Annotated in this window: 103 protein-coding genes and 1 tRNA gene (2 of these 104 running past the window's edge); 58 read left to right on the top strand and 46 right to left on the bottom strand. The window is 56.2% G+C overall.

The features are described from left to right. The 3 genes from UF64_RS18595 to UF64_RS18605 all read right to left on the bottom strand — a co-directional run. On the bottom strand, positions 1–615 hold the 5' portion of the coding sequence (locus tag UF64_RS18595) for a 50S ribosomal protein L11 methyltransferase (protein ID WP_044830103.1). 303 nt of this gene lie to the left of the window's left edge; 615 of the gene's 918 nt are visible here — the first part of the coding sequence; the start codon lies at positions 613–615; the stop codon falls past the left edge of the window. A 286-nt stretch (positions 616–901) separates the two neighbouring features. Further along, positions 902–1360 carry a hypothetical protein gene (locus UF64_RS18600; protein WP_152630732.1) on the bottom strand — a complete coding sequence of 153 codons (459 nt, stop codon included), beginning with the start codon at positions 1358–1360 and terminating at the stop codon, positions 902–904. A 368-nt stretch (positions 1361–1728) separates the two neighbouring features. Beyond that, positions 1729–2517 (bottom strand): class II aldolase/adducin family protein, encoded by a 789-nt coding sequence (locus tag UF64_RS18605; protein WP_235285157.1) that lies wholly within the window; start codon positions 2515–2517, stop codon positions 1729–1731. Positions 2518–2680: 163 nt separating this feature from the next. Between UF64_RS18605 and UF64_RS18610 the strand changes: the two genes are divergently transcribed. From UF64_RS18610 to UF64_RS18620, 3 genes are all read left to right on the top strand, one after another. Continuing rightward, positions 2681–3637, top strand: a complete 957-nt coding sequence (locus tag UF64_RS18610; protein ID WP_044830105.1) for an NAD(P)-dependent oxidoreductase — start codon at positions 2681–2683, stop codon at positions 3635–3637. Positions 3638–3763: 126 nt separating this feature from the next. Continuing rightward, entirely contained in the window at positions 3764–4462 is a 699-nt protein-coding gene (locus UF64_RS18615; RefSeq protein WP_044830106.1) for a TetR family transcriptional regulator C-terminal domain-containing protein, read from the top strand. Continuing rightward, the gene (locus UF64_RS18620; RefSeq protein ID WP_044830107.1) at positions 4459–5628 is read left to right on the top strand and encodes a pyridoxal phosphate-dependent aminotransferase; all 1170 of its coding nucleotides are present in this window, start codon (positions 4459–4461) and stop codon (positions 5626–5628) included. Before UF64_RS18615 ends, UF64_RS18620 begins: the two co-directional genes overlap by 4 nt. Positions 5629–5651: 23 nt before the next feature. Here the strand turns inward: UF64_RS18620 and UF64_RS18625 are convergent, their stop codons facing one another. From UF64_RS18625 to UF64_RS18635, 3 genes are all read right to left on the bottom strand, one after another. Continuing rightward, positions 5652–6116 (bottom strand): YtoQ family protein, encoded by a 465-nt coding sequence (locus tag UF64_RS18625; RefSeq protein ID WP_044830108.1) that lies wholly within the window; start codon positions 6114–6116, stop codon positions 5652–5654. Between the two features lie 85 nt (positions 6117–6201). Beyond that, positions 6202–6277, bottom strand: a tRNA-Ala gene (locus UF64_RS18630). Between the two features lie 96 nt (positions 6278–6373). Then, the gene (locus tag UF64_RS18635; RefSeq protein WP_044830109.1) at positions 6374–6679 is read right to left on the bottom strand and encodes an FYDLN acid domain-containing protein; all 306 of its coding nucleotides are present in this window, start codon (positions 6677–6679) and stop codon (positions 6374–6376) included. Positions 6680–7040: 361 nt separating this feature from the next. Between UF64_RS18635 and aroA the strand changes: the two genes are divergently transcribed. The 8 genes from aroA to UF64_RS18675 all read left to right on the top strand — a co-directional run bounded on the left by aroA (position 7041) and on the right by UF64_RS18675 (position 15689). Beyond that, positions 7041–8384: a 3-phosphoshikimate 1-carboxyvinyltransferase gene (aroA, locus tag UF64_RS18640; RefSeq protein WP_044830110.1), complete on the top strand. Its 1344-nt coding sequence runs from the start codon at positions 7041–7043 to the stop codon at positions 8382–8384. Positions 8385–8479: 95 nt separating this feature from the next. Then, complete coding sequence (gene cmk, locus UF64_RS18645; RefSeq protein ID WP_044830111.1) at positions 8480–9124, top strand: (d)CMP kinase; 645 nt, start codon at positions 8480–8482, stop codon at positions 9122–9124. 232 nt (positions 9125–9356) lie between these two features. Continuing rightward, positions 9357–11060 (top strand): 30S ribosomal protein S1, encoded by a 1704-nt coding sequence (rpsA, locus tag UF64_RS18650; RefSeq protein WP_044830112.1) that lies wholly within the window; start codon positions 9357–9359, stop codon positions 11058–11060. Between the two features lie 383 nt (positions 11061–11443). Then, positions 11444–12367 carry a signal peptide peptidase SppA gene (gene sppA / locus UF64_RS18655; RefSeq protein WP_044830113.1) on the top strand — a complete coding sequence of 308 codons (924 nt, stop codon included), beginning with the start codon at positions 11444–11446 and terminating at the stop codon, positions 12365–12367. A gap of 71 nt (positions 12368–12438) precedes the next feature. Beyond that, on the top strand, positions 12439–12714 hold the full coding sequence (gene ihfB, locus UF64_RS18660) for an integration host factor subunit beta (protein ID WP_044830114.1): 276 nt from the start codon (positions 12439–12441) through the stop codon (positions 12712–12714). 235 nt (positions 12715–12949) lie between these two features. Then, positions 12950–13258 carry a lipopolysaccharide assembly LapA domain-containing protein gene (locus tag UF64_RS18665; protein ID WP_044830115.1) on the top strand — a complete coding sequence of 103 codons (309 nt, stop codon included), beginning with the start codon at positions 12950–12952 and terminating at the stop codon, positions 13256–13258. 261 nt (positions 13259–13519) lie between these two features. Then, complete coding sequence (gene pyrF, locus UF64_RS18670) at positions 13520–14242, top strand: orotidine-5'-phosphate decarboxylase (protein ID WP_044830277.1); 723 nt, start codon at positions 13520–13522, stop codon at positions 14240–14242. Between the two features lie 238 nt (positions 14243–14480). Next, positions 14481–15689: an MFS transporter gene (locus UF64_RS18675; protein WP_044830116.1), complete on the top strand. Its 1209-nt coding sequence runs from the start codon at positions 14481–14483 to the stop codon at positions 15687–15689. Positions 15690–15765: 76 nt separating this feature from the next. On the opposite strand, the gene UF64_RS18680 is transcribed toward UF64_RS18675, so the two are convergent. Beyond that, entirely contained in the window at positions 15766–16569 is an 804-nt protein-coding gene (locus tag UF64_RS18680) for a TSUP family transporter (protein ID WP_044830117.1), read from the bottom strand. A gap of 174 nt (positions 16570–16743) precedes the next feature. On the opposite strand from UF64_RS18680, the gene mutM reads away from it, so the two are divergent. The 9 genes from mutM (at position 16744) to UF64_RS18725 (ending at position 28826) form a co-directional block, all read left to right on the top strand. Beyond that, entirely contained in the window at positions 16744–17583 is an 840-nt protein-coding gene (gene mutM / locus UF64_RS18685) for a bifunctional DNA-formamidopyrimidine glycosylase/DNA-(apurinic or apyrimidinic site) lyase (protein WP_044830118.1), read from the top strand. A gap of 268 nt (positions 17584–17851) precedes the next feature. Continuing rightward, positions 17852–18628: an enoyl-CoA hydratase gene (locus tag UF64_RS18690; RefSeq protein ID WP_044830119.1), complete on the top strand. Its 777-nt coding sequence runs from the start codon at positions 17852–17854 to the stop codon at positions 18626–18628. Between the two features lie 451 nt (positions 18629–19079). Then, complete coding sequence (gene rpsT, locus UF64_RS18695) at positions 19080–19340, top strand: 30S ribosomal protein S20 (RefSeq protein ID WP_008888964.1); 261 nt, start codon at positions 19080–19082, stop codon at positions 19338–19340. 392 nt (positions 19341–19732) lie between these two features. After that, the gene (gene dnaA / locus UF64_RS18700; RefSeq protein WP_082049898.1) at positions 19733–21286 is read left to right on the top strand and encodes a chromosomal replication initiator protein DnaA; all 1554 of its coding nucleotides are present in this window, start codon (positions 19733–19735) and stop codon (positions 21284–21286) included. 330 nt (positions 21287–21616) lie between these two features. Next, positions 21617–22735 carry a DNA polymerase III subunit beta gene (gene dnaN, locus UF64_RS18705; protein WP_044830120.1) on the top strand — a complete coding sequence of 373 codons (1119 nt, stop codon included), beginning with the start codon at positions 21617–21619 and terminating at the stop codon, positions 22733–22735. A gap of 63 nt (positions 22736–22798) precedes the next feature. Then, the gene (recF, locus tag UF64_RS18710; RefSeq protein ID WP_044830279.1) at positions 22799–23956 is read left to right on the top strand and encodes a DNA replication/repair protein RecF; all 1158 of its coding nucleotides are present in this window, start codon (positions 22799–22801) and stop codon (positions 23954–23956) included. Positions 23957–23978: 22 nt separating this feature from the next. Next, on the top strand, positions 23979–26435 hold the full coding sequence (gene gyrB, locus UF64_RS18715) for a DNA topoisomerase (ATP-hydrolyzing) subunit B (protein ID WP_044830121.1): 2457 nt from the start codon (positions 23979–23981) through the stop codon (positions 26433–26435). A gap of 646 nt (positions 26436–27081) precedes the next feature. Continuing rightward, positions 27082–27804, top strand: a complete 723-nt coding sequence (locus UF64_RS18720; RefSeq protein WP_200892702.1) for an NYN domain-containing protein — start codon at positions 27082–27084, stop codon at positions 27802–27804. A 56-nt stretch (positions 27805–27860) separates the two neighbouring features. Then, complete coding sequence (locus tag UF64_RS18725) at positions 27861–28826, top strand: hypothetical protein (RefSeq protein WP_044830123.1); 966 nt, start codon at positions 27861–27863, stop codon at positions 28824–28826. A gap of 273 nt (positions 28827–29099) precedes the next feature. Here UF64_RS18725 and UF64_RS18730 read toward each other — a convergent pair whose 3' ends face one another. The 3 genes from UF64_RS18730 to uxuA are packed head-to-tail and all read right to left on the bottom strand — an operon-like array spanning position 29100 to position 32683. Next, positions 29100–30011: a sugar kinase gene (locus UF64_RS18730; protein WP_044830124.1), complete on the bottom strand. Its 912-nt coding sequence runs from the start codon at positions 30009–30011 to the stop codon at positions 29100–29102. Beyond that, positions 30008–31462, bottom strand: a complete 1455-nt coding sequence (locus UF64_RS18735; protein ID WP_044830125.1) for a mannitol dehydrogenase family protein — start codon at positions 31460–31462, stop codon at positions 30008–30010. Before UF64_RS18735 ends, UF64_RS18730 begins: the two co-directional genes overlap by 4 nt. A 3-nt stretch (positions 31463–31465) precedes the next feature. Continuing rightward, positions 31466–32683, bottom strand: coding sequence for a mannonate dehydratase (gene uxuA, locus UF64_RS18740; protein ID WP_044830126.1), 1218 nt, complete (start codon positions 32681–32683; stop codon positions 31466–31468). Positions 32684–32810: 127 nt separating this feature from the next. Here uxuA and UF64_RS18745 point away from each other — a divergent pair, with 127 nt between their 5' ends. Genes UF64_RS18745 through UF64_RS18765 form a run of 5 tightly spaced genes read left to right on the top strand, consistent with a single transcriptional unit; the run spans position 32811 to position 37407 of the window. After that, positions 32811–33521: a GntR family transcriptional regulator gene (locus tag UF64_RS18745; RefSeq protein ID WP_044830127.1), complete on the top strand. Its 711-nt coding sequence runs from the start codon at positions 32811–32813 to the stop codon at positions 33519–33521. A gap of 26 nt (positions 33522–33547) precedes the next feature. Continuing rightward, positions 33548–34522 carry a TRAP transporter substrate-binding protein gene (locus tag UF64_RS18750; RefSeq protein WP_044830128.1) on the top strand — a complete coding sequence of 325 codons (975 nt, stop codon included), beginning with the start codon at positions 33548–33550 and terminating at the stop codon, positions 34520–34522. 57 nt (positions 34523–34579) lie between these two features. Beyond that, positions 34580–35089: a TRAP transporter small permease gene (locus tag UF64_RS18755; protein ID WP_044830129.1), complete on the top strand. Its 510-nt coding sequence runs from the start codon at positions 34580–34582 to the stop codon at positions 35087–35089. After that, the gene (locus tag UF64_RS18760; protein WP_044830130.1) at positions 35086–36360 is read left to right on the top strand and encodes a TRAP transporter large permease; all 1275 of its coding nucleotides are present in this window, start codon (positions 35086–35088) and stop codon (positions 36358–36360) included. The genes UF64_RS18755 and UF64_RS18760 overlap by 4 nt, the downstream gene beginning before the upstream one ends. A 3-nt stretch (positions 36361–36363) precedes the next feature. Next, positions 36364–37407 (top strand): L-idonate 5-dehydrogenase, encoded by a 1044-nt coding sequence (locus UF64_RS18765; RefSeq protein ID WP_044830131.1) that lies wholly within the window; start codon positions 36364–36366, stop codon positions 37405–37407. Positions 37408–37484: 77 nt separating this feature from the next. Here the strand turns inward: UF64_RS18765 and UF64_RS18770 are convergent, their stop codons facing one another. The 3 genes from UF64_RS18770 to UF64_RS18780 all read right to left on the bottom strand — a co-directional run bounded on the left by UF64_RS18770 (position 37485) and on the right by UF64_RS18780 (position 40720). After that, entirely contained in the window at positions 37485–38864 is a 1380-nt protein-coding gene (locus UF64_RS18770) for an aspartate aminotransferase family protein (protein ID WP_044830132.1), read from the bottom strand. Between the two features lie 108 nt (positions 38865–38972). Further along, on the bottom strand, positions 38973–40019 hold the full coding sequence (locus UF64_RS18775) for a histone deacetylase family protein (protein ID WP_044830133.1): 1047 nt from the start codon (positions 40017–40019) through the stop codon (positions 38973–38975). Next, positions 40016–40720 (bottom strand): GntR family transcriptional regulator, encoded by a 705-nt coding sequence (locus tag UF64_RS18780; protein WP_044830134.1) that lies wholly within the window; start codon positions 40718–40720, stop codon positions 40016–40018. The genes UF64_RS18775 and UF64_RS18780 overlap by 4 nt, the downstream gene beginning before the upstream one ends. A gap of 191 nt (positions 40721–40911) precedes the next feature. Between UF64_RS18780 and UF64_RS18785 the strand changes: the two genes are divergently transcribed. The 7 genes from UF64_RS18785 to UF64_RS18815 all read left to right on the top strand — a co-directional run bounded on the left by UF64_RS18785 (position 40912) and on the right by UF64_RS18815 (position 49172). Then, complete coding sequence (locus tag UF64_RS18785) at positions 40912–41682, top strand: class II aldolase/adducin family protein (protein WP_044830135.1); 771 nt, start codon at positions 40912–40914, stop codon at positions 41680–41682. 101 nt (positions 41683–41783) lie between these two features. Then, positions 41784–43337, top strand: a complete 1554-nt coding sequence (locus UF64_RS18790; RefSeq protein WP_044830136.1) for an ABC transporter substrate-binding protein — start codon at positions 41784–41786, stop codon at positions 43335–43337. Positions 43338–43426: 89 nt separating this feature from the next. After that, a complete protein-coding gene (locus tag UF64_RS18795) occupies positions 43427–44404 on the top strand; it encodes an ABC transporter permease (protein WP_044830137.1) in 978 nt (325 codons plus the stop codon). Position 44405: 1 nt separating this feature from the next. Next, entirely contained in the window at positions 44406–45239 is an 834-nt protein-coding gene (locus tag UF64_RS18800; RefSeq protein WP_082049900.1) for an ABC transporter permease, read from the top strand. Further along, a complete protein-coding gene (locus UF64_RS18805) occupies positions 45236–46855 on the top strand; it encodes an ABC transporter ATP-binding protein (protein ID WP_044830138.1) in 1620 nt (539 codons plus the stop codon). Before UF64_RS18800 ends, UF64_RS18805 begins: the two co-directional genes overlap by 4 nt. After that, positions 46852–47757, top strand: a complete 906-nt coding sequence (locus UF64_RS18810; protein WP_044830139.1) for a glyoxylate/hydroxypyruvate reductase A — start codon at positions 46852–46854, stop codon at positions 47755–47757. Before UF64_RS18805 ends, UF64_RS18810 begins: the two co-directional genes overlap by 4 nt. A gap of 20 nt (positions 47758–47777) precedes the next feature. Then, positions 47778–49172, top strand: coding sequence for an amidase family protein (locus tag UF64_RS18815; RefSeq protein ID WP_044830140.1), 1395 nt, complete (start codon positions 47778–47780; stop codon positions 49170–49172). Between the two features lie 57 nt (positions 49173–49229). On the opposite strand, the gene UF64_RS18820 is transcribed toward UF64_RS18815, so the two are convergent. Continuing rightward, on the bottom strand, positions 49230–50432 hold the full coding sequence (locus UF64_RS18820) for a M24 family metallopeptidase (protein ID WP_044830141.1): 1203 nt from the start codon (positions 50430–50432) through the stop codon (positions 49230–49232). A gap of 654 nt (positions 50433–51086) precedes the next feature. Here UF64_RS18820 and UF64_RS18825 point away from each other — a divergent pair. Next, positions 51087–53012 carry a transglycosylase domain-containing protein gene (locus UF64_RS18825; RefSeq protein ID WP_044830142.1) on the top strand — a complete coding sequence of 642 codons (1926 nt, stop codon included), beginning with the start codon at positions 51087–51089 and terminating at the stop codon, positions 53010–53012. A gap of 183 nt (positions 53013–53195) precedes the next feature. Then, positions 53196–55202, top strand: coding sequence for a transglycosylase domain-containing protein (locus tag UF64_RS18830; protein WP_044830143.1), 2007 nt, complete (start codon positions 53196–53198; stop codon positions 55200–55202). 247 nt (positions 55203–55449) lie between these two features. Here the strand turns inward: UF64_RS18830 and UF64_RS18835 are convergent, their stop codons facing one another. Continuing rightward, positions 55450–55914 (bottom strand): Lrp/AsnC family transcriptional regulator, encoded by a 465-nt coding sequence (locus tag UF64_RS18835; protein ID WP_044830144.1) that lies wholly within the window; start codon positions 55912–55914, stop codon positions 55450–55452. A 155-nt stretch (positions 55915–56069) separates the two neighbouring features. On the opposite strand from UF64_RS18835, the gene UF64_RS18840 reads away from it, so the two are divergent. After that, positions 56070–56972: a DMT family transporter gene (locus UF64_RS18840; protein WP_200892703.1), complete on the top strand. Its 903-nt coding sequence runs from the start codon at positions 56070–56072 to the stop codon at positions 56970–56972. Between the two features lie 91 nt (positions 56973–57063). On the opposite strand, the gene UF64_RS18845 is transcribed toward UF64_RS18840, so the two are convergent. The 7 genes from UF64_RS18845 to UF64_RS18875 all read right to left on the bottom strand — a co-directional run bounded on the left by UF64_RS18845 (position 57064) and on the right by UF64_RS18875 (position 63728). Next, entirely contained in the window at positions 57064–57978 is a 915-nt protein-coding gene (locus UF64_RS18845; RefSeq protein WP_044830145.1) for a nucleotidyl transferase AbiEii/AbiGii toxin family protein, read from the bottom strand. Then, positions 57965–58825 carry a type IV toxin-antitoxin system AbiEi family antitoxin domain-containing protein gene (locus UF64_RS18850; RefSeq protein WP_044830146.1) on the bottom strand — a complete coding sequence of 287 codons (861 nt, stop codon included), beginning with the start codon at positions 58823–58825 and terminating at the stop codon, positions 57965–57967. The genes UF64_RS18845 and UF64_RS18850 overlap by 14 nt, the downstream gene beginning before the upstream one ends. Positions 58826–59174: 349 nt before the next feature. Next, the gene (gene argE / locus UF64_RS18855; RefSeq protein WP_044830147.1) at positions 59175–60353 is read right to left on the bottom strand and encodes an acetylornithine deacetylase; all 1179 of its coding nucleotides are present in this window, start codon (positions 60351–60353) and stop codon (positions 59175–59177) included. Position 60354: 1 nt separating this feature from the next. Continuing rightward, positions 60355–60618, bottom strand: a complete 264-nt coding sequence (locus tag UF64_RS18860) for a hypothetical protein (protein WP_044830148.1) — start codon at positions 60616–60618, stop codon at positions 60355–60357. A gap of 25 nt (positions 60619–60643) precedes the next feature. Then, the gene (locus UF64_RS18865) at positions 60644–62146 is read right to left on the bottom strand and encodes a tripartite tricarboxylate transporter permease (protein WP_044830149.1); all 1503 of its coding nucleotides are present in this window, start codon (positions 62144–62146) and stop codon (positions 60644–60646) included. Between the two features lie 18 nt (positions 62147–62164). Continuing rightward, complete coding sequence (locus UF64_RS18870) at positions 62165–62692, bottom strand: tripartite tricarboxylate transporter TctB family protein (RefSeq protein WP_044830150.1); 528 nt, start codon at positions 62690–62692, stop codon at positions 62165–62167. 46 nt (positions 62693–62738) lie between these two features. Then, the gene (locus tag UF64_RS18875; RefSeq protein WP_044830282.1) at positions 62739–63728 is read right to left on the bottom strand and encodes a tripartite tricarboxylate transporter substrate binding protein; all 990 of its coding nucleotides are present in this window, start codon (positions 63726–63728) and stop codon (positions 62739–62741) included. A gap of 187 nt (positions 63729–63915) precedes the next feature. On the opposite strand from UF64_RS18875, the gene UF64_RS18880 reads away from it, so the two are divergent. Then, positions 63916–64821 carry a LysR family transcriptional regulator gene (locus UF64_RS18880; RefSeq protein ID WP_044830151.1) on the top strand — a complete coding sequence of 302 codons (906 nt, stop codon included), beginning with the start codon at positions 63916–63918 and terminating at the stop codon, positions 64819–64821. Positions 64822–64903: 82 nt separating this feature from the next. Here UF64_RS18880 and UF64_RS18885 read toward each other — a convergent pair whose 3' ends face one another. Together UF64_RS18885 and UF64_RS18890 are read right to left on the bottom strand one after the other, a co-directional pair. Next, positions 64904–65533 (bottom strand): LysE family translocator, encoded by a 630-nt coding sequence (locus UF64_RS18885; RefSeq protein WP_044830152.1) that lies wholly within the window; start codon positions 65531–65533, stop codon positions 64904–64906. Positions 65534–65546: 13 nt separating this feature from the next. After that, a complete protein-coding gene (locus tag UF64_RS18890; RefSeq protein ID WP_044830153.1) occupies positions 65547–66263 on the bottom strand; it encodes a M48 family metallopeptidase in 717 nt (238 codons plus the stop codon). Positions 66264–66551: 288 nt separating this feature from the next. On the opposite strand from UF64_RS18890, the gene UF64_RS18895 reads away from it, so the two are divergent. Further along, positions 66552–67772, top strand: a complete 1221-nt coding sequence (locus tag UF64_RS18895) for an argininosuccinate synthase (RefSeq protein WP_044830154.1) — start codon at positions 66552–66554, stop codon at positions 67770–67772. Between the two features lie 112 nt (positions 67773–67884). Continuing rightward, complete coding sequence (gene truA / locus UF64_RS18900; RefSeq protein ID WP_044830155.1) at positions 67885–68631, top strand: tRNA pseudouridine(38-40) synthase TruA; 747 nt, start codon at positions 67885–67887, stop codon at positions 68629–68631. Here truA and UF64_RS18905 read toward each other — a convergent pair. Further along, entirely contained in the window at positions 68625–69083 is a 459-nt protein-coding gene (locus UF64_RS18905; protein ID WP_044830156.1) for a MarR family winged helix-turn-helix transcriptional regulator, read from the bottom strand. The genes truA and UF64_RS18905 overlap by 7 nt on opposite strands. A 197-nt stretch (positions 69084–69280) precedes the next feature. On the opposite strand from UF64_RS18905, the gene UF64_RS18910 reads away from it, so the two are divergent. Together UF64_RS18910 and UF64_RS18915 are read left to right on the top strand one after the other, a co-directional pair. Beyond that, positions 69281–69751 (top strand): hypothetical protein, encoded by a 471-nt coding sequence (locus UF64_RS18910; protein WP_044830157.1) that lies wholly within the window; start codon positions 69281–69283, stop codon positions 69749–69751. Positions 69752–70182: 431 nt separating this feature from the next. Further along, the gene (locus UF64_RS18915) at positions 70183–71886 is read left to right on the top strand and encodes a methyl-accepting chemotaxis protein (RefSeq protein ID WP_044830158.1); all 1704 of its coding nucleotides are present in this window, start codon (positions 70183–70185) and stop codon (positions 71884–71886) included. A gap of 75 nt (positions 71887–71961) precedes the next feature. Here the strand turns inward: UF64_RS18915 and UF64_RS18920 are convergent, their stop codons facing one another. The 4 genes from UF64_RS18920 to UF64_RS18935 all read right to left on the bottom strand — a co-directional run bounded on the left by UF64_RS18920 (position 71962) and on the right by UF64_RS18935 (position 74368). Then, positions 71962–72687 carry an LrgB family protein gene (locus UF64_RS18920; protein ID WP_044830159.1) on the bottom strand — a complete coding sequence of 242 codons (726 nt, stop codon included), beginning with the start codon at positions 72685–72687 and terminating at the stop codon, positions 71962–71964. Beyond that, on the bottom strand, positions 72684–73052 hold the full coding sequence (locus UF64_RS18925) for a CidA/LrgA family protein (protein ID WP_044830160.1): 369 nt from the start codon (positions 73050–73052) through the stop codon (positions 72684–72686). Before UF64_RS18925 ends, UF64_RS18920 begins: the two co-directional genes overlap by 4 nt. Before the next feature lie 214 nt (positions 73053–73266). Further along, positions 73267–73602 carry an arsenate reductase (glutaredoxin) gene (gene arsC, locus UF64_RS18930; protein ID WP_044830161.1) on the bottom strand — a complete coding sequence of 112 codons (336 nt, stop codon included), beginning with the start codon at positions 73600–73602 and terminating at the stop codon, positions 73267–73269. A gap of 58 nt (positions 73603–73660) precedes the next feature. After that, the gene (locus UF64_RS18935) at positions 73661–74368 is read right to left on the bottom strand and encodes a regulatory protein RecX (protein WP_044830162.1); all 708 of its coding nucleotides are present in this window, start codon (positions 74366–74368) and stop codon (positions 73661–73663) included. A gap of 94 nt (positions 74369–74462) precedes the next feature. Here UF64_RS18935 and UF64_RS18940 point away from each other — a divergent pair, with 94 nt between their 5' ends. From UF64_RS18940 to UF64_RS21035, 6 genes are all read left to right on the top strand, one after another. Further along, a complete protein-coding gene (locus UF64_RS18940) occupies positions 74463–75272 on the top strand; it encodes an ABC transporter permease (protein WP_044830163.1) in 810 nt (269 codons plus the stop codon). 243 nt (positions 75273–75515) lie between these two features. Then, complete coding sequence (locus tag UF64_RS18945; protein ID WP_044830164.1) at positions 75516–76673, top strand: aspartate aminotransferase family protein; 1158 nt, start codon at positions 75516–75518, stop codon at positions 76671–76673. Positions 76674–76695: 22 nt separating this feature from the next. Beyond that, entirely contained in the window at positions 76696–77613 is a 918-nt protein-coding gene (gene argF, locus UF64_RS18950; RefSeq protein WP_044830283.1) for an ornithine carbamoyltransferase, read from the top strand. A gap of 150 nt (positions 77614–77763) precedes the next feature. After that, positions 77764–78735 (top strand): Hsp33 family molecular chaperone HslO, encoded by a 972-nt coding sequence (locus UF64_RS18955; protein WP_044830165.1) that lies wholly within the window; start codon positions 77764–77766, stop codon positions 78733–78735. 144 nt (positions 78736–78879) lie between these two features. Beyond that, positions 78880–79476 carry a hypothetical protein gene (locus UF64_RS18960; RefSeq protein ID WP_044830284.1) on the top strand — a complete coding sequence of 199 codons (597 nt, stop codon included), beginning with the start codon at positions 78880–78882 and terminating at the stop codon, positions 79474–79476. A 137-nt stretch (positions 79477–79613) separates the two neighbouring features. Next, positions 79614–80738: an AraC family transcriptional regulator gene (locus UF64_RS21035; RefSeq protein ID WP_052657707.1), complete on the top strand. Its 1125-nt coding sequence runs from the start codon at positions 79614–79616 to the stop codon at positions 80736–80738. On the opposite strand, the gene UF64_RS18970 is transcribed toward UF64_RS21035, so the two are convergent. From UF64_RS18970 to UF64_RS19005, 8 genes are all read right to left on the bottom strand, one after another. Next, positions 80698–81753, bottom strand: a complete 1056-nt coding sequence (locus UF64_RS18970; protein ID WP_044830166.1) for an alpha/beta fold hydrolase — start codon at positions 81751–81753, stop codon at positions 80698–80700. The two genes, UF64_RS21035 and UF64_RS18970, sit on opposite strands and share 41 nt — an antisense overlap. Before the next feature lie 157 nt (positions 81754–81910). Further along, on the bottom strand, positions 81911–82765 hold the full coding sequence (locus tag UF64_RS18975) for a universal stress protein (RefSeq protein ID WP_044830167.1): 855 nt from the start codon (positions 82763–82765) through the stop codon (positions 81911–81913). A gap of 17 nt (positions 82766–82782) precedes the next feature. Further along, the gene (locus UF64_RS18980; RefSeq protein ID WP_200892704.1) at positions 82783–84273 is read right to left on the bottom strand and encodes a SulP family inorganic anion transporter; all 1491 of its coding nucleotides are present in this window, start codon (positions 84271–84273) and stop codon (positions 82783–82785) included. 299 nt (positions 84274–84572) lie between these two features. Further along, on the bottom strand, positions 84573–85655 hold the full coding sequence (locus UF64_RS18985; RefSeq protein ID WP_044830168.1) for a tartrate dehydrogenase: 1083 nt from the start codon (positions 85653–85655) through the stop codon (positions 84573–84575). Between the two features lie 32 nt (positions 85656–85687). Then, positions 85688–86980 (bottom strand): glycerate kinase, encoded by a 1293-nt coding sequence (locus UF64_RS18990; protein ID WP_082049902.1) that lies wholly within the window; start codon positions 86978–86980, stop codon positions 85688–85690. Positions 86981–86997: 17 nt separating this feature from the next. Next, the gene (locus UF64_RS18995; protein ID WP_044830288.1) at positions 86998–88074 is read right to left on the bottom strand and encodes a tartrate dehydrogenase; all 1077 of its coding nucleotides are present in this window, start codon (positions 88072–88074) and stop codon (positions 86998–87000) included. A gap of 47 nt (positions 88075–88121) precedes the next feature. Then, positions 88122–90188 carry a tripartite tricarboxylate transporter permease gene (locus tag UF64_RS19000; RefSeq protein WP_044830169.1) on the bottom strand — a complete coding sequence of 689 codons (2067 nt, stop codon included), beginning with the start codon at positions 90186–90188 and terminating at the stop codon, positions 88122–88124. Between the two features lie 43 nt (positions 90189–90231). After that, positions 90232–91179 (bottom strand): tripartite tricarboxylate transporter substrate binding protein, encoded by a 948-nt coding sequence (locus UF64_RS19005; RefSeq protein WP_044830170.1) that lies wholly within the window; start codon positions 91177–91179, stop codon positions 90232–90234. A gap of 235 nt (positions 91180–91414) precedes the next feature. Here UF64_RS19005 and UF64_RS19010 point away from each other — a divergent pair, with 235 nt between their 5' ends. Continuing rightward, complete coding sequence (locus UF64_RS19010) at positions 91415–92323, top strand: LysR family transcriptional regulator (protein ID WP_044830171.1); 909 nt, start codon at positions 91415–91417, stop codon at positions 92321–92323. A gap of 113 nt (positions 92324–92436) precedes the next feature. On the opposite strand, the gene acs is transcribed toward UF64_RS19010, so the two are convergent. Beyond that, entirely contained in the window at positions 92437–94380 is a 1944-nt protein-coding gene (acs, locus tag UF64_RS19015) for an acetate--CoA ligase (RefSeq protein WP_044830172.1), read from the bottom strand. Positions 94381–94918: 538 nt separating this feature from the next. Between acs and rmuC the strand changes: the two genes are divergently transcribed. After that, on the top strand, positions 94919–96454 hold the full coding sequence (gene rmuC, locus UF64_RS19020) for a DNA recombination protein RmuC (protein ID WP_044830173.1): 1536 nt from the start codon (positions 94919–94921) through the stop codon (positions 96452–96454). A gap of 157 nt (positions 96455–96611) precedes the next feature. Then, positions 96612–97130, top strand: a complete 519-nt coding sequence (def, locus tag UF64_RS19025) for a peptide deformylase (protein ID WP_044830174.1) — start codon at positions 96612–96614, stop codon at positions 97128–97130. 194 nt (positions 97131–97324) lie between these two features. Here def and UF64_RS19030 read toward each other — a convergent pair whose 3' ends face one another. Beyond that, positions 97325–98314 (bottom strand): hypothetical protein, encoded by a 990-nt coding sequence (locus UF64_RS19030; RefSeq protein ID WP_044830175.1) that lies wholly within the window; start codon positions 98312–98314, stop codon positions 97325–97327. A gap of 71 nt (positions 98315–98385) precedes the next feature. On the opposite strand from UF64_RS19030, the gene fmt reads away from it, so the two are divergent. Continuing rightward, the gene (fmt, locus tag UF64_RS19035; RefSeq protein WP_044830176.1) at positions 98386–99312 is read left to right on the top strand and encodes a methionyl-tRNA formyltransferase; all 927 of its coding nucleotides are present in this window, start codon (positions 98386–98388) and stop codon (positions 99310–99312) included. Positions 99313–99323: 11 nt separating this feature from the next. Beyond that, positions 99324–99854 carry a GNAT family N-acetyltransferase gene (locus UF64_RS19040; protein ID WP_235285159.1) on the top strand — a complete coding sequence of 177 codons (531 nt, stop codon included), beginning with the start codon at positions 99324–99326 and terminating at the stop codon, positions 99852–99854. Positions 99855–99873: 19 nt separating this feature from the next. Here UF64_RS19040 and UF64_RS19045 read toward each other — a convergent pair whose 3' ends face one another. Further along, on the bottom strand, positions 99874–100857 hold the full coding sequence (locus UF64_RS19045; protein ID WP_044830178.1) for a LysR family transcriptional regulator: 984 nt from the start codon (positions 100855–100857) through the stop codon (positions 99874–99876). 139 nt (positions 100858–100996) lie between these two features. Between UF64_RS19045 and UF64_RS20820 the strand changes: the two genes are divergently transcribed. Then, the gene (locus tag UF64_RS20820; RefSeq protein ID WP_200892705.1) at positions 100997–101173 is read left to right on the top strand and encodes a hypothetical protein; all 177 of its coding nucleotides are present in this window, start codon (positions 100997–100999) and stop codon (positions 101171–101173) included. Between the two features lie 173 nt (positions 101174–101346). Here the strand turns inward: UF64_RS20820 and UF64_RS19050 are convergent, their stop codons facing one another. The 6 genes from UF64_RS19050 to UF64_RS19075 form a co-directional block, all read right to left on the bottom strand. Continuing rightward, positions 101347–102630 (bottom strand): MFS transporter, encoded by a 1284-nt coding sequence (locus tag UF64_RS19050; RefSeq protein ID WP_044830179.1) that lies wholly within the window; start codon positions 102628–102630, stop codon positions 101347–101349. 183 nt (positions 102631–102813) lie between these two features. Next, positions 102814–104829, bottom strand: a complete 2016-nt coding sequence (locus UF64_RS19055) for a TRAP transporter permease (protein WP_044830180.1) — start codon at positions 104827–104829, stop codon at positions 102814–102816. 5 nt (positions 104830–104834) lie between these two features. Then, positions 104835–105311 (bottom strand): DUF1850 domain-containing protein, encoded by a 477-nt coding sequence (locus tag UF64_RS19060; RefSeq protein WP_235285160.1) that lies wholly within the window; start codon positions 105309–105311, stop codon positions 104835–104837. A gap of 26 nt (positions 105312–105337) precedes the next feature. Next, positions 105338–106303, bottom strand: a complete 966-nt coding sequence (locus UF64_RS19065; protein ID WP_044830181.1) for a TAXI family TRAP transporter solute-binding subunit — start codon at positions 106301–106303, stop codon at positions 105338–105340. Positions 106304–106760: 457 nt separating this feature from the next. Further along, positions 106761–108173, bottom strand: a complete 1413-nt coding sequence (locus tag UF64_RS19070; protein ID WP_200892706.1) for a sigma-54 dependent transcriptional regulator — start codon at positions 108171–108173, stop codon at positions 106761–106763. Beyond that, positions 108170–109873 (bottom strand): ATP-binding protein, encoded by a 1704-nt coding sequence (locus UF64_RS19075; RefSeq protein ID WP_082049904.1) that lies wholly within the window; start codon positions 109871–109873, stop codon positions 108170–108172. Before UF64_RS19075 ends, UF64_RS19070 begins: the two co-directional genes overlap by 4 nt. A 580-nt stretch (positions 109874–110453) precedes the next feature. Between UF64_RS19075 and UF64_RS19080 the strand changes: the two genes are divergently transcribed. The 6 genes from UF64_RS19080 to UF64_RS19105 form a co-directional block, all read left to right on the top strand. Then, positions 110454–111170 carry a response regulator transcription factor gene (locus tag UF64_RS19080; protein ID WP_082049906.1) on the top strand — a complete coding sequence of 239 codons (717 nt, stop codon included), beginning with the start codon at positions 110454–110456 and terminating at the stop codon, positions 111168–111170. 87 nt (positions 111171–111257) lie between these two features. Continuing rightward, positions 111258–112907, top strand: a complete 1650-nt coding sequence (locus UF64_RS19085; protein ID WP_235285161.1) for a stimulus-sensing domain-containing protein — start codon at positions 111258–111260, stop codon at positions 112905–112907. 112 nt (positions 112908–113019) lie between these two features. Next, positions 113020–113460 carry an HPr kinase/phosphorylase gene (locus UF64_RS19090; protein ID WP_044830183.1) on the top strand — a complete coding sequence of 147 codons (441 nt, stop codon included), beginning with the start codon at positions 113020–113022 and terminating at the stop codon, positions 113458–113460. Between the two features lie 16 nt (positions 113461–113476). After that, the gene (gene rapZ / locus UF64_RS19095; RefSeq protein WP_044830293.1) at positions 113477–114409 is read left to right on the top strand and encodes an RNase adapter RapZ; all 933 of its coding nucleotides are present in this window, start codon (positions 113477–113479) and stop codon (positions 114407–114409) included. Positions 114410–114427: 18 nt separating this feature from the next. Continuing rightward, positions 114428–114832 (top strand): PTS sugar transporter subunit IIA, encoded by a 405-nt coding sequence (locus tag UF64_RS19100; protein WP_008889056.1) that lies wholly within the window; start codon positions 114428–114430, stop codon positions 114830–114832. Positions 114833–114896: 64 nt separating this feature from the next. After that, positions 114897–115096: the 5' portion of an HPr family phosphocarrier protein gene (locus UF64_RS19105; protein WP_008889057.1), read on the top strand. Its footprint extends 76 nt past the window's final position; the window shows 200 of its 276 coding nt (coding positions 1–200); it begins with the start codon at positions 114897–114899; its stop codon lies beyond the right edge, outside the window.

Raw genomic sequence — 115096 nt, forward strand, 5'->3', positions numbered from 1 at the left:
CATCACCAGTTCGGCCTTGGGCGCATGTTCACGAATACGGCGCATCAAGGCTTCATTGAGCCCCAGCCCAACCGAGTTATAGGGATACTCGTCAAACAGGCTCCAGGGATAATAATGCGCGATATGGTCTTCGGCCTCGTCGCCAGCCCCTTCGGCAAGCTCGATCGACTGGGCTTCGCGAAAGGCGGTCAGGCGTTCATCGCCCGGCTCACCTACCTGCGGGATGCAGGCAATCACCACGTCGGTCTTGGCAACCTTTTCACGGGCCTCGTCGGTATCGACAAGGCTGACGCTGCCATGGACCGGTTCGAAATGTTTGGCATGTTCGGGAGAAAGGCTTTTGATGTTGCGCTCTGCCAGAACGACAAGGCGGGGATCAAGGTCACTGCCATAAACGCGCTTGGCACCGCAATTTCGCAAGATAAAGGCAACATTGATGCCGGTCCCGACCCCGACTTCATAAACGGTTTTGCCTTCAAGATTGGCGCGCGAAAGACCTTCCTGAAACGTCTGTGTCCAGGGGTCATCGGGATCAAAGGCAAAGTCGGGTCGTTCGGGATCGTTTTCGTATGGGCTGGGTGTCTCGCTGCTCTCGTCGGCGGGATCTTCTAACATAATGCTTCCTGTTATTTCGTCTGTCGCATCAGCCGTTCGCGGGACACAAGTGGGCATGTCAAAAACGCCAAAGGACGTGGCGACAAGGCAACCAGATACTCTGACGTGTCAGACCCGTGTGGCGGGCCACCGTGATCGACACCCCTGTGCCGATGCGCAGCGCTTTATTTTATTCTCGCCGCGCTCAGCTACGCGACGCGATGCCATAAGCATCATGGGCGGGAATTGCGCCGGCAATGGCATGCCAGCGGTGTGGGCAGGTCGAAGGGGTGCCCGTCAATCGCGATCAGTTGATGCGGGCAAACTGTTTTGCATCACTTGCCAGCTGCACTTCTTCGGCCAGCTCGCCAAGCGAGTCCGCCAGACGTTCACAATTGCAGTCTGCACCAACTAGAACATTGAGCGGCGATGCGCTGTCTTCGCGGCCAACCAGTGCCTGCATGATCCGCAGAAGGGTCGGGGCCGGTGACAAACCGTTGCAATCAATTGTGTTCGATACTTGCATGTCGTCTTCTCCTTGTCTGGCAAACAGGAGCTCCGGCACACCGTCGGGACGGTGATGAATGCCAAAGCATGACGTGTTCCCAATGCCCACAAGCATTTGCGGACAACAGAACAGAAACACTCTCGACCTTTGCGCGATCCCAGCATCAAGCCACACATGGGTGGCGTCCTTGGCGTGACAGAAGGCCTTGTTCAGGACCGGCTCTGTCGGCTGGGCGGTCTCAAGGGTCAATTTTGGCAATCAACCCGTTCTGGTCTTGAATGTCATTTCGCATTGCGACTGTCGCGCATCAGCACAAGTCATTATTTTCAATGCGGTAGGTTGCAAAATCACATCGCGTGATGGGTGCAAAACCTTGACCAGAACACACCGGAAAATTCTCCGGATCGACCTTGTTGAATTCAATCGTAGCAGTCGGCGGGTGGGTGTCAAGGAGGGATTTGATTGTCTTTTGCGCAATTTGATGCGAAGATTAAATTTTAATCACAAATCTTTCCCGTTCCCGTCCCGTGCTCTGGACCGGCTCAAAGGTGGTGCCAAAAATGTAAAAACCGGCAAGCATTTACCGCGCCTGCGAAGGGCGAAATGCTCTGCTTTGGCGCGATAGCCTAATCGCGGAAACCGGGGTCCAGCCGGTCGGCAAGGCGCATTTGTGCGTCCCACTCAAGTGCCACATCACCATCGTCATAGGCCATCTGGCTGAACTGTTCGGAAACGCGTTTGATCACCGCATCATCGATCTTGCGAAGCGGTCGGCCCATGGCCAGGGTGGACTCCTGAATCTCGCACGCGCGGTTCAGATAAAACATGTTGGAAAACATCTGCCCGGCGGTTGCGCCCACTGTCAAAAGACCATGATTGCGCAGGATCAGCGCGATGTTGGTGCCAAGCGCTTTAACGATTCTCTCGCGTTCTTCAAGATCAAGCGCGATGCCCTCATAATCGTGATAGCCGATCTGGCCATAATACTGCAGCGCGATCTGATTAAGCGGCATCAGCCCTTCTTCAAGGCACGAAACCGCAAAGCCTGACCGCGTGTGGGTATGCATGACCCAGGCCGCGTCATGGCGGCCGATATGCACAGCACTATGGATGGTAAAGCCGGCCGGATTCACCCGATAGGGGCTGTCTGCGACCTTGTTGCCATCGACATCGATCTTGACCAGCGAGGACGCGGTAATTTCCTCCCACATCAGGCCATAGGGATTGAGCAGAAAGTGGCCCGGCTCGCCCGGCACGCGGGCCGAAATGTGGGTATAGATCGTATCGGTCATCTTGTAGTGCGCGGCCAGCCGGTAACAGGCGGCCAGCTCAACCCGGCACTGCTTTTCAGCCTCGCTGATATCTGGGTCGCTCATGACGCTGGTTTGGGCGCCCTTCTGTGTCGCGATATGCATCCCGGCCTCCTGTGATCTGATCAAACGGCTTTACTCTTTGATATACACTTGTTTAACTGAGGATGAAACCAAAGCGCAAATTTTCTTGTGTCGGCACCCATCTATCGGGTGCGCTGTGCGGGATCAGAAGCGCTGAAAATAACTGTTCAGGGGGCTTTTACGAATGGCGGCGGCAGAACCAATTTATGGTGTTCTTCTTAGCGATGCGATGGATCTCAAAAGCTATTACGGGCTTGATTTCGGCGATGCGACCCCCGACGTCCGCCTGCTTAATCCCGATGAAGTCACCAACCCGGATCTGATCCGCTTTGCCGTCTGCTGGCTGCCGGGTCCGGCGGCCTTTGCGCCCTATCTCAACATCGAAATGGCGATGTCTGTCGGGGCCGGTGTGGATGCTTTGCTCAAACATCCGGGTTTAAACAAAGACGTCGCAATTTGCCGCGTACGTGACCCCAATCAGGCCGATTTGATGGCGGGTTATGCGGTCCACGAAGTCGTGCATGTTGAACGTGGCTTCGCCCGGATGCAGCAAAGTCAGGCCAGCGCAGAATGGGCGCCACCTGCGATTCGTCCGCCGCACGATCTCAAGGTCGCGGTGCTTGGCCATGGCTCCATGGGGGCCAGTGTTGTCAAGGCGTTGGCGGCCTGTGGCTTTAGCGTATCGGTCGCCTGTCGCCGCGCGCCGACCGACCCGGTTGAGGGCGTGGACTATTTCACCGGCGACGATTCGGTTTTGAAATCGGTCGTGGGTCAGGATGTGGTGATCAACGTTCTGCCACTGACCGCCGAAACCGAAAATATCCTTGATGCCGACCTGTTTGCCAAGCTCGCCAAGGGGGCCTGGCTGATCCAGATCGGGCGCGGCGAACATCTGGTCGAGGAGGATCTGGTTGCCGCCCTCGATAGCGGACAACTCAGTGGCGCGACGCTTGATGTCTTTCGCACCGAACCCCTGCCGTCCGATCATCCTTTCTGGTCAGACCCGCGCCTGCGCATCACGCCGCATATCGCCAGTGATACAACACCGCACATCGTTGCCGAGCAGGCCCTGCAATCGGCGCGCGAGCTGCATGCAGGCAGGCCGCTTAGCCTGGCTATTAGCCGCGGGCAGGGCTACTGAGCAGCTTGGTCAGGTTGGGCAAAACCGATTGCAGTCTTGAAACCCGACTAAAATTAATCAATTGTATAACAGTGTGCGAAGGCAAGGGTGTCGGTACACGATCCGCTAGCCATCCGGGAACCGGGAATGAGCCGAAAAACATTTCAACGCCTGTCGCTTGATGTGCGCCGCCGCAGTTTGATGGAGGCAACGCTGACCTGTGTTGCCCGCCATGGCCTGCACGGGGCATCGGTGCGTCGGATTACCGAGGAGGCCGGGGTGACCGTCGGTCTGGTGCGCCATTATTTCGGCAGCAAGGATGACATGATCCGCAATGCCTATGCCTATCTGGTCGGCCAGCTAACCGCACAGGCCAGCGAAAGCGCGCGTGCGGCCGAAGGCACGCCAGAGGCACAATTGGCAAGCTTCCTACGTGCCAACCTGACCCGTCCGAACATGGACGAAGAAACCGTGTCGCTTTGGGCGACCTTCATTGGTCGTGTGCGTCATGATCCGGGCTTTGCCGAAATTCACCGTGATGGGTATCGCGAATTTCTAAGCGTCCTTGAAACCCTGATCGAGCCGGTCCTGATCCATCACGGCTGCCCGTACAGTGTGGCGATTTGCCGCAACCATGCGATTGCGCTCAATGGTCTGATTGATGGTCTCTGGATGGAAGGGGCGATCAATTCCGGCCTGTATGCTCAGGATATCCTGCCCGATCTGATCACCGGGGCGGCCGAACGCCTGCTTGAATTGCCTGCCGGGGCGCTCTCCGCACCTGATATTGCCCTTCAATCAACCGGCCATCCGATAAACCGCGAACAACAAAGTAAGCCGTCATGAGATATGCCAAGATTACCGATCGTCTTGCCGAACTGGGCGGGGCGAAATGGGCCGTTCATAACACCGCGCGTGATCGTGAGGCCGAAGGGGCGAAAATCATCGAACTCACGATTGGCGAGCCCGATATTCCCGTCGACCCTGCCCTGATTGACGCGTGCGAGGCCTCCATGCGGCGCGGCCGCACCCATTATTCCAATGGCCGGGGCGAGGTGGGGCTGCTGGGTGCGCTGGTTGAAAAATACAAACCCGCCTGGCCGGAAATTACGCCCGAAAACATCTTGTGTTTCCCGGGTACACAGACCGCGCTTTATACCGTCATGACCGCGCTTGTGGATGCCGGGCAGGGCGTGCTGGTCGGCGATCCCTATTATGCGACCTATGCCGGGGTGATCCGCGCATCCGGGGCAGAATTGCAATCCGTTCCGCTGTCGATCGAGCATGGCTTTATCATGCAGCCCGACGATCTGCGCGCGGCCATCACCAGCGAAAGCCGCGTGTTGTTGCTCAACACGCCACACAACCCGTCCGGCGCGCTGCTTGATCGCGCAACACTGGTCGAACTTGGCAAGATCGCCATTGAGCATGATCTGTGGATTGTCTGTGACGAAGTCTATGAGGATCTGGTGTTTGAAGGCGCTTTCGCATCCCCGCTTGAAATCGCAGAGCTGCGCGATCGCACCATCGTCACGTCCTCGATCTCGAAAACCTATGCCGCCACCGGCTTTCGTAGTGGCTGGGCCGTTGGTCCCGCGGAACTCTGCACCAAGGTTCTGCCGATTTCCGAAACTATCCTGTTTGGCAATCAGCCCTTCATTGCCGATGCGACCGAGGTCGCCCTTCGCGGCAATTTCGATACCGCCAAACGCATGTGCAAGAGCTACGCCGCCCGCGTGGACATGATCGAAACCGAGCTTGCCGGCTGCACCGTCCTGAAGCCGGGCAAGGTATCAGGCGGCATGTTCGCGATGATTGATGTCGGTGCCACCGGCATGAATGGCGAAGAATTCGCCTGGGGGCTTCTCGATGATCAAAATGTCGCGGTCATGCCAGGCGCTTCCTTTGGCGAAAACGCCAAAAACCTGATCCGCGTGGCGCTCACGGTGCCCGACGACGAACTCCGCGAAGCCATCAAACGCATCCGGGCCTTCGCCGAAAAATCGGCATAAGGCCCGGTTGTATACGTTTTGGCTTACGCCTTGGGCATATCACCCCGGATGATATAGGCCAGTGCCGCAACCACCTGTTCGGGTTCGCGGGCAACACCATTGGCCGCACCATCGACTTCCTTAAGCGCATGGTCATGCTCGGCGGGATGGAGCGTAATATAAGGAATGCCAAGGGCGGACGCCTGACCGGCATCAAAGGCCGCATTCCATTGCTTGTATTTCTCGCCAAAGCGGATGACGGCAAGGTCGGACTCTGCCAGCAAGGTCTTGGTGCGCATGGCATTAAGCTGCGCGCCCTTGCGGTCATGCCAGAACTTGTTTTCTTCCGCGCCAAACACGGCAACGCCGCAATCATCTGAATCTTCATGCACGGTGATCGGTGCTACCAGCTCGACCGGAAGGCCAGCTTCTGCAGCACCCGCCTCAATGCGCTCGCGCCAATCGCTGTGAATTTCGCCCGACAAATAAACGGTCCAGACTTTGCTCATCTTTCTCTCCCTTGGTGGTCGTTATGATGGGGTACGTCAGACCCTAAAACGACAAAACCCGTCGCCAAAGGCAACGGGTTTTGAATGGTGGAGCCGATCAGGATCGAACTGACGACCTCTACAATGCCATTGTAGCGCTCTCCCAACTGAGCTACGGCCCCACTTTGTCCGCGACGCAGTCTGACAAGCAGGCTCTGCGGCGCGGCGCATATTTAGAAGGTTCGCCAAATGTTGGCAAGACCCTTTTTCAAAATTTCTTAGCGATCGTCGTCGTCTGATTCGACATGCTCATAGACTTCGCCAAGATCATCATCATCTTCGCCAAGATCGGAAGCATCTTCGAGAATATCATCGTCGACATCGACATCGGTATCATCGTCAAGATCGTTGACGTCATCGACGTCTTCGTCTTCTTCCGGTGCCGGTTTGGCAACAGCGGATTTCTTGACCTTGGTTACCCCGTCAGGCGTTTTGCATTTCGGGCAGACAACCGGGGTCCGGTTCAAGTCGTAATACTTGGTACCACAAGCGAGGCAGTGACGTTTCTTACCGCGTGCTGACATTACGGCAAATCCTCTTAATTACCGTTATCAATTAAGAAAAAGACTGTGTGTCGCAAACGCGCAGCAAGGCTGCGCACAGCGTCTTGTCCGAAAGGCCCAATTGCCATCTTGTTGACCCCTTGTCAAAAGGAAATTGCGCGTTTTTACCTTTGGTAGGGGGCTGGGTTAAATTTGCCTCACATTGATGCAAATTCCCATACCGAATTTCGGGTTCGATACTGGTGCCTGCCAACCGCTTGTGCTAGAGCATTGGTCCCCTGATTGAAAGGCCCGCGCGCGCCTGAAAACATGGCCGCTGCGCAGTGGGTTTTCAATCAGCGATTTTGTTGATGGTAAAACAGTGACTGGCAGGTACGCACCCATGAGTTCTTCGCAAACCAAACGCCCGCTTTCCTCGGCCAAGGCCGGGCCGCTTTCGGGTGATATCCGGGTTCCAGGTGACAAATCCATTTCCCATCGCTCCCTGATGTTTGGTGGTCTGGCAATCGGTACGACCAAGGTCACCGGTCTGCTCGAAGGCGAAGACGTTCTGGCAACCGCAGACGCCATGCGCAAGCTGGGTGCAACCGTTACCCGCGATGACGATGGCACCTGGCATGTGACCGGTGTTGGTGTTGGCGCACTGCGCGAACCCGATAGCGTGATTGACATGGGCAATGCCGGAACCGGTATTCGTTTGATGGCGGGCATCGTTGCCACCCATCCGATCACGACGTTCTTTACCGGCGATGCGTCGCTCTGCAAACGCCCGATGGGGCGTGTTGCCGATCCGCTTTCCGAATTTGGCGCGCAATTCATCACCCGTGATCGTGGTCGTCCGCCGATGGCGGTGATTGGCACCGATGAAGCCAAGCCCGTGACCTATACCCTGCCGATGGCATCTGCCCAGGTGAAGTCGGCTGTGATGCTGGCGGGGCTGAACACGACGGGTACCACCACGGTGATCGAACCCAAACCGTCGCGCGACCATACCGAACGCATGCTGCGTCACTTTGGGGTGGATGTTGATGTGAAGGTCAATGACGATGGCGGTCGCACCGTCAGCCTGACCGGCCCGGTCGAAATGAAGGCCGCCGACATTGTCGTTCCGACCGATCCAAGCTCGGCCGCCTTCCCGCTGGTTGCGGCCCTGATCAACCCCGACAGCAATGTCACCATTCGTGACGTATGCCTGAACCCGCTGCGCACCGGCCTGATTACCACCCTTGTTGAAATGGGCGGTGACATCTCGATTACCAACGAGCGCGAAGAAGCGGGCGAAACCATCGGCGATCTGGTGGTGACCGGCAAAAACCGGCTCAAGGGCATTGTCGTTCCGGCCGAACGCGCCCCGTCGATGATTGATGAATATCCGGTGCTTGCGGTGGCTGCGGCCTATGCCGAGGGTGAAACCCGCATGTGCGATCTTGAAGAGCTGCGCGTGAAGGAATCGGATCGCCTGGCGGCGGTGGCAGCCGGCCTTGAAGCCAATGGCGTGATCCACCGGATCGAAGGCGATGATCTGATTGTCACCGGCGGTGTGGTGCCGGGCGGTGGCATGGTGGAAACCCATCTTGATCATCGTATTGCGATGTCGTTCCTGGTTCTGGGTCTTGGCGCTGAAAAGCCGGTTGCGGTCGATGATGCCAACCCGATTGCGACAAGCTTCCCGAACTTTGAAACCCTGATGGGGGATATGGGCGCAAAATTCGCCCTGCATTCCTGATCGGGCCGACCAATATATAAGTCACTGATGTAAGTCACAGCGACCATTCTGACCGGCACTTATATAAGCAGCATCAATCACAGGGAGTGACCCATATGATCATCGCCATTGATGGGCCGGCCGCGTCCGGCAAGGGGACCTTGGCACGTCGAGTCGCAGAGGCAATGGACTATGCCTATCTTGATACCGGCCTGCTTTATCGTGCGACCGGTGCGAAAGTTCTGGCCGAAAATGGCGACCCGGCGGATGAAGCCGTCGCGGTGCGCGCGGCAGAAAATCTCAGTGCCGCCGATCTTGAAGGCGAAGCACTCCGCAGCGAGGAAGTCGGTACGGCCGCCTCAAAAGTTGCAGCGATTCCAAGGGTTCGCGAGGTGTTGCTTGATTTCCAGCGCACCCTTGCCACCACCCCGCCGGGCGGTAAACGCGGTGCGGTTCTTGATGGCCGTGACATCGGAACCGTGGTCTGCCCGGACGCGCCGATCAAGTTTTACCTGACGGCCAGTGTCGAAGAACGTGCAAACCGTCGGTTCAAACAGTTGCAGGATAAAAATCCCGCTGCTATATACGAGCGCGTTCTTAAAGAGCTTGAAGAACGGGATGCCCGAGACAGTGCTCGCGATGTCGCACCGCTCAAGATGGCAGATGACGCAATCCATATTGATACGGACCGTCTGAATGCCAACGCAGTGTTCGATGCCGTCATGGCACATATCCATACCCATATGGGTGCGGATGACTGATCAAAAGGCGTTTTAACCGTCAGGCGTTGAACGATCCCGAGGTACCGGTCACATGGCCTGTCCCTAAGGTGAACGACTTGTGCGTTCACCTTTTCGTGTATGGAAGGTTCGCCTTCACATGCGTTCGGGTTTGAACAGTGAATGACACATCGCCGCGATTTTGCGGCAAAGACCACCGGACACAACCGGTTGGCCAGAATATAGTGACGATACTCGAAAGGAAGTCTGGTTTATGACCACCGCTGAAGAAGCACAATTCTCGACTGGCGAAGATTTTGCCGCCCTGCTGGCTGAAACCCTTGGTTCTGAAGACGAAGGTTTTGTTGGCCGCGTAATGACCGGTTCGGTCGTTAAAAAAACTGACGATGATGCCATCGTCGATGTCGGCCTGAAATCCGAAGGCCGCGTTCCGCTTAAAGAATTTGGCGCAGGCGAAGTAAACATTGGCGATACCGTTGATGTTTATGTCGACCGCTATGAAAACAAGGATGGCCTGATCGTCCTGTCGCGCGAAAAAGCGCGCCGCGAAGAAGCTTGGGTTGAGCTGGAAAAACAGTTCTCCGAAGGCAAACGCGTCGACGGCACCATCTTTGGTCGTGTTAAAGGCGGCTTCACCGTTGACCTGTCGGGCGCAGTTGCGTTCCTTCCGGGTTCCCAGGTTGATATCCGTCCGGTTCGTGACGTCACCCCGCTGATGAACAACCCGCAGCCGTTCCAGATCCTGAAAATGGATCGTTCGCGCGGCAACATCGTTGTTTCGCGTCGTGCCGTTCTCGAAGAGACCCGTGCAGAACAGCGTGCTGAACTGATCCAGAACCTTCAGGAAGGTCAGGTTCTTGACGGCGTTGTCAAAAACATCACCGATTACGGCGCATTCGTCGATCTTGGTGGCGTTGACGGCCTGCTGCACGTTACCGACATCGCTTGGAAACGTATCAACCATCCGTCCGAAGCACTCCAGATCGGCCAGACTGTTAAAGTCCAGGTTATCCGCTTCAACAGCGAAACCCAGCGTATCTCGCTTGGCATGAAGCAGCTTGAAGCTGATCCGTGGGAAGGCGTCGAAGCCAAGTACCCGGTCGGTTCGAAGTTCGAAGGTCGTGTCACCAACATCACCGATTACGGCGCATTCGTCGAACTCGAAGCTGGTGTCGAAGGCCTGGTCCACGTTTCCGAAATGTCCTGGACCAAGAAAAACATCCACCCGGGCAAAATCGTTTCGACCTCGCAGGAAGTCGAAGTCATGGTGCTCGACGTCGATGCCCAGAAGCGTCGTATCTCGCTTGGCCTCAAGCAGTGCACCTCGAACCCGTGGGATGCTTTCCTGGCAGCTCATCCGGTCGAGTCCGAGATCGAAGGCGAAGTCAAGAACATCACCGAATTCGGTCTGTTCATCGGCCTCATGGGCGGTATCGACGGTATGGCTCACCTTTCGGACCTGTCATGGGACCGCGCTGGTGAAGAAGTCATCAAGGAATACAAAAAAGGCGACATCGTCAAAGCCAAGGTTCTTGACGTTGACGTCGAAAAAGAACGCATCTCGCTCGGCATCAAACAGCTTGCTGGCGATCCGTTCAAAGATGCCGTTGTCGGTATCAAGCGTGGCGACGCTGTAACCTGTGAAGTTACCGAAGTTAACGACGGTGGCATCGAGGTTTCTGTTGGCGACACCGAACTCAAAGGCTTCATCCGTAAAGCTGAGCTGGCGCGCGAGCGTTCTGAACAGCGTCCGGAACGCTTTGCAGTTGGTGAAAAAGTCGACGCACGCGTTACCGCAATCGACTCCAAAACCCGCAAGGTTTCCCTCTCTGTCAAAGCTCTTGAAGTTGCTGACGAGAAGAAAGCAATGGCGGATTACGGTTCGGCAGACAGCGGCGCATCGCTCGGCGACATCCTCGGCGAAGCTCTGCGCAAGAAACAGGAAGGCGGCGAATAAGCCACCCTCCGGGAATACGCTCTGCAACATTGCAGAACGAAAAGACGGGTCGCGCTTTGCGCGGCCCGTTTTCTTTTGCCCGGATTTTGCAGCTGCAGTCTGATGCTCAATTCTGATGCCGCAGACCGATGCTGACCGGTCCGGGAGCGCTCCCGCCTGATGCGCCGGGCGGTCGCTTTTAGGGCGCCAAATTGTATATCATCAGGTTTATGGGCCGGATTTTTCCGCCGACTCTGCTGATATCGGCGTTTTTCGCGAAAATTTTGATTTTAAACGTTTTTTGTTCTTGCCTTCCGCGACGAGAAAAACCATTTGAAGAGACAGGTTTAAGGGGTCACACTCTTCTAAGTATTTGATTGAACAATTAGAACCGGAATAGCTTGATGGCGCTTGATGCCGATATTCTGCTTGATCGACGTCGACTGAAAAAATCCATCTTTCGCTGGCGCGTGGTGGCGGTGATTGCTGTGCTTGCGGTGATCGTGGTCGGCTTGTCGGGCACCGGTGTGAAGGACAGTGTTCTGGGCGGTCTCGGGCCGCGGATTGTTGAAGTCACCATCGAAGGTGTAATCACCGAAGATCCCTATCTTCTGGATGCACTCAGCGCGATCGAAGAAGACAGCGACGTTGTCGGTGTGATTGTTCATATCAACAGCCCGGGCGGCACCATGGTTGGCGGCGAAACGCTGTTTGAAGCGCTGCGCCGGATCGGAGAAACCCGCCCGATTGTTGCTGAAATGGGGACGGTTGCTGCGTCCGGCGGTTACATGACCGCGATTGCCGCAGACCATATCATTGCCCGCCGTGGCACGATTACCGGGTCGATCGGGGTGATTTTCCAGTCGATGAATTTCAATGGAACCCTTGAGAAACTCGGTGTTGAACCGCTGACTGTGAAAAGCGGTCCGCTGAAAGCTGCACCCAATCCGTTCGAACCCGTTGATGATGTTGCAAAATCGGCCATGCAGGGCCTGATTTCGGACATGTTTGACGTGTTTGTTGAGATGGTTGCAACCCGCCGCGATATGTCGGTGGATACCGTGACCACCCTTGCCGATGGCCGTGTTTATACCGGCCAGCAGGCGGTGGCAAACGGACTGATTGACGAAATTGGAGGCCGTCGTGAAGCCTTGCGCTGGCTCGAAGAGGAAGCCGGTGTCACGACGGATGCGCAGGTAGTGCCGCTTGAAATCGAATACCCGGAAGATGATTTTATGAGTGCTGTTCTTGAGGGAAACCTTGGAAAAGTGCTGTCATCTGAGGGGCTTAAACTTGACGGTTTGCTGACGGTCTGGCAACCTGAGTGATAGCTTCTCTAAGACATAATCTAATCCGTGGTTGAGTGAGACTGTCAGCACCAACAGGATGGGGCCTGGAAATGACAAAATCTGAATTGATTGCCCGCCTTGCGGAGATGAACCCGCATCTCTATCAGCGCGACGTTGAGCGGATTGTCGCCACGATCTTTGACGAGATCACCGACGCGCTTGCGCGCGGCGACCGGGTCGAGCTTCGCGGCTTTGGCGCATTTTCCGTAAAACAGCGCGACGCCCGTGTCGGCCGTAACCCGCGTACTGGGGATGCCGTCCCTGTCGGTGAGAAAAAGGTTCCCTATTTCAAAACCGGCAAACAGCTTCGCGAACGTTTGAACTGATCCCTGCCTGATCTGTTTTTGACCGGCGATCGGGCGTGTCTCGCAATTGCGTCACCCGCAACCCGTCCGATCCAGTCTGCCTGTGTGTCCTACACAAAAACTGTGTGACCGTCGCCATGGCATTTGTCCGGTTCTTGCCCCATACTGATCAGAACATTGATCAAACGTGACCTGCTGCCGGGTTCTGACCTGTCCCGTTTTCGGGATGGCAAGGCGCGGCACAAGGAGCTTAAGAATGCGCTTCCTGTACTGGATTATTTCCATTCCGCTTGCCGTATTGATTGCGGTCTTCGCTGTGTCCAACCGGGCTTTGGTAACGATTTCGCTCTGGCCTCTGCCGTTTGAAGTCGATCTGCCGCTGTTCCTGCCGATCATGGTCGCACTGTTGATCGGGCTTGGCATCGGCTTTGCCTTTGAATGGTTGCTTCAGGGCAAGCATCGCCGGGCAGCGCGCCGCATGGACAGCGAGCTCAAGCGCATCAAAACCGACGAACCAACGCACGCCACGCCAAATACCGACCAAAAGGCGATTGGCCACAGCTAGGCGATTTGAAGGGCTCCGTTTCGGGGCCCTTTTGCTGTCTGGGGCCAGGATTAGATCGCGCGCTGGCGATTTGGCGCATGGCGTCCTTGCAGGATAACCGCCCGATTTGACATTGGCCTTTGCGCCCAAATCGGCTAAGCCATGTCCGGTCCGCCCGCGCAGGGAAATCTGCCAGTCCTTCTGCCAGCTCTTCTAACGGATGTGGGCCAAGAAACTGCCAGCCCACTACCGTTTGCCACTGCCCGTTTGATGGAGGACCGCATGACCCAGACCCTTGCCGCCAAAGACCGTATCTTCTGTGCGATTGATACCACCGACCTTGATCATGCGATTTCGCTGGCATCAAGCCTCTCGAGCATTATTGGTGGTGCCAAACTGGGCAAGGAATTCTTCGCAGCTCACGGGCCACAGGGCGTCAAGGCGGTTGCCAAGGCCGGCATGCCGATCTTCCTCGATGTCAAATATCACGATATCCCCAATACGGTTGCGGGCGCGGTGCGCGCGGTAACCCCGCTGGGGCTCAAGATCGTCAATGTCCACGCGGCGGGTGGTCTGGAAATGATGAAACGTGCCGGTGATGCGGCGCGCGAAGCTGCCGACAAGGCCGGTGTCGAGGTGCCTTGGGTGATTGCGGTCACCATCCTGACCAGCATGGATCAGGGCGATCTTGATGATGTCGGCCTGAAAGGCCCGATTGAAGAACGCGTCGTCAAACTGGCCGAACTGACCCAGAAGGCGGGGCTGGACGGGGTTGTCTGCTCTGCAAAGGAAATCACCCCGGTGCGAAGCGCCCTTGGTCCCGACTTCAAACTGATCACGCCGGGTATTCGCCCAAGCTGGGCGGCAAGCGATGATCAGAAACGTATCGTCACCCCGGCCGATGCGGTCGCCACGGGTAGTGACGTTCTGGTGATTGGCCGTCCGATCACCAAGGCCGATGATCCGGTTGCCGCAGCGCAAAAAATCGTCGCCGAACTTTCCTGATTCTTCGTCCTGCGTCGTAAAAGCGTGCAGCTTGTCCAGCCTCTGATGTGATCGGGAGGTGACAAGCTGCCATGCAAATTTCGCGATGGATTTGCGCCAGACATTATCTCAGAATTGAATCGTTTCAATAATTGGTGCATGATGCGTATCTCGCAGTTGCACAAAAGTTTGGTCGCGCGGCGTGCGTCACCTGATCCAAAGCTATCGCCCGCGCCAACGTTGTTCTGGATATTCTGACATGACGAATACCGCCACCCGCCCTGGATTTTTCGGGAACCTGCCGATTTTGGCGCTCGCCCTTGCGTCTTTCGGGATCGGCACGACCGAGTTTGTCATCATGGGGCTTTTGCCCGATGTTGCGCTTGATCTTGGCGTCAGCATTCCCGATGCCGGCTTGCTGGTGACGGGCTATGCGCTCGGCGTGACCTTTGGCGCGCCGTTTCTAGCGATTGCCACGGCGCGGATGGACCGCCGGCGGGCTTTGCTGCTGCTGATTTCGATCTTTATCCTCGGCAACTTCCTGTGTGCGATTGCCCTGGATTACTGGCTTTTGATGGCGGCCCGCGTGGTTACGGCCTTCTGCCATGGCGCGTTTTTTGGTCTCGGCGCCGTTGTGGCCTCCAACCTTGTCGCACCACATAAACGCGTGCAGGCGATTGCCCTGATGTTTTCCGGTCTGACCTTGGCCAATGTGCTTGGTGTGCCGTTTGGCACCGCCCTTGGTCAGGAACTTGGTTGGCGCTCGACCTTCTGGGCGGTGGTGGCGATTGGTGTCTTTGCCGCAGGTGCCCTTTATATCGCGCTTCCACGCAAGATTGCCGCTTCAACCGGAAGTCTGTTGCTTGAGGCAAAATCGCTTGGCAAGCCGCAGGTTCTGCTGGCGATGCTGATCTCGGTTCTCTCTGCGGCCAGCCTGTTTAGCGTCTTTACCTATATCACCCCGATGTTGCAGGAAATTACCGGCATCACCCCGCGTCAGGTCACCTATGTCCTGTTGCTGTTCGGGGTTGGATTGACGCTCGGCAACTATATCGGTGGGCGTCTGGGTGATTGGCGTTTGATGCCGGCGATCATCATTGCCTTCGTGCTGTTGATCGCGATCCTTGCCATGTTTACCGAAACACTAAGTTCGGTCATTCCGGCCGTGGCAACTGTGGTGCTTTGGGGGGTGGTGGCGTTCGCGCTGGTTTCCCCGCTTCAGATGCGGGTGGTGAACGAGGCATCCGATGCGCCCAACCTGGCCTCCACCCTTAATCAGGGGGCCTTTAACCTTGGCAATGCGGCAGGGGCCTGGTTTGGCGGTATCGCCATTACCCAGGGCGTTTCCTATCAGCATATCCCGTGGCTGGGGGCCGCAATTGCGGTTCTGGCCCTGCTGTGCACGGTTTGGAGCCATCTTTTGGATCGCCGCGACGAGGTGTTTGCCGAAAGCGGTGCCAGCGCCTGAGTTAGGGGCCTGATCAAAAACAAAACCCGTCAACCATGTGGCTGACGGGTTTTTCTTTTGTCCGCTGCAGACTTAACTAGCCAATCCAGTGGCGTACCTGGTCCCAGCTTTGGCTGATGGTCGTGCCGTACTGATCAATGATCAGCTTGATCGATATCGCAATCGAAGTCACGACAAGCAGCGGCCGTACCAGACGCGCACCCACCTTCATCACCATATGCGATCCAATTTGCGCGCCAATCAGGGCACCCACGGCCATCGCACCACCAACAATCCAGACGACCTCACCCCCGGCAATAAACATCACAAGGGATGCAAAGTTCGACGTGAAGTTAAGGATCTTCGTGTGGGCGGTTGCCTTGGTCATGTTGAAACCAAGCAGGGCGACAAAGGCGATGGAAAAGAATGACCCGGTACCCGGCCCGAAAAAGCCGTCATAAAAACCAATGGCAAAGCCGGCGGTAAAGGCAAAGGTCGTCTTGCCGATGATCTGATGCGCATCAATGTCGCCCACGCGTGGCGAAAACAGGAAATAAAGCGCAATCAAAATCAAAAGAGCCGGCAGGATGGTCATCAGAATGCCGGGATCGAGCATCTGCACCAGAACCGTCCCGACCGCCGACCCGGCAAAGGTCAGAACAATCGCCAGCACCATATCGCGCGGATCAACATGCCCCTTGCGGATGAAATTAAGCGATGCGCTGAAACTGCCAAAGCTGCCCTGCAGCTTGTTGGTCGCCAATGCCTGGGCCGGGGTCACACCTGCCCACAGCAGGGCCGGAATGGTGATCAACCCGCCACCCCCGGCAATCGCATCGACAAAGCCGGCAAAGGTGGCAACCGCAAACAGGATCAGAAGAAGATCAAAACCAAATTCCATCGGGGGGCTTTCACAAAGGGGCGCGACTGTATGGTGGGGGCGATACAGTCTGTCAAAACAGCGCACATCATATGGCTTTGCGCGTACGCGTCCAGTGGGATCGATTTCAGTCGTTGAATTGCGCGCTAGCCGTAGTCTAAAAGTCACACAGCTTTGTTTATATGAGTTCCAGACATGCCCGAATTGCCTGAGGTCGAAACAGTCACCCGTGGTCTGACACCCGTCATGGAAGGACAGGTTGTTGATCACGTCGTGCAGCGGCGCGCAAACCTGCGGTTTCCGTTTCCCGATGGCTTTGTCGATCGCATGGCAGGGCGCCGGATCAATCAGCTGACCCGGCGCGCGAAATACATCCTCGGCTATCTTGATGATGGTCAGGTGTTGCTGGTCCATCTTGGCATGTCGGGCCGCATGACAATCCACAATGATCCGGCTGTGGGTGTGCCCGAACCGGGCAAGCACGACCATGTCGATTTCGTCATGGCCGACGGGGCGGTGGTGCGGTTTAACGATCCAAGGCGCTTTGGCGTGATTACCCTGATCAACGGGGATGAGGTCGCAACCCACAAGATGCTGGCAGGTATCGGGCCAGAGCCACTTGGCAATGCCTTTAACGCCACCGTGCTGGCGGCGGGCATCGCCAAACGCGCAAGCCCGATCAAGACCGTGCTGCTGGATCAGAAACTGGTCGCCGGTCTTGGCAATATATATGTCTGCGAAGCGCTGTTTCGATCCGGCATTGCCCCGGACCGTCTGGCAAAGGATCTCAAACCCGGCGAGATCGAACGGCTTTACCGCGAAATCCGTCTTGTCCTTGAAGATGCAATTGCCGCTGGCGGCTCAAGCCTTAAGGACTATCGCCAGAGCGATGGCGAGCTTGGCTATTTCCAGCATAATTTCCGCGTCTATGGCCGCGAAGGCGAAACCTGCGTTGCCGACGGCTGTGACGCCACGATCGAACGCATCGTGCAGGCAGGGCGATCAACCTTCTTCTGTCCCAGCTGCCAGAAATAAGCTGCTTCATCAAACCGTCTTCGGATCGCCACACCATCTTTGCTGGCGGATGTGCCAGACTGCCGTAACGGCATTCTGATGGGGCGGCATATCACCAAGCCATGTCGGCATTCGGGTTTGGCAAAATCACTGACAGGTTCGGTTGCGGCGCGCGGGTAAAATCGGTAAAACAGTATCAAAATATGGTTTCAGCCGAATCGGTCCAATCACGCCACAGGAATCCGCACTGGAGTCCCACGGGCCGAACAGCGAATAAAGGATCACTTGCATGTCTTATGAAAACATCATCGCCGAGAAAAAGGGCAATGTCGGCCTGATCACGCTTAACCGCCCCAAGGCGCTCAATGCGCTGTGTGATGCGCTGATCAAGGATATTGGTGCGGCACTTGATGATTTCGAATCCGATGAAGACATCCGTGCGATTGTCATTACCGGGTCGGAACGGGCCTTTGCAGCCGGTGCCGACATCAAGGAAATGGCCGATTACGACTATATGGGTGTCTACAAGAACGACTTCATCACCAAGGGCTGGACGCGCGTTGCTTCATGCCGCAAGCCGACCATTGCCGCAGTCGCCGGATTCGCGCTTGGCGGTGGCTGCGAAATGGCAATGATGTGCGACATCATGATTGCGGCTGATACCGCCAAGTTCGGTCAGCCGGAAATCACCATCGGCACCATCCCCGGTGCGGGCGGCACCCAGCGCCTGACGCGCGCAGTTGGCAAGTCCAAGGCGATGGAAATGTGCCTGACCGGACGCATGATGGATGCCGAAGAAGCCGAACGTGCCGGCCTGGTCGCGCGAATCGTTCCGGCCGACTCGCTTCTCGACGAAGCGCTGCAGCTGGCCGAAAAGATCGCCTCCTTCTCGGGCCCGGTTTCGATGAAGGTCAAGGAATCGGTCAACAAGGCCTATGAAATGACCCTGACCGAAGGCCTGATGTTCGAGCGTCGCGAATTCCATTCAACCTTCGCACTCGAAGATCGCGCCGAGGGCATGAAAGCCTTTAGCGAGAAGCGTAAGGCAGAGTTCAAGCACCGCTAATTGCGCGGTGCTGACATCAACTTTACCTCTGATTCCCCGGCTGCATATCTGCTTTGCAGCTTAAAAGAGTCCAAAGCCGCAGAAATTGAGGCGTGAGGGTCAGGGCCTACTAATTTAATTGTAGTGGCAGTCGTTATATTTGCCGAATCCAAGGAAAAACCCGCAGATCGGGTCGGCATCCCGAGCAAGGGATTTGACGCAGGAGGTGGCAAATATAACGACTGTCCTTCGGATCAATCGGATTTGCACGGGCAACTTTGTCGCAAACCCTTGAAAGATGTATATCTTCCTGCGGGTTGGCTTCGCGTATCCGCACAAATCCGGTTGACCACTGCAACTAAATTAGTAGGCCCTGACCCTGACGCTGTATCGGGGGTTGACGAGGGTTTCGGACAGAGCTATAAGCCGCGCTCCGAATTACGTAACATTTGTTTGAAGAGACAGGTTCGCAATGGCTCACCATAAATCGGCCAAGAAGCGCATTCGCCGCAACGCCGCACGTGCAGAAGTAAACGGTGCACGTATCGGTCGCATTCGTACCTTCGTTAAGAAGGTCGAGGCTGCGCTGAACACTGGCGATAAAGATGCTGCTCTGGCTGCGATGAAAATCGCTGAGCCGGAAATGGCGCGTGGCGCACAGCTTGGTGTTCTGCACAAGAACACCGTTGCTCGCAAGGTTTCGCGCCTTACCGCGCGTATCAAAGCGCTTTAATTTATCCCTTACGGGATGGCGAGTCGAAGGCCGCACCTCTGGTGCGGCCTTTTCGCTGCCCGGATTTCGCAGAATCACCTTTTGTTCCTTGGTTGCGCGGGTGCAAGAAACCGCAGAAAACAAGGGACGTTTTGGTTGCGAAATCCTTTTAACGTTCTGTTAAAGATCGCCTTGCCTGATGTGGGTCACATCAGTACAGTGTTGGGACTTTGCAGGTCGCGCAAAGCGACTGGCAACGAAGAACCAAAAAAACAAAAGGCGCGAGTACACTTCCCTGATTTTGTGGAAGGCCAGCGTGTTGATCACCGCGGTGATGAACGCGACGCACTATCGTTTTGTCTTTTGCGGTCTTTGTGATGGTAAAATAGGGATATTCGGGGAAAGGTTTAACAGTGCAGCACGCCGTGAGGGACACACAATCGGCACTTGGGCAATCCAGCGGGGGGATTGCGGGTGACCAGCACGCAGCACTTGACGATCATGCAGTTGCAACCTGGCAGGTAGTACGCGAAAAGCTGCGCGCTGAATTTGGCGCAACAGCCTATCGCTACTGGCTTGAGCCGGTTGCCTTGATCGCCGTTGAGGCCGGTGTGGCGCGTTTGGGCGCGCCGACCCGTGCCATGCGCGACTGGGTGACTCAGCACTATCTCGACCGTATCCAGAAATTCTGGCACGCCGAAGATTCCGATGTCCATTTCGTTGAAATCAACATCGTATCTGGCGCCAATGGTAGCACCCAGGGTGCATCAAAGAGTGCATCAAACGGCGCGTCTTCCCCAGCCCCGGCATCCAATGCTGCGCCGGCCGCCCGCTCCAAATCATCGCGTGGTTCTGAGTCTCAGGACACCAGCGTTGTCGCTGATGCGCCGTGCCAGCCGACGGCAGCTGGTCGCACCGCGATTGCCAGCATGTCTGATGATGGCATCTCGGCTGCCCTTGATCCGCGCTACACCTTTGACAATTTCGTGCTGGGCAAACCGAACGAGTTTGCCTATGCCGCCGCCCGCCGTCTGGCAGAGGCCGAATCGGTACCGTTCAACCCGCTGTTCCTTTATGGCGGGGTTGGTCTTGGTAAAACCCACCTGATGCATGCGATTGCCTGGCATATCCGCCGCACGCAGCCGCACCGCACGGTGATCTACCTTTCGGCCGAGAAATTCATGTACCGCTTCATTCGCGCACTGCGTGACAAGAACACGGTCGATTTCAAGGATCAGTTCCGTTCGGTCGATGTGCTGATGGTCGATGATGTCCAGTTCATCTCGGGCAAGGATTCGACCCAGGAAGAATTCTTCCACACCTTCAATGCACTGGTTGATCAGGGCCGACAGATCATTGTTTCGGCCGACAAGTCGCCATCCGATCTTGAAGATATCGAGGAACGCCTGCGTTCGCGTCTGGGATCCGGCCTTGTTGCCGACATCCACGCAACCACCTACGAGCTGCGTCTGGGCATCCTTGAAGCCAAGGCGGAACGTCAGGGTGTCGAACTGCCCCAGCGGGTCATGGAATTCCTTGCCCACAAGATCACCGCCAACGTGCGTGAGCTTGAAGGTGCGCTAAACCGCGTGATTGCCCATTCCCAGCTGGTCGGGCGCGAGATCGGGCTTGAGATGGTTCAGGACGTCCTGCATGACGTTCTGCGTGCGTCCGAGCGCCGGGTTTCGATCGAGGAAATCCAGAAACGCGTGGCAGAGCATTTCAACATCAAGGTTTCCGACATGCATTCGGCCCGTCGCGCGCGTGCGGTGGCCCGTCCGCGTCAGGTGGCGATGTATCTCTCCAAGCAACTCACTACGCACTCCCTGCCGGAAATCGGTCGCAAGTTCGGCGGGCGCGATCACACCACGGTCATGCATGCCGTGCGCAAGATCGAAGAACTGCACGGAACCGATCCGTCGCTGTGCGAAGATATCGATCTTCTGCGTCGGATGCTTGAAAGCTGATCGGGGTTTCCCGGGCCACAAAATCGATGTGAATTTTGATGAAATCCGCCGGAATTTTCGGCGGATTTTGTTTTTGAATCGGGTGGTTTTTATACCTGATTTTACTCATCAAAACTGCGAGTCGGGCGGTTTGCGCCGCTTTGCGCGTTTCGGGCGTATTTTTGTCCGCCGACTCCTTTTATTTGCTTGGGTTTAAGCCGTAAAAATCCTTCGATTTCCGGGCTGGCATGTTATAATGCGCGTTCCGCACCCGAAAGGGTGTGGGTCAGGTGGGAAAACTGATTAAAAATCAATTTGTTAAACAAATACTGACAGACGGATAGGACGGGCATGAAGCTGACCATCGAACGCGCGGCGCTATTGAAATCGCTGACCCATGTTCAAAGCGTTGTTGAACGACGTAACACCATTCCGATTCTGTCCAATATTTTGCTCCGGGCAGAGAATGATCGTCTCTCGCTGACCGCGACGGATATGGACCTCGAAGTCATCGAAACCACGACGGCTGAGGTATCTGAACCGGGTGCGACCACGACCCCTGCCCATACCCTCTATGAAATCGTTCGCAAACTGCCGGAAGGCTCCCAGGTGCAGATCGCGCTTGAGCCGGGCGCAGGCCGCCTGACGCTCTCTGCTGGTCGTTCGAAGTTTAACCTGGCGGTTCTGCCGGTTGATGATTTTCCGGTCATGTCCGGTGGCGACCTTCCGGTCAGCTTCGGTCTGGCTGCGGCTGAGCTGCGCGGTTTGATTGACCGAGCCGAGTTCGCCATTTCGACCGAAGAAACCCGTTATTACCTCAACGGTATTTACTTCCACGCAACTGATGCCGAAGGCACCAAGATCCTGCGCGCAGTTGCAACCGACGGTCACCGTCTGGCACGCGTCGAAGCGCCGCTGCCCGATGGTGCGGAAAACATGCCGGGCGTCATCGTTCCACGCAAAACCGTGGGTGAGCTCCGCAAGCTGATCGAGGAAACCGGCGAAGCGGTCGATATCGCGCTGTCGGACACCAAAATCCGCTTTGGCTTTGGCGATGCGGTTCTGACCTCCAAGCTGATTGACGGCACCTTCCCGGATTACGAACGCGTCATTCCGTCGGGCAACGACAAGACCCTTGATATCGAATGCAAGGCGTTCGCCGATGCGGTTGACCGTGTTTCGGCGATCTCGATTGAAAAGTCCCGCGCGGTGAAAGTGGTTCTGTCGGGCACGACCCTGACCCTTTCGGCCTCAAGCCCCGAACACGGTACCGCGTCCGAGGAACTTGAAATCAACTACGATGCCGAGGATATCGAAATCGGCTTTAACTCGCGCTATCTGCTCGACATCGCCAAACAGGTTAAGGGCGATACGCTTAACCTTCTGATGTCGGACGGCTCTAGCCCGACCATCCTGCGTGACACCGACGACCTTTCGGCATTGTACGTTCTGATGCCGATGCGTGTGTGACGGTAGCACGATCAAGCTGTGGCTGCTCTTGCCAATAACCTCATGCCAAAAGACGGGGCGTCGATGACAAACCGTCTTGCAGTTTCCCGTATCCAGCTCAGCGAGTTTCGCTGTTACGAAGGCCTGCGTCTGTCGCTCGACAGCTCGCCGGTCGTGCTGACCGGGCCAAACGGGGCGGGCAAGACCAACCTTCTGGAAGCTGTTTCTCTTCTGGCACCGGGCGGTGGATTGCGCCGGGCCAAACTTGGCGAAATCGCGCGCAGCACGCCGCCAACGGATACCGGGGCACCCCGGGCATGGGCTGTGGCGGCCGATATCGATACGCCCGACGGCGCGTTTCAGCTTGGAACCGGTCTTGATCCGGCCGCCCTTGAACAGGGGCGTGAACGCCGGGCGGTCAAGATTGATGGGCAGGCCCAGCGCGGGCAGGCGGCCTTGGGCCGGGTCTGTGCCGCGGTCTGGCTGACGCCACAGATGGATCGCCTGTTCCTTGATGGTCCGTCCGCACGCCGGCGTTTTCTGGATCGGCTGGTTTATGGCCTTGATCCCGATCACAGCAGCCGCGTTGCTGCCTATGAGCATTCCTTGCGTTCGCGCGCCAAGCTGCTCAAGGAAGGCAAGGGCGACGACAAATGGCTGGCCTCGATCGAAGATTCGATGGTTCGTCACGGCATTGCGGTCGCAGTCGCACGTGCTGAATTGCTTGAACGGTTGCGCCGTGCGGGGACCATGGCCATCGGGCCGTTTCCGGCCGCTCGACTGGCGCTGACCGGCGATCTCGAAGACTGGCTGGAAAACCTGCCAGCGGTCGAGGTCGAAGATAAAATGCGGGCTGCATTGCGCGATGGACGTCGGCGTGATGCGACCTATGGCGGGGCCGTGGTCGGCCCGCAACGCAGTGATCTGTTGGTCTGGCATGATGCAAAGGGCCAGTCGGCGGATCAATGTTCCACCGGGGAACAAAAGGCGTTGCTGCTGTCGATCATTATGGCCAATACCCGCCTGCAGACAAAGGCGCGCGGGGCTGGCCCGCTGCTGTTGCTTGACGAGGTGGTTGCGCATCTGGATGCAGAACGCCGCAACCATTTGTTTGATGAAATCGTGGCGCTTGGCGTTCAGGCCTGGATGACAGGTACGGACCGGGCGCTGTTTGAAGGTTTGGACGGTCGTGCGCAATTCTTCCGCGTGGAAGATGCCACACTGACCTTAGAAACCCCTTAGTGAATGCCGAGGTTGTGACCCTATGACCAACGAAACCGAAACGCCGAACACTGGTGAAGTGCCGCAGGAGTATGGCGCAGAATCGATCAAGGTTCTCAAAGGCCTTGAAGCTGTGCGCAAACGCCCGGGCATGTATATCGGCGATACCGATGACGGTACCGGTTTGCACCATATGATCTACGAAGTCGTCGATAACGCGATCGACGAAGCCTTGGCCGGTCATTGCGACACCGTCTGGGTGCAGCTCAATGGCGATGGGTCTGCGACCATCCGCGATAACGGGCGTGGCATTCCGACCGACATGCACAAGGAAGAAGGCGTGTCCGCTGCCGAGGTCATCATGACCCAGCTCCATGCCGGCGGTAAGTTTGACCAGAACTCCTATAAGGTTTCCGGTGGTCTGCACGGTGTGGGTGTCTCGGTGGTGAACGCGCTGTCGACTCTGCTCAAACTGCGCATCTGGCGTAATGGCAAAGAACACTACATGGAGTTTTCCGGTGGTGATGCCATCAAGCCGCTCGAAGTCGTGGGCGACGCCCCGATTACCGAGGACGGCACCCCGCTTTCGGGCACCGAAGTCACCTTCTATCCGGATGGCGAGATTTTCACCCAGCTTGAGTTTGACCTGCCGACGCTTGAACACCGTCTGCGCGAACTGGCCTTCCTGAACTCGGGTGTGATCCTGACGCTGCGCGATGAACGCAGTGGCGATCCGGTCGAGACCAAGCTGCATTACGAAGGCGGCATTCGTGCCTTTGTCGAATATCTCGACCGCAACAAATCGCGCCAGATCGAAGAATCCATCAGCATCGAAGGCGAAAAAGACGGCATCACCGTCGAAGTTGCGCTTCAGTGGAATGATAGCTACCACGAACAGACGCTGTGCTTTACCAACAACATTCCGCAGCGCGATGGCGGCACGCATATGGCCGGCTTCCGTGCGGCGCTTACCCGTCAGATCAACAACTACGCACAGGAAAGCGGCATCGCCAAAAAGGAAAAGGTTGCCCTTTCCGGTGATGACGCCCGTGAAGGCCTGTCCTGCGTGATCTCGGTCAAGGTGCCGGATCCGAAATTCTCCTCCCAGACCAAGGACAAGCTGGTTTCATCCGAAGTCCGTCCGGTGGTTGAGAATATTGTCAATGACAAGCTCGCCCAGTGGCTCGAAGAACACCCGGCTGATGCGCGCAAGATCGTCACCAAGGTAGTCGAAGCCGCATCCGCGCGCGAAGCCGCCCGTAAGGCCCGTGAATTGACTCGCCGTAAGGGCGCGCTTGATATCTCGTCCCTGCCGGGCAAATTGGCCGACTGTCAGGAACGTGATGCGTCCAAAGCCGAACTCTTCATCGTGGAGGGTGATTCCGCAGGTGGATCGGCCAAACAGGGTCGCGAACGTGGTTTCCAGGCAATTCTTCCGCTGCGCGGTAAGATCCTCAACGTCGAACGCGCGCGCTTTGACAAGATGCTCTCAAGTCAGGAAATCGGCACCCTGATTACTGCAATGGGCACGGGTATCGGTCGCGATGACTTTGACATCGAAAAGGCCCGCTACCACAAAATCATCATCATGACTGACGCCGACGTCGATGGTGCGCATATTCGAACCCTGCTTCTGACCTTCTTCTATCGTCAGATGCCCGAACTGATCGAACGCGGCTATCTCTATATCGCGCAGCCGCCGCTTTATCGTGCGAAACGCGGCAACTCCGTCCAGTACCTCAAGGACGACCGCGAGATGGAACAATACCTGACCGCACAGGGCACCGAAGAAGCCGTCCTTACCCTTTCCGGTGGACAACAGCTCGCCGGTCCGGATCTGGTGCGTGTGGTTGAACTGGCCCGTAAGGCCAAAGGCTTCCTTGAGCCGCTCTCGATCAAGCTGCCGATCACGGTGCTGGAACAGGCAACCCTTGCAGGGGCGCTCAACCCGGCGCTGCTTGATGACGATGGCAAACGCCGTGAAGCAGCCGAAACGCTCGCCAAGCATCTCGACAGCCTCGAAGAGGATTACGATCGTGGCTGGCACGGCGAAGCGCCGATGGATGAGATCGTCCTGTGGCGTATGCTGCGCGGTGTGGAACAGCGCCATGTGATTGACGGCAACATCCTGCGCTCGGCCGAGGCCCGTGCCATTGCCGGTATCCTTGGCGAACTGCGCGAGCTGTTTGAAAAGGGTGCTGAATTCGTTGCCAAGGACAAGACTTGGAAAATCCACGGCCCGGTCGATCTGGTTAATGCGGTGATGGAATATGGCCGTCGCGGCATCTCGGTCCAGCGCTATAAAGGTCTGGGCGAAATGAACCCGGATCAGCTTTGGGAAACCACGCTCGACCCGAACGTCCGTTCGCTCCTGCAGGTCAAAGTGGCGCATGCCGACGAAGCTGAAGAAGTCTTCTCGACCCTCATGGGCGACGTTGTCGAACCCCGCCGCGACTTCATCCAGTCCAACGCACTCAAGGTCGCCAACCTCGACGTTTGATTTGCTGGCGATAGTGTGAATTGACTCATAAAACTGGAAACGCGACGCATAAATCTAGAATCTGTGACGCGCTGACAATAGTTGTAACCTGCTTTCCAAAGCCCGCGTGTGTCGCGGGCTTTGGTGTGTTCAGTTGAAACTTGCTGTGTGTTGACAGGGTCGCACAATGAATTAATTGCCTGAACCGATGATACAGGTATCACATGATACCAGACAAATGTATGGATGTGATCGATCCGACATGCGCCATACACCCGGGGTGGATAACGTGGAAATTTGCAACCAGTGGCAAATTGCATATGAAAATGTGAGCTAGACACGTATATGCAACCTCTGCGCAATGTACGTGCAGCTTTCGGTCAAGATTTACGCGCAAAAAAGTGAGGCGTTTTGCGTGCGCATTCCGTGAATGCATTTACATTCACAAAATCGTGCGTCTTTTAGAACGTAAAAAGTTATTGCTTCAGTACAAATTTTATTTGTATAACACGTTTACAAAGGTGGGGAGAAAACCACCTTTTAAAAAGATAGCCCCCTTGGCCGTCCGTAGCCTCCGCGCAAGCGGTTTGATAGCAGGCTACCGACCCCAAGGGGTTTTTTTTGCTTGTTTGCAAAATAATGCTGCAGGGGAGGGATTATGGAGCGGATGGCCATCATGATTGATGGAGCGTTCTTTATCAATCGTTTCAAGCATGTATACCCAAAGAAAAACGCTAGGGATCCAAGTGTTGTCGCAAAGACAGCTTTTCAGATGGCCTGCGCGCACCTGAAGCCTAAAAACAAAAACTCTAAGAAGTCAGATCTGTATCGGGTATTTTTTTACGACTGCCCGCCTTTGACGAAGCGTGTACACACTCCCATTGAAAATAAGTCGGTCAATTTGGCCACTTCTGACGAAGCGAAGTTCCGAACCGCTATTCATCAGGAGATGACGACATTTAGAAAGGTTGCGCTTCGCCTTGGTCACCTGAACGAAAAAACCGCTTCGTGGATCATCAAAAAGCGCGTCATGACAGAGTTGCTTAAAGGTAAAAGAGAATGGAATGATCTGAAAGACGATGATTTCGTTTATTATGCCAAGCAAACAGGCGTCGATATGAGGATTGGCGTCGATATTGCGCTGCTGGCTCAAAAGAGATTGGTCGATCAAGTTGTGTTGGTTGCAGGTGATAGTGATTTCGTACCAGCTGCTAAGCTCGCCCGTAGGGAAGGGATAGACTTCATTTTAGATCCTATGTGGAATCACATTGCGCCAGACCTGTTGACCCACATCGATGGCTTGCGATCGGTAACAGCCAACCCCTTAGCAAAGAAGACTACAAAAGAAATCGAAGATGAAGCTAAGGATGGCGGTGCTGCCAAGGCATAGGCTTACATGGAACATGAGGTTTGTCCGGATGGCCGGTCATTGCGAAAGGGTAAGGGATGGCGCGACCAGTTGGGAAGAGATATGATCATCCTTTTGACGGGGATGCCCCTCGGGTAACGCCCTCGCGCATTCGCAGGCTTAGCCGTGAAGCGCAGGTGCAGCTGATCGCACAATGGTTTTATTCACTCCATGAAGACCCTGCCAATGAAACACCTTACAATGGTAGGGAAGGTGGCTATCTATATATCCATGGCGGCCCCTACGATGCACGTGAGGCAATTGAGAATGAATTTATCGATTACGTTGATGCTGAAATCATTGGCCGTGCAATCGACGAGGTAGAAAGTGATGGAACGGTCGAGTGGGCGCCAAGTTTCCTTCATCCAGACCGAATTGCCTATGACGAGGAGGCCATTGCTTCACTGGAACCCGACGAGTTCGATCACCCGGCCAGCACCCGGGGCATCTTTACTGCTAATCATGCATTGCGCGCGGAACGAAATAGAGATCCGGTTGCTGACCATGACCAGATCGATGCGCGGTTAGAGCGTGGAGCCCGTACATCTTTTGGTACCAGTTATGACAGGGCTGTTCGGCTAACAGTCCAATCATATGCGGCAGATCTCCGGGCGCTTCTCTCAAAAGCAGAAACAAAGCCGGTAAAGCATGGAGGAATTGGCCACAACCAGCCGCCTTCAGATATCGAGCTTGAGGAGGAGCAGAAGGTAGGTCTGAAGGCTGCGGTAGAGGCCATCAGTGAAGAGCTTGTCCATGAACGGCCAGATGTTCGGAAAGTGTCACGCGCAGCGCGTGTTCTTCAATCCATCGGTCGATGGGTGGCCAAGAAGCTCGACATTAGCTTGGAAGCTTTCCTGAAAGGTATGTTTGGCGCTCTTGGTATCAGTGCCGCTGGCACGCTTACAGCTGTCGGAATATACGGTGTTGATGCCATCATTCACCAGACTATGGCTCTATATCACTCTGTTATTGACTGGCTCAACGCAGTCGTCTTGCCTTTTTGACGCCTTCAAAATCTGGTGTCAGATTATCCTGATAGGCTGGGTTATCTGTCAGGTTTTATCATCACTGTGGTTCGAGGCATCCTCGTAAACGTTTACAGCAGGCTTTAGTTTCAAGCAAGTTGACGCAAGAACTAAGTCCGTAAACTGAAGCTCAAGTAGTTTGGTTTTCCGATTGATGCTGCCACATTATTTTTTAACTCACTTCAAATTCTTTGAGTCGACAAGAAAATCTAGAATCTTATCGCTAGTTTTGAGCAGGAAAAGTGGTGGGTGTTAGTTAACTCTAAGCAACGCACCGTGGGTCTGAATGACCCTGGCTGAAAGGGCCTGACCCTTCGCAATCGCATCCTCGGTCGTGCTGTTGGCAAACCGCGCTGCCAGAAAGGCCGCGTTAAAGGAATCACCGGCACCGGTGGCGTCGACAACGTTTGAAACGTTTGGTGTTTCAAGGCTTGCCGCCTGACCATCTTTCAGAAACGTGCAGGCCTTGCTGCCATTCTTAACGATAACCTCGGCAACCCCGAGATCGCGATAGCGCAGTACCGTCTCTTCCGGGGACGCATCACCAAACAGGCTTGCCTCGTCATCAAAGCTTGGCAGCACGATACTGGATCGTTTGGCCACATCCGTGATCACCTGCTTGCAGGTCTCCCGGTCTTCCCAAAGGGCTGGGCGAATGTTGGGATCAAAGACGATCCGGGTTTTGGCTGGCAATTGCCCAAGCAGCTCGGTCAAGGCTGCGCGGCGATCTGGCGACAGGATCGCCAGGGTGATGCCAGACAGATACAGCACATCTGCATCAGTAAAAGCCGATGCCAGCCGTGAAGTGTCATCGGCCATCCGTCGTGCAGCAGAATTTTCACGCCAGTATGTAAAGAACCGGTCACCATCTTCCTGCCCGATAAGGTAAAGACCCGGACGTTTTCCGGTAATAACCTGAATATCGTCGGTCTCAATCCCGGCGTCGCGGATGAAGGTCGATATCTGCCCGGAATAGCGATCATCGCCAAGGGCGGTGACATAACTCACGTGCCAGTCATCTGCATCGGTCGCATTTCGGAAATGCCAGGCGGTGTTTAACGTATCGCCGGCAATGCCCATTTTCCAATGGCCGCCGGTACCGTCACTGCCGCCAGCCATTTCGATCATGCATTCGCCGCAGGAAACAAACCGCTTTGCCGTCATGAGTTCAGCTCTTGCGCAATCGCGTGATCCGCACCTTCGGAAAGCAACAGCGTCAAACGGGCAATCACCGAAGCCCGCCAGACGGCACTTTCCTTAAGGCCGTCGGGCATCCAGCCTTGCAGGTTTGCCAGCCGGTCATAGATCTCGACTGCACCCTGTTCGTCGCCAAGGGTGGTGACAATGTCATCTGCGCGCGGATCGTTAAGGGTTTGCGCGGCGTCACCCGGTTTCGCACCATTGATCCATGTGCGCATGACGGCAAGCCAGGCGGCAAAGCACAGCGCAAACGTGCCAAGCTGTTCCGGTGCATTCAGCATCTGCAAGGCGGGCGCGAAAATGCGCTGCGGCAGTTTTTCTGTGCCATCCATGGCGATCTGGCGGGTTTCGTGGGCAATTTCCGGGTTGCGGAAACGATCCACCAGTTCGGCGCCGTAGTCGGCAAAATCAATGCCCGGCAGGGGTGTCATCGACGCGGCGGCATTTTCCATATGCCGTGCGACGAGTTTGGCAAACATGTCATTTGCCATCGCATCACGGACATAACGATACCCGCCCAGCTGTCCGACATAGGCAATCAGTGAATGACTGCCATTAAGCATCCGAAGCTTCATCAGCTCATAGGGCTCGACGTCCTTTACAAGGATGGCGCCGGCTTGTTCCCATGCCGGGCGTCCATCGGGGAAGTCATCCTCGATCACCCATTGCGAAAACGGTTCGGTTTCGATGGCGGCCGGGTCGTCATGACCGATCAGGCGTTTGGCATCGGCAAAGGTTTGTTCCGTTGCGGCCGGCGTGATCCGATCGACCATGGTCGAGGGGAAGGACACATTTTCACCGACCCATTGACCCAGATCCGCATCGATCTGTGTCGCGAAATCAATCACGCCATCGCGCAGCAGATGGCCATTGGCCGGCAGGTTGTCGCACGAAACGATGGTAAAGGGCCGCAGGCCAGCATCCTTGCGGCGTTTAAGTCCGGCCACCAGAATGCCTACCAGCCCCGATGGGGCAGAAGGATTTTCCAGATCGTGTTTGATGGCAGGATGGTCGTGCTGCACCTTTCCCGAAACGCGATCAATCCCATAGGCCTTCTCTGTCACCGTAATGGTCACGATCCGGATCGCCGGATTGGCAAGGGCGGAAATAACCGGAGCCACATCGCGCGCCGCCGCGATGGCGCGCGTCATGCTGGTAATCTTGCGCGCCTTCGGCCCATCGGCATGGCGTTCGATCACCGTAAAGGCACAGCCTTGTGCATTGAGCGCATCGACAATTTCCGTGCTGCGCAGGCTGACACCGATAATGTGCCAGTCACCGTTAAGTGTGGCCATCGCGTCGTGCGTATAGACCGCCTGATGGGCACGATGGAACGCGCCGATGCCGATATGCACGATACCGGCACCTTCCAACGGCAGGTCCGTTTCCCGGTCTGATGCATCGGAATGTGTCATTGCCTACTCCGCAAGCTGGTCAAGTCGTGCTGAAAGGGCGGTCATCACGCCGCGCAGCTCGGCCAGGCCCTTCAGGCGGCCAATTGCCGGATAGCCCGGCTGTCCCTTGCGATTAAGATCATCAAGAATGTCCTGACCGTGATCCGGGCGCATCGGAATGTTCCAGTCGTCCCGGCCTGCGGCTTTGCGGCGGGCTTCCTCGCGCAGGATCTGCTCGATCAGGGCGACCATGTCGGTATCACCGCCCAAATGCTCGGCTTCATGGAAGCTGCATGGCAGGCCGGCACTTTCGCGCGTGGTGTTGCGCAGATGAATGAAATGCACCCGTTCGCCCCAACGTTTCATCATGCCCGGCAAATCGTTGCCCGGATGCACGCCAAGCGATCCGGAACACAGGGTAATACCGTTTTCAGGAATATCGACCGCCTTCATGACAAAGGCGTAATCGGCCTCGGTCGACATGATGCGCGGCAGACCCAAAAGCGCAAAGGGCGGATCATCCGGATGGCAGCACATGCGAATGCCGACTTCACGGGCGACCGGCACAACTTCCTCAAGGAAGGCAACCAGATTGGCGCGCAGCGTATCGGCATCAATCTCGGCATAGGTGGCAAGAAGCCCGCGCAAATCTTCAAGCGACAGGTTCTCAACCGAGCCGGGCAGGCCAAAGGCAACGGTGCGTTCAAGTTCTTCGCGGCGCGCAGCAGGCATCTCGGCAAAGCGGGCCTTGGCGGCCGTAATGGTCTCAGTCGGGTAATCCTTTTCCGCACCGGGACGGGCCAGAATGAAAAGATCAAACGCGACAAAATCGGTCAGGTCAAAGCGCATGCAGGTAGCACCATTTGACAGGCGCCAATTCAGATGCGTGCGCGTCCAGTCGAGAACCGGCATGAAGTTGTAGCAAACAATCCTGATCCCGGAATCGGCCAGATTGCGCAGGCTTTCCTTATAGGCCGCGATATGGTCGCGCCACGGGCCAACCTGGCGTTTGATGGCTTCGGAAACCGGAAGACTTTCAACCACATCCCATGTCAGACCCGATGGTGAGCCGTCCTGCATGGTGGCGATTTCGCGATGGCGTTTGGCAATTTCATCAGGGGTCCAGACAGCGCCGCTGGCAATGTGATGAAGGGCGGAAACAACGCCATGCGCCCCGGCCTGGCAAATATCGTCAATGCTGACCAGATCGCGCGGGCCGAACCATCTCCAGGTTTGTTTCATGTAATTCTCTCTGTATTGGCGTGGTGTGTTCGACACCGACTATAACAAGTGTGAACAGTATCATGCGACAATTATGTTGACTAGTATGGTAGTATGCATTAACGATCAGGAAAGCAAGGAGAGATTGATGGATGATCCTCAACTCAAGGACTGGGAAATTTCTCATGATCAGGCGGTCGGGCCGCAGATCCATCGCATCATTCGCGAGCGGATTGTCTGCACCGATCTGCTGCCCGGTGTCCGTCTTTCCGAAGCCGAACTTGCCAAACATTTCAATGTCAGCCGCCAGCCCGTCCGCGAAGCTTTCATAAAGCTCGCCGATCAGGGCCTGCTTGAGGTCCGCCCCCAACGCGGAACCTATGTGCGCAAAATCTCGGTAGCAGCCGTTCTTGACGCCCGCTTTGTGCGCGAAGCGATCGAGGCCGACATTGCCCGCTTTGTTGCCAAGGAACCCGATAGCGACTTTATCGCCCGTCTTGAACAGCTGATTGTTGATCAGCGCAAGGCGATGCAGGGCGACGCCCAGTGGTTCCTCAAACTTGATCATGACTTCCATCGTTGCCTGGCCGAAGCAGCCGGCAAGACCTATGCCTGGAAGGTGGTCGAAGATGTCCGCGCCCAGCTCGACCGGGTGCGTTACCTCAGCTACTTCCAGTTCCCGATGGATGAAATCATCGAACAACATGTCCGAATTGTTTCCGCAATCGCCAATCGTGATTGTGAAGCAGCCAGCGCGGCCATGCGCGAGCACCTTCGTGAAATCCTGCATGCGCTGCCTGATATTGCCCGCTCCAGATCGGAGCTATTTGACGACGCCAGTTCCGCGTTGTCGTCCTGAGGCATCAACCGAACAGGGAGGAAACGATGCTTAAAAAAACGACCAAGAAACTGATTTTCGCCGGCGTAGCCGCCATGATGATGAGCACTTCTGCCATTGCAGCCGAAGTGACGCTCAAGCTTGGCCACCTCGCCAATGAACAGAATGCCTGGCACAAGGCTGCCGTGAAATTCGGGGAAGAAGTCTCTGCCCTGACCGATGGCCGTGTCGAAGTACAAGTTTTCCCCAACGAAACGCTCGGTAAGGAAATCGACCTGATCAACGGCATGCAGCTGGGTTCGGTCGATATGACCATTACCGGTGAAAGCCTGCAGAACTGGGCGCCGATGGCAGCCCTTCTGGCAGTGCCGTATGCCTATCCGACCCTTGAAGACATGGACGCTGTCGCAAGTGGCGAAATTGGCGAGCAGATCTCCCAGCAGATCATCGAAAAGGCCCGCATCCGTCCGATCGCCTACTTTGCCCGTGGTCCGCGTAACCTGACCTCGAACCGCGAAATCAAAAGCCCGGATGACCTTAATGGTCTGAAGCTGCGTGTGCCGAACGTGCCGCTGTTCGTTGATGTCTGGAAAACCCTTGGCGCACAGCCGACCCCGATGGCATTCTCCGAAGTCTTTACCTCGCTTCAGGCCGGCACTATCGATGCCCAGGAAAACCCGCTGGCGCTGATCGATTCTGCAAGCTTCAACGAAGTGCAGAAATTCGTAAACAAGACCGAGCATGTCCGTTCGTGGATTTACCTCACCATCTCCGAACTGACCTGGGCCAAACTGTCTGACGAAGACAAGGACGCCGTCATGGAAGCAGCAAAACGCGCCCAGGAATATGAGCGTGGCCTGTTTGTTGCTGACGAAGAGCGCCTGACCCAGACGCTTCAGTCCAAGGGCATGACCTTTGTCGAAGTCGACACAGCGGCCTTTGCACAGAAAGCAAAAGATGCTGTGTTGGCAAACGTCTCCGACGAAATCCGTCCGATCGTCGAAGACCTGTTCGCACGCTGATTACTGCCGGTTCGGCCGCCTTTGTGCGGCCGAACCTTTCTCGACGGGGAAGTTAAAGTGCTTTCTGCCAGACTATATGCCTTGCTGATTTCAATATGCCGGATCGGAACCGGGACGGCCTTTTGCGTCCTGATCGCAACCGTTCTGATCCAGGTGTTTTCAAGAACCTTTCTGACCAGCTCACCGGTCTGGACCGAAGAACTGACGCGGCATTCCTTGCTGTTTCTGGCGGCCTTCGGGGCCGGCTTGTCGTTTCGCAATGGTGAAATGGTCAATGTCGATATGGTTTGTGAAATGCAGTCCCCGCGGGTGCAACGCATCCTGATGTTCGTCGCCGCAGCGCTGACGGCAATTTTCGCGCTGATGCTGCTGTCGCCGGCCTGGATGTTTGTTTCGATCGGATCGCTTCAAACCTCGCCGACATTGGGTGTGCGGATGGATTTCATCCATGCCACCGCTTTCATTCTTTTGGCCGTTCTTGCCCTTTTCGCCGTGCTGCGCATGATCCGGATCATCACCGGTAAATCTGACGGCAAACCCGAAGATACCTCGAAGGACCTTCCATGAGCCTCGCAGTTTTACTTGGTGTTTTTGTCTTAGGCCTGATCATCGGCCTGCCGGTTGCGGTAACGCTTGGCCTTTCATCCCTGTGCTATTTGCTGCTTGAAGGCATCCCGCTTGTCGTGATCCCGCAAAAGCTGTTTGCCGGGATGGATGTGTTTGTTCTTTTGTGTATTCCGGGCTTCATTCTTGCCGGCAACCTGATGAATGGCGGCGGCATTACGCCGCGTATTGTGCGCTTTGCCAATGCGCTGGTGGGCTGGATGCGCGGTGGCCTTGGCCTGACCAACGTCACCGGCTCGATGCTGTTTGGCGGCATTTCCGGAACCGCGGTTGCCGATGCGGCGTCAATTGGCGGCATGATGATTCCGGGCATGGTGCGTGCCGGTTACACCCCGGCCTTCTCGGCCGCTGTAACTGCGGCATCCTCGACCGTCGGTCCGATCATTCCACCAAGCATGCCGATGATCATTGTCGGTGCGCTTTCGGGTGTGTCGGTTGGCAAAATGTTCATCGCCGGTGCCATTCCGGGCATCCTGATGGGCCTGGCGATGATGGTCACCTGCTACATTCTGGCTGTCCGGCGCAATTTCCCGCATCAACCCTGGCAGGGCTTTGGCGAACTGGGGCAGTCCTTTATCGGTGCGTTCTGGGCGCTGGCAATGACCGGCCTGATTGTCGGCGGTTTGCTTACCGGGATTGCCACCCCGACCGAAACGGCGGTGATCGCAAGTCTCTATGCCCTGATCGTTGGTTGCTTTGTGTATCGTGAATTGCCGCTGCGCAAGGTGCCGAAAATCATCATCGACAGTGCCGTGACGGCTGCGGCGATCCTGGCACTGGTCGGTCTGGCCAACGTGTTTGGCTGGATTCTGGTATCCGAACGCATTCCGGAAATGATTTCCAATGCGGTTCTTTCGGTCACCGACAACAAATATGTCGTGATCCTTCTGATCAATCTGGTGTTGCTCATCGTCGGCATGTTCATGGAAACGATTGCCGCCCTGATCATTCTGTTTGTCCCGCTTCTGACATTGGCAACCAATGTCGGTGTCGACCCCATTCATTTTGCGGTCTTTGCGGTGCTTAATCTGATGATCGGTCTGACGACGCCGCCGGTCGGGATCTGCATGTTTATCTGTGCCAACATTGCCAAGGCACCGGTAACAAGCGTGATCCGCGCGCTGGTGCCGTTCCTTCTGACCAACATCCTGATCCTGTTCCTTGTTTCCTATGTTCCGGCGCTGTCAACCTGGCTGCCGTCCCTGATGGAGTAAATCATGCAAACACGTGTTTGCCGCCTGTATGGCCAAGACGATCTGCGGATCGAAACCGAAGCAACCACCGATCCGGTCGGCGATGAAATCCTGATCCGTGTCGGGGCGGGTGGTGTCTGTGGCTCGGACATGCATTACTATTTCGAAGGCGGCATCGGTCAGATCCGCGTGCGCGAACCGATCATCCTCGGTCACGAGGCGGCCGGAACAATCGTCGCCCTTGGCCCGGATGTCACCGGCTTTTCGGTTGGCCAAAATGTCGCGATCAATCCAAGCCACCCGTGTGGCACCTGCAAATATTGCCAGCAGGATCTGCAACAGCATTGCCTGAACATGAAGTTCTTCGGCTCAGCCATGCCGATGCCCCATATTCAGGGTGCATTCCGTGATCTGGTCAACGTGCGTCAGGGGCAATGCTATCCGATTGCCGATAGCACCGATATCGGCCGTGCGGCCTGCGCAGAACCGCTTGCGGTGTGTCTGCATGCTGTGGCGCGTGCTGGGAATCTCAGCGGTAAAAAGGTCCTTATCACCGGGGCCGGCCCGATCGGCAGCCTGTGTGCCGCGGCGGCAAAACGCGCCGCGGCAACTGAAATCGTTGTCACCGACTTACAGGACTTTGCCCTTGGCGTGGCGCGCAAAATGGGCGCAACCCACACCATCAATATTGCAACGGCGGGGGATGAGCTGACGGCCTATGAACGCGACAAGGGGCATTTCGATGTCTGCCTTGAATGTTCGGCAGCACCAGCAGCACTGCGCACCGCGATCAGCACGCTGCGTCCGCAAGGCATTCTTGTTCAGGTAGGTGTTGCTGGTGAAATGCCGGTTCCGTTCAACCCGTTGGTTGCCAAGGAAATCACCGTTACCGGGACGTTCCGTTTCCATACGGAATTTGGCGATGCCGTGCGGATGATTGATAGCGGCGAGATCGATGTCGCGCCGGTCATCACCCAGACCTATGCGCTCGAAACCGCCAAAGAGGCATTTGATATCGCCCGTGACCGCAGCAAATCGGTCAAGGTACAGCTGTCTTTCGCCAGCTGATCTTCGCCGCTGATGATGCGGCCTGTAAATTTGGCGCAGCACGATTTTTGATCGCGCTGCGCCAATGCTTTTTCAGATCACAGCATGCCTTCGGACTTGGCCCATTCAAGTGCACGATCAAGCGCACGGCCAAGACGGGCGTGGATTTCACGCACATCGTCTTCGGTCACGATTAGCGGCGGGCAAAGTGCGACCGTGTCATAGACATTGCGGACAATAAGCCCCTCTTCGGCGGCAAGGGCCACGACCTTGGCGGCGACCGCACCCGGTTTGCCAAATGGCTGTTTGGTTTTCTTGTCCGCCATCTCAAGGCCGGCAATCAAACCAACACCACGGATTTCACCAATCAGCGGATGATCAGAGAAGGCTCGCAAACCGTCCTGGAACATCGGCTCCAGACGTTTGGCATTGCCCATCAGATCGCGTTCCTGAATGATCTTGAGGTTTTCCAAACCGACCGCACAGGAAACCGGATGGCCGGTTGCGGTAAAGCCATGGCCGAAATTGCCAAGCTTGGCAGTGTTATCGGCAATCGCGTTATAGACCTTGTCATTCACCACGATCGCGGCGAGCGGCATATAGGATGAGGTCAGCTGTTTGGAGGTCACAAGAATGTCTGGCGTGAAGCCATATTTCTCGCAGCCAAAACGCTCCCCGGTGCGGCCAAAGCCGTTAATGACCTCGTCCGACACCAGCAGGATGTCATACTTGCGGCAAATCTCGGCAACACCCGGCCAGTAACCTTCCGGCGGGGTCATCACGCCACCGGCACCCATCACCGGCTCGCCAATGAAGCCTGCAATGGTGTCCGGACCTTCGGCAAGAATGGTGTCTTCAAGTTCCTTCAAAAGGCGTGCGGTAAAGTCTGCTTCGGTTTCGCCTTCCTCGCCATAGCGCCAGTAATGCGGGCAGGTAAGGTGGGTTACCGGAATGGCCGGCAGGTCAAAGTCCTTCTGGTTGCCGGCAAGACCGGTCAGCGAACCCGATGCAATGGTAATCCCGTGATAGGCCTTGGTGCGCGACAGGAACTTCTTCTTCTTCGTACGACCCAAACCGTTATTCAGGAACCACGCCATTTTGACGACGGTGTCGTTGGCTTCCGAGCCGGAGTTGGTAAAGAACACTCGGTTCAGGCCTTCGGGCGTCATTTCAACCAGCTTCTCGGCCAGACGGATCGACGGCTCATGCGCCTTGTGCGCAAAGCTGTGATAATACGGAAGACGCTTGAGCTGCGCATAAGCAGCATCGGCCAGACGGGTTTCGGAAAAACCAACGGCAACCGACCACAGGCCAGCCAACCCTTCGATATATTCCTTGCCTTCGCTGTCGGTGACGCGCGCGCCATTGCCCTCGGTCATGATCATCGGGCCCTTTTCCTCATGCAGGCGCATGTTGGTATAGGGATGCATCGAGTGGGCGATGTCCGACATGTGGAGCGAATTCGGCCGATGGTTCATGTGAAACTCCCGTTTAAATGAGGATGCCCGTATCTGGGGCGGCCATTGTTTGGTGCATGTTACTTGGTAGTGGCGAAACGCGCTATCGGTGGCTTTACATAGCGCGGCTTAATTGGGCTCAAGGACAGGTATCTTTGCCCCCAGATAGCCCGAAAGGAAAGAACTCAGTGACGTGGTAAGTGCCGGCGACAAATAACCGCCTTCCTGCACGATCACTGTCGGATAGCCCGCCGCGGCGATTTTCTCACCGGCCGTGCGCAATCCATCCCAGGATATTTTCATCCCCATCAACGGATCGTCTTCATGGGTATCAAGACCAAGGCTCAGGACCAGTGCATCGGGTTTGAACGCATCAATGCGGGCAAGGGCGGTGTCGATAGCTGAAAGCCAGACGGCATCGGTGGTGGTGCGAGGCAGGGGGATATTAAGGTTATAGCCGGTCCCGGCACCGCTGCCGGTTTCCCCGGCAAAGCCGGTAAAGAACGGGTAATAGTCCGTGGGGTCAGCATGGATCGATACCGTCAGGACATCATCACGCTCATAGAAAATATCCTGCGTGCCGTTGCCGTGATGGACATCAATATCAAGTGTCGCTACCCGATCATGCTTACTGCGCAACCGTGCGGCGGCAATCGCCGAATTGTTCAAAAGACAATGACCGGCAGCAATTTCGGCACTGGTGTGATGCCCCGCCGGACGACACAGCGCATAGGCATTGGCATCGCCATTTAAAACCGCGTCGGTGGCGGCAACCGCGCAATCAGCCGCGCGCACAGCCGCCCGCCAGCTATGCTCGCCAATTGGCGCGGATGTATCGCCCATGTGCCAACCGGCACGGCCCACGATGGTTTCGGGATAGGACGCGGTGGTGGTGCGAGGGAAGACATTGGGCACGACTTCCGGCCCGGCATCGGGCAGCTTCTGCCACTCGGTCCAGGCGGTTTCAAGGAAGCCCAGAAACCGTTTGGTGTGAACGGCTTCGAGTGCGGCACGTGGGGCAGGTGCCGGGGCAGTTACGGAAAGCGACAGCGCATCAAGTCCGGCAAGAAGAAGCCTTGCACGTTCGGCCTGTTCGGCATTGCGCTGGAGCTTGCCATGGGTCAGTCGAAACAGCGGATCATGCGTTTCGGTCTCGGGGGCGTAGAAGCATTTCATATCGAAGTCTTACCTTCTTCGAGGAGGCGGAACTGTTTGGTGACGATGCGTTGCGCCTCGGAAAGGTGGTAGCGGATGGCCTCAATAGCCTGGTTGGTATCCTGCGCACGAAGTGCCTCAAGGATCGGTTCGTGGGTTTCGGCGATCCGGGTCGGATCATCATAAAGCTGCCCGATCAGCATGATGCTGAACTCGGTCTCGATGGCGATCTGTTCGAAAACAGTCAGGAATTTCGGGTTGCCGCTGCCCGTACACATCAGCCGGTGAAACTGCATGTCGGCTTCGACCTGGGTAAAGATATCGGTGTCTTCAATCGCAACCCGATGCAGCTCGCGCACCTGCGCAGAAAGCATCTTGTCGGTTTCTTCCGTCCAGTTTTGCACCAGCCGCACAATCACTGCGGTCTCAATCGCCAGCCGCAACTCATACAGATCATCAAGTGCCTTGGCCGAAACCTGACGGACGAAAAAGCCCCGGTTGGGTTCGGATGTCACAAGGCCTGAGCTTTCAAGCAACCGTGCCGCTTCGCGAACCGGCGCGCGGCTGACGCCCAATTCGCGGGCAACAACCGATTCGGATAACCGTGCCCCAGGGGCAAGCTGTCCACTGATGATCGCTTTGCTCAGCAGTTTGGCGACGCGCTGTACGAGTCCTTCACGATCAAGCTGTTGGAAGCCGGAAGATGGCTGTGTTTCTGTCATGTACGACCCTGAAAAAGATGTGTCTGGGTTCTATGTGGGAAGCGCGAAAACAATGCCAAACGAATTAGCATGATGAGATCAGTCTAGGGAACGAATTGTAGATTGTCGACAATTTACTTGACTGTGCACGGATGATCCCGCAGCCTTGAACAAATCAAAAAAGACAACACGAATACGAAAGGGCGGCATCAATGCGTGATGGTGCGAGTGGGCAATCGGTTTCTCAAATTCGACGCGATCTGGCGGCGGCCTATCGGCTGATTGCGCTCGAAGGCATGGATGACGGGATCTACACCCATATTTCGGCACGCCTTCCTTCCGGGCCGGGCGGTGAACAGCGCTTCCTGCTGAACCCCTATGGCCTTCGCTTTGACGAGGTCACGGCGGCCAATCTGGTCACGGTCGATGAAACCGGTGCCGTGATCGACGATCCCTATGGCGCGGGTGTTAATGCGGCGGGCTTCACCATTCATTCGGCGGTCCACATGGCGCGTCACGACGCGGCGTGCGTTTTGCACACCCATACTGTCGCGGGCGTTGCTGTTTCCTCAAACAAGGAAGGCCTGCTGCCGCTTAATCAGTGGTCGGCACAGTTCTATGACCGTATCGCCTTCCATGATTACGAGGGCATTGCGCTAAACCTTGAAGAACGCGCACGCATCGTTGCCGATCTCGGTGACAAATCGGTCATGCTTTTGCGCAATCACGGCACGTTGTTGCTGGGCCGGTCCGTGGCCGAGGCCGTCAAACTGGCGCTTAATCTTGAACGGTCCTGCAAGGCGCAGGTTGCGGCCCTTGGCATGGGGCTGACGCCGGTTGTCCTGTCGCACGAGGTCGCAGAACACACCGCTGGCCAGTACCAATCGATGTACGACTCCTTTGAAAACAAGGGCAAATCAGACCCGGAATGGGCGGCCCAACTCCGCAGGCTCGAGGTCAGCGCACCGGGTTACCTCGGGTAATCCAGCGCCCGAAGCCGCAATTGCTGGCTTTGGACCAAGGCCGACTACGTAAAAACAAAAACAACAAAAATCTGAAATCCAGAAAACAATCAGGGATTGCTATGAAATACCTAAAACTGAAAGCGACTACGTTCCTAATCGCTGCCAGCCTGGCGTCGCCTTTGGCCGCCCAGGAAGCTGGCGGTCGTCTTGACATCGTTGTTCAGCCCGAACCGCCGGGACTGATGCTTGGCCTCATTCAGAACGGCCCGACCCAGCTGGTTGCGGGCGACATCTATGAAAGCCTTCTGCGCTATGACAGCGACCTGAACCCGATGCCGAGCCTGGCCAAAAGCTGGGAAATCTCCGAAGACGGTCTGACCTATACCTTCCAACTGACCGAAGGCGTCAAATGGCATGACGGCGAGCCGTTCACGGCAGACGACGTCGTGTTCTCGGCCGATGTTTTCCTGCGTGAAACCCATGCCCGTCTGCGTGCATCGCTGGCCTATGTCGAAAGCATCACCGCACCGGATCCGATGACGGTTGTTTTCAAACTCAAAGAGCCGTTTGGTCCGTTCATCAACGCCTTTGAAAACGGCACCATGCCGATCGTGCCCAAGCACATCTACGAAGGCACTGATTTCGCCAACAACCCGGCCAACGCCACCCCGATTGGTACCGGTCCGTTCAAGTTTGACGAATGGGTCAAGGGCAGCCACATCCACCTTGTTAAGAACGAGGACTACTATGTTGATGGCCTGCCCTATCTCGACGAAGTCTTCTATCGCGTGATTCCGGATGCTGCGGCCCGTGCAGTGGCGTTTGAAACCGGCGAAGTTGATGTTCTGCCGGGTGGTTCGGTTGAAAACTGGGATATTCCGCGTCTGGCCGAAATGGATGGCGTTTGCGTCACCGAAAAGGGCTGGGAATTCCTCGCACCGCTGTCGTGGATGTGGCTGAACAACCGCGAAGGTCCGACCGCAAACGAGAAGTTCCGTCAGGCTGTCATGTACGCCATGGATCGTGAATTCATGAAGGACGTGGTCTGGAACGGTTATGGCAAGGTCGCGACCGGCCCGATCGCATCAAGCACCAACTTCTATTCCGATGACGTGACCATTTATGATCACAACCCGGACAAGGCCAAGGAACTCCTGGCCGAGATGGGCTATGACGGCGAACCCGTAAGCATCCTGCCGCTGCCATACGGTGAAACCTGGCAGCGCTGGGCCGAAGCCGTGCGTCAGAACCTCAGCGAAGTGGGCATCAATGTCGAAATCGACAGCGCCGACGTTGCTGGCTGGAACGAAAAAACGTCCCAGTGGGACTATGACATGGCCTTCACCTATCTCTATCAGTACGGTGATCCGGCCCTTGGTGTATCGCGCAACTATACCGCCGACCGCATCAAGAAAGGCAGCCCGTGGAACAATGTCGAAGGCTATGAAAACCCGTCTCTCGATGAAAAATGGGCCGCGGCCGCAACCATGGTGACGCCTGCAGAGCGCGAAGCAGCTTATCTCGAAATCCAGAAGGAAATCGTCGATGACGTGCCCGTTGCCTGGATGCAGGAGCTAACCTTCCCGACCATCTACCGTTGCAACGTCAACGATCTGGTGACGACTGCCATCGGTATCAATGACGGTCCGCGTAACGCCTGGATTGAAAAATGAGTCTGCGGGCGGGCCAATCTTCGGCCCGCCCCTTTTTCTGATACCCCGCCGATCGCGGGGCTTTCAAATATGGGATTCCACGGGGCCATATGACCATTTTCGCTGTGATCGTATCGCGGCTCTCCAAGGCTATTCTGACCTTGTTGGCCATTGCGATTCTGAACTTTTTCCTCATCCATGCCGCACCCGGTGATCCGGCTGTTGTGCTTGCGGGTGAAGCCGGTGCCGCTGACGAACAAATGATCGAACAGCTGCGCGAACGCTTCGGGCTCGATCAGCCGATGTATGTCCAGCTTGGCAAATATGTCGCGGGCATCGTGCAACTTGATCTTGGCTATTCCTTCCGCCAGGGCGCGCCTGTCGTTGACCTGATTGCCGATCGACTGCCTGCCACCTTGTTGCTGACACTGACCGCCTTTGTCGTCTCGCTTGCCTTGGGCATTGCCTTTGGTGTCGCTGCGGCTGCGCGCGTGGGTAAGCCATCTGACACCGTCCTGACGACGATGGCGCTTTTATTCTATGCAACACCGCTTTACTGGCTGGCACTTATGGCCGTTCTGGTGTTCTCCGTATGGTTTGGGTGGTTGCCGGGCTTTGGCTATGAAACCGTGGGGGCCAATTACACCGGTCTGGAACGTGTTCTTGATATTGGGCGTCACCTGATTTTGCCGGCCCTGACTTTGGGTCTGTTCTTCACAGCGGTCTATATGCGTATGGCGCGTGCTTCCATGCTCGAAGTTTCGCAACTTGATTTCGTCAAAACTGCCAAGGCCAAGGGTCTGTCGGACGCGGTCATTCGCCGCCGCCACATCCTGCGCAATGCCATCCTCCCGGTGGTGACACTGGCGGGTCTGCAGGCCGGTCAGCTGGTCGGTGGCGCGGTTTTGACCGAAACCGTTTTTGCCTGGCCGGGTATTGGGCGTCTGATGTTCGAAAGCTTGGCCGCACGTGACTACAACACGATTTTGGGCGTGTTCCTTGTCTCGGCCGCCATGGTGATCCTGTTCAACATTGTGACCGACATTGTCTATCGCATTGTCGATCCCCGTATCGGAGCCCGTAGCTGACATGTGGAAACGTTTCAGAAGCAATATGGGCGCCATGATCGGCGTGGTCATGCTGATTGCCGTGATCGTCATCGCCCTGATCGCCCCCTTGCTCTTCCCCGATGGGCCTTGGCAAATGGTCCAGCGCCCGTTCCTTGCCCCCTTTGCCGTCGATGGTTTGCCGCTTGGCACTGATACGCTTGGCCGTAATGTCGCAGCCCAGCTGGCCTACGGGGCGCAGGTTTCTCTTCTGGTCGGGCTGGTCTCGACGCTGGTCGCCCTTCTGATCGGTGTGCCGCTAGGTGCGCTGGCGGGCTTCTATGGCGGATATGCCGATGAAGGTGCCATGCGCTTCACCGAGTTCTTCCAGACCATCCCGAACTTCGCGCTGGCGATTGTGCTCGTCGCGATCTTTGAGCCGACCCTGTTCTCCATCACGCTGGCAATTGCGATTGTCAGCTGGCCACCGGTCGCGCGTCTTGTGCGTGCCGAAGTCATGTCGGTCCGGACCCGCGAATTCGTTGATGCCGCGCGTCTCGCCGGTCTCTCCAAACCGCGCATCCTGATCCAGCAGGTTCTGCCAAATACGGTATCCCCGATTATTGTGATGGCATCGCTGATGGTGGCAACCGCGATCCTGCTGGAAAGCTCGCTTTCCTTCCTGGGTCTTGGTGATCCCAACGCCATGTCATGGGGTTACATGATCGGCGCGGCCCGGACGGTCATCCGTACCAGCTGGTGGCTCAGCTTCTTCCCGGGCATTGCCATCGTCATCACTGTTCTTGCACTCAACCTGATTGGTGAGGGGCTCAATGATGCCTTCAATCCGCATCTGTCGCGAAAGGGCAAAGCATGAGTGAGACTCTGACAGTTGAACGGCTGACCATTGGTCTGCCCGAAGGGGCCGACCGCCCCTTCGCGGTCGAAAATGTCAGCCTGACCATCAACAAGGGTGAAATCCTGTGCGTGGTTGGCGAGTCGGGCTCTGGCAAGTCGATGACGGCCAATGCCCTGATGGGGCTTTTGCCCCAGGGCGTCGACGTCAAATCCGGCCGCGCCATGTTCGAAGCCCGCGATGTCCTGCGTCTGCCTGAGGCCGACAAACAGGCCCTTCGCGGGGCGCAGATCGCCATGATCTTTCAGGAGCCAATGACGGCCCTGAACCCGCTGATGCGCATCGGCGATCAGATCTCTGAGGTCTTTGCAGCACATGGTCTGTATACCCAGTCCGAACGCCGCAAACGCGCACTCGAACTCGTGCGCGAAGTCGGCCTGCCGGACCCGGAAAAGATCATTCGCGCCTATCCGTTCCAGCTTTCCGGTGGTCAACGCCAACGTGCAATGATCGCCATGGCACTGGCTTTGGAGCCGAAACTCCTGATCGCTGATGAACCGACAACCGCCCTTGATGTCACGACACAGGCCCAGATCCTGAAGCTCATTCTTGATCTGCGTAAACGTCGCGGCATGGCGGTAATGTTCATCACCCATGATTTTGGTGTCGTCGCCGAAATCGCCGATCAGGTCATCGTCATGCGCGAAGGCAAGGTCGTCGAACGCGGTGACGCGGCGGCGGTCCTTGATAATCCGCAGCATGAATACACAAAACGCCTGCTTGATGCGATCCCGACCGGAAAATTTCCGGAAGCGCGTCAGCTAAGCGACACACCAGCGCTTGAAATCAAAAACCTTCGCAAAACCTTCCGGACCGGTGGCGGGCTGTTCAAGCCTGTCCGCGAAGTCCATGCGGTCGATGACGTGTCACTTACCGTGGCACGTGGCGAGGTACTTGGTCTGGTCGGGGAGTCCGGCTCTGGCAAATCCACCCTTGGTCGTACGGCAGTACGTCTGGTGACCCCCGATGGCGGCCATGTCATGGTCGGTGGCGTTGATCTTGCGGCATTGTCCGAGGAAGAACTCCGCCAGCAGCGCAACAAGGTCCAGATGGTCTTCCAGGATCCTTACGCCTCGCTCAATCCGCGTCAGCGGATCATGGGTGCGCTGACCGATGGCCCGATCAATCGCGGCGTGCCCAAGGAAAAGGCACAGGCCAAAGCCCGCGAATTGCTTGAGATCGTCGGGCTGGGCGCTGATGCCGCCATGCGCTATCCGCACGAATTTTCCGGCGGCCAGCGTCAGCGCATCGGCATTGCCCGTGCCTTGGCGATGGAACCGGAACTGATCATCGCCGATGAGGCCGTCTCGGCCTTGGACGTTTCCATTCAGGCGCAGGTCCTTGATCTGTTGCGCGACCTGCGTGAAAAGCTCTCGCTTTCCATCCTGTTCATCACCCATGACTTGCGTGTCGCAGCCCAGCTCTGTGACCGGATTGCAGTAATGCAAAAGGGTCGCTTGGTCGAGATCGGCCGGGTCGAGGACATCTTCCTTAACCCACAGCAGGAATATACCCGTCAGCTTCTTGCCGCTGTGCCGGGGGCTGATTGGGCCGAACCCGAAGAAGTCACGGCATGATTGGCGTTCTATCGTGCAGCAGGCTCGATTTGCGGGGCATTTATGGCCCGCATTTCGACGCCCTCGCCCCTGAGCTTGACCTCCGCCTGCCAGAAGAAATCGACCGGCCCGAAGATGTCAGCTTCATGGTCACCTTCATCCCGGCGGATGATGCCTTTGTTGCCTATCCGAACCTTAAGGCAGTCTATTCCATCGGGGCCGGGGTCGATGCGATCATGGCTTGCCCCTCGCGGCCACCAAACTTGCCGGTTCACCGGGTCGAAGACCCCGATCAGGCCCGCCAGATGGCAGGCTTCGCTGCCTTCCATGTGCTTTGGCATCATCGCAATATGGGCAATTACCTCGCCAATCAGAAAATCGCCCATTGGGAACGACACCTGACCGGCCTTTCGCCAACCGCACGCCGGATCGGAGTTGCCGGGTTCGGTCATATGGGCCGGGCGGTGGCCAAGGCACTAATCGCACTCGGCTATCCGGTGGCAAGCTATTCTCGCTCCCATCCGCAGCCAGCGGAAAATGGTGTCATCCATTACACGGCGGGCATGTTTGATGATTTCCTCGCCCAAAGTGACATCCTGATCAATGTCCTGCCTCTGACCGAACAGACCAAGGGGATCTTTGGCAGTGAAACATTGGCAAAGCTGCCCAAGGGGGCTGCCCTGATCCATCTTGGTCGCGGTGGGCAGGTTGATGAGGCGGCCCTGATCGATGCCCTTGATCGCGGGCATTTGTCGGGCGCGTCGCTCGATGTGTTTGATCCCGAACCCTTGCCGCCCGAACATCCGGTCTGGACCCACCCCAAGGTTTTCGTCACCCCGCATGTTGCCAGCATCTGCGAACCGCAAACCACGGTCCTTTCCATTCGTCGCACCCAACTCCAAATCGTGCCCCTCTCGGCTTAACCAGCAAAGGTACGCCCCACATGACCAGCATTGATCCGAACTCCCTTTCCGCCCGTGAATTGGCCCGTCGCATCAAATCGGGCGAGCTCAGCGCGACCTCGGTCATTCGCGCGACGCTTGATCGTGTGGCGCGCATCAATCCGGGCATCAATGCCATCGTGCAGGATTGTGCGGCTGATGCGATGAAAGATGCCGAACATCTCGATGCCCGCATTGCCGCAGGCGATCCGGTGGGGCCGCTGGCCGGCGTGCCGGTGACGATCAAGGTGATCTCCGATCAGGCGGGCTATGCCACCACCAATGGCACGATGCTGGCCGCCGATCTGATAGCCACCCAGGACAGCCCGTTTTTGCGCAACCTCCGCTCCAAGGACGCAATTGTCATCGGACGCACCAACACACCGGCCTTTTCGTACCGCTGGTTTACCTCGAACAAAATGCACGGCACGACCCTTAATCCCCATAACCCGTCCCTGACGCCTGGCGGCTCATCGGGCGGGGCGGGGGCTGCGACCTCGGCCGGGTTGGGTCATATCGGCCATGGCACCGATATCGCCGGATCGGTGCGGTATCCGGCCTATGCCTGTGGCATTCAGGGGCTGCGTCCGACCCATGGCCGCATTCCGATGTTCAACCAGACCGGCGGCGACCGCCCGATTGGCGCGCAATTGATGGCGGTCTCCGGTCCGCTTGCGCGGCGCGTTGATGATCTCCGTCTTGGCCTTGAAGGCATGGCGGGCTATGCGCCGGAAGACGCGTGGAGTGTTCCAATGCCACTCCGCGGTCCGGACTTTGCCAAGCGCGTCGCACTCGTCACCCATCCGGGCGGCATCAATACCGATCCGCGCATCGTGGCTGATCTTGAACGTGCCGCCGAAATCTTCCGCGCGGCGGGCTGGATCGTCGATACCCCGGACATCCCGGAAATCCGCGAAGCCGTGCAGTTGCAAATCGACCTCTGGCTGTCGGACGATCACGCGACAAAACTGGCCGCCGCGCGTGAAGAAGACGATCCGGGCGCGATTGCGTTGCTTGAACATTATGCCGACCGTGCAGCTAACATTGATACAGCCGCTTTCAGCCAACTCTTCCTCCGCCGCTCGGCCCTCATTCGCGCTTGGCGGGCGTTTTTGGAAAACTATCCGGTGGTGCTGATGCCGGTCTCGGCCGAACTGCCCTTCCGCAAGGACGAAGACCTCGAAGGCTCTGAAACCCTGACCCGTCTTTGGGAATCCCAACTCCCGCAAATCGCCATCCCGCTTTTGGGCCTGCCGGCGATCTCGATCTGCTCGGGCGTTGAAAACACCATCCCGTCCGGCGTCCAACTCGTCAGCGCCCCCTGGCGCGAAGACATCTGCCTGACTGCCGGCGAAGTCCTCGAACAAGGCTTCGGCCTGCCGCAAGTTACACTCTGATACGAAAAAAGGGCCCGGAAAAGCGGGCCCTTTCTTTGAGCGTCTATGGGGTGACTTCTATCCCACGACGTTGAAATCTGGCCCATAGGGATAGCCGGTGATGTTTTCATTGCCGTCTTCGGTGATCACTAGAATATCGTGCTCACGATATCCGCCCGCACCCGGGTTGCCTTCGGCAATCGTCAGCATCGGCTCCATGCTGATCACCATGCCCGGCTCCAGCACCGTGTCGATATCTTCACGCAGCTCAAGACCTGCCTCGCGCCCATAATAGTGCGACAGAACGCCAAAGCTGTGGCCATAACCAAAGGTGCGATATTGCAACAGATCACGCTCGGCAAAGAAGGCGTTGATCTTTTGCGTGACCTCCGCACAGGACGCACCGGGCTTGAGCAGGCTCATGCCATATTCATGGGCCGCAACGTTGGCTTCCCAGATTTTCAGGCTGGCGTCATCGACTTCGCCGACGAAAAGGGTGCGTTCAAGGGCTGTGTAGTAACCCGAAATCATCGGGAAGGTATTAAGCGACAAGATATCACCACGCTCAAGCTTCCGTGCGGTCACCGGGTTATGCGCCCCGTCGGTATTGATGCCCGACTGGAACCAGACCCAGGTATCGCGATATTCCGCGTTCGGGAAGCGCTTGGCGATTTCAAGTTCCATCGCATCGCGCCCGGCCATGGCGACGTCAATTTCGCGCACCCCTTCCTTGATCGCGTCCCTGATGGCGTAGCCGCCGACATCGGCAACCTGCGCGCCATGACGAATCAGTGCGATTTCGGCGGGCGACTTGTGCATGCGCTGGCGCATGGTCGCCGGTGCAATATCCTTGCTGCTGGCGGGTTTCAGGAAATCATCCAAAAGTGCCTTTTGCGCGAGGGAAATATGATCGCCTTCAAAGCCGATCACCTTGCCCGGTCCGGTCACCGACAGGATGGCGCGCCAGTAATTGTTTCGCGCCCAGTCGGTATAGGTGATGTTATCGCCATGGCAGCGCCGCCACGGCTGAGCGGCATCAATACCGGCACTGATCGTGACACTTTCCGATGCGGTCACGACAAGCGCATAGGGCCGGCCAAAGGCGCAATAAAGGAAGCCCGAGTAATAGGCGATGTTGTGCATCGATGTGAAAACACAGGCCTCAACGCCGGTGTCATTCATGATCTTGCGCAGACCCGCAAGACGTGCGTCATATTCGGCTGCCTCGAACGGCAGCACGCGGTCACCTTGGTGGAAACGGTAAAATTCCGGGCGATCCATAAGCGCGTTCCTTCTTTTACGCGCTGCGTATCACAAGGGACGAAGACCTCCCCTTGTGCAAACAGCGACAAAGCAAGATCCCGGCGTTCAGGATATGTGTGGTGATGGTTGGGCGCGTGCTTCAATCTTTGCCACGCTGGCGACGCCATCGCCTGCCCACAGGGCTCAAACTCATTCACATAATCGTTCCGGTCGCCCGGATTTGTGCGGATATGCGGAGCAAAATCACAGGAAGATCTATATCTTTCAAGATTTTGCGACAAAATAGCCCGTGCAAATCCGGGCGATCCGAAGGACAACTGATATGAGAGAAAGCCTCTGCGTCAAATCCCTTGACCGGGGACGACCCCGCTCTGCGGGCTTTTCCTAGCTTTTTCTCTCATATCAGCTGCCGGAGCGGTCATGTGAATGAGTTTGAGCCCTGACAACTATTGGCGTTCGCTGATCAAATTGGCAAGCAAAATTTGCGCAGCCATATCATACATCACAGCACCATCCCTTTTGCTTCGTTATGGTCGCGATAACCTGACAAGGGTAAACAAGCGACAGGCCTTAAATCACCATACGTTTGTATGGTTAAAAGGACTTTCTTAACAGCTTGGCGCTTTACTGTCAGAGAACACGACAAACACGGTTAAAAGACGGACACGCGGCGTGGCAGAAGAAAACGAAGACGGCGAAAACAGCTCAGGCGGCAGAACAGCCGCCCAGATGGCAATGAAGCGCATCGCCGAAAAGGAACTGCGTGAAGCCCGCAAATGGCAGCGCCGCAAGCGCATGGCGATTTACGGGCTGAGCTTCGCGGTCGTCTTCTTTACCATTTTTGGCATCATCTTTTCGATCAAGTCCAACCTTGATCTCAGCCGCAATATGGTCCGAAGCCCCGAAGTCCGCATTCTGGGTTATGACGGCGCCCTGCTTGAAACCATCAAGGGCCATTATAGCCAGGACGTCTCGCTGACCACCTTGCCCGAACGGGTGCAGAACGTCTTTGTCGCTGCCGCCGATCCGGAATTCTATGATCATTTCGGCGTTTCTGGCGCTGATTTCGCGCGCATTTTCAGCACGGGTGACGAACCCGGATCGACCATCACGATGAAGGTCGCGCACAGCTTCTTTAAGCGCAAGGATAGCGGCCCCGGCCGCCACATGCAGGAATTCCTCGTTGCCCTGTGGCTCGATTGGAGCTTTAGCAAAAAAACCATCCTGCGAAGCTACCTTGAACGCAGCTATGTCGGGCGCGGCATCTTTGGCATTTCGGCGGCCTCCCGGCTTTGGTATGGCGGCCCGGCCGAACGCATGAGCCTGCATCAGGCCGCCGTTCTGGCCGCGGCCATCAGCGACCCGGAAACCTTCAATCCGCTGTTTTACCCGCGCGAAACTGCCGAAGAAGCCAACAGAATTCTTGCCCTGATGGGTCAGCACAAGTTCCTTGAGGCCGACCGCGTTTCCGCTCTGACCTTGCTCGAACCCAAACTTGACGTCCAGTACGAGGAAAACGTCCTGTCGGGCTATGTCGTTGACATGGTGCTCGAAGAAGTCGCCGACATTGTCGGCTATAGCAGCCGCGATATTGATGTGCTCACCAGCATCGACTGGACGATCCAGAACCTGGCGCAGGAAATCGTGCCCGAAGTCGCCAAACTCCGCATGGAGCCGCGCGGGGCCGAGCAAACCGGCCTTCTGTCGATCAGCCCTGAGGGCCGCATTCGCGCCCTTATTGGCGGCTCAAGCTATTCACCGTTTCAGCGCAACCGCGTGACCGAAGTCCGCCGTTCCGCCGGGCGGATGATCAAGATCGCGACCTATTACTATGCGCTTAATCAAAACAGCGACCCGTCACAATGGGTGCGTGATAACCGCATGGCGGTGGGCGGCTGGCGTCCGATCAACCCCGATCATGAATATCAGGGCATGATTTCCCTGCGCGAAGCCTTCGTGCGTGATGTCAACACGGTGCCGACCAATCTGGCTGATCATTACGGGCTTCTCGATGTCCGGCAATATGCCCACAATATCGGCATCAAAAGCCCGCTTTCGACCGATATCCGAACCGTCGTCGGGCTTGATCCGGTCACCATCGCCGATATTACCGCGATCCATGCCCTGCCGCAAAATTCCGGCAAACCGGCCCAGATGACCCTGATCAACAAGGTCTCCTTTACCGGCGACACTTCGACCGAGCCACTTTATCAGCGCGTCGATCCCATTCAGGAAAAACGCCTGACTGACGAGGCCATTCAGGGATCTTATGTTCTGTTTGCCAGTGTCACCGACCCGCAGGTGCGTCTCGACCGGCCCTTTGCCGGTTATGGCACCATTGCCGGCGGGCGTACCGATGCGTGGTATACCGGCTTCTCGTCTGATCTGATCACGACCGTCTGGTCGGGCAATGACGATTACTCGCGAATGGACGTGCGCGGTGAGGTAGAACTTGCGTCTTTGTGGCGGTTATTTATGCTGGAAGCGCATGATGGTCTTCCCATCCGTTCCATGGTCCGTGCATCGTCTGAACGCCGCCGCGAAGGCGATGGCGTCAAGGACCTGTGGAAGCTTGGGCTGCGCGAAAATGCAAACTGATAATAACGGATAAAACCGTCGCAAAACGGGGAGACGGGGGACTCCCTCCTCGGTTGGGACATAAAAGTTTAAATACGCCGGAAAAAGCGGCGCGAACGCCTGTCGGACGCACATTGGGGGTGCGGACTCGATGACGGGCAGGTTGGCGTGCGCTAAGACCGGACCAGACCGATAGGTGCGTTTGTGGCGCAAAGAGAATTCAAAAGACAAAAAAGTGTCCGTAAGGGATCAAAAGGCTCCAAAAAGCCCAAAAAGCGCGTCAGCAGCTCGGGCAAGAAGGGCGGCAGTCTTTTTGCCCGCCTGGGGGATATGATCCCGGGGCCGGAAGCCATCGCCAAATTCATCGTGCTCAGCACCATCTGGGTCACCGTCATGGGCGGCGGTGTCATCGCCTATTATGGCTATGGACTGCCTGACAAGGTCAGCTTCAACGTCGCAAGTGAACGCAAACCCTCCATCCGTGTCATCAGCATCGATGGCCAGAACCTGGCGGCCTATGGTGATCGCTATGGCAATCCGGTCGAGGTCAGAGCACTTCCCGAATATGTCGGGCAGGCCTTTGTCTCGATCGAGGACCGCCGTTTCTATGATCACTTCGGGATCGACATTCTCGGCATCATGCGCGCGGCCTGGGCCAACCTGACCGCTGGCCGCATTGCCGAGGGCGGCAGCACCATCACCCAGCAGCTGGCCAAGAACCTGTTCCTGTCACCCGAACGTTCCTTTGGCCGCAAGATCGAAGAGGTGCTTCTGGCCTTCTGGCTGGAATTCAAATTCGATAAGCAGCAAATCCTGTCGCTTTATCTCAACCGCATCTATTTCGGCTCGGGCGTCTATGGCATCGATGCCGCCGCGCGCCATTATTTCGGCACCGACCCGCGGCGTTTGAACCTGTATGAAGCCGCCGTACTGGCCGGCCTGCCCAAGGCACCAAGTCGCTACAACCCGATGGTCGATCCCAAGATTTCGGCCGAGCGCGCCAATATCGTGCTGGAAGCCATGGCATCAACCGGCGCGCTGACCAAGGCACGCGCCGAACGCGCCAAACAGACCCGTGTCCGCACCGCCCGCTCCGCCCAGTCGGGGCCGGGTGTGCGTTACTTCGCTGATTGGGTGCTCGATCGCGTGCGCGATTATGTCGGCTATGTCGATCAGGATCTTTTGGTCCACACCACCCTTGATTCCCGCCTTCAGGCCATCGCCGAAGAAAACCTGCTGCGCGCACTCGCCAGTAACGGGGCCAAGGAACACCATGTCGGGCAGGCGGCGCTTCTGGCCATGACGCCCGATGGCGCGGTGCGCGCCATGGTTGGCGGTCGTGACTATTATGAAAGCCAGTATAACCGCGTGACACAGGCCCGCCGTCAGCCGGGCTCGGTCTTCAAGCTGTTTGTCTATCTCGCCGGGCTTGAAAACGGCTTTAGCTCAAACGACTGGATGCGTGACGGACCGATCGTCATTGATGGCTGGGAGCCACGCAACTTTGACCGCAAGCACCACGGCACCATGTCGATCCGCGATGCGGTGGCAACCTCGAACAACTCGATCGCGGTTCAGCTCTCGCTTGAAGTCGGCCTTGATAAGGTCATCAAAAAGGCCCGCGACATGGGTGTGTCGTCCGAACTCAAACCCGAACCAAGCCTGGCACTCGGCACCAGCGAAGTCTCGATGCTGGAACTCACCGGTGCCTATGCGATTGTTGCCAATGGTGGCTTTGCCGTCTTCCCGCACGCCGTCAGCAAGATCACCGGCAAGGGCGGCGAAGTGCTTTATGAACGCTCTGACGACTTCCCGGTCCGCTTGATGAACCCGCTCCATGCCGGTGAAATGAACAACATGCTGGCCGCCGTTGTCTCCAAGGGCACAGGCCGCAACGCCATCATCGACCGCCCGTCGGCGGGTAAAACCGGCACCACGTCTGATTACCGCGATGCCTGGTTCATCGGATACAGCTCAGATCTCGTCGCGGGCATCTGGATGGGCAATGACGATGGCAGCCCGATGGATGAACAGGTCACCGGTGGTGGCCTTCCGGCCGCCCTCTGGCGTGACTTCATGCTGCACGCCCACCAGAACATCCCGGTCCGATCCCTTGGCAAGGCCGCACTCGCGCGCTCCAAAAAGATCGGCGAAGACGACAGCTGGCGCGACTTCACCGCCGGCTACAGTTCGGGCAATACCAAGCAGTAAGGCACTTCAAGTGTCTTTGGCGAAACAACAGGCGGTCTTCGGACCGCCTGTTTTCGTTCTACCGATTGCTCAGCGCCACTCCATCCGTCATTCCCGCGCAGGCGGGAATCCACGACGGTTGCAACGCTGTATGGATTCCGGGTCTACGCTCCGCTTCGCCCGGAATGACGTTTGAGTTTCTCACCAAGAAAATCTGATGTGAATGCATCCCTTACAAGACCGGTATCGAGTGACGAGCCGAACTTGCTCAAAGCTCCACCAACCGCTCCTCGACCGGTGATGACTGAACAATGGACGAGTTCGTCGCACCAAAGGGCACGATCCGGTCGATGACGGCCTCCATCTCGGCGACGTCACGGACATGGGCGCGCGCGACAAAGCAATCCTCGCCAGAAACACGGTCACAGGCAACGATCTGCGGGGTTTCCTGAATTGCCTTGATCATGTTCTTCATTTCGCCCGGCAGCGGCCGTGCGCGGATCAGAATGGTCAGGCCATAGCCAAGCCGGGCCGGGTCAATGCGTGCGCCGTAACCGGTGATGATGCCGACATCCTCAAGACGCCGCACACGGTCCGCCACGCTCGGGGCCGACAGGCCAACGCGGCGCGATAACTCGGCACGCGGAATGCGGGAATCGGCGCACAGCTCGCGTAGAATTGCGGCGTCGATACGATCAAGGCCGGTTTCTTTTGATCGAAGGTTATTGGTCATTTTTTCCTGCTTTCATGCATATAATATCACCAATGGCATATCTGATCTCCATATTGCGATCTGATTATACCTTGTATTATCGGGGTATGACAAATCAAGCCCCCACAAAACCCGTCCTCGCCAACGCCCCCGGCGCCACCGGTGCTATGTCGCGCATGTCCGGGGCCGTTCCCCCGCATGTCTGGTTCGGCGTTTCCGCCGTTTTCCACTATCTCGGACCGGCTTTCGCCGTTCTGCTGTTCCCGGTCGTCGGCGTGCTTGGCGTTGCCTGGTTCCGCATTGCTTCGGCTGCCCTGATCTTCGCACCGATCACAAAGCCCTGGCGGACCTTCAAGAACGCATCACCCCGCGAACGTATTCTTTTTCTCGCCCTTGGCGGCTGTCTTGCCGTGATGAACAGTTCCTTCTATCTGGCACTCGACCGGCTACCGATTTCGCTGGTTGCGGCCATTGAATTCGTCGGCACCATCGGGATCGCGCTGTGGGGTCTTCGCACCGGGCGCAACTATCTGGCATTTGCCTTTGCCATCATCGGTGTGGCGCTTCTGATCGACGTGCCATCGCTCATGGCGGCCGGTGGCCCTGCACTGATGTCCGATCTTCTGGGCCTGTTCTGGGCGGCGCTGAACGGAGCACTTTTCGTGCTCTACATCATCCTCGGCCACAAGATTTCCGAAGGCGGCGCATCAGACGGGGTGGAGCGTCTGGGGGCGGCCATGACAGCGGCCTTCATCTTCGTAATGCCGATCGGCTTACTGCAAGCTCTCGAAGCCTTCGGCGCACCTTTTCTGGTGATGGCCGGGATTGGTGTGGGGATCTGCTCGTCCATGATCCCCTATGTCTGTGATCAGCTCGCGATGGCCCGTCTGCCGCGCGCCAGCTTCGCCTTCCTGCTCGCCCTCCTGCCGGCATCCGCCACGATCATCGGTGCAATCGTCCTGCGCCAAATTCCAGGCGCTGTCGATGTCTTGGGCGTGGTCCTTGTCATGACAGGCGTCGCTGTTCACAAACCCGCACCAATGCCCGTCCCGGCGGAGACGCAAGATCACACCGTTTGAGTGACGACCCGCTTGGCCCTCTCCAAAAAGACCGGCGAGGACGACATCTGGCGCGACTTCTCCGCCAGCTACGGTCTGGTTATCTGTTCTCTTATTCATATCCAAGAGAGGATTTCAGCAAGTCGACTAGGGCTATGCGCTTATCTGCTTTAAGTTTATCGAGATTTAACTGCCGCCACCTGACGGCTGGGAGCATTGCAGCATCACCAATGTTCAGCATGGACCAATCCGGGGCACCGCTCTCGAAATCGATCAGAAACTTGCGATGCCGGTCTGGCATTTTTCCGATCAGTAAATCGATCATTTCGGTTTGTGTGCTGATTAATTCATCTATGTCTATGACGTCTTCAGTCATGCCTTCGAAACCGTTCCGGTATTCGTTTTCCAAGTCTTTTACCCGGCCCGAAAGCACTTCTCCCATCGGACGATGGTGACTAAGCAAATATACGATGAACGCTTCGCGCAGCTCGTCACTCAACCCTTCATTTGAGAGCAAGCCGCGCACGTCGAAAAGGTCTCGTGGATGTTGACGATCAAGTGCAGCAACCAGTTTTCCGGCAAAAAGGTCTTCGAAGGAAACGACGCTGGTTTCAGAAAAACCGAACATCTCTTCAACTGCCTCGGTAACAGGAAGTACAGAAGGTTCTTTTACCACCCCGCGCAAGACGGGAGAGACTTCGACCTTTACTTGCGTTTCTTCGGCCAAAACATGAAGGCGGATGATTGCACCTTCTTGGACGTTCTCTCTGATGCGCGACCCGGGTAGCGAGGCGGTTATTTCCTCCTTGATCCGCGTCATGGCGGCATTAATTTCTGCCAGTGCCATCGGTCTGTCATTTACTGGCAAATACATCAGGTCGATATCAACGGACAGGCGCGGCAGATCGCGGAAAAACAGATTGATCGCTGTTCCACCCTTGAGCGCAAAACAGGTTTCTTTCGCGACAATGGGAAGGAGACGCATCAGAAGTCGAACTTGAATTTGATACTGGTCACGAAACGGCATCAAGGTCCTTCGGCACGGTTATAAGGTAAACCGGATCGAGTTTGCCACCCGGAATGAGCGACCGTTTACCCTTGCCGAGATCTATTGCGTTTTTATCCAGACGCTTAAGCCAGGCATGCTGATGTCTGTCCGCGAAGTAGAAGAACAGGCGTTTGACTTTCACACTGCGGCAATCGACCAGCAGTTTTTGCAATCTTCTTGGACTGAAGTTTGCAGCACTCTGCATGATCATGTCGGCTTGATTAAAGCTTTCGTGACGCGGCAATTCATCAAGCATTTCGAGATAGGCACGCTCGGGCTGGGAAAGTGTAAGAGGCCAATCCCACTGTCCCCATTCAAGCGCTGTCAAGCTTCCACTTTGAAAGCGGCTGAGGTCCCGCCCTCTATCATCCGCGATATTCCAGGCAAGGCTGCCAAGCCCCCGGGTGACAGGGTCGTTGCGGAACAAGGTCTGGCTGTTGTGATAGACAAAGCGCTGGGGAAGCCCTAGTTCGTTGAGCCATTTGGGTGGTTTTTTGGGACCGTACAGGTGGATGTTCTTGGTCTTGTGCGAGAGATAATGCGCAAACCCTTGAAGCTCCAGTGCTGTCCGTCCACCTACAATAAAGGGTTGCTGGGTTTTCAAAAGCAAGGTTTGGAGCGATATCACCACTTGCTGCCAGTTTAGCGTGCCGCGTCTTCTTTTGTAGAGACTGCGCGCGAGCATCTCCAACCATCCTGTTTTGACGTAATAGGCGCGCAAGTTGCTGGCAATGCCGCGTTCTTCCAGCCATGCGGCATCGACAACCAGCCCTTCTGGCAGGTCTCTTTCAAGTCGGTTTAGTGGTGATGAATTATACTCAGTCATATTGAGTATATTATATTAAACATAAACCACAGGCAAGTTTACAAAAATCAAAATACACTCAATTTTATTGAGTTTATTTGATGATATTTAAACCAGATAATAGTATGTCTCCCTCCGCATTCCAGTTCATAAGCAGATCTTTGGCGTTAATTGACGTGTTAAATCGGCCAAAAAAAGACCGGCATCGAAAATCGAGCCGGTCTTGAGTTTGGCTTGCTTTGACCACATCGGGGGGGATGTGGTCGGGAGTTTCTCACCTGTCAGAACCCTCGGGACGCAGCGTGGGTAAGGGAGACAAGCTGCAGGGTTCCGACTGACGGTGCGGGTGGCGCTTCGTCATGGTGAGATATCAGGCCGCGATGGCCTGATTGGTGAGCGCGTCAAGGAACTCAAGGCATTCCTCGATCTGCGAAATTTCAATGAACTCGTTGGGCTTGTGGGCCTGTCGGATGCTGCCCGGACCGCAAATGATTGACGGGATGTTGCCCTGCTTTTCAAACACCCCGCCTTCGGATCCATATGACACCTTGCCCGAAATTTCCGGGATGATGTTGCTGACATAGGAAAAGGCTTCCGCATCGGTGCAATCACCCATGCCCGGATAGGAAAAGATCTTCTCGAAACTAAACCCGGTGTCATCGGCCTTGGCCTTCATCTCGGCATCAAGGGTGTCCATGATCGTGGCTTGCAGACCGGCAATCACCGCTTCCGCGTCATGTTCGGGCAGATGGCGAATTTCAAAGGTGAATTCGCAATATTCCGGGGTGACGTTGGTTGCGGTCCCGCCACTGATCGTTGTGGTCAGCATCGTGCTGTGCGGCACGGTGAAGTCTTCATCAAACGGGCCGTTTTCTTCAAATTCACGGGCCTGCTCGGCGATCAGATTAATCGCACGTGATGCATATTCGATGGCATTGACGTGATTGGGCGCAAAGGAACTGTGTCCGGCCGTACCCGTGACACCGACCCGCATGGAATATTTGCCCTTCTGGCCGTTAATCACCTTCATGTTGGTCGGCTCGCCAATCACCGCCAGACGCGGCGGCGTATCCATTGCGGCCAGATGATCGACCATCGATCCGACACCGATGCAACCGACTTCCTCGTCATAGGACAGGCAAAGATGGAACGGGATTTCAAGGTCACGCTTGACCAGTTCCGGGATCATCGCCAGCGCACAGGCCGAAAAGCCCTTCATGTCTGCTGCGCCACGACCATACAGCTTGCCATCCCGCTCGGTCAGCTCAAACGCCGGGCTTTCCCAGGTGGTTTCAAGGGCTGGCACCACATCGGTATGACCCGAAAGCGCGATGCCCGGCACCCCTTTGGGACCGATGGTCGCCAGAAGGTTGGCTTTCTGCCCGGTTTCGTCATGGATCAGGATCGACTCAATGCCATACTCGGCCAGATAGTCGCGGACGAAATGGATCAGACCAAGGTTGGAGTTTTTGCTGGTCGTGTCGAACGCCACCAGTTTGCCAAGCAGATCAATGGCATTGTGGAGACGCGACATGTTTGGCTTGGACATTTTAAAGCATGTTCCATTTAATTTGCATCATTTTGCCGGAGACAGTCTTCTGTCCGGCAAGGAAAAGGCCCGCAGGGCGTAGTGGGGCTACGTTCAAGGGTTTTGACGCTGCGGGGCGGAAGACTGTACCGGCCCGCAGGGTTTGATTTTGGCGGCGTTTCGCGGCGTTACACCGTTTGACCGATGCGCCGCATCGCTCTGCACGCTGTGCCTTGCCAACCGACACGCCAAAAACAAACAAAATGCGGCAGATTAAATCGAACATGCTTTAATCTTCTTTTTTGCTCGAATTAGGACGCAGATGCCGTATCGGCATTGCGGTTGCTGCGCCATTTCTTCCATTCGCGGCGAATGGTCAGAGTGACGAACAGAATGGTCAGGGCAAAGAAGCCCCAGGAAATCCATGACTGGAAGAAGACGCCAAGATCACCGCGCGAAATCGCAAGCGAGCGGCGCATATTGTCTTCAAACATCGGGCCAAGGATAAAGGCGATCAGGAACGGGGCTGCCGGGATGTTCAGCAACATCATGACAAAGCCGACCACACCCATCACCAGAAGGACGGTGACATCAAACGGGCTCGCCCCGATCGAATAGATGCCATAGACGCACAGGATCAGAATGCAGGGCAAAAGCAGCGTCTGGGGAATGCGCGAGATCTTGGTAAACGCCCCCGCCGTCGCCTTGCCGGCGATAAACAGGAAGACGGAGCTAAACAGGATGCCGATAAACAGCGCATAGACATCGCCCAGATTGTTCTGGAACAGAAGCGGTCCCGGCGTCAGGCCGTGGATCATGAACGCACCCAGCATCACACCGGTAATCACATCGCCCGGCACACCAAGGGCCAGAAGCGGGATCATGGTCGCACCGCACGCACCGTTATTGGCAGATTCAGATGCGGCAATACCTTCGATCTCACCTTCGCCGAACTTGTCGCCATTTTTCGAGGTCCGGCGTGCTTCGCTATAGGAAAAGAACGCCGCGGTCGACGGGCCGATACCGGGAATAGCACCAAGGATCACACCGATCAGGGACCCGCGGAAGATCGATTTGATCGATCCGCGAAACTCCGAAAGCGTCAGGCGGTTATCGCCAAGCTTCATCGCATCCGCATTATCTTCCGGGCGGAACACCACCATCTTGATCAGTTCGGGCAGGGCAAACAGACCGATCAGAACCGGCACCATGCCAAGACCTGATTTCATGTCCTCGGAAAGCGCAAACCGGTAGGAGCCGTAAATATCCTCGCCAACGGTTGCCAGAAGAAGACCAAGACAGGCCGAAATGATGCCCAGAACCAGTGAACGACCGGAAATACTTGCAACGATGGTCAGCGAAAACGCCATCAGCATGAAGAATTCCGGCGGACCAACCCGCAGCGCAAAGGTCGCCAGCGGAATGGCCAGGAAGAACAGCGAAATGTTCGAAATAAAGTCGCCGATGCAGCTTGAAATCAGCGCCATGTTCAGCGCCTTGCCACCCTTGCCCGCACGTGCCAGCGGATAACCATCAAGGACCGTACAGGCGGCCGATGCCGTACCCGGCGTCTTGATCAGAATGGCCGAGATCGACCCGCCATAGGTCGAACCCTTATAAAGAGCAACCAGAAGCAGGATGCTGGTGACCGGCGACAGATAAAACGTGAATGGTAGCGCGAGGGTCACGGCCATGGTTCCGGTCATGCCCGGAATGGCACCAATGATCACACCGGCCCAGATCCCGGCAAACATTGCCAGAAAGTTGGGAAGGGTCGCGACCGCCTCAAAGGCATAAAGCAATTCATTCCACATAACGGTTGGGGCTCTCGGTTAAAGTGTTACGAGGTCAGAAAGGCTGAAAGACAACAGCTTGCCTTCGGGGAAGGGCGTGTGTGTGACTTTGGTAAACAGCAGATAAAGCAAGACCGGGAAGATGATCGAAAGACCGATCATCCAGAATTTGCGTTCGAAATTGCCCGTCATGATGAACAGCACGCCAAGCAACAAAACCGTCGCCGGGACAAAGCCGATCAGCGGCATGCCATAGACAAAGGCAGCAAACAAAATCAGCACCGCGCCAAAGCGCATCAGATGGGTCTTGTTGCCAAGGATACGGTTGCCAAGGCCCTCGACCTGATTGCGGCTGGCCTCACGCATTTTCGGATAGGCAAGAACAAGGGCAAGAATCCCCATCACCAGCCCGACAATCGCGACCACGCGCGGCCACATGTCAGGCGGCGGGGCAAAGCCCGGGATGAAAGACGGAACCTTCACATAGATCGGGATCAGAACGAACAGGATGACGGCAAAGAACACCGTGGCCACCAGTCCGGCATAAAAATCGCGATTTTGGTTCATGGTTCCGTCTCGCATTAAGGTCTTTGATTAAAAACGCGGTTGCGTCTTACTGGATGTAGCCGAACTTCTTGGCCATGCCGTTATAGAGCTCGAACTGGCTCTTAACAAAGGCTGCCGGGTCTTCATCACCGATGATCGAGGTCGAACCACGCTTGGCTGCAAGGTCAAGCCACTGCTCATCCGTTGCAACCTGACCAAGGATCTCGGTCCATTTGGCAACAACGTCTTCCGGAAGACCTTTCGGAGCATACAAACCGCTCCAGCCGCCAACCTGACCGGCCTGGGCATAACCCAGTTCTTTTGCGGTCGGAACGTCCGGCAGGGCTGCCATACGTTTCGGCGAATAAACCATCAGCGGACGCATTTTACCCGCTTCGATATGCGGCATCAGCGAACCCGCAGCAATGGCGAGGAAGTCAACGTGACCGCCAAGAAGGGCAGCAGCCAGTGCAGAGCCGCCTTTATATGGCACGAGGGTGGAAGCGGTCAGCGGGTCCAGACCAACGTCAGACAGCAGGGCCTGAACGGTAAAGCCGTCAATCGCGGTGGGGCCGGATGCGGCATAGGTGGTGGCACCATTGCTGTCTTTGATTTTGGCAATCAGGTCGTCGATGGTCTGGATGTCGGAATTGGCATTGACCGCCAGGATCATCGGGGTTGCTTCAAGCATGCCAAGGAAGGTGTAGGCATCCCAGCCAACCGGGCTGTCGGTGTAAACGGCCGGATAAAGCGCCATGCCGACACGCGACAGAAGAAGGGTGTAGCCATCCGGGTCGGCTTCGGAAACGAAGCGCGCGCCATTCATGCCGCCATTACCGGTCTTGTTGACAACAACAACCGGCTGACCGCCAGTGTAGTTGGTTGCGGTCTCTGCCAGCGCACGGGCTGCCAGGTCAGATGCACCGCCAGCACCATACGGTGCGACCAGCGTCACGGCTTTTTCAGGATAGGCGTCAGCCTGGGCGGTCGAAATCATGGTTGTGGTCGCAAGGATCGCGGCAGCTATCCCGGCTGCTTTCTTGAGCTGTTGAAACATTTTCATGTCTCCCTGGATGGTGGTGGCAGGATTGCCGGAGCTCAGACGGGTTTTCACTCTGTCTTTTGTTTTTCTGCCTTCTTGCATAGACAAACCATAACCGGTGACGCAAAAAATTAATTCCAGTATAACTAAATTACATACTGAACGGTCGATTGCCGACAAAATCCGGATTTGGGAAAGCACGATGAAACTGCGCGAACTCGAAAGCTTCAATGCCTTTATGACCCACGGTTCTGTGACCGGGGCGGCGCAGGCGATGAATATCAGCCAACCGATGGTCAGCCGGCTGCTCAACAATTTTGAAAAATCTGTCGGGTTTGAATTGTTTACCCGCAAACGCAACCAGCTGATCGCGACTTCCGAGGCCCAGCAGTTTCACGCAACCGTTCTGCGCTCGCTTAATGCCTTTCGCGAGGTTGAAACCCAGGCGCGTGCGATTGCAAATGATCAGCTCGGTGCCATCCGCATCGCCGCCCAGCCGATCTATGTCGACACCTATCTTCTTGATGTTGTGGCAAAATTCAAACAGACCCACCCCAACGTTTCGATCAGTATTACCGATACGGGGCTTGAGGGGATGTTGGACATGATTTCGACCCGGCAATGCGATCTTGGCATCGGCATTACCCTTGATCTGCAGGACCCGGACGTTGTGATCACGCCCTTGGCGCAATCGCGCGCGGTCTGTCTGATGCCGGTTGATCACAGGCTTTCGAAGTTTGAAACCATCGATATCGATTTGCTGCGCGGCGAGGACTTTGTCGAACTGTCCATCGGATCGCCGCTTCGCACCAAGATCGACTATATTTTCCAGATTGCCGGCTGGCCGCGCAAAATCGCCGTCGAGGCCCGCACGATCCGCACGATCTCGCGTCTGGTCGAACGCAATGTCGGCATTTCCGTCAGTGACCCCTTCGCAGCCCTTCTGGTTGACACCGACAAGGTGGTCGCCCGCACCCTGACGCCGACCATCGAATGGGATGTCGCGCTGTTTACGTCCTCACGTGAACTGAGTGCGGTGGAAAAAAGCTTCCTCGCATTCCTGCGTGCCGAATTGCCAAATCTGCGTGCCAGCGGCTGTATTGTATGAGGATTTAATTTGGCCGGTTTTGCCGCGACGGGCGGAAAACACCCATTATTCACTGATTTTGAATAATGGTCATCATTGTTCATTATTTCCGGTCAAAGGCCAGCTTGGCTGCAAGGCCCAAAAAGATGCAGCCCGTGGCGATCTGAAAGGCGCGGGTAACCTTGGCGGATCGTGACAAAACCTGGCCGATTTTCCCGGCAAAACTGCCAACCAGACAATTAATGATCGTCCCGCCAATATTTAAAATCAGCCCGAAAATCAGAAACTGCACCAAAACCGATCCGCGCGACGCATCAACAAACTGCGGAATAAACGCCAGCACAAAAACAATGATCTTGGGATTGAGCAAGTTCACCACAATCCCGTCGCGCCACGCTGTGAGTGCGCTGGAACGCTTGGTTTGTGCGGGTTTCAGGTGCTGGTCGGTGCTTCGAAACGCCCCGATCGCCAGCCTCACCAGATAGGCAATCCCGGCCCAGCGCAGCACATCAAGGGTGATTGGATGGGCAGCAACAAGCGCTGCCAAACCAAGTCCGGCCAAGGCCGTGTGGATCAGCGCACCGGTGGCAATCCCGAAGCTTGCCGCATTGCCCGCGGCCGGTCCGGATTTGATCCCCTGACCCAGACAAAACAGCATGTCATTGCCCGGCGTCATGTTCAGCGCCAAGGCCGTCGGGACAAAAATTGCCAGGGTTTCCAAGGGGATCAGCATAATTCGCGCGACCTCAGCTTCCAGCACCAAAGCGATGCAGCGCCGGGCCGTTTTTCTTTAGCCAGTGCTGCTGCTTTTTCGACGGGCCATAAAGATCCTCGACCACGGCCCAGAAGCGCGCAGAGTGATTAAGCTCCTGCAAATGCGCGACTTCATGTGCCACCACGTAATCGAGCACATCTTCAGGTGCCAGCACCAGCCGCCAGCTGAATGACAGATTGCCTGACGATGAGCAACTGCCCCAGCGCGTGCGGGTATCTTTCAGCGAAATGCGATTGACCTTTTTACTGATCTGCTCGGCATAGGCGTGCGCACGTGGGGCGATTTCAAGCTTGGCCTGCTTTTTCAGGAAATCCGTCACCCGGCGATTGGTATGTTCGGGCTGGCCCGAGACCCAGATGACGCCAGCCTCGACCCAGACTCCGCGCTTTGCATCGGGGACAGCGCGAATGGCGTGGTCGTGACCGAGAAACGGAATCCACGCGCCTGGGGCAAATTGCACCCGTTCGGGCAGGCGTTGCATGTGGGCGGTTACCCAGTCGCCATGCTGATGGAGCATCGAAATCGCGGTTTTGCGCGACACCCCGTTGGGCACGACGATCTCTACCCCGTCAAAACTCGGATCAATGCGCAGTTTGAGTCGCGTCGCACGCGCACTTGGCCGCAACCGGACCGGCAACGGGCCGATTTTGGGCAGATCGATCTCGGTTTCTTCGATGTTTTTGATCATTCGGCGCGGATTTTTCCAAAAGCTTGGCAAAAAGTGCGATCTTTTTGTGCCTTTTTGGAGCCAAGCCCATCTTGGGTCTTGCCCCTTAGTAGTGTTTTCCTATACTCCGCGCTCAAGGTCTAGGGCTCTTTATATAAAATCTGCGGGCTTTATATAAAGAGCCGACGGAGCCGCCTTCGGGGCGATCCGGGGCCTGACGCAATCAATGGATTGCGTCTGTGGCAGGGGCAGAAACCAACCATTTTTGGCTGTCCCTGAAGTGTAGTGCAAAAGAAAGGCGTCACTCCCATGAGCGATCAGGTCAAAAAGGTCGTCCTTGCCTATTCAGGCGGTCTGGATACCTCCATCATCCTGAAATGGCTTCGCGAAGAATATAACTGCGAAGTCGTGACCTTCACCGCCGACCTCGGCCAGGGCGAAGAGCTGGAACCGGCCCGCAAAAAGGCAGAGATGTTCGGCGTCAAACAGATCTTCATCGACGATCTGCGCGAAGAATTCGTCCGCGACTTCGTCTTCCCGATGTTCCGCGCCAACGCCCTTTATGAAGGTGTCTACCTGCTCGGGACCTCGATCGCGCGCCCGCTGATTGCCAAGCGCCAGATCGAAATCGCCGAGGAAGTCGGCGCAGACGCCGTTTCCCACGGCGCAACCGGCAAAGGCAACGACCAGGTCCGTTTCGAGCTTGGCTATTATGGCCTGAAGCCGAACGTCAAGGTCATCGCACCGTGGCGTGAGTGGAAGCTGAACTCGCGTACCGCCCTTCTGCAATTCGCACGCGATCACCAGATCCCGATTTCGGCCGACAAGCTTGGTGGCGATGAGCCGCCCTATTCTACCGATGCCAACCTTCTGCACATTTCCTATGAAGGCAAGGCGCTGGAAGATCCGTGGGTCAAGCCGGACGAGAAAATGTTCGAGCGCACCGTATCGCCGCAGAACGCACCTGATGCGATCACCACGATCGAAATCGAGTTTGAACAGGGCAACCCGGTTGCCGTTAATGGCGAACGCATGAGCCCGGCCACTTTGCTGACCAAACTGAACGACGTTGCTGGCAAGAACGGCATCGGTCGTCTTGATCTGGTTGAAAACCGCTATGTCGGCATGAAGTCGCGCGGCGTTTACGAAACCCCGGGCGGCACCATCCTGTCGGTTGCGCACCGTGCGATGGAAAGCATCACCCTTGACCGTAACGCCGGTCACCTGAAAGACGAGCTGATGCCGCGTTACGCCGAGATGATCTATAACGGTTACTGGTGGTCGCCGGAACGTCAGGCCCTGCAGCGTCTGATCGACGAAACCCAGCGTACCGTCAATGGCGTTGTTCGCCTTGATCTGTACAAAGGTAACGTGACCGTGACGGGCCGCAAGTCGCCGAACTCGATCTACTCCGAAGAGCATGTCACGTTCGAAGCCGACACCGTCTATAACCAGCGCGACGCAGAAGGCTTCATCAAACTGAACGCCCTTCGCCTGCGTCTTGGTTTTGACCGCGACAGCGTGAAGTAAGTTTCCGCAAGCAATTGTGGAGAGACAAGCGAGGGGCATGATTGCCCCTCGTTTTCGTTTGAAAGCCCGGCTATAACCGGGCTCTTAACTTGTTCGGATAATTATACCGGTCATGCAGCGCTATAAATGTACCGTCGAATATGATGGCCGCCCGTATCACGGCTGGCAGTACCAGGACGAAGTGATTTCGGTTCAGAAGGTCTTTGAGACCGCGATCGAAAAATTCGTCGGGGCATTTGTGCGCGTCTATGTTTCCGGCCGGACCGATGCGGGGGTGCATGCGCTAGGCCAGGTGGTGCATTTCGATCTGCCGAAATATTACCCGGCCGAAGCAGTGATGAATGCGATCAACCATCACCTCAAACCCGATCCGGTGGCGATCAAGGAATGCGAGGAAGTGTCTGATGACTTCCATGCCAGATTCTCGTCAAAGAAGCGCTATTACATGTATCGCATCATCAATCGCCGCGCCCCGCTGACGTTCGAGGCAGGGCTCGCCTGGGGCATCTATAAGCCTTTGGATGTTGATGCGATGAATGAAGCGGCCCAGCACCTGATCGGCACGTTTGATTTCACCAGTTTCCGCGCGACCGAGTGTCAGGCGAAAAGCCCGATCAAGACGCTGGAAAAGCTTGAAGTCACACGCGGCATCGAAAACCCGCTGGAAGTCCGGGTCCATACCGAAAGCCGGTCTTTCCTGCATCATCAGGTGCGCAATATGGTCGGAACCCTTGTTCTGGTCGGCAAGGGCAGCTGGAAGCCGATTGACGTCAAACATGCGCTTGAGGCCTGCGACCGTGCGGCGGGCGGGCCAACCGCGCCGGCCGACGGGCTTTATTTCGTCAAGGTCGATTACTGATCATCAGGCTTGGGTTCACCCTCGGCCTTGGCAAGGGACGCGGTCACCTTGCCCAGCGCATCAAGAAACACCCGTTGTTCCAGACTGTTTAACCCCGAAAGGGCGGTTTCGTTGACCTGATCGACGATGGCCTGAATGTCCTTGGCGTTCGTGCGCGCCTGATCGCTGAGCCGGATATTGGTGACACGGCGGTCCTCCGAATCCTTTTCGCGGGTAATCAACCCGTCACGCTCCATGCGGTTAAGTGTGGCTGCCATGGTGGGTTGTTCAATGCCGGCATCGCGGGCCAGTTGCTTTTGTGTGCGCGCACCGCCATCAGCCAACGCAAAGAACACCGGCAAATAGCCGCTACTGAAGCCCAGTGGTTTGAGCTTCTGGTCAATCGCCCGGGCAAACAGACGGGCGGCCCAGTTAGTCATGTATCCGGCGGACTGGTGGCGATTTAGCGACATGGTGGTTTCTCAATATCAATAATACATAGCTTGCTATATAAAACATAGCGTGCTATTTAATTCCTGTACCTTACGCAATGACTTCAATGGTCGCGAGTGTTTTCTCGTAAACACCACGCGCCTGAAATGTCCCTGCCAAGGTCACAAACAATGTGTGGCGCCACATCGTAATCACCCATCGTCAAAGAGAGATTTCGATGTCCACATCCCATCGTTCCCTGCTGTCTCGCCTGCATCGCATGGCTGGCGCGGCGGCCCTTGTTTTTATCGCAAGCTTCTGGCTGGCGACGATCATCGTCGAACTGCGCGGCAACATCAGCGAGATCGTGCTGGTGAAAACCGCGATTGCCTGGGGCCTTTTCGGGCTGGTGCCCGCCCTGATCACCACGGGCGGGTCAGGTTTTGCTCTGTCTGGTGGAAAACCGACGGGAATTTTGCAGACAAAATTGCGCCGCATGAAGCTGATCGCGGCCAATGGCATCCTGATCCTGATGCCCGCAGCCATCACCCTTGCCATATTCGCCCAGCACGGCCGGTTTGACGGGCTGTTTGTTGCCATCCAGGGGATCGAGCTTCTGGCGGGTGGGGTCAATATTGGCCTGATCGGTCTTAATATCCGTGACGGGTTGCGTTTGCGCAAACCTGTCCCAAAGCCAATGTCGGCCTGAAACGCCGCTTGCCAGTCTCCCCGAGAAACCCGTCAAACACACGAAAGTGATGTTTGGCGGGTTTAGTTTATTTGACGAGGTTTACGAATGTGAAAGATATTCTATTTAAGGTTGTGTTGATATTGAAAGGAGGCCGAAAAATATTCGCGTAAATCTTCTGACAATCACCATATCAATCAAAAGCACCACCAAAGAATAGGCGTGTTTGAACTGGAATTCCTACGTTCCGGTATCAAACCCTGAGAGTTCCCTTTTGTTCTAATCGGATAGGGTAAAAATGCGGGTCAAAGTTTCCCTATATACGAAAGTTCAATTTGTGGTATTTAATACAATATAATCGTTCTAGGAACGGGCAGCCCGCGCGCGTTCTTAGGGGAGCTATTCGGAACGGCCGATGATTGTGACACCGGGCCAGGTCGAAGGGAGAGAGAATGTCTAAGAGTCTGATTTTCAAGGTGGCTTTGGCCGCCGTCGCCATTCTGATTGGCGGCATCGTGCTTCTGGGCTTGCTGATCATGCAGAGTATCGACGACAAGGTCGCAAGCGACAGCCTGGAATCCCAGAAGCTGAACCTGCGTGTTGCCGCGACGATTTTTCAGGATAACTATCCCGAATTTTCGATGAAGATTTCCGAAGATGGTGAAACCACCGATCTGGTGATCCCGGAAATTCCCGATCTGTCGTCACACGAACTGATCGATTCCATTGGTGCAGCGACCGGCCAGACAGCAACTGTGTTTGCCTTTGTCCCGGCCGAACAGGACTTTGTCCGTGTTTCGACCAATATCATCAAACCGGATGGCAAGCGTGCTGTTGGCACAATGCTGGGTAAGGGCAGTGCCGCCTATGAGCCGATCATGTCGGGCAACACGTTCCGCGGTGAAGCGCTTATTCTTGGAACAGAATATGTAACGCAGTATTCGCCGATCAAATCGCCGTCTGGTGATACGCTGGGCATTCTATATGTCGGCATCAAAAAGGCAGAAGTCGCTGCCGTTGCAGGCGAGATCGAGGCGCGTATCGCAATTGTTGGTGTGATTGTCGCCATAGCGTCTGCGGTTCTATTGTTCCTGTTGCTGCGTTGGCAGCTTGGTCCGTTGCGTGATATCGCGCAGACGATTTCGAGATTTGTCGAACGTGATTTTAGCGAAAAGGTTAACTTTACTGAGCGCACGGACGAAATTGGTCAGATCGCCAGTGGTCTTGTACGTTGGAAGGAGACCGCTGCGAAGATTGGCGAAGCAGAACAAGCGCGAAGTGAAGCTGAGCAACGAGCAGAACAGGACCGGCTTGAGCAGCGTAACCGCCTTGCCGCTGACCTTGAACAATCGATCGGTCAGATCGTGGGGTCCGTACGTCAATCCACTGGTGGTATGCTGAAGTCAACTGCCATGGTTCGGGAATCGGCAACACATTCAGTCAACCAAAGCCTGAAGGTGTCTGAAGCAGCCAACGATTCAGCGCGCAATGTTCAAACGGTTGCCGCCGCGACCGAAGAACTGTCTGCATCCATCAACGAGATTGGTGGACAGGTACAGGAATCGACTTCAATTGCCGAAACAGCCGTGGGCGAGGCGTCCCGTGCCAACGAAATGGTTGGCGGGTTGGCCGAAGCAGCTGAGCGTATCGGTGAAGTGGTCAGTCTGATTAATGATATTGCTGCCCAGACCAACCTTCTGGCGCTTAACGCCACGATCGAGGCAGCTCGTGCAGGCGAGGCCGGTAAAGGGTTTGCGGTTGTGGCACAGGAAGTCAAAAACCTTGCCAATCAGACTGCGAAGGCCACCGATGAAATTGCCCAGCAGATCGGGGCCATTCAGGACGAAACCAAGTTGACGGTTGAAGCGATTGAAAAGGTTACTCAGACGATTGCTTCAATCAATGAAATTGCCACGGGTATTTCATCTGCGGTCAGCCAGCAAAGCTCGGCCGTAACCGAAATCGCCAATAGTGCAACCAGTGCCTCTTCCGGTTCTAACGAGGTGGTTTCCCATGTGAACGAAATTCATGAGGCAGCCACCGCCGGTGGTGAGGAACTTGGCGTCTTGGACGACAATGTTGGCGATCTCGCCAAACAGATCGACACGCTGCAAGAAATGATTTCGCAGTTTGTAAGCCAGTTGCGCGCAGGCTGATCACAACGACCCGTTTAGGCGGGATACGAGCAGAAAGGGTGGGTCCGGCTTGTCTGGGCCCACCCTTTTTTGTGCTTATCCGAATATCCAGTGCCACAGGAACGGGATGGTCAGTGCCGTGGCCAGTGTATTCAGGCCCATGGCGAGGCCGGAAAAGGCACCGGCGGTTTCATTGACCTGAAAGGCCCGCGCGGTTCCGATGCCGTGTGATGCAACACCCATGGCAAAGCCGCGTGCGCGCCAATCCTTGAGACGCGCCATATTCATCACCATCGGGCCAAGGGTGGCACCGACGATGCCGGTGGCAATCACGCAAACCGCGGTCAGGGCCGGGACGCCACCGATGTTTTCGGCAATGCCCATGGCAACCGGTGTTGTGACCGATTTCGGGGCAAGCGATGCCAGCGTTTCGGGACTTGCGCCCAGTGCCCAGGCCAGAATGACCGTGCTGGCACTGGCAACCAGGGACCCGAACAGAACGCCAAAGGCAATCACGGGAAGCGCGCGTTTCAACGTTTCGGTTTGCCGGAACAGCGGCACGGCAAGGGCCACCGTGGCCGGGCCGAGAAGGAAGTGGACGAACTGCGCGCCTTCGAAATAGGTCGCATAGGGCGTGCCGGTGACTTTCAGCAGCATCGCAATCAGGGCGATGGCGATGACCACCGGATTGCAGATCGGGTTGCGGTCGCTTTTCTGATAAAGCCAGAAGCCGATGGCATAGGCGACAAGGGTGATGGTGAGACCCGTCAGCGGTTTGGCCGACAGGTAAACCCAAAGCTGGGTGATATCGGTCTCGTTCATTGCCCGTCCTCCAGCGTCTCGCCCGGTTTGGCTTTGGGCAGGAGTTTCGACATCAAAAGGGCGGTCAGCACCATGGCAAGCAGGGTCGAGACGATCAGGGCGGCTGCAATCGGCAGCCAGTCGCCCTTAAGGCGATCAATCTGGGTCACAACCCCGACGCCAGCCGGGACAAACAGCAAGGAAAAATGGATCAGCAGATTGTCAGCCGCATCGGTCAGCACCTTGGGCGGGTTGCGTTTGATCAGAAGTCCGACAAACAGCAGCACCAGACCAATCACCGGTCCGGGAACCGGCAGATCAAACAGTTCCGAGACCACCTCGCCAAACAGCTGGCAGACAAGGATCAGGGCAAAAGCAGCAATCATCGACGACCTCCCCACAGGTACATGCATGTTTTTCTGCGCAAGACATAATACGTCGGGGGATGTTCGACTTTTATTAATTACGAAAAACGCCCGTGCCGGGTGGGCACAGGCGTTTGAGATCGTTTTTTTTAGCGCTGCTTGGATGCCCGCCTGCGCGGGCATGACGCCAATTGTCCGTCGTTCCCGCGAAGGCGGGAGCCTGTTGATGGTGGCGTTACAGAATTTCCAGAACGTTTTCCGGCGGACGGCCGAGAACGGCTTTGTTGCCATTGACCACGATCGGGCGTTCAAGGGCGCGCGGATGGGCGCAGAGGGCCTCGATCAGCTCATCGCCGCGCAGATCGGCAATGCCTTCTTCCTTTGCTTCCTTCTTGCGCAGGATGTCTTCGGGTTTCATGCCCAGCATATCAAGGATGCCCGACAGCTCCTGCGGGGTCGGCGGAGTGTCGAGATAGGCAATCACATCGGGCGTGATGCCCTGTTCTTCGATCAGGGCCAGGGTCTGGCGCGATTTGGAGCAGCGCGGATTGTGATAGATGCGGACCATCATGGTTGGGTCTCCGTATCAAAATGGATTTGTTCCTTGATAGCGGTCTTTGGGAGCGCAATCAAATCCCGTCGATCATCGAGAGCAGGTCTTCGAGCTCTTCGATCTCGCTATTGATGATGCGGGTTGCCGTGTCATAGCCAAAGCCCTGCCGGGCGAGAGCCGCCATATCCTTGTCGCGTTTTTCTTCGCGAATGTCGGGGCGGCGCCATGGGCCAAGACGGCGACGGCGGGCATAGGCGGCAGCGGCGGCGATGTTGGGATCGGTGCCACGGACTTCTTCATAGGCAGCATCTTCGGCCTCTGCCTTAAGCGCGGTCAAGGCAGCATCGATCTGGTCGCTGGCGATGCCGCGCGCGGACAGGTCCGCTGCGATGACACGCAGGGCCTTTCCGCGCCTAAGCAGGGATCGTGCGCGGCCCTTGGCATAGGCATCGTCATTGATGAAGCCGGCCTTTTCACAGGCCGACAGGACGGAATTCATCCATTCGACAGCTTCGTCCGGGTCGGTGCCGTATTCGGCGATGGAAAGGCGGATTTTGCCGCGCATCAGGGTTTCAAGGCGCGCGCGCGAGGCGGCAAAGCGTTCGAGATACCAGGTGGCGTAATTCATCAGATAGTCGCGGGTGACCTTGCGCGGGCGTTTGGGTTCGCGCTTCTGATCCTTCGACTTTTTATCGCGCTGATGGGAAAAACGCGCGTTTCCTGCGGGCTTTTTTTCAAGCTCTGAGTCGCTGGTTTCCGGGCTTTGGCGATGATTGTTGCGCATGTCTGCCACTATGAATGAATTCACACCCTTGCAAGTGTGCCCCCACTCTCCCTATTTTACGCGCAATTGTCTGCATTTTTCCGAAGGAAATTCCATGAACAAGTCAGAGCAACGTGCTCTTGCCCCGCGTCATATGGGGGCTGTGAACTGGCTTGGGCTTTGGACACTTTATGCCAAAGAAGTCCGCCGGTTTTTAAATGTATATTTGCAAACCGTTGCAGCGCCGGTCGTGACCAGCCTGCTGTTTCTTGCTGTTTTCCTGTTGGCCCTTGGCCGTGCCGTTGAAACGGTGAATGGTATTGCGTTTGCCACCTTCCTGGCACCCGGTCTGATCATGATGACCATGGTGCAAAACGCGTTTGCCAATACATCAAGCTCGATCACGATCGCCAAGGTTCAGGGCAACATTGTTGATATCCTGATGCCGCCGTTATCAGCTGGTGAAATGGTTGCCGGCTTTGCCTTTGGCGCGGTAACGCGCGGGGTGGTTGTTGGTGTGGTGACTGCGGTCTTCATGTCATTCTTTGTTGATGTCGCGATCCATAACATCTGGGCGATCCTGTATTTCGGCATTTCGGCATCGCTGATGCTGTCGCTTTTGGGGATTGCCGGTGGCGTCTGGGCCGAGAAGTTTGACCATATCGCGGTTGTGACCAACTTTGTCGTCACCCCGCTGTCGTTTCTTTCGGGGACGTTTTACAGTGCGGAAAGCCTGCCGGAAGCCGGTCAGGTTCTGGTGCATTTCAACCCGTTCTTCTACATGATTGACGGGTTCCGCTATGGCTTTACCGGGATTTCGGACGGCACGATCATGACCGGTGTTGTTGTGCTAGCACTGGTTAATGCAGCCCTTTGGATGCTGTGCTATCGCATGATCAAGAGCGGGTACAAGCTTAAGGCCTAGGGCCGCGAAATCGGCTTTTGGGCCGACGAAATATCAAAACGGGCGGCATCGGGTTTGCGGTGTCGCCCGTTTTGCTTTTCGCAGTTGCGATGATGGTGGTGATCTACGGGGTTTTGCGCCGTTGACAGGGGGAGGGAATCTCTTGATACTCCCCGGCTTCGCAGTATTCTGTGGATGCTGACCATGTGGTCAGGAACGTGAATTTTACCCGAAATAAGGAATGGAAAAGTGATTACTCCCGTCATGCCGACTTACGCGCGGGCCGATCTGGCCTTTGAGAGAGGTGAAGGACCTTATCTCTATGCGCAGGACGGCCGACGATTCCTTGATTTCGGGTCGGGGATCGCGGTCAATACGCTTGGCCATTCCCATCCGCATCTGGTGGCAAAACTGACCGAGCAGGTTGGCAAGCTTTGGCATACCTCGAACCTTTATCAGATGCCCGGTCAGGTGAAACTGGCCGAGCGGCTGGTTGCCAATACCTTTGCCGATACGGTGTTTTTCTGTAACTCGGGGGCCGAGGCCAACGAGGCGGGCATCAAGATGCTGCGTCGCTATCAGCATGTGTCGGGCCATCCGGAAAAGAACCGCATTCTGGTTGCGACCAATGCGTTTCATGGCAGAACGCTTGGGACGCTGACCGCAGGTTACAGCGAAAAATACCGCGAGGGTTTCGGCCCGATGCCCGATGGTTTTGACCGGGTGGCTTTTGGCAACCTTAATGAATTGCGCAATGCGATCACGCCCAATACCGGCGGGATCATCCTTGAGCCGATCCAGGGTGAAGGCGGCATTTGCCGTGCACCGGAAGGGTATCTTGAGGGTGTGCGCAAGGCGGCCGATGAGTTCGGCATGCTGGTGATGTTTGACGAAGTTCAGACCGGTATTGGCCGCACAGGCAAACTGTTTGCCTATCAGTGGTCGGACATGGTGCCCGATATCGTATCCTCGGCCAAGGGACTTGGCGGTGGCTTCCCGATTGGCGCATTGCTTGCCAATGAAAAGGCAGCAGCGGCGTTTTCACCGGGCATGCATGGCACGACTTTTGGTGGCAACCAGCTTGCGACTGCGGCCGCCAATGCGGTGCTGGACGAGGTTCTACGTCCCGGTTTCATGGACCATGTTCTTGAAATGGGCCGCCTGATTATCGATGGCCTTGAGGTGATTGAACGCAAGCATCCGGGCTTTATTGAAGAAGTGCGTGGCATGGGCCTTTTGTTGGGGATGAAAACCAAACCGGCCAATGTTGATGTTGTCGCCAAACTGCGCGAGTTCAACCTTCTGACGGTGCCCGCGGGTGACAATGTGGTGCGTATCATTCCGCCACTGAACATCACCAAAACCCATGTTGACGAAGCGCTGGTTGCCATTGATGCAGCCGCGGCAGCCCTTGGTAAATAAGGGCGCGTAAGGAAGACTTATGATGACTGATATTCGCCATTTTCTCGATCTCGACAAGATGTCGGCAAGCGAGCTTAAGAACATTCTCGCCCTTGGCGACTCTGAAAAGGCCGGCAATGCACCGTTTGGTGCCAAGCCGCTGGCTGGCAAGACGCTGGCGCTGATTTTTGAAAAACCGTCGACCCGTACGCGGGTTTCGTTTGAAGTTGGCATGCGCCAGCTTGGCGGTGATGTCGTGACCCTTGATTCAGACAGCAGCCAGCTTGGCCGCGGGGAAACCATTGCCGATACGGCGCGCGTTCTGTCGCGCTTTGTTGATGCGATCATGATCCGCACCACCGATGAATCCAAGCTTCTGGAGATGGCAAAATATGCCACGGTGCCGGTGATTAACGGGCTTACCGATCAGAGCCACCCGTGCCAGATCATGGCCGATCTGATGACGGTCAAGGAACATAAAGGCACGCTTGAGGGCCTCAAGTTTGCCTGGGTTGGTGATGGCAATAACGTCTCTGCATCGTTTATTCATGCCGCGCCGAAATTCGGCTTTGCACTTGATATGGCATGCCCGGCGGGATATCGCCCCAATCAGGGCATGATTGAAACCGCCAATGCCGAGGGCGGCAAGGTTCGCTTGACCGATATGGATAGTGCCCTTGAGGGTGCTGATGTTGTGGTCACGGATTGCTGGGTCTCGATGGGCGATGAGGATTACGATGCCCGCATGGCAGCCCTTTCGCCCTATCAGATCAATGAAAAAACCATGGCACAGGCCAAGGATGACGCGATCTTCCTGCATTGCCTGCCCGCCCACCGGAACGAGGAAGTCACCGACGCGGTGATTGATGGTCCGCAGTCGGTTGTGTTTGACGAGGCGGAAAACCGCCTGCATGCACAGAAAGGCGTTCTGCTATACTGCTTTAACGGCTTGCCATCCTGAGCCTTGTGACTAAATAAGGCTTTATGAATTTGAAAAAGGGGCGGCGATGGCCGCCCTTTTGCTATGCATGGGGTGGCTTTTAAAGCACCTCGACTCATGGGGTTGGTATTGATATACGGCCTCAAACTTTTAAAACGCCGGAAAACGAACATGCAGATCGCTGTCGATTTTTGCCAGCCCTTCACGCTGGATCATTCCAATATCCGTGGCCGCTTCACGCGCCTTGGCCCGACGGTGCAGACCATCATCGGCCAGCACAGTTATCCGCCGCTTGCCAACCATCTGCTTTCCGAGATCATCGGTCTTGCGGTGCTGCTGTCCTCGTCGCTGAAATATGACGGGTTGTTTACCCTTCAGACCAGCTCGGACGGGCCAATCAGCATGCTGGTGGTCGATGTTGATAGTGATGGCAATGTGCGCGCCTGCCTGCGGGTTGATGAAGAGCGCCTGAAGGCGATGATCGCGGCCGAAGAAGGCGGCGAAGAGGCGCTTCGTGGGCAGGTCCTGAAACTGATGGGACGCGGGCATATTGCCTTTACGGTCGATCAGGGCGACGAGCATGAGCGCTATCAGGGGATTGTGTCGCTTGAGGGCGAGACGTTGGCGCAATGTGCCGAAGCCTATTTCCGCCAGTCCGAACAGCTTGAAACATCGTTCAAGATCGAAGTTCATCGCGGCGAGAGTGCCGATGACTGGTGGGTTGGTGGTCTGTTCCTGCAGAAAATGCCGGTCAGCGCATCGGGCGATGCGGCCACCCCGGAAGAGGCCGAAAAGGTATCTGAAGACTGGAACCGTTCGACCATTCTGATGGCGAGTGCGACGGAGAACGAGCTTGTTGATATCTCGCTGTCCGCCCATGACCTGATCTGGCGTCTGTTCCATGACGAGGAACCGCGCGTGTTTGAGCAGACCGGGCTTCAGTTCAAATGCCGTTGCTCGCGCGAGAAGATCGAAGGCGCGCTTGTGACCTATCCGCTTGAGGAGCTTCTGTCGATGCGCGAGGACGATACCGGCGAGGTCGGCGTATCGTGCCAGTTCTGCAACACGCGCTATGGCTTTAACGAGGCTGATCTGCGAGCGCTCAAGGCAGATGATCCCGAAGCGGCATCGCCGAAGATCTAGCAAGCTGCCATCGCGGGGAATGTGCGCGTCACAGCCTTGCCTTAATCATAAAGCAACGTCACCATGACAGGATCATCGTCCTGACACGCCATGGTGGCGTTGTTTTTTATGTATTTGCGCGAACAAGCAAAGGAGATCGAAGACATGACGGTTTTGTCCATCAAGGGCCTGCGCGCCGTTGTTGCCGGGGCTGCACTTGCGCTGATGGCAGCTTGCACAAGCGGCCCGATTGCGACCTATCCCGATGTGACATGGCGCCATCTTGATCCGATTGTCTTTGCTGCTGGTCCGATTGAGAAGGTCGGGGCCTGGTCGACCGGCGGTGAAGGGTCGCTTGAATCCGCTTTGCCGTTCAATCTGGGGCGCATGGCAATGAACTGGCCCGATGACCGCATCCAGACGGCGGGCACAAGCGACATGCTGCGCTATAGCGTGACCGAGGCATCGGTGACCTCGAACGCGCTTAAAACCACCAAGGGTATCAAGGGTGTCTTTACCGACGATCAGTCCGACAAGATCGACCTGAAGGTCGCAGCCAAGCTTGAGCTGCTTGACCCCAATGGCGTGCAGAAGGGCGAAGTCAGTGCCATGGCCGCCCGGTCGCGCACGCTTTCTGAATCGATGTCGGTCTCGGAACGCGAACAGGCGATCTATGACGAAACAACCGCACTTCTGATGGATCTCGACCGCGAACTGGAACGCCAGATCAACAACAATCTGGGTCGCTTCCTGCTGCACTGATCGGCGCCCAGACCGGGATTTGAAACCCAAAGGCCGCGGTGATGTAAGTCCCGCGGTCTTTTTTTGTTGCCTGCCAATGCGACACGCGGGACAAACATCAGGTTATCTTTGCCGTTTGCAACCTTGTGCCGCGTCCCATGTTTGAAATCCCCCTGCCATTTGTTGTTGCCTTGTTACTGGCGATTTTGCTGGTGCGGTTGATCTTGCGCGGGCCGGGCGGACCCATCGGGCGCAGCATGCGGATATTCGTCGCGGCCAGTCTGGCGCTGGTGATGATGGTCGGGTTGCGGTGGCAGTTTGATGTGCTGGCATTTCGGTTCTTGCGGCCATTATTTGCAGCCATGCTGCCGCCAATTGCCTGGGCATGCTTTGCCGCACTCGGGGCGCAGGAAACATCACGGTCCCGATGGAAGTGGCTGCATGTTGTCCCGGTCGTAGTGATATTTGTATCCATTTTGACCTGGAGAAAATTCCATATACCGGTCGATTTCCTGATCGCGTTGCAGTTTGCCGGATATGGTATTGCCCTTTTGGTTCTGGCTAGTCGGGGCGAGGAGCGTTTTGCACAGGCGCGACTGGGTGATGTCGGATCGGTGCGCGGAATTGTCGCCGTGGTTGGCGGGGCGCTGATTTTTTCTGCCTTGGTGGATGGATTGATCGCCATTGATTTCAGCATCACGAAGGGCACGAATGCAGCCGCGATTGTAAGCTATGCGCAGCTGGTTGTTCTGGTGGTGCTTGCCATGCTGATGGTTCGCCTGGAGCGGTTTAGCCCAGCGAGCGTGAGTTTGACTGATGCAGTAGCGGAGCCTGCCCAGTCCGATAGACAGGATGATCATCAAGCCAACAAGGATATGGCTGATGATGATGTGATCCTTGCCGCGATTGATGACGTGATGAGAGACCAGCATCTCTATCGCGACCCCGATCTGACACTGGATCGGTTGGCGCGCCGTGTTGTGATACCGGCACGCCAGATTTCCGGGGCGATAAACCGTCGTTTCGGGCGCAATGTATCGCAGATCGTCAATGAATACCGGATTGCTGAGGCGCAGTTGCTTTTGCACAGCACGGAAAAGCCGGTGACCGAGATCATGTTTGATTGCGGCTTTCAGACCAAATCAAACTTTAACCGCGAATTCGCACGGATCACCGGCATGGTGCCACGGGCCTTTCGCGCCATGGACCCGGACCCTGATGCCGGTAAAGATTTCGGTCCAATCAGGAAGCTGTTTCTCGCTGACGGAGAAAGTCGAGAATGAGGGTGATGGTCTGCTGATGCAGGTCTGATCGATCTGCCTGATCGTCGCCATCAAGGCAGATGATGCCATCACCGGGAACGTCGCTTTCAAGCAGTGCTGCGGCATTTGGTTTGCATTCCGGAAGGAACGTGAAATGCGCGGCCCCGGGCAGCACATGGTACTGGCGCAGATCTGCTGGCAGGTAACGGATGAGATAGCCTGATTCAAGATCCTTGGGGATCTTTGGATTGGGCGAACCGGCGGCAATCACCAGCACAGGGATGTCGATGGCGGCCAGGCTTTCGGGGGTGAAGCCGCGCGCAAGACCAATATCAAGCGAGATGGCAGCGCCGATCCGTTCGTCCTTGAGGTTGGCTGCCAGATTTTTCCGATCAGCGGTCTTGCGACCGACTTCAAGGGTGGCAATGCCATCGCAGGCGGCGAATTCGGGGTTTTGTGCACAATCGGTATCGATCAGATCCATATCCATTCGTGCCCCGGCCAGTTCAAGGGCGGTCCATGCGCCCAATGAATGCCCGATGACCGTGATGTTGGCTGTGTCGAGATAAGGTGCCCATATCGGGTTGTCGGAAAGCGATGTAATCAGGTGGCTGATATCGCGCGGGCGGAGCCACAATTTCGAGCCGACTTCGGCGGTGACATCGCGGCTGGTGGTGCCGGGATGGTTGATTGCGGCCACCACATAACCGGCACGGGCAAGTGCGACGGCAAGCCATCCCTGATTGCGCCAGTTGCCGCCAAAGCCGTGCGACATGACGACCAATGGATGGCGTCCGTTCATAGTCTTGGCGTCAGGTTGCACCATCTGACCGAAAAAGACCGGGTTTTCGCCAACAGGCGTTACCGGGTTTGTGTCCGTGGTCGGGTACCAGATTGCACCGGCCAATGCCCGGTCACCTTCTGTTGCTGCGATCGTGATTTCGCGAAAGCCAACGGCATTGGTCGATGCATGCGACGGGATGGCAAGAACAAGAAAGGCCAAAGCGGCCAGTGTGTGAAAGGTAAAACGCAACATGCCTGATCCTTCAAACCAGATGAAATGATGCGCGGAGTTTCACTGCTTGGAGAGGTTCTGGCGTCCTCGAACGCGATCTAGGACCTTTTCGGCACAGAAAAAGGCCCCGGACAGGTGACCGGGGCCTTAAATCGGACTTCGTGATTGAAGGATGTTTCTAGCGGAACATCATCACGGGTACATGGCAGGACCGGACCATTTCGGTGGTGGTGCTGCCGATGATCAGGTTGCGGATGCGCGAATGGCCATAGGCGCCCATGACCAGAAGGTCGATATTTTCCGCTTCGATCTTGTCCTTGATGACGTCTTCCGGTTCGCCCGGGGCAAAGCCGGCATCAACCTCGTAGCCTGCCTTGCGCAGGATCGCGGCAGCTTCATCAAGCTTTTCCTGCAGATTGCCGTTCGGCTTGCCAACGGAAAGCAGCGTGCAGGGCAGGCCGGTAAACAGCTTGCCCGATGCGATATGGCGCACGGCCTTCATCGCACTTTCGCCGCCATCAAAGGCAATCAGGAACTTGTTGATCGGCTTGAACGCGCGCGAGGCGACAAGAATCGGTTTCTTGGCAGAGCGCACAACACGTTCCAAGTTCGAACCCAGATGCATCTTGGCAAAGTCAGCCGCCTCACCGCGTTTACCCACCAGGATCAGATCGGCAGTGTCTTCGAATTCGGCAATGGTTTCGATCAGATCACCATGGCGCAGCTTCGTGGTGACGGAACCAAGGCCCTGTTCCTCAAGCCCGGTTTTGGCTTCTTCAAGCAGCAGGCGACCGCGTTTGAGTTCGAGCTTGTTTTTCTGCTCGTCCAGATCAGCCAGCTCCTTGAGCAAAGCGGAACGTGCGCCGAGCTTGAGATTGCCACTGAGATCAGCCGGTTCGGAATCGGTATTGCGTCGGCCCAGCACATGCATCAGTTCAACCGATGCTTCGGTGCGTTCGGCCACCCAGCGGGTAAGGTCGCATACACTTTGCGAATAGCCTGATCCGTCAATCAGTGCGATCAGATGTGTCATGGATCGTTCCCCTGTTCCTAGTGGCCCATCAGGCGGTCAAGCGCGCCGGGCTTGTCGTGGATGGCCAGTTTATCGACAATTGTCTCGCTGGCTTCATTGAGACCGATCAATTCAACTTCGGCCCCTTCACGGCGGAATTTGAGCACGACCATATCCAAGGCGGCAACACTTGAAATGTCCCAGATATGCGCGTGGCTGACATCAATGGTGACCTTATCGAGCGCTTCGCGGAAATCAAACGCCTTGGTGAAGTCTTCGACCGAGGCAAAGAAGATCTGGCCGCGCACTTCATAGGTACGATGCGTGCTGTCATCCGAAAGCGTGCTGGTAACGCGGAAAATCTGCGCGATCTTCCAGGCAAAGAAAATACCCGACAGCAGCACACCAACCAGAACACCGATCGCAAGGTTGTGCGAACCGACAACGGTGATGACAGTTGCCAGCATGACGATGGACGAGCTGCGCGGATGGTCTTTGAGATCCTTGATCGAGGACCAGCTGAACGTCCCGATCGAGACCATGATCATGATTGCAACGAGGGCCGCCATCGGAATGATCGCGACCAGATCGCCCAGAACCACAATCAGGATCAGAAGGAAGATACCGGCAAGGAAGGTCGACAGGCGGCAACGACCACCCGATTTGACGTTGATCACCGACTGGCCAATCATCGCACAACCGGCCATGCCGCCGATAAAGCCGGTAAAGAAGTTGGCGATGCCCTGACCATAGCATTCACGGGTCCGGTTGGACGTGGTGTCGGTCAGATCATCAACGATCTGGGCGGTCATCAGACTTTCCAGAAGACCGACTGCCGCGACCGCCGCCGAATAGGGCAGGATGATCAGGAAGGTATCAAGATTAAGCGGCACATCGGGCAGATAGATCGCCGGGAAGGCATCAGGCAGTGCGCCCATATCGCCAACAGTGCGCAAGTCCGCATCGATGAACAGCGAAATTACCGTCAGCACCAGAATGCAGATCAGCGGGGACGGGATGATCTTGGTGATGCGCGGGAACAGATAAATGATGGCAAGGCCGCCGGCCACCATCACATAGGTCATGTTCGAAACGCCAATCAGTTCGGGCAGCTGTGCCATGAAGATCAGGATGGCGAGTGCGTTCACAAAGCCTGTCATCACCGATTTGGAGACAAAGCGCATCAGATTGCCAAGGCGTAGCGCACCGGCCAGCATCTGGATCACACCGGCCAGAACGGTCGCCGCCAGCAAGTAATCAAGGCCATGTTCGCGGACAAGCGATCCCATCAGAACGGCGGTGGCGGCGGTGGCAGCCGAAATCATGCCCGGTCGGCCGCCAAAGATCGCGGTGATCACGGCAATCGAGAAGGAGGCATACAGCCCGACCTTCGGGTCAACACCGGCAATGATGGAAAAGGCAATGGCCTCAGGGATCAGGGCCAGTGCAACGACGAGGCCCGAAAGCACATCGGCGCGAATGTTGCCAAGCCATTCAGCCCGCAAACGCGGCAGAAAATCGCTATTCACAGAAAGTCTCCGTCTCCATTAGCCCGATCTTGCAATGGATTGTCCCCGGGCTGGAATGTCATCAGGCGGTCTTCATGATCCGTCAGCCGGAAATTCAGCGACAGGTCTCCCCAAGACCATCCTGTCCGTTGCTGCGTCGCAGCAGGCTGTACCTATACCAATTTAAGATTTTGCACAACCGTGGGACGGGGAAGCTTGCCATGTCTTTGTCGGGCTATTGCCATGACCAAAAGAAAAGCCTGATCCCCGGTTGGCGGGGATCAGGCGATGTTTCGCGATATCTTTCGGCAGGCCAGAAATCAGGCGTTGTCGAGAAGTGCCTTGGCGATTGCCTCTCCACAGGTAACCGTGTTGGCCTTACCACCAAGATCTGCGGTGCGGAGGTTTTCATCGAGAAGCACGGTTTCGATGGCCTTCATGATCGCGTCATGTGCGTCGGTATGACCCAGGTGATCAAGCATCATCGCACCTGACCAGATCTGGCCGATCGGGTTGGCGATACCCTTGCCGGCGATATCCGGGGCGGAGCCATGGACCGGTTCGAAGAGCGACGGGAATTTGCGTTCCGGGTTGATGTTGCCCGATGGTGCGATGCCGATGGTGCCGGTGCAGGCCGGGCCAAGGTCAGACAGGATATCGCCAAACAGGTTTGAGGCGACGACAACATCAAAGCGATCCGGGTTCATGACGAACTGCGCGGTCAAAATATCGATATGATATTTGTCCCAGCTGACATCGGGATAGTTTTTCGCCATTTCGATCACGCGTTCATCCCAATAGGGCATGGTGATCGAAATGCCGTTTGATTTGGTCGCCGAGGTCAGATGTTTGCGCGGGCGTTTCTGGGCCAGCTCAAACGCGTATTTCAGGATGCGATCAATGCCGGTGCGCGACATGACGGTTTCCTGAATGACGATTTCGCGGTCCGTACCCGGATACATCTTGCCGCCGACCGAGGAATATTCGCCTTCGGTGTTTTCGCGCACGACATAGAAATCAATATCGCCCGGTTTGCGACCGGCAAGCGGGGATGGCACACCGGGCATCAGTTTGGCCGGACGCAGGCTAACATACTGATCAAAATCTCGACGGAACTGGATTAAAGATCCCCAAAGCGAAATATGATCCGGCACGGTGTCGGGCCAACCGACGGCGCCAAAGAAGATCGCATCATGATTTTCGATTTGCGCGCGCCAGTCATCGGGCATCATTTTGCCGTGCTTTTGATAATAGTCACAGGAACCGAATTCGAACTCGTCAAAGGTCAGGTCGAGGTCAAAAATCTCGGCCGCGGTTTTGAGCACGCGGATGCCTTCGGGCATGACTTCGGTGCCGATGCCGTCGCCGGCGATGACTGCTATTTTGTGGGTGGCGCGTGTCACGATGTTTTCCTTCGTCGCGATTTTGATTGCTTTCAGACAATCAGGATTGCCCGGAAATCATTCACATTGGTTAGGGTCGGGCCAGTAATGATTCCGTCTTCGAGTGTTTCAAAAAAACTGTGGCCGTCATTATTGGCAAGATACGCCTTTGCGTCCATGTTCAGAAGTGATCCACGCAACAAGGTATCAGGAGAAATATATGCGCCAGCAATTTCTTCGAGCCCGTCAACACCGTCGGTGTCGCCCGCGACCGCGTGAATGCCCGGTGCGCTATCGAGTTCTATGATTAGTCCCAACAGAAATTCGACATTTCGGCCGCCGCGCCCCGAACCCTTCACGGTGACGGTGGTTTCGCCACCCGACAACAAGACGCAAGGTCGGTCATTTACATGGCGGCGCGATGCGACATGCTTTGCTGTTCCGGCGAGAGATCGTCCGAGTTCGGATGCTTCACCTTCCAAAGAGTCGCCAAGAATCATAGCTTCAACACCCGCACAGCGTGCCTTTTCTGCGGCGGCATCAAGTGCCATTTGCGGGGCTGCGATCAAATGGGCCTCTGTGTTCGATAGTCTGGGATCATCGGGTTTGATTGTTTCGGCCTTACCTGAACGCAGGGCGTTCAACGCTTCGGTCGGTACTGGAATGCCGTATCGGGTTATGACCTCAAGCGCGTCTGCGCAGGTTGTCGGATCGGCAACTGTTGGTCCCGAAGCAATATCGATAAACCTGTCGTTTGGAACATCGGAGATCATGAGCGAAACCACGCGTGCCGGGTGGCAAAGTGCTGCCAGCTTGCCGCCCTTGACTGTTGATAGATGGCGACGAACGCAATTCATTTCGTCAATTGATGCGCCTGATTTCAACAGCGCCTTGTTGATCGCCTGTTTTTCTTCAAGGCGGATTTCGGGTATTGGATCGACCAAAAGCGCTGATCCCCCGCCTGAAATCAGACAGATCACGAGATCGTCTTCGGTAAGGTTCTTCACGCACTCCTTGATGCGTTGCGTAGCCTGCAGCCCGGCTTCATCCGGAACCGGATGGGATGCTTCGACGACTTCGATTTTGCAGGTGTCCACAGCGTGGCCGTAACGCGTAATCACAAGCCCCGAAAGTTCACCAGTCCAGTATTTTTCAAGAGTCTGCGCCATTTTGGCGGACGCCTTGCCCGCGCCAATAACAACGGTCCGCCCTTTTGGCGGTTTCGGGATAAAGGGCGGTAGGCAAAGTTGAGGGTTAGCTGCATCAACAGCGGTTTGAAACAGATCAATCAGAAAATGTTTGATTGATGCAGGGTCATTGAGCCGCGCTTCTTTTTGTGTCCTCATCTTTGCCTCTGAGGTGTTTATTTATTGTCGCCCTGGATCGCGGCAATAACCGCATCCGTGACCTGACGAGTGGTTGCTTTGCCGCCAAGGTCCGGTGTGTGAAGGTCCGGATTGGCCGTTACGCGTTCGACCGCCCGCATCAGGCGTTCAGAGGCGGCTTTTTCACCAAGATGATCAAGCATCATCACCGCGCTCCAGAAGGTCGCGACCGGGTTGGCGATACCCTGACCGGTGATATCAAACGCAGACCCGTGGATCGGTTCGAACATCGAGGGGAATTTGCCTTCCGGATTCAGGTTAGCCGTCGGCGCGATCCCAAGCGAACCAGCAAGGGCTGCGGCCAAGTCAGAGAGAATGTCCGCATGCAGGTTGGTCGCAACGATCGTATCAAGGGTTTCGGGACGCAGGGTCATGCGCATGGTCATGGCATCGACCAGCATCTTGTCCCATTCAACGTCAGGATACTCAGCAGCGACTTCCTTGGCGATTTCGTCCCACATGACCATTCCGTTGCGCTGCGCATTGGATTTGGTCACCACGGTGAGTTTCTTGCGGGGGCGCGAGCGGGCAAGATCGAAGGCAAAACGCATGATGCGGGTCACACCGGCACGGGTGAAAATCGAAACCTCGGTTGCGACTTCTTCGGGCAGGCCGACGTGGGATCGTCCACCCTGTCCGGCATACTCGCCTTCAGAATTTTCACGCACAATGACCCAGTCGAGCTCCGTGCTTTTAACATTGCGAAGCGGGCTTTCAATTCCCGAAAGAATACGGGTTGGGCGAACATTGGCGTATTGGTCAAAAGGTTGGCAGATCGCCAGTCGCAGCCCCCAGAGCGTGACATGATCGGGTACATCCGGGGCACCAACAGCACCAAAATAGATCGCATCGTGATCCTTGATCTGGTCGCGACCATCAGATGGCATCATGACACCATGTTTCTTGTAGTATTCCGATCCCCAATCAAAGTGATCGAAGCTCATGGTAAAACCGCCATCGCGTTTTGCCAGAACATCCAGAACCTCGGTTCCGGCCGCAACGACCTCTTTGCCAATCCCGTCACCGGGGATGGCCGCAATACGATAGTTTTTCATGTTCATTCTCTTTGGTCTGTGTGTTGAATTCGTTTGATCGTGCCCGATCAGAACAGGAAGCCGGATGGCATTCTGATCAGAAGAACCTTGGCCATCAGAAGATACAATCCGCCGACAATGGCGATTGCGGCCAAGGCTTCGGTAAGTTGGCGTTTGGGCCCCATAATTTCGTAGCAGGCCACCCGAGAAAGGATCAGGAAGGCGACGATTGCTGCGGACGCAAATCCGATTGCAGGGATCACTGCGACCCACCCAGCCATCACGAGAACCAAGGCGACGCGCCGTGATACTGATGCGTTTGCCGTTTCGCTGGCTGCTTCAGCCGGTTTGCGCAGAAAGTTCAACGCAAGAAGCATGACCGACAGGATGATAACAGCGACCGAAATCGTGCTTGGAAAGACCGATCCCATCGGGCTCATGGTTGCGGTTTGACTGTATGCCCAACCAGCGGCAACGATAAGGATTGCGGATACCACCATTCCGCTGATATCCCGGGGTTTGGCGATCTGTTTTTTCAAACCGGCAAGCGGATCGAATGACGAGGCTTTGATTTCCTGAATGTCTGGAACCGTCGTTTCACCATTGCTTTCGGAATAGGAGCGCGCAGCATCAAGGGCGCGTTTTTTAGCCTTTTCCTTACGCTTGGCAAAAATCAGCGGGTAGATCACGGTGAAGACGGCCAGCGCAACGATGGCAAGGCTGATTGGGCGGCCAAAGAACATACCCGTGATGTTGTTGGTGGCGTTGCCAATCAGATAGGACTGTACAAACCCCTGTTCGGCAATTTTGCCCAGAACCAGACCAAGGACAATCGGCGAAGGTGCGAAGCCGCAGCGGTTCAGAACCCAACCTAGTACACCGAGACTGATCATCATGGTGACGTCATGCAGATTGCTGTGGATGGCAAAGCTTCCGATCACCGTCAAAAAAGCAATGGTTGGCACTAACAAGGTCTTGGGGATCGAGGCGATTGATTTGTAGGCATATCGACCAATCAAGAGACCAGCAGGCAGCATTAATGCCGTCGCGATCAGCAAGCCGAAAATAAAGGTGTAAACGATATCGCCTTGCTGTGAGAACAGCGTCGGGCCAATTTTGATGCCCTGAACAAGCAGAGCGCCAAGAATAATTGCATCTGGCGGCGTGCCTGGAATGCCCAGAACAAGGGTCGGAATAAATCCACCGCCCACTGTGGCGTTGTTTGCGGCCTCTGTCGCCATCAACCCGTCAGGGGCGCCTTTACCAAAAGTTTCAGGTTCTTTTGACGAGCGGCGGGCCTCGGAATAGGACACCAGCCCTGCAATTGAACCGCCTGCACCGGGCAGAATTCCAACGATTGTACCAACGACGGCACTACGTATAACGTTGAATTTACTCTTCCAAGCCAGACCGAATGCTTCAAGAAAACGGATACCACGATTGCCCTGTTCGACCTTCAGATGGCGGTCCGGTGTGGCAACAAGGTCGATCAGGACCGGGATGCAATAAAGACCGATCAGAGCAGAGACGATATCAAAACCACCCAGCAGCGTATGGGTCCCCATGGTAAAGCGGATATCGCCGCCAACCACAGCAACGCCCACCATTGCCAGCATCAGTCCAATACAACCGCCCAGCAGGCCCTTGATGGTATTGCCAACAGAAAGTGCTGAAATGAGTGTCAGGCCAAAGATCGCCAGCCAGAAATACTCCGGCGGACCAAAGGCCAGGGCGACCTTTGCCAGCGGCGGCGACAGCAGCAGCAGGAACACACCCCCGACAAGGCCACCAACAACAGATGCCAGCGTTGCCAGTGTTACTGCAAGACTACCGTCGCCGCGTTTGGCCATCGGGAAACCGTCAAACGTCGTGGCGATGGCTGACGGTGTTCCCGGTGTATTGACCAGAATGGCGGCAAACGCACCGCCATATATGGCCCCGGTATAGATCGCACCAAGCGCAATCAAACCGGTTGCGGGATCCATGGTGAAGGTAAACGGGACCAGAACGGCCACCGCCATGGTTGCTGACAGTCCGGGCAAAGCGCCGATAATCGTTCCCAAAACGACGCCGCCCAGTGCCATAAGCAGATTTAAAGGCGTGAGCGCGCTCACGAAATAGCTCAGCAATTCCATGTTGGTGACCTTTCCAATCCCGAATTATTATTTTTGGCGTTTCTTAGCGGTTGGCGATGCCAAGCTTTTCTGCGATTTCACGATACTCTTCATATTTCGCAGCAACGAAATCATTGATGAAGTCGTATGTGATGTCGGTCAGAACAAAGCCGGCATCTTCCATTTTCTTTTTGAATTCAGGATTGTTGTTCACGTCCGTGACCATCTGCGAGATTTTCTCGCGGATTGGCTCTGGTGTTGATTTCGGGACGGCCACGCCGCGGAATGCACCACCAACGATATCAAGGCCAAGTTCCTTGAAAGTCGGAACATCCGGGAAGGCTTTAACACGGGTTTCCGAAGCCACGGCAAGCATGCGCATGCCATCACCATTGTTGACGCCTGACGTCACATAGTTAAAGCCGCCGGTGGTCTGGCTGCCGAGGATGGCGGTAACCGCCGGACCGGTGCCGCTGAACGGAACGTAAGTGGTGGTGATGCCAGCCAGTTCATCAAACTGGACCTGACCGAGATGGTTGGCAGAGTTAGAGCCCGAGCCACTGAGTGTGACAAGGCCAGGATTGGCTTTGGCGTAATCAATCAGTTCCTGCAGGTTCTGGAATTCGCTGTCCTTGGGGACAAACAGTGCATTCGGGGTGTAGTGGAAGAAGTTGATGTAGGTGAGGTCTTTGGTCTCGTACCCGACATCCTTTTCCATCGGCTGCAGAATGGTGTGGGGCAGGTTGATCCCCATAATGGTATAGCCGTCGCCCTCCATGCCGTTCAGCTGCGACCAGGCTTGCGCACCACCGGCACCGGCCATGTACTGGATGACAAAGGACTGGTCTGCGAGTGCTTCAAGATATGGCTGCTGGAAGCGTGCCGAGACATCGGATTCACCGCCAGCATTGAACGGAATGATGTAATTGATGGTTTTTTCCGGATATTCCGCAAATGCAGTTCCGGAAATCAAGGTAGCGGTTATTGCCGCAGCGATTGCAAGCTTACGCATCGGTATTCCTCCCGAAATAGTTTTCACCGGATAATTCGCCGGTGTTGGCAACCAGAACGGCTCGTGTTGATCGATCCCGTTGCCAGTGTTTCCCTGATGTCGCATCGGGTTTTGACGTTGTAGGACGCCTGCGCTCGGCTGTTATTTTTTGCCCGATCGACTCCTTCAGTTTATATTTTTGAGAAAATCATTATAATTTCCGACTTCTCACTTCATTATGTCGCAGAGGTTAATAATGTCGGTCGACAGCGATCTGGGCTTTTTTGTGCTTTTGGTCCGTAAGGGCAGCTTGTCGGCGGCGGCACAGGAGCTGAACCTTTCGCCCCCTGCGGTGAGCAAACGGTTGGCGAAGCTAGAAGATCGGTTGGGGGTCAGATTACTGAACCGGACCACCCGGCGGATCAGCCTGACAAGTGAAGGAGACGCCTATTTCCAGAGTGCCGAGCAGATCATGCGCCAGATTGATGATCTGGAGCAGCGGGTCTCGCATGCCAGCGAAACGCCCACAGGACTTTTACGCATCAACGCAACATTCGGGTTCGGGCGCGAATATGTTGCACCGGTGGTGTCAGAGTTTTCGCACCTTTATCCCGAAGTCGAAGTGCAGCTTCTTTTGACCGATATTCCGATGAATATGGTCGAAGAGGGGATTGATCTTGGCATTCGGTTTGGCGGTTTACCCAATTCGCGTATTCGTGCGCGCAAGCTGCAAGGCAACCGAAGGTTCCTGTGTGCAGCCCCGTCCTATCTTGAGCGGCATGGGATGCCGCGTAGATTGTCGGATCTGACCAACCACAACTGCATTATCCTGCGTCAGGGCAAGGATGTGCACGATATGTGGAAATTGCAACGCGGGCAACATTCGGAGACCGTCAAGGTGCAGGGGACCCTTTGCAGCAACGACGGCGAGATCGCACTGCAGTGGGTTTTGGATGGTCACGGGATCATGATGCGTTCGGAATGGGATATTGCTCGCCATGTCGAAGAGGACCGTCTGCGATTGGTCTTGCCGCAATATGCCCATGTCGATGCGGACATTTATGCGGTCTATCCGGAACGCCACAATCTTTCTGCCAAGGTGCGCATCTTCATCGATTTCCTTCATCGAAAACTTCGTGAAACCTCGACCGCACGGGTTCAGTGATCTGCGCGGGTGTTCAAGAAATAAGAAAGGCCCCTGCCAGAGACAGGGACCTTTCCTTGTAAGGGTATTCTGGCGACAGGCGCCGCCAGAAATTTGCATTTTGGCTGTTGAGCTTAGCGGTTCTGGCGGTTGTCGATCAGGTCATCGACAACACCCGGATCGGCAAGTGTTGAGGTGTCGCCAAGCTGGTCATATTCGTTGGCCGCAATCTTGCGCAGGATACGGCGCATGATTTTGCCCGAACGGGTTTTCGGCAGACCCGGCGACCATTGCAGGTAATCCGGGCTTGCGATCGGGCCGATTTCCTTACGGACCCATTTGATCAACTCAATGCGGAGTTCCTCGGTCGGTTCTTCGCCGGCATTGAGCGTCACATAGGCATAGATGCCCTGACCCTTGATGTCGTGCGGCACGCCAACCACGGCGGCCTCGGCCACCTTGGAGTGCGCGACCAGTGCGCTTTCGACCTCAGCCGTGCCCATACGGTGACCCGACACGTTGATCACGTCATCAACACGGCCGGTAATCCAGTAATAGCCGTCCTCGTCACGACGGGCACCGTCACCGGTGGTGTAGACATTTGCAAAGGTGCTGAAATAGGTCTGGATGAAGCGTTCATGGTCGCCGTAGACCGTGCGCATCTGACCCGGCCAGCTGTCCTTGATGACAAGGTTGCCATCGGTCGGACCGGAAAGCTCCTTGCCCTCATTATCAAGCAGGGCCGGCTGAACACCAAAGAATGGCAGCGTTGCCGAACCCGGTTTCAGGTCGGTTGCGCCCGGCAGCGGCGTGATCAGGATGCCGCCGGTTTCGGTCTGCCACCAGGTATCGACAATCGGGCAGTTCTTTTTGCCGACATGCTCGTAATACCATTCCCAGGCTTCCGGGTTGATCGGCTCACCCACCGAACCAAGGATGCGAAGCGAGGACAGATCGGCCTTGTTCACATAGCTTTCGCCTTCGCGCATCAGGGCGCGAATTGCGGTCGGTGCGGTATAGAAGATGTTGACCTTGTGCTTCTCGCAAACCTGCCAGAAGCGCGATGCGTCCGGATAGCTCGGCACACCTTCAAACATCAGGGTCGTGGCACCGTTGGCCAGCGGACCGTAAACGATGTAGCTGTGACCGGTGACCCAGCCCACGTCAGCAGTACACCAGTAGATATCGCCTTCGTGGTAATCAAAGACATACTGATGGGTCATCGATGCGTAAACGAGGTAACCGCCCGAGGTGTGCAGAACACCCTTCGGCTTGCCGGTCGAGCCCGAGGTATAAAGAACAAACAGCGGGTCTTCGGCATTGACTTCGGTCGGCGGGCAGTCGGTGGATGCCGCTGCGCAAACTTCGTGATACCAGACGTCGCGCGCATCGTTCCAGGCAACGTCCTTGCCGGTATGCTTGACGACGACCATTTTCTCGACCGATTTGACGCCCGGATGTGACAGGGCCTCATCCGCGTTGCGCTTGAGCGGGACCGAACGACCCCCACGCAGACCTTCGTCCGAGGTGATGACGACCTTGGCACCGCAATCTTCAACGCGACCGGCCAGTGCTTCGGGCGAGAAACCGCCAAAGACGATGGAATGGATCGCACCGATACGTGCGCAGGCCAGCATGGCAACAGCGGCCTCGGGGATCATCGGCAGATAGATGACAACGCGATCACCCTTGGCAACGCCCATCGATTTCAGCGCATTGGCGAAACGACAGGTGCGCTCATAAAGGTCGCGATAGGTGATGTTTTCGGAGACATTGGGATCATCGCCCTCGAAGATAATCGCGGTCTGATCGCCGCGCTTTTCAAGGTGACGGTCAAGGCAGTTGGCCGCAACGTTCAGCGTGCCGTCTTCATACCATTTGATATAGAGATCTTTGGCATCGTAGCTGACGTTTTTGACGGTGCTGTATGGCTTGATCCAGTCAATGCGTTTGCCATGTTCGCCCCAGAAGCCTTCCGGATCCTCGACCGACTGTTTGTACATGGCGTCGTATTTCGCTTTGTCGATCAGGGCGCCCTTCGCGATGTCGCCAGGTACGGGATAAACGTTCGCAGACATATGTGGCCTCTTGTTCGTTTCCTGTGGTCTCTAGGTCGGCACCGGGTCACTCTGATGACTTCTCGAAGGGGCTCGAAAAAGGCATCCGTCCGATGCGGTAATTTTGGTGCGGTTCAGAAATTGCCTTGCCAGTTTGCCCGGTCCGTTTTCGGGGGCGTGCCCGTTCGGGTATGGCAAAACAGTCCTGTCGCTTGGGCCCTATGCTAGTGCGCAGAGGGTATTGAGGGAATACAACTTAAGACGGGGGGCTTTGCGACGGGGCATGTAACAATCCGTAAGGTTTGCAGGCAGTGTTGAGTGCGCCGTTTGGGTGGTTGTTTTGCGCAGTCTTTCGTGCGGGTGGCGGGTACCAAGTTTGGCGGCTCCGTTAAGCTTGCACTCAAGTATGTCATTGAAATGTAGTCTGAAATTCGGCGGCTGCCAGTGAAGTCGTTTACATTTATTTGGCATCGGAATGGGGCGTTTGGCTGGTTCGGTTCTGGATTTGACGGAACAAAACAGATACAAAGACTCCAGCACGTAATCGAATGGTGGGATAATGGATCCGATTTCTTTGGCCGCGGGGGCGCTTGGCGCATCTGTTCTGGCACTTGCCTTTAGCATCGTGATGGTCAAGCGCATCAAGGATGCCGCCGAGGCCGAGACGGAGTCGCGTACGGCCCTTCTGGCGTCTCAGCTTGAACACGCCGAAGCCACGCGCCGTGACCTTGCGACCGAGGTCGCCCAGATGCGTGAAAAGCTTTCCGAAGCATCGGAAAAGCGGGCAATTGCCGAAACCACGGCCAACCGGGTGCCGGTGCTTGAGGCCGAGATGAAGGAGCTTCGCACTGCCCTTGATCAATGGCGCGAAAAGGGATCGGAGCTTGAAACCGCACTTGAGAAAGAGCGCGAGGCGGCAAAAGAAAAGCTCGAGATGCTCGAAGATGCCAAGGTCAAGCTGCTTGATAGCTTCAAGGCGCTGTCGTCCGATGCGCTCAAGGTCAACAATGACGAGTTCATGAAGCTGGCGCGCGAGAATTTCTCGCGCCTGCAGGAGGGGGCCAAAGGCGATCTTGAAAAACGCCAGCAGGCAATTGACGGGCTTGTAAAACCCATCAAGGAACGCCTTGAGGCCTTTGATACCAAGGTGAACGAGCTTGAAAAAAACCGCAAGGAAGCCTACGGCGAGCTGCGTGAACAGGTCGGGACCCTTGTGCAATCACAAACCCGGCTTTCGAAAGAAACCCAAACGCTGAGTTCGGCCCTTCGGTCGAGTTCGTCGGTGTCGGGCAAGTGGGGGGAATTGCAGCTCAAGCGTATTGTTGAGCTTGCCGGGATGCTCAAGCATTGTGACTTTGACGAGCAGGTGCATTTCAACACTGACGAGGGTGTTCAGAAGCCCGACATGGTCATTCACCTGCCCGGCGGCAAGAATATCGTGGTGGATGCCAAGGCCCCGACTTCGGCTTATTTGGAGGCGATTGACGAGAAATATGACGATGAACGCCGCGAAGCGTTGCTCGCGACCTATGTCGGCAATGTGCGCAAGGTGATCACGGAACTTTCGAAAAAGTCCTATTGGAAGTCTGTCGACAGCCCGGAATTTGTCGTGTTGTTCCTGCCCGGTGAGAGCTTTTTCTCGGCAGCCCTTGAGCGTGACCCGCGTCTGATCGAGGACAGCTTCCGTGACGGGGTGATTTTGGCGACGCCGACCACATTGCTCGGCCTTCTCAAGGCGGTGGCGTATGGCTGGCGTCAGGAAGCGCTGGCGGAAAGTGCGCGCGATATAAGTGAGATCGGCCAGCAGTTGTTTGATCGGTTGGGCACGCTTGCCAAGAACTTCAGTTCCATGGGTAAGTCGCTTGAAAGCACGGTCAAGAATTACAACAAGACGCTGGGTACGCTTGAAGGATCGGTTCTGGTTTCGGCCCGCAAGCTTAAGGAAAAGCATATTGTTGCTGATGACCGCATGATCGAGGAGCCGGCGCCCTCGGAAACCCATGTGCGCGATATCACCAAGATGGAATTGCTCGCCGGGCCCGAGGACAGTGCAGCAGGTGGCAGCGAAGATGCCAAGCCTGACGCGGAAGAATAATGTGCAGCGTTAAGGCGTTTTAGTGGGAAGGGCATGGCAGCCATCACGCGCAAATCGGGCAGTTTGCTTGACTTGGGCGTGGGGAAACCTTATCTCGAAGCGCGAAATTCGCTATACTCGTTTACTGCAATTAGTTCGAACACCGGATTACTGACCCATGGCCCTGCGTGAAATTCTTATCGTTCCAGACCCGCGCCTGAAGAAGGAGTGCGCCCCGGTCGAGGAAGTGAATGATGAGATCAAAACCCTTCTCGATGACATGCTTGAAACCATGTATGCGGCCCCGGGCATTGGTCTGGCGGCACCGCAGATCGGGGTGATGAAGCGCGTGGTCGTCATGGATGTGTCCGACGACAAGGACAAGCCGGAACCGCTTAAACTGATCAACCCGGAAATCATCTGGGAGTCCGAGGATACCTCGGTCTATCAGGAAGGGTGTCTTTCGATCCCGGAGCAATATGCCGATGTCGAACGCCCGGCCGAAGTCGGCATGCGATACATGGACGAGAACGGCGAGATGCACGAGATCGAAGCGGATGGTCTTTTGGCGACCTGCATCCAGCACGAGATCGATCACCTGGACGGGGTGCTGTTCACCGATTATCTGAGCGCGCTTAAGCGCAACATGATCATGAAGAAAGTCCAGAAGCTGCAGAAAACCAAAAAGTCTGCCTGAGACTCCTGATCAGATAACGCATGCGAAGGGCCGGTTTTCCGGCCCTTTTTGTTTTGCGGCTTGTTTTACGGGGACGACGGCCAATATCGTCATTCCGGGCGGAGCAGAGCGCAGACCCGGAACCCATAACTTGGTGAGATGATGGTGGAGTCCCGCTTTCGCGGGAATGACGGTTCGGCAATTATCCCTTCTGTTCAAGTATCGCGCTGTTTCAAATCGCGCGGATCGAGTCCGACGATCCAGCCTTCACGTTCCAGCACCGTTGGCGTGCGCGGCAGATGTTCGGGACGGCGGCCCTCGGCAATTTCGATCAGACCCATCACACCGATCAAGGCGTCAAAGGCATCGTCCTTGCCGTGCTCAGGATCAAAGCCATCCGAAATGTCAGCCCAGACCGCAGGGCTGATTTCAATGCCCTTCTTGCTGGCATCGTCGCGGAGTTGGTGCAGGTATTTCTTGCGGCTGTTCTGATTTGATTTAGTCAACTCACTTGTGCCAGAAAGCCAGCCATAAATCTCGCCGGGATAGGTTTCAATCAGTGTGACGCCGGGTGTTTTGGTGCAGGTTTCAAGGTCACCCGAGAACGGCCAGATGTGAAAACCGTCGGCGTGGCCCGGAACGATCAGGTGTTTGAGGCCGTGCAACATCCCCTTGCCGACCTGATTGGCACCCAGTGTCCAGAAGGACGGGCAGGCGGCGTTGCGTTTGTCAGTCGGGAATTCGCAGGCCCGGTGCAGGGCATCAAAGTGTGGCAGGCCGAGCGCCTTGATCAGGTGGTCGCGTTTGACGCTGCCCTTGATGCCGGAGCTTTGAGGGTAGAATGGGCGGCCATGACCGATTTCATCCGGTGTTTGGCATACTTCAAAGAAATCCTGCCATTCATCGGTTTGAATGATGGAAATCAGGTTTTTGAAGTCTTTGATATTCGCGCCATTGTACCATGCGTTCATAAACCCGATGGGCATGTCGAGGCCGAGCCATATTGCGTCGGTCTTGCCGTGGGTGGCAAGGGATTGGCGGAATTGATGGAGCATCCCGACCGGTTCGATCGCGTGGATGTGCCAGCCTGTATCGCTGCGGGTGGCCTTGGCGACCCAGCGACCCTTGGCTGATAAGCTCCAGTCCGCATGCCAGATATGGCTTACCGGGTATTTGGGCGATTGGGGTAAGGCTTGGCTTGTCATTTGCGCAGGATAGCGCCAAATTGCCGCCAGAAGAGTCAAAAGATGCCTTAAGAGATGAATGGACGAGCGATATGACCAAGCTGCGCATTGCCTTTATGGGAACCCCGGACTTTGCCCTTGTGGCGCTAAAGGATCTGGTTGCACGCGGGCATGATGTGGTTTGCGTCTATTCCCAGCCGCCACGCCCGGCGGGTCGCGGGCACAAGGAAACGCCAAGCCCGGTGCATGCCTGGGCAGCCGAGCAAGGGATCGAGGTGCGCCATCCGGTGTCGCTGAAATCGGCCGAGGAACAGCAGGCCTTTGCCGAGCTTGATCTGGATGTGGCGGTGGTTGCGGCCTATGGCCTGATCCTGCCGAAAGCCATTCTGGATGCACCGAAATATGGATGTTTGAACATTCACGCGTCGCTTCTGCCGCGCTGGCGCGGGGCCGCCCCGATCCAGCGGGCCATTCTGGCCGGGGATGCGGCGACCGGGGTGACCATCATGCAGATGGATGTCGGGCTTGATACCGGTGACATGCTTTTGATTGGCGAGCTGCCCATTACGTCTGAAACCTATGCCAATGCCCTGCATGATGATCTGGCAAAGCTGGGCGGCGAGATGATTGTCGAGGCGCTTGAGAAATTGCCCAAGGGGGAACTTTCCGCCACCAAGCAGCCGGAAGAGGGTGTGACCTATGCCGCCAAGCTTGAGCGTGCCGAGGCCAAGCTTGATTTCAATGACGACGCAGCCGCCCTTGAGCGGAAAATTCGCGCCTTTACTCCGTGGCCGGGTGCGTATTTCGAGCTTGGCAAGGAACGCATCAAGGTGCAGGCGGCCGAGGTGATTGATCAATCCGGGCCGGTGGGCGCAATTCTTGATGACAAGCTGACGATTGGTTGTGGCAAAGGCGCACTTCGCCCGACGCGGATCCAGCGCCCGGGCAAATCGGTGATGGATACGGATGCGGTGCTGCGCGGTTATGACAAGCTTGCTAAAGGAATTTATCTCGGTTGATGGGAAATCTTGTGAGAGGTATAGCCGGTGATTTGACGATCCGTCCGGCCTTTAACCGCGATGGTGATGGCATTGCCGATCTGATCGCGCTGGTCTTTGGCGATTATCCGGGCTGCGTGTTTGATCGCGCCGGGGAATTTCCTGAACTTGATGCGATTGCCGATGACTTCAAGGCCGATAATGGCCGGATCTGGGTTGCGGTCGATGATCAGGACCGGGTCGTGGGCTGCTTTGGCGTCAAGTATGACATCACAATCCGCGAAGGCGAGCTTCACAAGGTTTATCTGCATCCGGCCGCACGCGGACGCGGCATGGCGCAAAAGCTGATGGGCAAGGCCCTGGCGTGGTTGGGGCAAACGCATCCGGAATGCGAGACCGTGATGCTGTGGACTGATACGCGATTTGAGGCAGGGCATCGGTTCTATGAAAAATGCGGCTTTGCGCGCACAGGCGAAAGCCGCATTCTTGATGATCTTTCCAATTCGTCGGAATGGCAGTTCCGGTTCGATTTTGCGGCCTATCAGGGAGCCCTGAAGTTTTAGGCCGCTTGGCTTCTTTTCCCTACTTCCCGAGATCGCGCGCGGTTGTGGTCGTATCCGTGGTGCCGTCGCTGTTGCGGCGCACGGCACGGGCATCGCGGAAGCCAAGCTCCCACGGCGGGACCGGGGTGAATTTTTCAGCCAGGAAGTCCACAAAGGCACGGACCTTGGGCGACAGGTGGCGTTTGTGCGGATACACAGCCGAAATCCACGCCTGATCATGGACATATTCCGTCAGGACCGGGGTCAGGCGACCGGTGCGGATATCTTCGTGCACGAGGTATTCGGCGAGGCGTGCCATGCCGAGCCCGGCCAGGACCGCCTCGTGAAGCACGTCACCGTCATTGGCCGAGAACGAGCCCTGTGCGCGGAAAGACACATGGCCGTCCGGGGTTTCGAAATGCCAGTCATTGAAGCTTTCGCGCGATGACAGATGCAGACAGTTGTGGTTTTCAAGTTCCTGCGGCTTGCGCGGGATGCCGTTCTTTTCAAGATATTCCGGCGATGCGACGATCATGCGGCGGTTGACCGCATATTTACGCGCAATCAAGGACGAGTCTTCGAGGGCCGAGAGGCGAATGGCAAGGTCATAGCCATCGTTGACGAGATCGGTGAATTTATCATCAAGTGTCAGTTCGATCCGCACATCCGGATAACGCGCAAGAAATTCCGGGATCAGCGGCACCACCTGCATCTTGGTAAAGGCGACCGATGCGTTGATGCGAAGGGTCCCGCGCGGGGCGGCATAAAGCTGGGTGACGACTTCTTCGGCTTCTTCGATCTCATTTAAGATCGTGCGTGCGCGTTCGTAAAAGGCACGGCCTTCTTCGGTCAGGCTAAGCTGTCGGGTGGTGCGCATCAGAAGCCTGGCGCCGAGGCGATCCTCAAGGCGCGAGATGTATTTCGAGACGGCTGACGGTGACAGGCGCATTGTCCTTGCGGCGGCCGAGAAGCTTCCTTCCTCGACAGCATGGACAAAGATTTCCATTTCCGCGGCGCGATCCATATTCGGGCATCCTATTTATGACGTTCATTCACAAGTAATGTGCATATTGAGGTAATTCTCTTTCCCCGTAAAGAAAATTAGATTGAGTTCATCGAGAGCGACACGGCGTCGCAACGAACGAAATTTTTAGGAGGTCACCATGGCCACTTACGAAGAAATCACCACCCGTTACATCTCCACCACCGAAATCGAGGCAGGTGTACGTAAAGGTCAGCAGCTTCGCGCTGAATTCGTAGGCGCCTTCTTCCGCAACCTGTTCAAAGGTGCTGACAAAGACGTCAAACACCCGGCAGGTACCGTTGGCGGTGCAGCCTAACTACCGACTACCTTACTAACTGCATGCGGTCGAGCACTGATTGATTTCCTCCCCAAGAGGTGCTCCCGCAGGCAGGGACTACGACTACGGTTTCTATCTAGCGTCTTCCTCCCTATTTGACGCTGTTTTCCCGACTGGCCCGAATACCTTTGTGTTTCGGGCCATTTTTTTGGTCAATCGGCTTCCTTGGGTGCAATTCCCGGTGGGACATAAAAGCCCGGCCGTTCGGAAAACCACGAGGCGACGCTGACGAGGCCTGATGCGATCAAGGTTATGATCAGCATCATCGCAATCGAAATGTCAGCCGCAAACATCCAGCCATAAATCGCGGGTCCCATGGCCGATGCCAGAACCATGACGGCGGTAAGTGTGCTGCGGATGGCACCGATTTCATCAAGCGGCACCAGTTCCGGGATGATTGCCGTGCGCAATGTCGTGGCAAAACCGACCGTAATCCCGACCAGCCCCATATAAATCAGGATCACCCAGGGCGTGTTGGTCATGGCGAGAATCACGATACCGACCATCATCGGGATCAGATGCCAGGGAAACAGACGGCGGGCGGAATGTTTGTCGATCAGCGGTCCGCTGCCAAAGGCACCGAGGACGGATGTAATGGCAAAGACCGTGAAGCCCGCGGCAAACCAGCCAAGTTCAATGCCCTTGTGGCTGGCAATCGCACCCTGGTGGAAAAACAGGGCGGTCATGATCAGCGGCGGGGCGGCCAGCATCGGCATGCAGAACCAGACATACAGCGACTTGAACAGACGCGGATGATCGCTTGGGGAGTCGGGTGTCGGGGACTCGGCCGTTGTGGAGTTGTTGTCTGCGGGCGCGCTTTTCGACCCGTTTGATTTTGCGGGGGCATTGCGAAACTTGGCATCACGGCGGATCAGCCAGATCGCAATCGGGACCAGCATCAGCAAAATGAAGACAGCCGACCCGGCATAGGTATATCGCCAGCCAAAGGCGGCAATCAGGGCCAGCAGGGTGGCGGGCATAATCGCCTCTGCCAAAGGAAATCCGAAACTGGCGATGGCAAGGGCGCGGCCACGGTTGCGCGAGAAATAGCGCGCGATGCCAGTCATGCTGACATGGGTCATCAAGCCTTGTCCAGCGAGACGCAAGACAAACAGGGCCGCGATCAGCATCCAGACATTGCTGGCCAGCGAAATCATCACACAGCCAAGGGCCAGCAATCCCATGGTCGCGAGGCTGTAAGACAGGATATCGACCTTGTCGATCCAACGGCCCACGACCGGCAAACAGAGTGCGCTGGCAATGGTGATGCCGGCATAGATATTGGCAAATTCGGTTTCATTGAGTGCCAGACTTGCCGAGATGAACGGCACAAACAGCGCAACCAGAAAGGTCTGCCCGAAGGACGAGCCGAAACTGTGCAACGCGCCAAAGGCCAGTTGGCGCGGGGCTTCTCGAAGCAAGATCAGAAATTGCATGCGGGGTCCGGCAGGTCAGAGGGGCGCAAAGGTATCCGGCTGATAAATAGTATGAGGAATGTATCTGGCGTATCGCGGCATGTCTACCTGCCCGCACGGGTGGGGTGTTTGGGATCGGGCAAAGAAAAGGCCCGCAAGCATGAAGCTTGCGGGCCAGTCGTTTCCTTGAGGCAGGAAATTATATCAGCTTGCGGCGGCAGCCGGTGTCGGGGTGTTCTTTTTGCCCTGCCACCAGTTGAATGCGAGAACCGCAAGAAGGACGACCGTACCGGCGACTTCGGCGCGGAAGTCCGGATAGAAGACACCGATGGTCGCCGGAACAATGATGATCCGCGAGAACACATCCATGGTCGCAAACAGGAAGCCTTCAAGGGCGGCGGCAAAGGCGACCAGACAGAGGATCGCGGTAAAGCCGGTCCACAGAACGATCTGGATCGAACCACCTTCGATAATTTCCGGGTTGAAGACCATGAAGGCCGGGATCAGATAGAGACCCTTGGCAAACTTCCAGGCCTGCACACTGGTTTCCATGGGACTGGCGTTGGCAATTGCTGCCCCCGCAAAGCCCGCCAATGCAATGGGCGGTGTGACGTTACTATCCTGCGAGTACCAGAACACGACCAGATGTGCGATCAGCAGCGGAATGCCGAACTCGTTCGAAAGGGCCGGACCCACCAGCACGATCAGAACGATATAGGATGCCGTGACCGGCAGACCCATGCCGAGGATCAGGCTTGCGATCAGCACCAGAACAAGGGCCAGAACGATGTTGCCGCCAGAGAATGCGATCATCATCGAAGAGAATTTAAGACCCAGACCGGTCAGGCCAACAACACCAACGATGATACCGGCAACCGCACAGGCCATCGAAACGGCAACGGCGTTTTTCGCACCCAGTTCAAGGGCTGCGATGGTGATCGCGATGCCCTTGCGGATGGCGGCCACCAGTTTGTCATGGCTTGGCTTTTCACCCTGTTGCGGGGCGACAAAGAAGAACCAAAGCGCATAACGCAGGGAGGCAACAGCGAGGACCGAGATAATGGCCCAGAAGCCAACGCGCATCGGCGAGATGTTCAGCACCAGCAGGTAAATCAGCACGCCGAGTGGCAAGATAAACTGCCAGCCTTCCTTGAGAACCTGTTTCCAATCGGGAAGTTCTTCGACCGGCATGCCGCGCATGCCCTGTTTGAGCGCCACGATATGCACGAACAGATAAACGGTGCCGAGATACAGGATCGCCGGGAAGATCGAAACCAGCACGATTTCGAGATAGGGCACCTGGGTATATTCGGAAATCAGGAACGCACCCGCGCCCATCAGCGGCGGGGTGATCTGACCACCGGTGGAAGCAGCTGCTTCGACGCCGCCAGCCTGTGCCGGGCGATAGCCCAGACGCTTCATCAGCGGAATGGTAAAGGCGCCGGTGGTGACAACGTTGGCAATCGCCGATCCACTGATCGAACCCATGCCGGCGGATGCCAGAACGGCGGCCTTGGCCGGACCGCCGGGCTTTTTACCCGTGGCGGCATAGGCCATGTCGATAAAGAATTTGCCGGCACCGGTGACTTCAAGGAAGGCACCAAACAGCACGAACATGAAGATGTAAGTCGCAGCGACCCCCATCGGCAGGCCATAGATGCCTTCCTGACCGAGGTAAAGCTGACCGACCAGACGATCCACATCGGCACCGCGATGGGCGAGGATACCCGGCAGCCATTCGCCGACCCAGGGCAGTGCGCCGCGCGGACCCGACAGGGCATAGATGATGGCGACAATACCGATCACGGTCATGCCAAGGCCGACGGCACGGCGGCTGGCTTCGAGCACGGTGACGGTGGCAATGACGCCAATGATCAGGTCGGTGTCGCTCCAGAAGCCAGCACGGTTGATGATCTCGTCGAGATAGAAGGACAGGTAGAAGCCCGTGGCAAAGGCACCGGCGAGGAAGGCGATATCAATCACCCAGCCGAGCGCGCCACGTTTCTTGTTGCTGCCAAATACCGGGAACATCAGGAAGGCAAGGAACATCACGAACGCAAGGTGGATACTGCGTTGATAGAACAGGCCAAGCGGCTCGATCCCTGCGCCATACATCTGGAACAAAGAGAGCGCGACAGCAACAATCGAAATTGCCCACAGCACCAGTTTTGGCTGTGGCAAACGATCCGTCATGGTAGGCAGCGGTGCCTGTTCAGACATGGAACTTATTCCCCGGTATCAAGGCGGATGGTGACACGGGTGTGTTCAGCCATCTTTGAAAGGTTGATTTCGTCACGGTCGGTGACGATACGGTGGTTAACCGCAAGTGAGCCCACACGTAACACATAGGCGTTGTTGCGCACAGGTTCGTCGATATCTTCGATCCAGTATCCGCCGCCTTCTGCGCTGGTCAGAATACCCCGGCCGGGATAATGACCAAGTCCTGCCGCGAAGTCGGGCTGATAGGCGCGATGGAGAACCATCTTGCCAAGATCGTCGACATAACAGTCGATCACGCCGTCACCGGTGACAGAGTGGTTCCAATACAGGCACCAACCGGTTTGACGCGGAATTTCGGTTCTGGCCAGCAGTGCCCCGTCCGCACCGATCACTTCGAGATGATCAATAACGGTGCCGGGCTTGACGTGATCCTGATGGGCAGGACCAGCACATGCCGTTAACAGGAGAAGAAGGGCGACCATTTCTGGTCGCCCAATTCCATTCAAGATCATGGATAAAGCTGCGGCGGAACCGGGTTACCGGTTTCTTCGTAGTAGCGCAGCGCGCCCGGATGCATCGGGATCGGGGTCGAGTTCAGAGCGAAATCAACCGTGGTGTCGTTTGCAGCCGGGTGGATGGCGATCAGCTCGTCGACATGTTCGAAGAGGGTCTTGGTGATCTGGTACGCCAGTTCGTCGTCCATATCTTCGCTTACGAACAGAACGTTCGGGGTCGATACGGTGTTGACCGGTGCTTCAACGCCTTCGTAGATGCCGGTACGCAGAGCGTAGGCAGCAAAGGTCGGTTCTGCATCCAGAGCAGCAACGATTTCTTCTTCGGTCAGCGCGATCAGCTTGATGTCACGCGTGGTTGCGAGGTTGAGGATCGAGCTGGTGGGCGGGCCAACGCTCCAGAAACCGGCATCGATGTCGCCATCACGCAGCGCATCAGCGGTTTCGTTGAAGTTCAGGCGCTGTTCTTCGATGTCATCATAGGTGATGCCATTGGCGTTCAGAACGGTCTGGGCCGAAACTTCGGTGCCCGAACCCGGTGCGCCAACAGAAACGCGCTTGCCTTTAAGGTCGGCAAGGCCGTTGATGCCGCTGTCTGCCATGGTGACGATCTGAACTGCGTTCGGATAGATCGACGCCAGAGCGCGAACGTTATCAAGGGTACGGCCTTCGAATTTTCCGGTGCCGGTGAAGCCGGCATAAACGGTGTCGGCCAGGCCGATTGCGATGTCACTGTCGCCGCGCGCGATCAGGCCCATGTTTTCAACCGATGCGCCGGTAACTTCGGCGACGGCGCTGGAGCCTTCAACGTATTTGGTGATCAGTTCCGCAAGGCCACCGCCATACGGATAATAGGTGCCACCGGTACCACCGGTTGCGATTGACAGTTGCTGTGCCGACACAGGTGCGGCGGTCAGCATCATGGCTGCGGCTGCTGCGGTAAGCAGAGTACGGAGCTTCATGATAGTCCTCCCTAGGGTTAACACTCTTAAGCGACGAATAGATCCAAGAGATCGTATAAGAATATGGCTCTTTACGTTCTTTGACGGCCAGTGGTCCGGGCCTGTTGTTTTTGGGTCCCTTGCGGGCAACTGATCAGGATCGAGCCAGTAAATGCCGATCAGATGCAGGGCGCAGTTCAGAACCAGATTTGAGAGATGATTTAAGCCAGCCGTTTGAATTGTCCGAACCGGACCGGCTGTCAGATATCCTCCCTCATTTTTTATCAGCTTATCATTTTGGTGTTCTGAATTGCAATGAGTATGCCAAAGCGGAAATAAAAATCACAATTACAAATCAATGACTTAGAACGTTTCGATTTGGCAATTCGGCATAATCTTGCCGATTTACCGAAATCAATCGGCAAGAATCCGCCTATTTGTTGCATGTGCGAATAAAATATCGCACCGCAACAATGACTTAGACCGGTTTGTCGCGCCGGATGTTGAGTTTTTTCATTTTCTCGTTCAGCGTCCGGCGCGGGATGTCGAGTTCTTCCATCACGGATTTGACATTGCCGTCATGGCGATCAAGCGCATCGCGAATGACGCGTTCCTCGAACTCGCGCACCTGATCGGCAAGGGCCAGATCGCTGGTCTGCGGGGTGGCTGTTTCAAAGCCGCCCTTGAACAGGCGCTTGAAGCGTTCCTCGGGACTTCCGACCAGAAGGACATAGCGTTCGGCCATGTTTTTAAGTTCACGCACATTGCCCGACCAGTCATGGGCGCGAAGCTGGCCGATCAGAACCGGTGTCAGACGCTCATAGGGGCGTTCGAACCGTTCGGCCGCGCGTTCGGCAAAGATATCAAACAGAAGGGCGACATCATCCTGACGTTCGCGCAAAGGGGCGATCGACAGTTCAAATGTGTTGATGCGAAACAGCAAATCCTCGCGGAAAGTGCGCGCAGTCACCGCAGCGACAAGGTCTTCGTTGGTGGCACAGATCAGACGGAAATCGACCTTCACCGGGGCGTTGGAACCCAGCCGAACCACTTCGCGCTGTTCAATCACGCGCAGCAACTTGGCCTGAAGCGCAAGCGGCATGCTTGATATTTCATCAAGAAAAAGCGTGCCGCCAATCGCATGTTCGATCCAGCCGATGCGTTGGCCAGCCGCCCCGGTAAAGGCACCCTTTTCATGGCCGAACAGCTCGCTTTCGGCCGTGCTTTCGGGGATGGCGGCACAGTTTACCGCAACGAATTTTTCATCTCGCCGGTCGCTCAGATCATGGATGGCGCGCGCGACCAGCTCCTTACCGGTGCCGGTTTCCCCAGAAATCAGAACCGGGACTTCGGTGGGCGCGATATTGGCAATTTCATCCTTGAGATTGCGCATCGGCACGGAATTGCCGATCAGGCGCGAATCAAGGCTGCCGCGGCTGGCGATCTGACGGCGGAGATTGCGGTTTTCAATGACCAGACGGCGCTTTTCGATGGCGCGTTCCAGGCTTTCGACAATGTCTTTGGGCTCGAACGGCTTTTCGACGAAATCATAAGCGCCGCTTTTCATCGCCTCGACCGCCATGGGAACATCGCCATGACCGGTCATCAGGATGATCGGAATATCCGGGTCGGCTGCAAGGACAGAGCGGGTAAAGGTAATACCATCAAGTTTCGGCATTTTGACATCGGTCAGGATCACTCCGGCGAAATCCGGGTTGATATCGCGTAGGGCTTCGCGGGCGTCTTCGTAGACCGTGACGGCAAAATCGGAAAGTTCCAGCCATTGGGCAAGCGAGACACGCATCGCTTCATCATCATCGACAATGATGATGTGCGGTGTGATCTGGACGTCTTCTGCGTTCTGCGTTGGCGCAAGGTCGGTGGTGGTCACGGTGTTTTACCCTTGAGTAACGGCAGGCGGACTTCGAAACAGGCCCCGGCGGTATCGGTGTTATAGGCTTTTATGCTGCCGCCGAAGTCCCGCACAATGCCATAAGTTACCGAAAGTCCCAATCCCACGCCCTGACCCGGGTCCTTGGTGGTGAAGAACGGATCAAACAGAAGCGACAGGGTTTCTTCGTTCATGCCAGGTCCGGTGTCGGTAATGCGCATGATGACATCGGTTTCTGTTGCATCAAGATCAATGCGAATGCGCTTGATCGAACTGCCTTCCATGGCATCAAGGGCATTGCGGATGATGTTCACACAAATCTGCTCGATCCGGACAAGGTCGGCGCGGATGACCAGCGGGGTTTCGGGCTCGTTACGTTCAAAGGTGCATTCTTCCTGCTGCAACTGGGGGCTTAGCAATTGCAGGGCGTTATCAAGGGCGACCTTGAGATCGACGGGCTCGAGAACGCCAGTTGATTTGCGCGAGAATGTCTTGAGCTGACCTGTGATCGCGCCCATGCGTTCGGTCAGGGCCGAGATCTGGCTGATGTTCTGATCGAGCTTTTCGGTCTTGCCGCGTTCAATCATCAGCTTGGCGCTGGCGCAAAACGTTCTGATGGCAGCAATCGGCTGGTTGATTTCATGCGCGATGGCAGCCGACATCTGACCAAGGGCGGCGAGCTTTCCGGCCTGCACCAGTTCGTTTTGCGTGCCGCGCAGCTCTTCTTCGGTTTTGCGCCGTTCGGTGATTTCTTCTTCAAGGCGGGTGTTGAGCGCTTGAATGCGTTCGAATTCAAGTGCCTCGCGCTGGGAGGCAAGTTTGAGTTCGCGTTCACGCAAGAACAGGATGACCAGAATGATCATGCCGCCGGCAATCACCGCGATCAGCATGACCGCCCCTTGGCGATCGGTGACCTGATCCATGGAGGTCAGATAGAAAATCCGCCAGGCACTGCCGCGGATCGGTTTGCTGTCAAACAGGTAGCGATGGCCATCAATCGCGACGATGCCCGATCCCTTAGCCAGTTGCTGCCCGACATCAAGGGATGGCAGATCACGACCGGGATATTGCCGGTTGTTTTCGATCCGGGCGCGATTGGTGGGCGACAGCGGCGACAGGGTTTTATATTTCCAGTCACCGTGACTGGTCAGTGTGATCACACCATCCGCATCGGCGACAAAGACGGTTTCGCCGGCGTCCTGCCAGTTCTGTTCCACTTCTTCGAGTTCGAGTTTGACCACGACAACCCCGATGACCTCGCCGCTTTGGCGGATCGGGTGGGAAATGAACAGGCCCGCGCGCCCGGTGGTCACCCCGATGCCAAAGAAGAAGCCTTCTTGTCCGGCCAGTGACTGATTGAAATAGGGGCGGAAGGAATAGTCTTCACCAACGAAGCTGTCCGGCGTGTTCCAGTTACTTGAGGCAACGGTTTCCCCGGATCGGTCCAAGACATAAAGGGCTGCCGCCCCCGACTGATCATTGACCTGTTGCAGATAAAGGTTGGCGGTGTGAGCCGTGCGGGGATTTTCAATCGCACGCGTGACCTGATGATGGCGGGCAACGACATACGGCAGGTAGCGATAGCGATCGATTGCCGCGCGAAGCGAACTGTCATAAAGAGCGAGGCGGGCCTCGCCCGTACTTTCAAGTTCGCGGATGGTCAGATTGCCGGTCGAGCTGACAGCAGCCCAGATCACCATTGCCGAAATGAAGGTCCCGGCAAAGATCAGGGTTCCGCGGCTGAAATTGCTTAACCAGTAGAAAATCGCGACCTACTCCGTGAACAGGGATCATTTTGCGGTGCCGGGCGTTTGGCCTTGGATGACGTGTTTACGCCAATTAGGAAGCGTGGCGATATAAAGTCAACAAATACAGGCCTGCTTACGGGTTTGCAGGGTGTGTATTTGAATGGCCTTATTTATGCCGCAAGCGGTTATTTTTTCGCCACATTGGAATGTAAATTGTTTAGGGTCTGAACTCAGTTGAATGTTTGAAATGGCATCAGAAGGATCAAGAGATGCTAGGAAATCGCCGCAGCGCGGGGTGTTCCCCGTGCAAGGGGATTGACGAAGCAGGTCGCAGGTTCTTCTGATGTCCTTCGGATCGGAGGCATTTATGCGGGCTGTCGCGTCGCTTCACCTTGAAAGGCAGCTAGCCTTTCTGCGGTAAAGCTCCTAACATCCGCAAAAATGCCTCGCGACCATTCCAAGCATTCAATTGGGTTCAGACCCTACACCACACGAATGAGTGAATTGTATCTGTCCAGTAGATGAGGTCCAGGTGAGTAAGATCGCACTTGTTGATGACGACCGGAATATCCTGACGTCTGTGTCGATGGCGTTGGAAGAAGAAGGATATGAGGTCCTGACATATTCTGATGGTTCGGAAGCACTTCATGCCATCACGAAAGAAGAGCCTGATCTGGCGGTGCTTGATATCAAGATGCCGCGTATGGACGGACTGGAGCTTCTGACCCACCTGCGCAAGAAAACCGAAATGCCGGTGATTTTCCTGACATCGAAAGATGACGAGGTTGATGAGCTGACCGGCCTGCGCATGGGTGCAGATGACTATATCAAAAAGCCGTTTTCCCAGCGTTTGTTGATCGAACGTATCCGAACCCTTCTGCGTCGTGCGGAAATCATGCGGGCTGGTGGCGTTCGCCCGAACGGATCGGATGACGTTCTGCAGCGCGGTGATCTGGTTCTTGATCCGTCGCGCCACATGTGCAGCTGGAAAGGTCAGCATGTGAACCTGACCGTGACCGAGTTCCTGTTGATCCAGGCGCTTGCAAAACATCCGGGCCACGTTAAAAACCGTGATCAGCTGATCGATGCGGCGTATGGCGAGCACATCTATGTTGATGACCGCACGATTGACAGCCACATCAAACGCCTGCGCAAGAAGTTCCGCGAGACCGACAAGGAATTCAAGGAAATCGAAACGCTGTATGGCGTTGGGTATCGTTATCGTGACTCGGCCACTGTTGCGGGCTGATCTGGAATTTCTGACGCGCCGGAGCATCAAGCTCCGGCGCGCATTGTTTGCAGGCCCGGTTTCGCGGGCCGGTTATTGCAGGTTTGAATGAGCGATCTTGGGACTGGTGATCACGACCAGAACGCAGCTCCGTCCGAAACACGGACGACACGGATAGAGGAACGCCACGGGCTGTTTTCGCCTTTGACCTGGCGGATTCTGGCCGTGAATGCGCTGGCACTTTTCGTGCTGGTGGCGGGCATCTTGTATCTGGGCCGCTACAAACAGGAACTTATTCATTCCGAACTTGAAGCCATGGCGGTGCAGGCGGAAATGTATGCCGCTGCCCTTTCGACATCGGCGGTCAGTTCCGGCGATGATGCGACCAACCGGGTGAAAATCGAAGTGGCGCGCGAAATGGTGCGCCGTCTTGTCGGCATTACCGGTGCGCGTACCCGCCTGTTTGCCACCAATGGCAGCCTTCTTGCCGATAGTCGTAATATCCAGTCGCTTGGCACCGGCACGATTCAGGCCGAACAGCTTCCGCCGCCGGGCGAAGAAGATGCCTTTGCCGATATCATGCGCAAGCTGACCGATGGCATCCTGACCCTGTTTGAGGGTGAGCAACCCTTGCCACTTTATGTCGACCCGCCGGTGGCCAGTGCTGCCGATTATCCTGAAGTGCGCGCGGCCCTTGCGGGTTATTCACGTGGCGTGGTTCGCGTGGATAGCGAAGGCCGCCGGGTTTTGTCGGTGTCGGTGCCGGTTGCACGTTTCAAGCAGGTTCTGGCATCGGTGATGATGACCAAAAGCGGGGAATCGATTGAAAACGCCCTGCATGCGGTGCGGCTTGATATCCTGAAAATCTTTGTTTTTGCCTTTGGCATCACGGTGTTGCTGTCGATCTATCTGGCCGGTGTGATCACACGGCCGCTGAACCGGTTGGCGCGTGCGGCCGAGCGGGTCCGGCGCAGCAAGAACCGTCAGTTCGCAATCCCCGATCTGTCGGATCGCCGCGATGAAATTGGTGATCTCTCCACCACGCTACGCGACATGACCGAAACCCTTTGGGATCGCATGGATGCGATTGAACGGTTTGCCGCCGACGTTGCGCATGAGATCAAGAACCCGCTGACTTCGCTGCGCTCAGCCGTTGAAACTGCCACGCGACTTAAGGACCCGGAACGCCAGCGCCGCCTGATGGAAATCATCGCCGAAGACGTTCAGCGTCTTGATCGCCTGATCAGTGATATTTCCGATTATTCACGTATGGATGCCGAACTGTCGCGCGCCGAAAGCGAAGAGGTCGATCTTGGTGTGCTGCTGCATACACTGGGCGAGCTTTATAACGCTGATGTCGATGGCCCGCCGGTCAAGGTTTCTGTACCAGAAAACCTGAATGTGCCGGCCCTTGAAAGTCGTCTGACGCAGGTCTTCAGGAACCTGATTTCCAATGCGATCACCTTTACGCCCGAAGGGGGTGAAGTGCGCGTGCGTGCCTGGCGCGACAAGAACTGGGCGGTGATCACGATTGAGGATGATGGTCCCGGCATTCCGCCGGGCAAGGAAGAGGCGATCTTTAACCGGTTCTATACCGAGCGGCCTGCGACCGAGAAATTTGGTCAGCATTCGGGACTTGGGTTGTCGATTTCCAAGCGAATCATCGCAGCCCATAACGGCGAGCTTTCCGCAAAGAATCGCGTTGTGAATGATGCGGTCAAAGGGGCGGTCTTTACCATTCGCCTGCCGCTTGATTAAGTTTTTTGCAAGCGCAAAACAGCGATTTTCCTATGCGTGAGGTTAAGTCGATCACGCTTGCGACGTTTGGGGTTTGACAACCCGACGCCTGCCAAGCATCGTTTTTTTCATTATGTCCCAGCTTCATGCAAATTGCGTCCGGATCGGTGCCCATGCGGTGCTGTTGCGCGGACCATCCGGATCGGGAAAATCCGGGCTTTCGCTGCGTCTGATACAGACGGGCGGCTTTCTTGTTTCTGATGATCGAACCGACCTGATCGCGCGTGACGGGCGCCTGATAGCCAGCGCACCGGATCCGATTGCCGGATTGTGTGAAGTACGCGGTATCGGGATTGTGCGGGGTTTGCCGCAAAAACCCGAAGGAGACGTCAGGGTTCTGATCGATTTGACGGATGATCCGACCAATGTCGAACGCATGCCCGAACCTTCAAGCGAAGAGTTTTGTGGCATTGCGATACCGTGTTGGACATTATGTGCATCCGATCTGGCCATTGAGACAAAGATTGGAGTAGCTTTGGCGCTCGCGACCGGTGAAATGACCCTTGAACCGTAATCCACAGGACCCTGTTTTGCAGAAAACTTCGCAGAATTCTTCTGACAGTCAGAATACGGCCCTTGGCGCGTTTGATGGCAAAAGCGGACTGGTTCTTGTGACCGGTGTGTCCGGTGCAGGGCGTACGACCACCCTTAAAATCCTTGAAGATTTCGGCTTCGATGCGGTGGATAACCTGCCGCTGCGGATGTTGTCGGCGCTGGTGCCCAGCGACTGCCGCCCGGAACAGCCGATTGCCATTGGCCTTGATATCCGCACCCGTGATTTCGGCGTTGATCAGTTTGTCGAAATTGTCGGTCGATTGCGCAATCAGACCGGCATGGATCCGTTGATGATTTATGTCGATGCGGATACGGCGGTGTTGCAGCGCCGCTTTACCGAAAGCAGACGCCCGCATCCCCTGAGCCATGATCGGCCGCTGGTCGATGCGATCGAGCATGAAAAACGCCTGATGGCGCCGATTGCCGCCACGGCGGATATGCGGATCGATACATCGCGGCTTAAATCGGCCGAGCTTCGCAAGATCTTGCAGGACCAGTTTGATATTGGCGAAAACGAAGGCATGGCGATCTTTGTGCGCAGCTTTTCGTTCCGTCAGGGCGTACCGGCCGAAGCCGATCTTGTTTTTGACGTTCGCTTTCTGCGCAACCCGCATTATGATCCCGAGCTTCGCCTGATGACCGGGATGAATGCGGCTGTTGGGCAATATATAGAAGAAGACCCGGATTTCGCCGGGTTTGTGAGCCGCCTGAAGGCAATGCTGGAGCCTATTTTGCCGCGTTATGCGCAGGAAGGTAAAAGCTATCTGACCATTGCGGTCGGATGTACGGGTGGTCAACATCGTTCGGTTTATATCGCGCGGTTACTCAATGACTGGATTGCCGATTTGGGATATGACACACATCTCAGTCATCGGGATAAACCGGACGAGCCGACCACGGGGGAGTGATAAAATGGAGAAAACTGCATGATCGGGATGGTGCTGGTCACCCACGGCGATCTCGCGAAAGAGTTCGTATCTGCCTTGCAGCATGTTGTTGGCGAACAGGAAAATGTCGAAGCGGTCTGTATCGGACCCGATGACGACATGGAACAACGCCGCGCAGACATTCTTGCCAGCGTCGAAAAGGTCGACAGCGGCAAAGGTGTTGTCCTTTTGACCGACATGTTTGGCGGTACCCCGTCCAATCTGGCGATTTCCATTATGGAACAGGCAAATGTCGAAGTTATCGCAGGGGTTAATTTACCTTTGCTGATTAAGCTGGCATCTGTTCGCATCGACGGCACGTTGGCCGAAACGGTCAATGCGGCCCAGGATGCGGGGCGTAAATACATTAACGTCGCGTCGCGTCTGCTGAGCGGCGAGGAATAAGTCAGCAACAAAAAGAACAGGGCCGGATGCACGGGGACAGCGCATCTGGCTTGCGGGGACATACATGGCGCAGAAGGAAAAACGCACTTTAACAATCAGCAACCAGCGCGGATTGCACGCGCGGGCGGCTGCGAAATTTGTTAAACTGGCAGGTGAATTTCAATCGAGCATCATGGTGCGCAACCGCGGCACCGAAGTATCGGGTGTTTCGATCATGGGCTTGATGATGCTGGCAGCATCCATCGGCACCGAGATCGAGGTCGA

This window comes from Thalassospira sp. HJ (genome assembly GCF_000948415.1).
GTDB lineage: Bacteria > Pseudomonadota > Alphaproteobacteria > Rhodospirillales > Thalassospiraceae > Thalassospira.

What these genes read in the sequence shown, in the direction of transcription:
- UF64_RS18955 (WP_044830165.1), top strand. Translation starts at nt 77,764, where the DNA reads ATGCAGATCGCTGTCGATTTTTGCCAGCCCTTCACGCTGGATCATTCC.
- UF64_RS18840 (WP_200892703.1), top strand. Translation starts at nt 56,070, where the DNA reads ATGTCCGGGGCCGTTCCCCCGCATGTCTGGTTCGGCGTTTCCGCCGTT.
- UF64_RS19050 (WP_044830179.1), bottom strand. Translation starts at nt 102,630, where the DNA reads ATGCAATTTCTGATCTTGCTTCGAGAAGCCCCGCGCCAACTGGCCTTT.
- UF64_RS18770 (WP_044830132.1), bottom strand. Translation starts at nt 38,864, where the DNA reads ATGAACCATCGGCCGAATTCGCTCCACATGTCGGACATCGCCCACTCG.
- UF64_RS18875 (WP_044830282.1), bottom strand. Translation starts at nt 63,728, where the DNA reads ATGTTTCAACAGCTCAAGAAAGCAGCCGGGATAGCTGCCGCGATCCTT.
- UF64_RS18605 (WP_235285157.1), bottom strand. Translation starts at nt 2,517, where the DNA reads ATGCATATCGCGACACAGAAGGGCGCCCAAACCAGCGTCATGAGCGAC.
- UF64_RS18690 (WP_044830119.1), top strand. Translation starts at nt 17,852, where the DNA reads ATGTCTTATGAAAACATCATCGCCGAGAAAAAGGGCAATGTCGGCCTG.
- UF64_RS18725 (WP_044830123.1), top strand. Translation starts at nt 27,861, where the DNA reads ATGGCGCGACCAGTTGGGAAGAGATATGATCATCCTTTTGACGGGGAT.
- UF64_RS19055 (WP_044830180.1), bottom strand. Translation starts at nt 104,829, where the DNA reads ATGTCTGAACAGGCACCGCTGCCTACCATGACGGATCGTTTGCCACAG.
- UF64_RS18815 (WP_044830140.1), top strand. Translation starts at nt 47,778, where the DNA reads ATGACCAGCATTGATCCGAACTCCCTTTCCGCCCGTGAATTGGCCCGT.
- UF64_RS19060 (WP_235285160.1), bottom strand. Translation starts at nt 105,311, where the DNA reads ATGGTCGCCCTTCTTCTCCTGTTAACGGCATGTGCTGGTCCTGCCCAT.
- UF64_RS18970 (WP_044830166.1), bottom strand. Translation starts at nt 81,753, where the DNA reads ATGTTGCGTTTTACCTTTCACACACTGGCCGCTTTGGCCTTTCTTGTT.
- UF64_RS18615 (WP_044830106.1), top strand. Translation starts at nt 3,764, where the DNA reads ATGAGCCGAAAAACATTTCAACGCCTGTCGCTTGATGTGCGCCGCCGC.
- UF64_RS18750 (WP_044830128.1), top strand. Translation starts at nt 33,548, where the DNA reads ATGCTTAAAAAAACGACCAAGAAACTGATTTTCGCCGGCGTAGCCGCC.
- UF64_RS18800 (WP_082049900.1), top strand. Translation starts at nt 44,406, where the DNA reads ATGTGGAAACGTTTCAGAAGCAATATGGGCGCCATGATCGGCGTGGTC.
- UF64_RS18820 (WP_044830141.1), bottom strand. Translation starts at nt 50,432, where the DNA reads ATGGATCGCCCGGAATTTTACCGTTTCCACCAAGGTGACCGCGTGCTG.
- UF64_RS18785 (WP_044830135.1), top strand. Translation starts at nt 40,912, where the DNA reads ATGCGTGATGGTGCGAGTGGGCAATCGGTTTCTCAAATTCGACGCGAT.
- rpsT (WP_008888964.1), top strand. Translation starts at nt 19,080, where the DNA reads ATGGCTCACCATAAATCGGCCAAGAAGCGCATTCGCCGCAACGCCGCA.
- UF64_RS18995 (WP_044830288.1), bottom strand. Translation starts at nt 88,074, where the DNA reads ATGAAAAACTATCGTATTGCGGCCATCCCCGGTGACGGGATTGGCAAA.
- UF64_RS19075 (WP_082049904.1), bottom strand. Translation starts at nt 109,873, where the DNA reads ATGGTGATCTGGGCTGCTGTCAGCTCGACCGGCAATCTGACCATCCGC.
- UF64_RS18780 (WP_044830134.1), bottom strand. Translation starts at nt 40,720, where the DNA reads ATGACAGAAACACAGCCATCTTCCGGCTTCCAACAGCTTGATCGTGAA.
- UF64_RS18915 (WP_044830158.1), top strand. Translation starts at nt 70,183, where the DNA reads ATGTCTAAGAGTCTGATTTTCAAGGTGGCTTTGGCCGCCGTCGCCATT.
- UF64_RS18920 (WP_044830159.1), bottom strand. Translation starts at nt 72,687, where the DNA reads ATGAACGAGACCGATATCACCCAGCTTTGGGTTTACCTGTCGGCCAAA.
- UF64_RS19100 (WP_008889056.1), top strand. Translation starts at nt 114,428, where the DNA reads ATGATCGGGATGGTGCTGGTCACCCACGGCGATCTCGCGAAAGAGTTC.
- UF64_RS18860 (WP_044830148.1), bottom strand. Translation starts at nt 60,618, where the DNA reads ATGTTCGATTTAATCTGCCGCATTTTGTTTGTTTTTGGCGTGTCGGTT.
- UF64_RS18975 (WP_044830167.1), bottom strand. Translation starts at nt 82,765, where the DNA reads ATGACACATCTGATCGCACTGATTGACGGATCAGGCTATTCGCAAAGT.
- UF64_RS18765 (WP_044830131.1), top strand. Translation starts at nt 36,364, where the DNA reads ATGCAAACACGTGTTTGCCGCCTGTATGGCCAAGACGATCTGCGGATC.
- acs (WP_044830172.1), bottom strand. Translation starts at nt 94,380, where the DNA reads ATGTCTGCGAACGTTTATCCCGTACCTGGCGACATCGCGAAGGGCGCC.
- pyrF (WP_044830277.1), top strand. Translation starts at nt 13,520, where the DNA reads ATGACCCAGACCCTTGCCGCCAAAGACCGTATCTTCTGTGCGATTGAT.
- truA (WP_044830155.1), top strand. Translation starts at nt 67,885, where the DNA reads ATGCAGCGCTATAAATGTACCGTCGAATATGATGGCCGCCCGTATCAC.
- uxuA (WP_044830126.1), bottom strand. Translation starts at nt 32,683, where the DNA reads ATGAAACAAACCTGGAGATGGTTCGGCCCGCGCGATCTGGTCAGCATT.
- UF64_RS18775 (WP_044830133.1), bottom strand. Translation starts at nt 40,019, where the DNA reads ATGAAATGCTTCTACGCCCCCGAGACCGAAACGCATGATCCGCTGTTT.
- UF64_RS18880 (WP_044830151.1), top strand. Translation starts at nt 63,916, where the DNA reads ATGAAACTGCGCGAACTCGAAAGCTTCAATGCCTTTATGACCCACGGT.
- UF64_RS18730 (WP_044830124.1), bottom strand. Translation starts at nt 30,011, where the DNA reads ATGACGGCAAAGCGGTTTGTTTCCTGCGGCGAATGCATGATCGAAATG.
- UF64_RS18865 (WP_044830149.1), bottom strand. Translation starts at nt 62,146, where the DNA reads ATGTGGAATGAATTGCTTTATGCCTTTGAGGCGGTCGCGACCCTTCCC.
- UF64_RS19065 (WP_044830181.1), bottom strand. Translation starts at nt 106,303, where the DNA reads ATGAAGCTCCGTACTCTGCTTACCGCAGCAGCCGCAGCCATGATGCTG.
- UF64_RS18885 (WP_044830152.1), bottom strand. Translation starts at nt 65,533, where the DNA reads ATGCTGATCCCCTTGGAAACCCTGGCAATTTTTGTCCCGACGGCCTTG.
- UF64_RS18790 (WP_044830136.1), top strand. Translation starts at nt 41,784, where the DNA reads ATGAAATACCTAAAACTGAAAGCGACTACGTTCCTAATCGCTGCCAGC.
- argE (WP_044830147.1), bottom strand. Translation starts at nt 60,353, where the DNA reads ATGTCCAAGCCAAACATGTCGCGTCTCCACAATGCCATTGATCTGCTT.
- UF64_RS18610 (WP_044830105.1), top strand. Translation starts at nt 2,681, where the DNA reads ATGGCGGCGGCAGAACCAATTTATGGTGTTCTTCTTAGCGATGCGATG.
- UF64_RS18835 (WP_044830144.1), bottom strand. Translation starts at nt 55,914, where the DNA reads ATGACCAATAACCTTCGATCAAAAGAAACCGGCCTTGATCGTATCGAC.
- recF (WP_044830279.1), top strand. Translation starts at nt 22,799, where the DNA reads ATGACAAACCGTCTTGCAGTTTCCCGTATCCAGCTCAGCGAGTTTCGC.
- UF64_RS19085 (WP_235285161.1), top strand. Translation starts at nt 111,258, where the DNA reads ATGAGCGATCTTGGGACTGGTGATCACGACCAGAACGCAGCTCCGTCC.
- UF64_RS18680 (WP_044830117.1), bottom strand. Translation starts at nt 16,569, where the DNA reads ATGGAATTTGGTTTTGATCTTCTTCTGATCCTGTTTGCGGTTGCCACC.
- UF64_RS19030 (WP_044830175.1), bottom strand. Translation starts at nt 98,314, where the DNA reads ATGACAAGCCAAGCCTTACCCCAATCGCCCAAATACCCGGTAAGCCAT.
- UF64_RS19005 (WP_044830170.1), bottom strand. Translation starts at nt 91,179, where the DNA reads ATGCGTAAGCTTGCAATCGCTGCGGCAATAACCGCTACCTTGATTTCC.
- def (WP_044830174.1), top strand. Translation starts at nt 96,612, where the DNA reads ATGGCCCTGCGTGAAATTCTTATCGTTCCAGACCCGCGCCTGAAGAAG.
- UF64_RS18635 (WP_044830109.1), bottom strand. Translation starts at nt 6,679, where the DNA reads ATGTCAGCACGCGGTAAGAAACGTCACTGCCTCGCTTGTGGTACCAAG.
- UF64_RS18760 (WP_044830130.1), top strand. Translation starts at nt 35,086, where the DNA reads ATGAGCCTCGCAGTTTTACTTGGTGTTTTTGTCTTAGGCCTGATCATC.
- UF64_RS18960 (WP_044830284.1), top strand. Translation starts at nt 78,880, where the DNA reads ATGACGGTTTTGTCCATCAAGGGCCTGCGCGCCGTTGTTGCCGGGGCT.
- UF64_RS18910 (WP_044830157.1), top strand. Translation starts at nt 69,281, where the DNA reads ATGTCCACATCCCATCGTTCCCTGCTGTCTCGCCTGCATCGCATGGCT.
- UF64_RS18625 (WP_044830108.1), bottom strand. Translation starts at nt 6,116, where the DNA reads ATGAGCAAAGTCTGGACCGTTTATTTGTCGGGCGAAATTCACAGCGAT.
- ihfB (WP_044830114.1), top strand. Translation starts at nt 12,439, where the DNA reads ATGACAAAATCTGAATTGATTGCCCGCCTTGCGGAGATGAACCCGCAT.
- UF64_RS18940 (WP_044830163.1), top strand. Translation starts at nt 74,463, where the DNA reads ATGAACAAGTCAGAGCAACGTGCTCTTGCCCCGCGTCATATGGGGGCT.
- sppA (WP_044830113.1), top strand. Translation starts at nt 11,444, where the DNA reads ATGGCGCTTGATGCCGATATTCTGCTTGATCGACGTCGACTGAAAAAA.
- UF64_RS20820 (WP_200892705.1), top strand. Translation starts at nt 100,997, where the DNA reads ATGGCCACTTACGAAGAAATCACCACCCGTTACATCTCCACCACCGAA.
- UF64_RS19000 (WP_044830169.1), bottom strand. Translation starts at nt 90,188, where the DNA reads ATGGAATTGCTGAGCTATTTCGTGAGCGCGCTCACGCCTTTAAATCTG.
- rmuC (WP_044830173.1), top strand. Translation starts at nt 94,919, where the DNA reads ATGGATCCGATTTCTTTGGCCGCGGGGGCGCTTGGCGCATCTGTTCTG.
- UF64_RS19090 (WP_044830183.1), top strand. Translation starts at nt 113,020, where the DNA reads ATGTCCCAGCTTCATGCAAATTGCGTCCGGATCGGTGCCCATGCGGTG.
- aroA (WP_044830110.1), top strand. Translation starts at nt 7,041, where the DNA reads ATGAGTTCTTCGCAAACCAAACGCCCGCTTTCCTCGGCCAAGGCCGGG.
- UF64_RS18795 (WP_044830137.1), top strand. Translation starts at nt 43,427, where the DNA reads ATGACCATTTTCGCTGTGATCGTATCGCGGCTCTCCAAGGCTATTCTG.
- UF64_RS18805 (WP_044830138.1), top strand. Translation starts at nt 45,236, where the DNA reads ATGAGTGAGACTCTGACAGTTGAACGGCTGACCATTGGTCTGCCCGAA.
- UF64_RS18745 (WP_044830127.1), top strand. Translation starts at nt 32,811, where the DNA reads ATGGATGATCCTCAACTCAAGGACTGGGAAATTTCTCATGATCAGGCG.
- rpsA (WP_044830112.1), top strand. Translation starts at nt 9,357, where the DNA reads ATGACCACCGCTGAAGAAGCACAATTCTCGACTGGCGAAGATTTTGCC.
- UF64_RS18850 (WP_044830146.1), bottom strand. Translation starts at nt 58,825, where the DNA reads ATGACTGAGTATAATTCATCACCACTAAACCGACTTGAAAGAGACCTG.
- fmt (WP_044830176.1), top strand. Translation starts at nt 98,386, where the DNA reads ATGACCAAGCTGCGCATTGCCTTTATGGGAACCCCGGACTTTGCCCTT.
- UF64_RS19045 (WP_044830178.1), bottom strand. Translation starts at nt 100,857, where the DNA reads ATGGATCGCGCCGCGGAAATGGAAATCTTTGTCCATGCTGTCGAGGAA.
- UF64_RS18945 (WP_044830164.1), top strand. Translation starts at nt 75,516, where the DNA reads ATGCCGACTTACGCGCGGGCCGATCTGGCCTTTGAGAGAGGTGAAGGA.
- UF64_RS18870 (WP_044830150.1), bottom strand. Translation starts at nt 62,692, where the DNA reads ATGAACCAAAATCGCGATTTTTATGCCGGACTGGTGGCCACGGTGTTC.
- gyrB (WP_044830121.1), top strand. Translation starts at nt 23,979, where the DNA reads ATGACCAACGAAACCGAAACGCCGAACACTGGTGAAGTGCCGCAGGAG.
- cmk (WP_044830111.1), top strand. Translation starts at nt 8,480, where the DNA reads ATGATCATCGCCATTGATGGGCCGGCCGCGTCCGGCAAGGGGACCTTG.
- argF (WP_044830283.1), top strand. Translation starts at nt 76,696, where the DNA reads ATGACTGATATTCGCCATTTTCTCGATCTCGACAAGATGTCGGCAAGC.
- UF64_RS18905 (WP_044830156.1), bottom strand. Translation starts at nt 69,083, where the DNA reads ATGTCGCTAAATCGCCACCAGTCCGCCGGATACATGACTAACTGGGCC.
- UF64_RS18735 (WP_044830125.1), bottom strand. Translation starts at nt 31,462, where the DNA reads ATGACACATTCCGATGCATCAGACCGGGAAACGGACCTGCCGTTGGAA.
- mutM (WP_044830118.1), top strand. Translation starts at nt 16,744, where the DNA reads ATGCCCGAATTGCCTGAGGTCGAAACAGTCACCCGTGGTCTGACACCC.
- UF64_RS18620 (WP_044830107.1), top strand. Translation starts at nt 4,459, where the DNA reads ATGAGATATGCCAAGATTACCGATCGTCTTGCCGAACTGGGCGGGGCG.
- UF64_RS18810 (WP_044830139.1), top strand. Translation starts at nt 46,852, where the DNA reads ATGATTGGCGTTCTATCGTGCAGCAGGCTCGATTTGCGGGGCATTTAT.
- UF64_RS18675 (WP_044830116.1), top strand. Translation starts at nt 14,481, where the DNA reads ATGACGAATACCGCCACCCGCCCTGGATTTTTCGGGAACCTGCCGATT.
- UF64_RS18890 (WP_044830153.1), bottom strand. Translation starts at nt 66,263, where the DNA reads ATGATCAAAAACATCGAAGAAACCGAGATCGATCTGCCCAAAATCGGC.
- UF64_RS19010 (WP_044830171.1), top strand. Translation starts at nt 91,415, where the DNA reads ATGTCGGTCGACAGCGATCTGGGCTTTTTTGTGCTTTTGGTCCGTAAG.
- UF64_RS18665 (WP_044830115.1), top strand. Translation starts at nt 12,950, where the DNA reads ATGCGCTTCCTGTACTGGATTATTTCCATTCCGCTTGCCGTATTGATT.
- dnaN (WP_044830120.1), top strand. Translation starts at nt 21,617, where the DNA reads ATGAAGCTGACCATCGAACGCGCGGCGCTATTGAAATCGCTGACCCAT.
- UF64_RS18895 (WP_044830154.1), top strand. Translation starts at nt 66,552, where the DNA reads ATGAGCGATCAGGTCAAAAAGGTCGTCCTTGCCTATTCAGGCGGTCTG.
- UF64_RS18925 (WP_044830160.1), bottom strand. Translation starts at nt 73,052, where the DNA reads ATGATTGCTGCTTTTGCCCTGATCCTTGTCTGCCAGCTGTTTGGCGAG.
- UF64_RS18720 (WP_200892702.1), top strand. Translation starts at nt 27,082, where the DNA reads ATGGCCATCATGATTGATGGAGCGTTCTTTATCAATCGTTTCAAGCAT.
- UF64_RS18845 (WP_044830145.1), bottom strand. Translation starts at nt 57,978, where the DNA reads ATGCCGTTTCGTGACCAGTATCAAATTCAAGTTCGACTTCTGATGCGT.
- UF64_RS18990 (WP_082049902.1), bottom strand. Translation starts at nt 86,980, where the DNA reads ATGAGGACACAAAAAGAAGCGCGGCTCAATGACCCTGCATCAATCAAA.
- UF64_RS21035 (WP_052657707.1), top strand. Translation starts at nt 79,614, where the DNA reads ATGTTTGAAATCCCCCTGCCATTTGTTGTTGCCTTGTTACTGGCGATT.
- UF64_RS18935 (WP_044830162.1), bottom strand. Translation starts at nt 74,368, where the DNA reads ATGCGCAACAATCATCGCCAAAGCCCGGAAACCAGCGACTCAGAGCTT.
- arsC (WP_044830161.1), bottom strand. Translation starts at nt 73,602, where the DNA reads ATGATGGTCCGCATCTATCACAATCCGCGCTGCTCCAAATCGCGCCAG.